The 98866-nt window shown below is 64.3% G+C and carries 104 protein-coding genes, 1 tRNA gene and 1 riboswitch; of the genes, 54 read left to right on the top strand and 51 right to left on the bottom strand.

The genetic code is table 11. The annotated features are described in order from the left end of the window. Positions 1-627 precede the first annotated feature (627 nt). The 4 genes from AC0L21_RS29330 (at position 628) to AC0L21_RS29345 (ending at position 3336) form a co-directional block, all read left to right on the top strand. Positions 628-1182: a TetR/AcrR family transcriptional regulator gene (locus tag AC0L21_RS29330; RefSeq protein WP_473265127.1), complete on the top strand. Its 555-nt coding sequence runs from the start codon at positions 628-630 to the stop codon at positions 1180-1182. A gap of 53 nt (positions 1183-1235) precedes the next feature. After that, entirely contained in the window at positions 1236-2429 is a 1194-nt protein-coding gene (locus AC0L21_RS29335; protein ID WP_473265128.1) for an MFS transporter, read from the top strand. A 139-nt stretch (positions 2430-2568) separates the two neighbouring features. Next, on the top strand, positions 2569-2988 hold the full coding sequence (locus AC0L21_RS29340; RefSeq protein ID WP_473265129.1) for a DUF4118 domain-containing protein: 420 nt from the start codon (positions 2569-2571) through the stop codon (positions 2986-2988). Positions 2989-3126: 138 nt separating this feature from the next. Next, positions 3127-3336, top strand: coding sequence for a hypothetical protein (locus AC0L21_RS29345; protein ID WP_473265130.1), 210 nt, complete (start codon positions 3127-3129; stop codon positions 3334-3336). Positions 3337-3593: 257 nt separating this feature from the next. On the opposite strand, the gene AC0L21_RS29350 is transcribed toward AC0L21_RS29345, so the two are convergent. Further along, positions 3594-4565 (bottom strand): LysR family transcriptional regulator, encoded by a 972-nt coding sequence (locus AC0L21_RS29350; protein WP_473265131.1) that lies wholly within the window; start codon positions 4563-4565, stop codon positions 3594-3596. Between the two features lie 121 nt (positions 4566-4686). On the opposite strand from AC0L21_RS29350, the gene AC0L21_RS29355 reads away from it, so the two are divergent. The 9 genes from AC0L21_RS29355 to AC0L21_RS29395 all read left to right on the top strand — a co-directional run bounded on the left by AC0L21_RS29355 (position 4687) and on the right by AC0L21_RS29395 (position 13921). Next, on the top strand, positions 4687-5724 hold the full coding sequence (locus AC0L21_RS29355) for a class 1 fructose-bisphosphatase (RefSeq protein ID WP_473265132.1): 1038 nt from the start codon (positions 4687-4689) through the stop codon (positions 5722-5724). Between the two features lie 12 nt (positions 5725-5736). Next, on the top strand, positions 5737-6612 hold the full coding sequence (locus AC0L21_RS29360) for a phosphoribulokinase (protein ID WP_063993396.1): 876 nt from the start codon (positions 5737-5739) through the stop codon (positions 6610-6612). 16 nt (positions 6613-6628) lie between these two features. Next, entirely contained in the window at positions 6629-8650 is a 2022-nt protein-coding gene (gene tkt / locus AC0L21_RS29365) for a transketolase (RefSeq protein WP_473265133.1), read from the top strand. Between the two features lie 14 nt (positions 8651-8664). After that, positions 8665-9750: a class II fructose-bisphosphate aldolase gene (fba, locus tag AC0L21_RS29370; RefSeq protein WP_473265134.1), complete on the top strand. Its 1086-nt coding sequence runs from the start codon at positions 8665-8667 to the stop codon at positions 9748-9750. A 31-nt stretch (positions 9751-9781) separates the two neighbouring features. Beyond that, a complete protein-coding gene (locus tag AC0L21_RS29375) occupies positions 9782-11242 on the top strand; it encodes a form I ribulose bisphosphate carboxylase large subunit (RefSeq protein ID WP_247356948.1) in 1461 nt (486 codons plus the stop codon). Between the two features lie 11 nt (positions 11243-11253). Further along, on the top strand, positions 11254-11661 hold the full coding sequence (locus tag AC0L21_RS29380; protein WP_473265135.1) for a ribulose bisphosphate carboxylase small subunit: 408 nt from the start codon (positions 11254-11256) through the stop codon (positions 11659-11661). A gap of 98 nt (positions 11662-11759) precedes the next feature. Then, positions 11760-12695 carry a CbbX protein gene (cbbX, locus tag AC0L21_RS29385; protein WP_473265136.1) on the top strand — a complete coding sequence of 312 codons (936 nt, stop codon included), beginning with the start codon at positions 11760-11762 and terminating at the stop codon, positions 12693-12695. Beyond that, positions 12692-13429: a ribulose-phosphate 3-epimerase gene (gene rpe / locus AC0L21_RS29390; RefSeq protein WP_473265137.1), complete on the top strand. Its 738-nt coding sequence runs from the start codon at positions 12692-12694 to the stop codon at positions 13427-13429. Before cbbX ends, rpe begins: the two co-directional genes overlap by 4 nt. A 279-nt stretch (positions 13430-13708) precedes the next feature. Then, the gene (locus AC0L21_RS29395) at positions 13709-13921 is read left to right on the top strand and encodes a hypothetical protein (protein ID WP_473265138.1); all 213 of its coding nucleotides are present in this window, start codon (positions 13709-13711) and stop codon (positions 13919-13921) included. A gap of 115 nt (positions 13922-14036) precedes the next feature. On the opposite strand, the gene AC0L21_RS29400 is transcribed toward AC0L21_RS29395, so the two are convergent. Next, on the bottom strand, positions 14037-14873 hold the full coding sequence (locus AC0L21_RS29400) for a universal stress protein (protein WP_473265139.1): 837 nt from the start codon (positions 14871-14873) through the stop codon (positions 14037-14039). Positions 14874-15082: 209 nt separating this feature from the next. On the opposite strand from AC0L21_RS29400, the gene AC0L21_RS29405 reads away from it, so the two are divergent. Together AC0L21_RS29405 and AC0L21_RS29410 are read left to right on the top strand one after the other, a co-directional pair. Beyond that, positions 15083-16618 carry a Do family serine endopeptidase gene (locus tag AC0L21_RS29405; RefSeq protein WP_473265140.1) on the top strand — a complete coding sequence of 512 codons (1536 nt, stop codon included), beginning with the start codon at positions 15083-15085 and terminating at the stop codon, positions 16616-16618. 269 nt (positions 16619-16887) lie between these two features. Then, on the top strand, positions 16888-17250 hold the full coding sequence (locus tag AC0L21_RS29410) for a hypothetical protein (protein ID WP_007607279.1): 363 nt from the start codon (positions 16888-16890) through the stop codon (positions 17248-17250). A 6-nt stretch (positions 17251-17256) separates the two neighbouring features. On the opposite strand, the gene AC0L21_RS29415 is transcribed toward AC0L21_RS29410, so the two are convergent. Both AC0L21_RS29415 and AC0L21_RS29420 read right to left on the bottom strand, forming a co-directional pair. Further along, positions 17257-17574 (bottom strand): DUF6496 domain-containing protein, encoded by a 318-nt coding sequence (locus AC0L21_RS29415; protein WP_473265141.1) that lies wholly within the window; start codon positions 17572-17574, stop codon positions 17257-17259. A gap of 86 nt (positions 17575-17660) precedes the next feature. Further along, complete coding sequence (locus tag AC0L21_RS29420) at positions 17661-17909, bottom strand: DUF3072 domain-containing protein (protein WP_473265142.1); 249 nt, start codon at positions 17907-17909, stop codon at positions 17661-17663. A 115-nt stretch (positions 17910-18024) separates the two neighbouring features. Here AC0L21_RS29420 and AC0L21_RS29425 point away from each other — a divergent pair, with 115 nt between their 5' ends. Together AC0L21_RS29425 and AC0L21_RS29430 are read left to right on the top strand one after the other, a co-directional pair. Next, complete coding sequence (locus AC0L21_RS29425; protein ID WP_473265204.1) at positions 18025-18246, top strand: hypothetical protein; 222 nt, start codon at positions 18025-18027, stop codon at positions 18244-18246. 18 nt (positions 18247-18264) lie between these two features. Then, the gene (locus tag AC0L21_RS29430) at positions 18265-18471 is read left to right on the top strand and encodes a hypothetical protein (RefSeq protein ID WP_473265143.1); all 207 of its coding nucleotides are present in this window, start codon (positions 18265-18267) and stop codon (positions 18469-18471) included. Positions 18472-18485: 14 nt separating this feature from the next. Here AC0L21_RS29430 and AC0L21_RS29435 read toward each other — a convergent pair whose 3' ends face one another. After that, positions 18486-18641 carry a hypothetical protein gene (locus AC0L21_RS29435; RefSeq protein ID WP_473265144.1) on the bottom strand — a complete coding sequence of 52 codons (156 nt, stop codon included), beginning with the start codon at positions 18639-18641 and terminating at the stop codon, positions 18486-18488. Positions 18642-18855: 214 nt separating this feature from the next. Here AC0L21_RS29435 and AC0L21_RS29440 point away from each other — a divergent pair, with 214 nt between their 5' ends. Then, positions 18856-19416, top strand: a complete 561-nt coding sequence (locus AC0L21_RS29440; protein WP_473265205.1) for a type 1 glutamine amidotransferase domain-containing protein — start codon at positions 18856-18858, stop codon at positions 19414-19416. A gap of 69 nt (positions 19417-19485) precedes the next feature. Here the strand turns inward: AC0L21_RS29440 and AC0L21_RS29445 are convergent, their stop codons facing one another. After that, entirely contained in the window at positions 19486-19734 is a 249-nt protein-coding gene (locus AC0L21_RS29445; RefSeq protein ID WP_018456198.1) for a hypothetical protein, read from the bottom strand. Between the two features lie 95 nt (positions 19735-19829). Continuing rightward, positions 19830-20087, bottom strand: a complete 258-nt coding sequence (locus AC0L21_RS29450; RefSeq protein WP_473265145.1) for a hypothetical protein — start codon at positions 20085-20087, stop codon at positions 19830-19832. A 138-nt stretch (positions 20088-20225) separates the two neighbouring features. On the opposite strand from AC0L21_RS29450, the gene AC0L21_RS29455 reads away from it, so the two are divergent. Beyond that, positions 20226-20447: a hypothetical protein gene (locus AC0L21_RS29455; protein ID WP_018456200.1), complete on the top strand. Its 222-nt coding sequence runs from the start codon at positions 20226-20228 to the stop codon at positions 20445-20447. On the opposite strand, the gene AC0L21_RS29460 is transcribed toward AC0L21_RS29455, so the two are convergent. Both AC0L21_RS29460 and AC0L21_RS29465 read right to left on the bottom strand, forming a co-directional pair. After that, positions 20444-21934 carry an HWE histidine kinase domain-containing protein gene (locus AC0L21_RS29460; protein WP_473265146.1) on the bottom strand — a complete coding sequence of 497 codons (1491 nt, stop codon included), beginning with the start codon at positions 21932-21934 and terminating at the stop codon, positions 20444-20446. The two genes, AC0L21_RS29455 and AC0L21_RS29460, sit on opposite strands and share 4 nt — an antisense overlap. A 13-nt stretch (positions 21935-21947) precedes the next feature. Next, positions 21948-28235 (bottom strand): HAMP domain-containing protein, encoded by a 6288-nt coding sequence (locus tag AC0L21_RS29465; RefSeq protein WP_473265147.1) that lies wholly within the window; start codon positions 28233-28235, stop codon positions 21948-21950. 280 nt (positions 28236-28515) lie between these two features. On the opposite strand from AC0L21_RS29465, the gene AC0L21_RS29470 reads away from it, so the two are divergent. Further along, a complete protein-coding gene (locus AC0L21_RS29470) occupies positions 28516-28797 on the top strand; it encodes a hypothetical protein (RefSeq protein ID WP_473265148.1) in 282 nt (93 codons plus the stop codon). Positions 28798-28812: 15 nt separating this feature from the next. Here the strand turns inward: AC0L21_RS29470 and AC0L21_RS29475 are convergent, their stop codons facing one another. After that, positions 28813-29325: a DUF4142 domain-containing protein gene (locus AC0L21_RS29475; RefSeq protein WP_473265149.1), complete on the bottom strand. Its 513-nt coding sequence runs from the start codon at positions 29323-29325 to the stop codon at positions 28813-28815. Positions 29326-29421: 96 nt separating this feature from the next. Here AC0L21_RS29475 and AC0L21_RS29480 point away from each other — a divergent pair, with 96 nt between their 5' ends. Both AC0L21_RS29480 and AC0L21_RS29485 read left to right on the top strand, forming a co-directional pair. Continuing rightward, the gene (locus AC0L21_RS29480; RefSeq protein ID WP_473265206.1) at positions 29422-29616 is read left to right on the top strand and encodes a hypothetical protein; all 195 of its coding nucleotides are present in this window, start codon (positions 29422-29424) and stop codon (positions 29614-29616) included. A 314-nt stretch (positions 29617-29930) separates the two neighbouring features. Further along, entirely contained in the window at positions 29931-30137 is a 207-nt protein-coding gene (locus AC0L21_RS29485; protein WP_027516516.1) for a hypothetical protein, read from the top strand. A gap of 135 nt (positions 30138-30272) precedes the next feature. On the opposite strand, the gene AC0L21_RS29490 is transcribed toward AC0L21_RS29485, so the two are convergent. Further along, positions 30273-30521, bottom strand: a complete 249-nt coding sequence (locus AC0L21_RS29490) for a hypothetical protein (protein WP_473265150.1) — start codon at positions 30519-30521, stop codon at positions 30273-30275. Positions 30522-30697: 176 nt separating this feature from the next. Here AC0L21_RS29490 and AC0L21_RS29495 point away from each other — a divergent pair, with 176 nt between their 5' ends. Continuing rightward, positions 30698-30865: a hypothetical protein gene (locus tag AC0L21_RS29495; RefSeq protein WP_007607312.1), complete on the top strand. Its 168-nt coding sequence runs from the start codon at positions 30698-30700 to the stop codon at positions 30863-30865. On the opposite strand, the gene AC0L21_RS29500 is transcribed toward AC0L21_RS29495, so the two are convergent. The 7 genes from AC0L21_RS29500 to AC0L21_RS29530 all read right to left on the bottom strand — a co-directional run bounded on the left by AC0L21_RS29500 (position 30862) and on the right by AC0L21_RS29530 (position 36143). Continuing rightward, positions 30862-31350: a hypothetical protein gene (locus AC0L21_RS29500; protein WP_007607313.1), complete on the bottom strand. Its 489-nt coding sequence runs from the start codon at positions 31348-31350 to the stop codon at positions 30862-30864. The genes AC0L21_RS29495 and AC0L21_RS29500 overlap by 4 nt on opposite strands. Beyond that, positions 31350-31697: a DUF3147 family protein gene (locus AC0L21_RS29505; protein ID WP_473265151.1), complete on the bottom strand. Its 348-nt coding sequence runs from the start codon at positions 31695-31697 to the stop codon at positions 31350-31352. The genes AC0L21_RS29500 and AC0L21_RS29505 overlap by 1 nt, the downstream gene beginning before the upstream one ends. Beyond that, positions 31694-32278, bottom strand: coding sequence for a phosphatase PAP2 family protein (locus tag AC0L21_RS29510; protein ID WP_473265152.1), 585 nt, complete (start codon positions 32276-32278; stop codon positions 31694-31696). The genes AC0L21_RS29505 and AC0L21_RS29510 overlap by 4 nt, the downstream gene beginning before the upstream one ends. Positions 32279-32376: 98 nt before the next feature. Continuing rightward, the gene (locus AC0L21_RS29515) at positions 32377-33267 is read right to left on the bottom strand and encodes an SDR family oxidoreductase (protein WP_473265153.1); all 891 of its coding nucleotides are present in this window, start codon (positions 33265-33267) and stop codon (positions 32377-32379) included. A 208-nt stretch (positions 33268-33475) separates the two neighbouring features. After that, positions 33476-34030, bottom strand: coding sequence for a DUF4142 domain-containing protein (locus tag AC0L21_RS29520; RefSeq protein WP_473265154.1), 555 nt, complete (start codon positions 34028-34030; stop codon positions 33476-33478). Positions 34031-34119: 89 nt separating this feature from the next. Next, positions 34120-34347, bottom strand: coding sequence for a hypothetical protein (locus AC0L21_RS29525; protein WP_007594757.1), 228 nt, complete (start codon positions 34345-34347; stop codon positions 34120-34122). An 8-nt stretch (positions 34348-34355) separates the two neighbouring features. Continuing rightward, a complete protein-coding gene (locus AC0L21_RS29530; RefSeq protein WP_473265155.1) occupies positions 34356-36143 on the bottom strand; it encodes a thiamine pyrophosphate-requiring protein in 1788 nt (595 codons plus the stop codon). A gap of 154 nt (positions 36144-36297) precedes the next feature. On the opposite strand from AC0L21_RS29530, the gene AC0L21_RS29535 reads away from it, so the two are divergent. The 7 genes from AC0L21_RS29535 to AC0L21_RS29565 all read left to right on the top strand — a co-directional run bounded on the left by AC0L21_RS29535 (position 36298) and on the right by AC0L21_RS29565 (position 43912). Continuing rightward, on the top strand, positions 36298-36672 hold the full coding sequence (locus AC0L21_RS29535; protein WP_007607335.1) for a PRC-barrel domain-containing protein: 375 nt from the start codon (positions 36298-36300) through the stop codon (positions 36670-36672). Between the two features lie 196 nt (positions 36673-36868). Further along, positions 36869-38023: an HlyD family secretion protein gene (locus AC0L21_RS29540; RefSeq protein WP_473265156.1), complete on the top strand. Its 1155-nt coding sequence runs from the start codon at positions 36869-36871 to the stop codon at positions 38021-38023. Further along, entirely contained in the window at positions 38020-39639 is a 1620-nt protein-coding gene (locus tag AC0L21_RS29545; protein WP_473265157.1) for a DHA2 family efflux MFS transporter permease subunit, read from the top strand. Before AC0L21_RS29540 ends, AC0L21_RS29545 begins: the two co-directional genes overlap by 4 nt. A gap of 93 nt (positions 39640-39732) precedes the next feature. Further along, positions 39733-40734 (top strand): NAD(P)H-dependent flavin oxidoreductase, encoded by a 1002-nt coding sequence (locus tag AC0L21_RS29550; RefSeq protein ID WP_473265158.1) that lies wholly within the window; start codon positions 39733-39735, stop codon positions 40732-40734. 107 nt (positions 40735-40841) lie between these two features. Beyond that, positions 40842-41261, top strand: a complete 420-nt coding sequence (locus AC0L21_RS29555) for a hypothetical protein (protein ID WP_473265159.1) — start codon at positions 40842-40844, stop codon at positions 41259-41261. A gap of 119 nt (positions 41262-41380) precedes the next feature. After that, complete coding sequence (locus AC0L21_RS29560; RefSeq protein WP_473265160.1) at positions 41381-42946, top strand: alkaline phosphatase D family protein; 1566 nt, start codon at positions 41381-41383, stop codon at positions 42944-42946. 147 nt (positions 42947-43093) lie between these two features. Then, complete coding sequence (locus tag AC0L21_RS29565; RefSeq protein ID WP_473265161.1) at positions 43094-43912, top strand: aldo/keto reductase; 819 nt, start codon at positions 43094-43096, stop codon at positions 43910-43912. A 69-nt stretch (positions 43913-43981) separates the two neighbouring features. On the opposite strand, the gene AC0L21_RS29570 is transcribed toward AC0L21_RS29565, so the two are convergent. Both AC0L21_RS29570 and AC0L21_RS29575 read right to left on the bottom strand, forming a co-directional pair. Further along, positions 43982-44209: a hypothetical protein gene (locus tag AC0L21_RS29570; RefSeq protein ID WP_007607347.1), complete on the bottom strand. Its 228-nt coding sequence runs from the start codon at positions 44207-44209 to the stop codon at positions 43982-43984. Positions 44210-44305: 96 nt separating this feature from the next. After that, positions 44306-44758: a hypothetical protein gene (locus AC0L21_RS29575; RefSeq protein ID WP_473265162.1), complete on the bottom strand. Its 453-nt coding sequence runs from the start codon at positions 44756-44758 to the stop codon at positions 44306-44308. Positions 44759-44916: 158 nt separating this feature from the next. On the opposite strand from AC0L21_RS29575, the gene AC0L21_RS29580 reads away from it, so the two are divergent. Both AC0L21_RS29580 and hpaD read left to right on the top strand, forming a co-directional pair. Continuing rightward, positions 44917-45189 (top strand): helix-turn-helix domain-containing protein, encoded by a 273-nt coding sequence (locus tag AC0L21_RS29580; protein WP_473265163.1) that lies wholly within the window; start codon positions 44917-44919, stop codon positions 45187-45189. Between the two features lie 17 nt (positions 45190-45206). Next, positions 45207-46061, top strand: coding sequence for a 3,4-dihydroxyphenylacetate 2,3-dioxygenase (hpaD, locus tag AC0L21_RS29585; protein WP_473265164.1), 855 nt, complete (start codon positions 45207-45209; stop codon positions 46059-46061). A gap of 10 nt (positions 46062-46071) precedes the next feature. On the opposite strand, the gene AC0L21_RS29590 is transcribed toward hpaD, so the two are convergent. Then, entirely contained in the window at positions 46072-47307 is a 1236-nt protein-coding gene (locus tag AC0L21_RS29590; RefSeq protein ID WP_473265165.1) for an aminotransferase-like domain-containing protein, read from the bottom strand. A gap of 65 nt (positions 47308-47372) precedes the next feature. After that, the gene (locus tag AC0L21_RS29595; RefSeq protein ID WP_473265166.1) at positions 47373-47900 is read right to left on the bottom strand and encodes a DUF3124 domain-containing protein; all 528 of its coding nucleotides are present in this window, start codon (positions 47898-47900) and stop codon (positions 47373-47375) included. A gap of 67 nt (positions 47901-47967) precedes the next feature. Between AC0L21_RS29595 and AC0L21_RS29600 the strand changes: the two genes are divergently transcribed. The 4 genes from AC0L21_RS29600 to AC0L21_RS29615 all read left to right on the top strand — a co-directional run bounded on the left by AC0L21_RS29600 (position 47968) and on the right by AC0L21_RS29615 (position 53417). Next, entirely contained in the window at positions 47968-49695 is a 1728-nt protein-coding gene (locus AC0L21_RS29600; RefSeq protein ID WP_473265167.1) for a cation:proton antiporter domain-containing protein, read from the top strand. 174 nt (positions 49696-49869) lie between these two features. Beyond that, a complete protein-coding gene (gene ribB, locus AC0L21_RS29605; protein ID WP_027568700.1) occupies positions 49870-50946 on the top strand; it encodes a 3,4-dihydroxy-2-butanone-4-phosphate synthase in 1077 nt (358 codons plus the stop codon). Between the two features lie 160 nt (positions 50947-51106). Then, entirely contained in the window at positions 51107-52321 is a 1215-nt protein-coding gene (locus AC0L21_RS29610) for an acyl-CoA dehydrogenase (protein ID WP_007594720.1), read from the top strand. Between the two features lie 175 nt (positions 52322-52496). Further along, on the top strand, positions 52497-53417 hold the full coding sequence (locus AC0L21_RS29615; protein WP_007594719.1) for an MBL fold metallo-hydrolase: 921 nt from the start codon (positions 52497-52499) through the stop codon (positions 53415-53417). Between the two features lie 115 nt (positions 53418-53532). Here AC0L21_RS29615 and AC0L21_RS29620 read toward each other — a convergent pair whose 3' ends face one another. Both AC0L21_RS29620 and AC0L21_RS29625 read right to left on the bottom strand, forming a co-directional pair. Then, positions 53533-54387: a DUF1499 domain-containing protein gene (locus AC0L21_RS29620; protein WP_007594716.1), complete on the bottom strand. Its 855-nt coding sequence runs from the start codon at positions 54385-54387 to the stop codon at positions 53533-53535. Positions 54388-54559: 172 nt separating this feature from the next. Then, the gene (locus AC0L21_RS29625) at positions 54560-56188 is read right to left on the bottom strand and encodes a fatty-acid--CoA ligase (protein WP_473265168.1); all 1629 of its coding nucleotides are present in this window, start codon (positions 56186-56188) and stop codon (positions 54560-54562) included. Positions 56189-56253: 65 nt separating this feature from the next. Between AC0L21_RS29625 and AC0L21_RS29630 the strand changes: the two genes are divergently transcribed. Continuing rightward, positions 56254-57378, top strand: a complete 1125-nt coding sequence (locus AC0L21_RS29630) for an extensin family protein (RefSeq protein ID WP_473265169.1) — start codon at positions 56254-56256, stop codon at positions 57376-57378. Between the two features lie 38 nt (positions 57379-57416). On the opposite strand, the gene AC0L21_RS29635 is transcribed toward AC0L21_RS29630, so the two are convergent. Then, positions 57417-58103, bottom strand: a complete 687-nt coding sequence (locus AC0L21_RS29635; RefSeq protein ID WP_007594711.1) for a L,D-transpeptidase — start codon at positions 58101-58103, stop codon at positions 57417-57419. A 335-nt stretch (positions 58104-58438) separates the two neighbouring features. On the opposite strand from AC0L21_RS29635, the gene AC0L21_RS29640 reads away from it, so the two are divergent. From AC0L21_RS29640 to AC0L21_RS29650, 3 genes are all read left to right on the top strand, one after another. Then, positions 58439-59416, top strand: a complete 978-nt coding sequence (locus AC0L21_RS29640; RefSeq protein ID WP_473265170.1) for a magnesium transporter CorA family protein — start codon at positions 58439-58441, stop codon at positions 59414-59416. 186 nt (positions 59417-59602) lie between these two features. Further along, a complete protein-coding gene (locus tag AC0L21_RS29645) occupies positions 59603-59821 on the top strand; it encodes a hypothetical protein (RefSeq protein WP_473265171.1) in 219 nt (72 codons plus the stop codon). A 196-nt stretch (positions 59822-60017) separates the two neighbouring features. Next, on the top strand, positions 60018-60647 hold the full coding sequence (locus tag AC0L21_RS29650) for a Uma2 family endonuclease (protein ID WP_473265172.1): 630 nt from the start codon (positions 60018-60020) through the stop codon (positions 60645-60647). 40 nt (positions 60648-60687) lie between these two features. On the opposite strand, the gene AC0L21_RS29655 is transcribed toward AC0L21_RS29650, so the two are convergent. Together AC0L21_RS29655 and pdxH are read right to left on the bottom strand one after the other, a co-directional pair. Beyond that, positions 60688-61440 (bottom strand): SDR family NAD(P)-dependent oxidoreductase, encoded by a 753-nt coding sequence (locus tag AC0L21_RS29655; protein WP_473265173.1) that lies wholly within the window; start codon positions 61438-61440, stop codon positions 60688-60690. 97 nt (positions 61441-61537) lie between these two features. Beyond that, on the bottom strand, positions 61538-62179 hold the full coding sequence (pdxH, locus tag AC0L21_RS29660) for a pyridoxamine 5'-phosphate oxidase (RefSeq protein ID WP_247391556.1): 642 nt from the start codon (positions 62177-62179) through the stop codon (positions 61538-61540). Positions 62180-62292: 113 nt separating this feature from the next. On the opposite strand from pdxH, the gene AC0L21_RS29665 reads away from it, so the two are divergent. Beyond that, on the top strand, positions 62293-62694 hold the full coding sequence (locus AC0L21_RS29665; RefSeq protein ID WP_473265174.1) for an RT0821/Lpp0805 family surface protein: 402 nt from the start codon (positions 62293-62295) through the stop codon (positions 62692-62694). 107 nt (positions 62695-62801) lie between these two features. Next, positions 62802-63764, top strand: a complete 963-nt coding sequence (locus AC0L21_RS29670) for a DnaJ C-terminal domain-containing protein (protein ID WP_473265175.1) — start codon at positions 62802-62804, stop codon at positions 63762-63764. Positions 63765-64093: 329 nt separating this feature from the next. On the opposite strand, the gene AC0L21_RS29675 is transcribed toward AC0L21_RS29670, so the two are convergent. Both AC0L21_RS29675 and AC0L21_RS29680 read right to left on the bottom strand, forming a co-directional pair. Beyond that, positions 64094-64864: an anti-sigma factor family protein gene (locus AC0L21_RS29675; RefSeq protein ID WP_473265176.1), complete on the bottom strand. Its 771-nt coding sequence runs from the start codon at positions 64862-64864 to the stop codon at positions 64094-64096. Positions 64865-64970: 106 nt separating this feature from the next. After that, positions 64971-65459 (bottom strand): sigma-70 family RNA polymerase sigma factor, encoded by a 489-nt coding sequence (locus AC0L21_RS29680; protein WP_007594679.1) that lies wholly within the window; start codon positions 65457-65459, stop codon positions 64971-64973. Positions 65460-65631: 172 nt separating this feature from the next. Between AC0L21_RS29680 and fabI the strand changes: the two genes are divergently transcribed. The 4 genes from fabI to AC0L21_RS29700 all read left to right on the top strand — a co-directional run bounded on the left by fabI (position 65632) and on the right by AC0L21_RS29700 (position 69604). Further along, positions 65632-66447 (top strand): enoyl-ACP reductase FabI, encoded by an 816-nt coding sequence (gene fabI, locus AC0L21_RS29685; RefSeq protein WP_473265177.1) that lies wholly within the window; start codon positions 65632-65634, stop codon positions 66445-66447. Positions 66448-66460: 13 nt separating this feature from the next. Then, entirely contained in the window at positions 66461-67060 is a 600-nt protein-coding gene (locus AC0L21_RS29690; protein WP_473265178.1) for a histidine phosphatase family protein, read from the top strand. Between the two features lie 184 nt (positions 67061-67244). Further along, complete coding sequence (aroC, locus tag AC0L21_RS29695) at positions 67245-68333, top strand: chorismate synthase (RefSeq protein ID WP_473265179.1); 1089 nt, start codon at positions 67245-67247, stop codon at positions 68331-68333. 80 nt (positions 68334-68413) lie between these two features. Further along, the gene (locus tag AC0L21_RS29700; protein WP_473265180.1) at positions 68414-69604 is read left to right on the top strand and encodes an adenylate/guanylate cyclase domain-containing protein; all 1191 of its coding nucleotides are present in this window, start codon (positions 68414-68416) and stop codon (positions 69602-69604) included. A 3-nt stretch (positions 69605-69607) separates the two neighbouring features. Here the strand turns inward: AC0L21_RS29700 and clpS are convergent, their stop codons facing one another. Genes clpS through AC0L21_RS29725 form a run of 5 tightly spaced genes read right to left on the bottom strand, consistent with a single transcriptional unit; the run spans position 69608 to position 72353 of the window. After that, positions 69608-69913 (bottom strand): ATP-dependent Clp protease adapter ClpS, encoded by a 306-nt coding sequence (gene clpS / locus AC0L21_RS29705; protein WP_007594672.1) that lies wholly within the window; start codon positions 69911-69913, stop codon positions 69608-69610. A 43-nt stretch (positions 69914-69956) separates the two neighbouring features. After that, the gene (locus tag AC0L21_RS29710; protein WP_473265181.1) at positions 69957-70298 is read right to left on the bottom strand and encodes a DUF190 domain-containing protein; all 342 of its coding nucleotides are present in this window, start codon (positions 70296-70298) and stop codon (positions 69957-69959) included. Positions 70299-70300: 2 nt separating this feature from the next. Further along, positions 70301-70729, bottom strand: coding sequence for a fluoride efflux transporter CrcB (gene crcB, locus AC0L21_RS29715; RefSeq protein ID WP_473265182.1), 429 nt, complete (start codon positions 70727-70729; stop codon positions 70301-70303). 6 nt (positions 70730-70735) lie between these two features. Next, positions 70736-71134 carry a fluoride efflux transporter CrcB gene (gene crcB, locus AC0L21_RS29720; RefSeq protein WP_473265207.1) on the bottom strand — a complete coding sequence of 133 codons (399 nt, stop codon included), beginning with the start codon at positions 71132-71134 and terminating at the stop codon, positions 70736-70738. A 7-nt stretch (positions 71135-71141) separates the two neighbouring features. Further along, a complete protein-coding gene (locus tag AC0L21_RS29725; RefSeq protein WP_473265183.1) occupies positions 71142-72353 on the bottom strand; it encodes an MFS transporter in 1212 nt (403 codons plus the stop codon). Positions 72354-72488: 135 nt separating this feature from the next. Beyond that, positions 72489-72566: riboswitch (Fluoride riboswitch) on the bottom strand. Positions 72567-72825: 259 nt separating this feature from the next. On the opposite strand from AC0L21_RS29725, the gene AC0L21_RS29730 reads away from it, so the two are divergent. Then, entirely contained in the window at positions 72826-73695 is an 870-nt protein-coding gene (locus tag AC0L21_RS29730; RefSeq protein ID WP_473265184.1) for a DUF1194 domain-containing protein, read from the top strand. Positions 73696-73862: 167 nt separating this feature from the next. Further along, positions 73863-74495 carry a hypothetical protein gene (locus tag AC0L21_RS29735; RefSeq protein WP_473265208.1) on the top strand — a complete coding sequence of 211 codons (633 nt, stop codon included), beginning with the start codon at positions 73863-73865 and terminating at the stop codon, positions 74493-74495. Positions 74496-74499: 4 nt separating this feature from the next. Here the strand turns inward: AC0L21_RS29735 and AC0L21_RS29740 are convergent, their stop codons facing one another. Both AC0L21_RS29740 and AC0L21_RS29745 read right to left on the bottom strand, forming a co-directional pair. After that, positions 74500-75345, bottom strand: coding sequence for a nucleotidyltransferase domain-containing protein (locus AC0L21_RS29740; protein ID WP_473265185.1), 846 nt, complete (start codon positions 75343-75345; stop codon positions 74500-74502). A gap of 383 nt (positions 75346-75728) precedes the next feature. After that, positions 75729-76787 (bottom strand): class I SAM-dependent methyltransferase, encoded by a 1059-nt coding sequence (locus AC0L21_RS29745; RefSeq protein WP_473265186.1) that lies wholly within the window; start codon positions 76785-76787, stop codon positions 75729-75731. 168 nt (positions 76788-76955) lie between these two features. Here AC0L21_RS29745 and AC0L21_RS29750 point away from each other — a divergent pair, with 168 nt between their 5' ends. Then, complete coding sequence (locus AC0L21_RS29750) at positions 76956-77558, top strand: hypothetical protein (RefSeq protein ID WP_473265187.1); 603 nt, start codon at positions 76956-76958, stop codon at positions 77556-77558. A 5-nt stretch (positions 77559-77563) separates the two neighbouring features. Here AC0L21_RS29750 and AC0L21_RS29755 read toward each other — a convergent pair whose 3' ends face one another. The 8 genes from AC0L21_RS29755 to AC0L21_RS29790 form a co-directional block, all read right to left on the bottom strand. Then, on the bottom strand, positions 77564-78811 hold the full coding sequence (locus tag AC0L21_RS29755) for a class I SAM-dependent RNA methyltransferase (protein ID WP_473265188.1): 1248 nt from the start codon (positions 78809-78811) through the stop codon (positions 77564-77566). Beyond that, positions 78804-79538 carry a TlyA family RNA methyltransferase gene (locus AC0L21_RS29760; protein ID WP_473265189.1) on the bottom strand — a complete coding sequence of 245 codons (735 nt, stop codon included), beginning with the start codon at positions 79536-79538 and terminating at the stop codon, positions 78804-78806. The genes AC0L21_RS29755 and AC0L21_RS29760 overlap by 8 nt, the downstream gene beginning before the upstream one ends. 26 nt (positions 79539-79564) lie before the next feature. After that, on the bottom strand, positions 79565-80119 hold the full coding sequence (locus AC0L21_RS29765; protein ID WP_473265190.1) for a nucleoside 2-deoxyribosyltransferase: 555 nt from the start codon (positions 80117-80119) through the stop codon (positions 79565-79567). Positions 80120-80152: 33 nt separating this feature from the next. Next, positions 80153-82081: a 1-deoxy-D-xylulose-5-phosphate synthase gene (gene dxs / locus AC0L21_RS29770; protein WP_473265191.1), complete on the bottom strand. Its 1929-nt coding sequence runs from the start codon at positions 82079-82081 to the stop codon at positions 80153-80155. 592 nt (positions 82082-82673) lie between these two features. After that, positions 82674-82925: an exodeoxyribonuclease VII small subunit gene (locus AC0L21_RS29775; protein WP_007594646.1), complete on the bottom strand. Its 252-nt coding sequence runs from the start codon at positions 82923-82925 to the stop codon at positions 82674-82676. A gap of 73 nt (positions 82926-82998) precedes the next feature. After that, complete coding sequence (locus AC0L21_RS29780) at positions 82999-83928, bottom strand: histone deacetylase family protein (protein WP_473265192.1); 930 nt, start codon at positions 83926-83928, stop codon at positions 82999-83001. A gap of 134 nt (positions 83929-84062) precedes the next feature. Beyond that, entirely contained in the window at positions 84063-85721 is a 1659-nt protein-coding gene (locus AC0L21_RS29785; protein ID WP_473265193.1) for a bifunctional metallophosphatase/5'-nucleotidase, read from the bottom strand. 78 nt (positions 85722-85799) lie between these two features. Continuing rightward, entirely contained in the window at positions 85800-86561 is a 762-nt protein-coding gene (locus tag AC0L21_RS29790) for an enoyl-CoA hydratase-related protein (protein ID WP_473265194.1), read from the bottom strand. Positions 86562-86808: 247 nt separating this feature from the next. Here AC0L21_RS29790 and AC0L21_RS29795 point away from each other — a divergent pair, with 247 nt between their 5' ends. Next, the gene (locus AC0L21_RS29795) at positions 86809-88050 is read left to right on the top strand and encodes an MFS transporter (RefSeq protein ID WP_473265195.1); all 1242 of its coding nucleotides are present in this window, start codon (positions 86809-86811) and stop codon (positions 88048-88050) included. A 91-nt stretch (positions 88051-88141) separates the two neighbouring features. Here the strand turns inward: AC0L21_RS29795 and AC0L21_RS29800 are convergent, their stop codons facing one another. Continuing rightward, positions 88142-89920 (bottom strand): acyl-CoA dehydrogenase, encoded by a 1779-nt coding sequence (locus tag AC0L21_RS29800; protein WP_473265196.1) that lies wholly within the window; start codon positions 89918-89920, stop codon positions 88142-88144. A 254-nt stretch (positions 89921-90174) separates the two neighbouring features. Between AC0L21_RS29800 and AC0L21_RS29805 the strand changes: the two genes are divergently transcribed. Both AC0L21_RS29805 and AC0L21_RS29810 read left to right on the top strand, forming a co-directional pair. Next, positions 90175-90249, top strand: a tRNA-Gln gene (locus AC0L21_RS29805). A gap of 234 nt (positions 90250-90483) precedes the next feature. Next, positions 90484-91071, top strand: coding sequence for a DUF4062 domain-containing protein (locus AC0L21_RS29810; protein WP_473265197.1), 588 nt, complete (start codon positions 90484-90486; stop codon positions 91069-91071). A gap of 93 nt (positions 91072-91164) precedes the next feature. Here AC0L21_RS29810 and AC0L21_RS29815 read toward each other — a convergent pair whose 3' ends face one another. After that, positions 91165-92052 carry a hypothetical protein gene (locus tag AC0L21_RS29815; protein WP_473265198.1) on the bottom strand — a complete coding sequence of 296 codons (888 nt, stop codon included), beginning with the start codon at positions 92050-92052 and terminating at the stop codon, positions 91165-91167. 184 nt (positions 92053-92236) lie between these two features. Here AC0L21_RS29815 and AC0L21_RS29820 point away from each other — a divergent pair, with 184 nt between their 5' ends. Then, positions 92237-93424, top strand: coding sequence for a CaiB/BaiF CoA transferase family protein (locus tag AC0L21_RS29820; RefSeq protein ID WP_473265199.1), 1188 nt, complete (start codon positions 92237-92239; stop codon positions 93422-93424). Here the strand turns inward: AC0L21_RS29820 and AC0L21_RS29825 are convergent. Next, complete coding sequence (locus tag AC0L21_RS29825; protein ID WP_473265200.1) at positions 93421-94206, bottom strand: DUF72 domain-containing protein; 786 nt, start codon at positions 94204-94206, stop codon at positions 93421-93423. The genes AC0L21_RS29820 and AC0L21_RS29825 overlap by 4 nt on opposite strands. 95 nt (positions 94207-94301) lie before the next feature. On the opposite strand from AC0L21_RS29825, the gene AC0L21_RS29830 reads away from it, so the two are divergent. Next, complete coding sequence (locus AC0L21_RS29830) at positions 94302-94517, top strand: hypothetical protein (RefSeq protein ID WP_007607539.1); 216 nt, start codon at positions 94302-94304, stop codon at positions 94515-94517. 6 nt (positions 94518-94523) lie between these two features. On the opposite strand, the gene AC0L21_RS29835 is transcribed toward AC0L21_RS29830, so the two are convergent. From AC0L21_RS29835 to AC0L21_RS29850, 4 genes are all read right to left on the bottom strand, one after another. Beyond that, positions 94524-95693 carry an amidohydrolase gene (locus tag AC0L21_RS29835; protein WP_473265201.1) on the bottom strand — a complete coding sequence of 390 codons (1170 nt, stop codon included), beginning with the start codon at positions 95691-95693 and terminating at the stop codon, positions 94524-94526. Between the two features lie 273 nt (positions 95694-95966). Then, positions 95967-97055 carry a mandelate racemase/muconate lactonizing enzyme family protein gene (locus AC0L21_RS29840; RefSeq protein ID WP_473265202.1) on the bottom strand — a complete coding sequence of 363 codons (1089 nt, stop codon included), beginning with the start codon at positions 97053-97055 and terminating at the stop codon, positions 95967-95969. Between the two features lie 102 nt (positions 97056-97157). Next, positions 97158-98165 (bottom strand): alpha/beta hydrolase, encoded by a 1008-nt coding sequence (locus AC0L21_RS29845; RefSeq protein WP_473265209.1) that lies wholly within the window; start codon positions 98163-98165, stop codon positions 97158-97160. Between the two features lie 237 nt (positions 98166-98402). After that, the coding region (locus tag AC0L21_RS29850) for a M20/M25/M40 family metallo-hydrolase (RefSeq protein ID WP_473265203.1) at positions 98403-98866 on the bottom strand (464 nt) is incomplete at its 5' end.

Raw genomic sequence — 98866 nt, forward strand, 5'->3', positions numbered from 1 at the left:
TCCTGCGTGTGCTTTTCGCGCAGCGGACCGCGGGTGCGAGGTCAGCACCCGGCCTTCCCTGCGCCCTCTTGGACAAGAGGGGTGGAATGACCAGGCAAAGCTCGGGCGAAACGCGCCGCGAGGACGAGAAGGCGTGCGGCTACACACTCTCTGTCATCGCCCGGCTTGACCGGGCGATCCAGTACTCCGAGACAGTTATGATTGAACCGAGAAGCCGCGGCGTACTGGATTCCCCGCTCTCGCGGGGAATGACAGTGGTGCTGGGAGGACGAAGCCGTCACCTCATACTCCGTCGTTGCGAGCGCAGCGGAGCAATCGAGCCTGCCGCTGCGGAGGGATTCTGGATTGCTTCTGCCTTCGCTAAAGCTTCGGCGACAAGTCGCTGCGCTCGCAATGACGATGTAGAGAGAATGTCCGCCAACCTCTCCTTGGGATAATGAGTCCTGGCCTTCGCCAGGACGACGCCGGAGTTGGTGGCGATCAGTTCGACCCAAACCCGATCACAACCAAGTGTCTTCCAAGCGTCTTTATTCGGAAACAGTCATTCCCTATTATCCCGCAATGCAAAAGACCGCCCGCAAATCCCAGCCCCTTGCCCGTCCGCCCGGCCGTCCTCGCGAGTTCGACATGGATACTGCGCTCGACAGGGCCGTGCGCGTGTTTTCCGAGCGCGGTTATCATGCCACCTCGATCGGCAATCTCACCGCGGCGATGCGGCTGGCGACCGGCAGCGTCTACAAGGCTTTTCGCGACAAGCATGCGGTGTTTCTCGCCGCCTTCGAGCGCTACGCGGCGCAGCGCCAGGAGCAGACGCGCAGCGCGGCGGCGAAAGGCGCCAATGGCCGCGAGCGGCTGCGCAACCTGCTGCTGTCGTATGTGGAGCATTCCCAGGGCAGCGAGGGGCGGCGCGGCTGTCTCGTGGTCGGCAGCGCGGTCGAATTGTCCGCGGTCGATCCGGTGGTGGCCGCCCTCGTCAGCGCGCGGCTGGAAACCAACGAAGGCTTTATCGCCGGCCTCATTCGCGAGGGGCAGGCCGACGGCTCTATACCCCGCCATGTCGCCGCCGACGACACCGCGCGGCTGATGATCTGCATCACGCAGGGTCTGCGCGTCGTGGGCAAGGCGCGCCTCTCGCTCGATGGCAAGCGCCTGGTCGCCGTCGCGATGAAGCTGCTCGCCTGAATTTTTTGTCATATTAGGGAACAAGCGTTTCCTATAGTTCGGAGACCGTGTGAATGACGATGAATGCCACGATCGAGACCGCGCCGGATCCGGACGCGGTGTCGCAGCGCCTGACCTTTGTGCTTGCCGCGGCCTGTGGCATGGTCGCCGCGAACATCTACTACGCCCAGCCGCTGATCGCTCCGATCAGCGCCGCGCTCGGCCTGTCGCATGAAGCGGCGGGGCTGATCGTCACCATGACGCAGATCGGCTACGGCGTGGGGCTTCTCTTCATCGTGCCGCTCGGCGACCTCGTCGAGAACCGTACCCTGATCTGCTCCGTCATCGCGCTCGGCGCGGCAGCCCTGCTCGCCGCGGCGTTGGCGTCCCACGCGCTGCCGTTCCTGATCGCCGCGCTGTTCATCGGGCTCGGCTCGGTCGCGGTGCAGATCATCATCCCCTACGCGGCGCATCTCGCGCCGGCAGCCATTCGCGGCCGCGTCGTCGGCAACGTCTCGACCGGCCTGATGCTCGGCATCATGCTGGCGCGGCCGGTGTCGAGCTTCGTCACGGCGATGCAGTCGTGGCACGCGGTGTTCTTCTGCTCGGCCGCGCTGATGATCTTGCTCGCAGCCGTGCTCTGGATGACGCTGCCGAAGCGCAAACCGGTCGCGCGCATGCATTACGGCGAGTTGCTGCTGTCGATGCCGCATCTGGTGCGGGCCACGCCGCTGCTGCGCCGCCGCGCGCTCTACCAGGCGAGCCTGTTCGGCGCCTTCAGCCTGTTCTGGACCGTGGCGCCGCTGCTGCTCGCGAGCCAATTCGGCTTCACCCAGCGCGGCATCGCGCTGTTCGCGCTTGCCGGCGTCGCCGGCGTGTTCGCGGCCCCGATCGCGGGGCGGCTTGCCGATCGCGGCCATAGCCGCGTGGCAACGCTGGTCGCGCTGCTGCTTGCGGCCGTGGGCTTCCTGATCACGCACGTCGGCGCGGCCGGATCGATGCTGAACCTCGCCTGCCTGGTCGTGGCCGCGATCGCGATCGACATCGGCGTGCAGGGCAACGTCGTGCTCGGCTTCCGCGCGATCTTCGCGCTGGGGCACGAGCACCGCAGCCGCCTCAACGGCCTCTACATGGCGACGTTCTTCACCGCGGGCGCGGCGGGCTCGGCGGTCGGCGCCTGGGCCTTTGCGCAAGGCGGCTGGACGCTCGCATCGGCCATTGGCCTCGCGCTGCCCGTCGCAGGCCTGGTCTATGCGGCCACCGAGTAGCGGCCGCGGTCGTCTAAATTGTGCGATTCGGCCCGTTTACCAAGGCCGTCCGGCCGGCAATTTCCGCCTCGCAGTTTCCCTGCCGCTGTAGTACTTTGGTCGCAAGCGGGCCTGGTTAACGGGCGGCAGGGGGAGGCTGATGAGGCGTGCGGAGCTGGTTGGCGTAGCGCGGATACGACCTTGGTCGTGGCAGGCGTTTCTACTTGGTTTCGTCGTTGTCGCAATGTCGGCTGCGCTCCAGGGCGCCTGTGTCGCGCTCGGCGCAAAACTCTATTTCGCGGCGTTCCTGCCCAGCCTGTTCGTGCTCGGCATTGTCGCGGGCGCACCGGCGGCGGCGTTCGCCGCGGTGCTCACCATTCCGCTGGTGTGGTGGGCGTTCATGCCGCCCTTCTTCGAGTTCAATTCGCTGACCAATGCGCATGCCGATTCCATCAAGCTGTTCTGCCTGCTCGCCGTGCTGGTGATCGGCCTTGCCGATCTCTGCCGTGCGACGATGGCGATCATCAGCCGCGGCGGGTTGAAGCCGCGAAGCGAGAGCGCGGCAACGAATTCGCAATAGATCGGCACCCCGCGGCCGCGCGCGTTGCGCGCGGGCAACAGTCCGGAAACCATTCGCGCGCTTGCCGAGTGGCGCTAACTTTTCGAAAAAGATTTGGCCGCAATTTCTCCCCCGGGAATGACGAGGGAGTTTTCGGACATGAACGGCCAAATCACCGGTCACGCCATCTTGGAGAACGTGCGCCGCTACCGCGGAATCGCATCGCTCTATCGCCAGACCGCTGCATTCCGCCCGGGCCAGAGCTGGTCGCTGCTCGAGCAGGCGAAGGATTGGGAAGCGCGGGCGCTGCTGGAGCTGGAAGCCTATTTCGCCGCGCGGCTGGATTACGCTGCTACGCGCGCGGCCTGATCGTTAACCATCGGCGCGGCCTTGGGCAGGTCCGCCGAAGTGGCGGTCGTCGGGCCGCGTACGGAGACCACTGGGCGATTACGGAGTTCTCTCGACGCCCGTCTGTGCTAGCAACGTCCCGACCGAGACATCCCAATTCGGCCGGGGCAAGCGATGACCACCTTCAACCGCATCTTCACGACCGAGCGCCTGCTCCAGATCATCGTCATTCTCGCGGCCACGGTCGCAATGAAGCTGATGGGCTGAAATTCGACGGGCTATCGCGCCCCGAGTTCGGGCAGGTCGGGAAGATAGTTCGACCCCTCCGATCCCAGGAAATCGAACATCGCCTGCGCCGGCGGCAACAGCACCTTGTCGCTGCGGCGGATCACGTACCATTGTCGCACGATCGGCAGGCCCGCGACGTCGAGCACGATGAGCCGGCCCTCGGTGAGCTCGTGCGCCACGGTGTGGGCCGAGATAAAGGCGATGCCCAGCCCGGCGATGACAGCCTGCTTGATGGTCTCGTTGCTGCTCATCTCCATGCCGATGATCGGCTCGAGATCGGACCTCTGGAACATGCCTTCCATCAGTGTCCGCGTGCCCGAGCCGGGCTCGCGGGTGAGGAAGGTCTCGTGCACGAGGTCGGTCAGGTTGAGGCCGGAATCCTTCTCCAGCCAGTGCCCCTTGCGCGCGACGATGATGTGCGGATTGCGCCCGAGCTGACGGACGTCGACGCTGACATCGGCCGGTGGCCGACCCATCACCGCGAAATCGAGGTCGTAGCCGTGCATGGCCCCGCGGATCTCCTCGCGATTGCCGACCGTGAGCTTGATCTCGATCTTCGGATACCGCTTCGAGAATGCCGCGATGGCGTGCGGCACGAAATATTTTGCGGTCGAGACCGCGCCGAGATGCACTGTGCCGCCGGTCCGCCCCGCGAGCAGGTCGAGCGCGCCCTGGCAGTCCATGATCGCAGCTTCGACGCGCTCGGCGAGGCTAAGCACCTCCTTGCCTGCCTCCGTCAGCAGCATACCGTCGCCGGTCCGCTGCAGCAGCGGCAGGCCTGCGAGATCCTGAAGCTGGCGCAGTTGCTGGGTCACGGCCGGCTGCGTCAGGCCGAGTTGGGTCGAGGCTGCCGTGACGCTGCCCTTGGCCGCGAGCGCCGCGAGCGAGCGAAGCTGCCGGATCGTTAGATGCCGGAGCTGCGCCGCTGAGTGGGCATTATAAGATAATTCTTTGGCGCACATTATGAATAGAAATTTTCCTTATTAAGCCGCCCCTGTCAATCTCCTCGTTGTTGGCACTGACCGCATCGGACCTCCAGCGGGGAGGGAACTGGATACGGCACCAGCAAGGGGATGGACGCAGATGACCGGGCAACTCAGGCTGGACCACCACCTTCAGCGGTATTCCGAGACGGCGCCGCATGCGCTGGCGGTAGCAGCCGCGGTCGACGCCATCGCGGTGGCCGCGATCGAGATCGCCGATCTCATCGCCACCGGAGATCTCGCGGACGCCTCGGGCCTGACCACCGGCCGCAACAGCGACGGTGACGTCCAGCGCGATCTCGACGTGCAGGCGGATGCGATCCTGCGCCGCTGTCTCGGCAAGCTGCCGATCGCAGCACTGGCCTCAGAGGAGATGCGCGAACCGCAGATTGGCGACCGCGCGGCGAAGATCTGCGTCGCGATCGATCCGCTCGACGGTTCCTCCAACATCGACATCAACATGACCGTGGGCACGATCTTCTCGATCCTGCCCGCGCCCGACGATCTCGCGCTCGCCTTCCATCAGCGTGGCTCGGCGCAGCTCGCGGCGGGGTTCGTCACCTACGGCCCGCAGACCTCGCTGGTGCTGACGCTCGGCGAGGGTGTCGACATCTTCACGCTTGACCGCAAGTCCGGTTGCTTCCGTCTCGCCCGCAGCGCCGTGCAGATCTCCGAGACCTGCGAAGAGTTCGCGATCAACGCCTCGAACCGCCGGTATTGGGAACAGCCTGTGCGCGCCTTCGTCGATGAATGCCTCGCCGGTGTGGAAGGGCAGGCCAACCACAATTTCAACATGCGCTGGGTCGGCTCGCTGGTTGCAGAGGCCTATCGCATCCTCACCCGCGGCGGCGTGTTCCTCTATCCCTCCGATGCACGGCCCGGCTATGGCGACGGCCGCCTCCGCCTCGTCTACGAGGCGCACCCGATGGCTTACATCGTCGAGCAGGCCGGCGGCTCTGCTTCGACCGGGCGCGAACGCATCCTCGAACTCTCGGCGCAGAGCCTGCATCAGCGCGTGCCGCTGATCATGGGCTCGAGCAACGAGGTGCAGCGCGTCGAGGAACTGCATTGCGATCCCTTGCTGGTCGCCAGCGTCTCCGCACCGCTGTTCGCGCGGCGCGGCTTCTTCCGGCTGTAAGCGAGGCATCCCATGTCCAGGAAGCATCCGATCATCTCCATTACCGGCTCCTCCGGCGCCGGCACCACTTCGGTCAAGAAGACCTTTGAGCAGATCTTCTTCCGCGAGAAGGTCAACGCCGCGTACATCGAAGGGGACGCCTTCCATCGCTATGATCGCGCGGAAATGCGCACGCAGATGGCGAAGGAGGCCGATCGCGGCAACAGGCATTTCAGCCATTTCAGCCCCGAGACCAATCTGTTCGAGGAGCTGGAGCGGGCGTTTCGCGACTATGGCGAGACCGGCACGGCGACGACGCGGCACTACGTCCACGACGCCGAAGAATCCGCGCTGCATGGCGCCGCACCCGGCACCTTCACCGAATGGAAACGACTGCCGGAGAGCTCCGATCTGCTGTTCTACGAGGGCCTGCATGGCGCGGTCGTCACCGACAAGGTCAACGTCGCGCGCTATGCCGACCTCAAGATCGGCGTCGTGCCCGTCATCAATCTCGAATGGATCCAGAAGTTGCACCGCGACCGCAGTGCGCGAGGCTATTCGACCGAGGCCGTCACCGACACCGTTCTGCGGCGGATGCCCGATTACATTCACTACATCTGCCCGCAATTTTCCGAGACCGACATCAATTTCCAGCGCGTGCCGACGGTGGACACCTCCAATCCGTTCATCGCGCGCTGGATCCCGACGCCGGACGAATCGATGGTCGTGATCCGCTTCAAGAATCCGCGCGGCATCGACTTTCCCTACCTGCTCTCGATGCTGCCGCAAAGCTGGATGTCGCGCGCCAATTCGATCGTGTGCCCCGGCGCGAAGCTCGATCTTGCCATGCAGCTGATCCTGACGCCTCTGATCATGCAGCTGATCGAGCGCAAGCGAAACCTGAAGTGAACAAGGAGAGTATCCGATGAACATCTCCGTCCACGCCGACGCCGACCTCACGCCGGTCTCGCACAGCGATCTCGCCAATGCCGTCCGCTTTCTCGCGGTCGACGCCATCGAAGTCTCGCAATCCGGCCATCCCGGCCTGCCCATGGGCATGGCCGATGTCGCCACCGTGCTGTTCTCGCGCTTTCTGAAATTCGACTCGGCTCACCCCCATTGGCCGGATCGCGATCGCTTCGTGCTGTCGGCGGGCCATGGCTCGATGCTGCTCTATGCATTGCTCCATCTCACCGGCGGCGACGTCAGCCTCGATGACATCAAGGCCTTCCGGCAATGGGGCTCGAAGACACCTGGACATCCGGAATATGGCCATACGCCGGGCGTCGAGACGACGACCGGTCCACTGGGGCAGGGGATTGCGACCGCGGTGGGCATGGCGCTCGCCGAGCGCATGGCGAATGCGCGGCATGGCGATGGCCTCGTCGATCACTTCACCTACGTGATCGTTGGCGACGGCTGCCTGATGGAAGGCATCAGCCAGGAGGCGATTTCGCTCGCCGGCCATCTCGGGCTCGGCCGCCTGATCGTGCTGTTCGACGACAACGGCATCTCCATTGACGGGCCGACCTCGCTCGCGACCTCCGACGACCAGCTCGCGCGCTTCGCTGCCTCCGGCTGGTCGGTGCGTCGTGTCGACGGGCACGATCCCGAAGCGATTGCGCAGGCGATTGCCGAGGAGCGGGAGAGCGCAAAACCGTCGCTGATCGCCTGCCGCACCATCATCGGTTATGGCGCGCCGGATCGTCAGGGCACCGAGAAGGCGCATGGCGCGCCGCTCGGCACCGAGCAGACGGCGGCGGCGCGGCGAGCACTCGGCTGGGACTACCAGCCCTTCGTGGTGCCCGTCACGATCCTGAAGGCATGGCGGATGATCGGGCAGCGCGGACAGGTCGAGCGTCTCGCCTGGCTCGATCGCTATGAATGCGCGACGCCCGAGCAGCGCGATCTGTTTGTCGAGGGCAAGACGGTTGCCCTGCCGAATGCCTATGCCCAGGCCTCGGCGAAATTGCGCGAACGCTTTGCCACCGAGCGTCCGAAGCTCGCGACGCGGCAGGCGTCGCAACAGGTGCTCGACGGAATCGCAGGGACGATTCCCGGATTTGTCGGTGGCTCGGCAGATCTGACGCATTCGAACCTGACGCATGCCAAGGCGCAGACCCCGGTCAAGCGCGATGCGTTCGCCGGCGATTACATCCATTACGGCATCCGCGAGCATGGGATGGCGGCCGCGATGAACGGCCTCGCGCTGCACGGCGGCTTCATTCCCTATGGCGGCACCTTCCTCGCCTTCTCCGACTACAGCCGCCCGGCGATCCGCCTCGCCGCCTTGATGGGGATCCGCGTCATTCATGTGATGACCCATGACTCCATCGGCCTGGGTGAGGACGGCCCCACGCACCAACCGGTCGAGCATCTCGCAGCGCTCCGCGTCATTCCGAACCTGCTTGTGTTCCGGCCGGCCGACGCGGTTGAGACGCTGGAAGCATGGGACTGCGCGCTCCAAGCTGAAAATCGTCCCTCCGTGCTGTGCCTGTCCCGTCAGGCTCTGCCGACCTTCCGCAGCGATGTCCGCGGAAGAAACCGCGTCGCACGCGGCGCCTATCTGATTGTTTCGCCGGACGGCGGCCGCGACGTGACACTGATCGCAACGGGTTCGGAAGTGTCTATTGCGCTGGAAGCCGCTCGCCTGCTCGCCACCGAGCACGTGCGCGCGGCCGTGGTCTCCGCGCCCTGCTTCGCGTTGTTCGAGGAGCAGCCGGAGGATTACCGCGCCGCTGTTCTCGGCACCGTGCCGCGCGTCGGCATCGAGGCGGCCGTGGCGGGCGATTGGTATCGCTGGATCGGCACTGACGGCGAATTCGTCGGCATGCGCGGCTTCGGTGCCTCGGCGCCTGCACCCGTGCTCTACCGCGAATTCGGCATCACGCCGCAAAGCGTTGCAGAAGCCGCCCGGCGAGTGATTGCCCGCGCGGGCAAGCAATAACAGGAGGAATTGTCGTGGCCCGTATCACCCTTCGTCAGCTGCTCGACCACGCCGCCAGTCACGGCTATGCGGTGCCGGCGTTCAACATCAACAACATGGAGCAGGGTATCGCGATCATGCAGGCGGCGGCCGAGGTCGATGCGCCCGTGATCATCCAGGCTTCGCGCGGCGCGCGCAGCTATGCCGGCGACCTCATGCTCTCGCACATGATCGACGCGCTGGAGCGGACCTATCCGGACATCCCGCTCTGCATGCACCAGGACCATGGCAATGACGAGGCGACCTGCGCGACCGCGATCGCCCATGGTTTCACCTCGGTGATGATGGACGGCTCGCTCAAGGCCGATGCCAAGACCGCGGCCGATTATGACTACAATGTTGCGATCACTAGCCGCGTCGTCGATCTCGCTCATTGGGTCGGCGCTTCCGTCGAAGGCGAACTAGGCGTGCTCGGCTCGCTCGAGCATGGCGGTGGCGAACAGGAGGACGGTCACGGTGTCGAAGGCAAGGTCAGCCACGACCAGCTGCTGACGGATCCCGACCAGGCGGTCGACTTCGTCCGCGCCACCAAGGTCGATGCGCTCGCGATCGCGATGGGCACCTCGCACGGCGCCTACAAGTTCAGCCGCAAGCCGGACGGCGACATTCTGGCGATGCGGGTGGTCGAGGAGATCCACCGTCGGCTGCCGAACACGCATCTCGTGATGCACGGCTCTTCCTCGGTGCCGCAGCCGCTCCAGGACATGTTCAACCAGTTCGGCGGCGAGATGCCGCAGACCTGGGGTGTGCCGGTCGAGGAGATCGTCCGCGGCATCAAGAGCGGCGTGCGCAAGGTCAATATCGACACCGACTGCCGGCTGGCAATGACCGCGGTGTTCCGGAAAGTGGCCGCGCAAACGCGATCCGAGTTCGATCCGCGCAAATTCCTCAAGCCCGCGATGGATGCAATGCGCGAGCTCTGCCGCGACCGCTTCGAGCAGTTCGGGACCGCAGGCCACGCAAGCCGGATCAAGGTCGTTCCCTTGAGCGAGATGGCGCGGCGTTACCGCGCCGGCGAGCTCGATCCACGCATTGGCGCTCGCGAGCCAGTTGCGGCCTAATCATTCAGAGAGAGAAGAGCAGGAGAGAGCCATGAATGCACATGCAGGAACCGTCCGCGGCAAGGAAAGATATCGCTCGGGCGTGATGGAATACAAGCGCATGGGCTATTGGGAGCCTGACTACGTGCCAAAGGACACCGACGTCATCGCGCTGTTCCGCGTGACGCCGCAAGAGGGCGTCGACCCCATCGAGGCGTCGGCCGCAGTCGCCGGCGAATCCTCGACCGCGACCTGGACGGTGGTGTGGACCGATCGGTTGACCGCCGCCGAGAAGTATCGCGCGAAATGCTACCGCGTCGATCCCGTGCCGGGCACGCCGGGCTCGTACTTCGCCTACATCGCCTATGATCTCGACCTGTTCGAGCCTGGTTCGATCGCCAACCTCTCGGCCTCGATCATCGGCAACGTGTTCGGCTTCAAGCCGCTGAAAGCGCTGCGGCTGGAGGACATGCGCTTCCCGGTCGCTTATGTGAAGACGTTCCAGGGACCGGCAACCGGCATCGTGGTCGAGCGCGAGCGGCTCGACAAGTTCGGCAGGCCGCTGCTCGGCGCCACCGTGAAGCCGAAGCTCGGGCTTTCGGGCCGCAATTACGGCCGCGTCGTCTACGAGGCGCTGAAGGGCGGGCTCGATTTCACCAAGGATGACGAGAACATCAACTCGCAGCCCTTCATGCACTGGCGCGACCGCTTCCTCTATTGCATGGAGGCGGTGAACCGCGCGCAGGCGGCCTCCGGTGAGGCGAAGGGCACCTACCTGAACATCACCGCGGGAACGATGGAGGACATGTACGAGCGCGCCGAGTTCGCGAAGGAGCTCGGATCGTGCATCGTCATGATCGACCTCGTGATCGGCTACACCGCAATCCAGTCGATGGCGAAATGGGCGCGGCGCAACGACATGATCCTTCATCTGCATCGCGCCGGTCACTCGACCTACACGCGGCAGAAGAGCCACGGCGTCTCGTTCCGCGTCATCGCCAAATGGATGCGGCTCGCGGGCGTCGACCACATCCATGCCGGCACGGTGGTCGGCAAGCTCGAAGGTGATCCGAACACCACGCGCGGCTATTACGACGTTTGCCGCGAGGACTTCAACCCGACCAGGCTCGAACACGGACTGTTCTTCGACCAGTCCTGGGCGAGCCTGAACAAGATGATGCCGGTGGCCTCCGGCGGCATCCACGCCGGCCAGATGCACCAGCTGCTCGACCTGCTCGGCGAGGACGTCGTGCTCCAGTTCGGCGGCGGCACCATCGGCCATCCCATGGGCATCGCGGCCGGCGCGATCGCGAACCGTGTGGCGCTGGAAGCCATGATCCTCGCCCGCAACGAAGGCCGCGACTACGTCCACGAAGGTCCGGAGATCCTGGCAAGGGCGGCCGAGACCTGCACGCCGCTGAAAGCCGCGCTCGAGGTCTGGAAGGACGTCTCTTTCAACTATGAATCCACCGACACGCCGGACTTCGTGCCGACCGCGCTCGAAACCGTTTGAGGAGATTTGACATGAAGCTGACCCAAGGCTGCTTCTCGTTCCTGCCGGATCTGACCGACGATCAAATCACCAAGCAGGTGCAATATTGCCTGACCAACGGTTGGGCCGTGAACATCGAGTTCACCGACGATCCGCATCCCCGCAACACCTATTGGGAGATGTGGGGCCTGCCGATGTTCGATCTCCAGGACGCCGCCGGCGTGATGATGGAGCTCGCCGAATGCCGCAGAGTGTATGGCGACCGTTACATCCGGCTCAGCGGCTTCGATTCCAGCCATGGTTGGGAATCGGTGCGGATCTCGTTCATCGTCAACCGCCCGCCGCAGGAGGCCGAGTTCGAGCTGGTGCGGCAGGAGGTGGGCGGCCGTGCGATCCGCTACACCACCATGCGCCGGCAGCCCGCGCACGCGCCAACCTAAGTCATTCTCCTCCGCGCGGAGCACTCCCTGCTCCGTTTCCTTGGCGGACCACTGCTTCGCCGCTCCCCCGCGGCGAAGCCCTTTTCTTCGAGGTGCCGATGCTGGATGTTCCCCACGCAATGACCACTGAGCCCGGCGAGACCAGTTTCGATCTCCGCAAGGAGGCCGAAGCGGCCGGTATCACCGGCACGCTGCAGCAGCTCGAGCAGGAGCTGATCGGATTGAAGCCGGTGAAGAACCGCGTGCGCCAGATCGCGTCGCTCCTGCTGGTCGAACGCATCCGGCAGCGTGCCGGATTGGCTTCGTCGCCGCCGACGCTGCACATGTCGTTCACCGGAAATCCCGGCACCGGCAAGACGACCGTCGCGCTTCGCATGGCAAAGATCCTGCACGGACTCGGCTTCGTGCGGCGCGGGCAGGTGATCTCGGTGACGCGCGACGATCTCGTCGGCCAGTATATCGGCCACACCGCGCCGAAGACCAAGGAGATCCTGAAGAAGGCGATGGGCGGCGTGCTGTTCATCGACGAGGCCTATTATCTGCACCGTCCCGACAACGAGCGCGACTACGGCCAGGAGGCGATCGAGATTCTGCTGCAGGTGATGGAAAACCAGCGCGAGGACCTCGTCGTGATCCTTGCCGGCTATGGCGAGCGGATGACGAGCTTCTTCGCCTCCAACCCCGGCTTCCGCTCGCGCATCGCCCACCACATCGACTTTCCGGACTATGCGGAAGCCGAGCTGCTCGTCATCGCCGAGCTGATGCTGAAGGAACGGGGTTATCGCCTGTCGGCGGCGGCGCGTGAGGCTTTCGAGAAATACATCGCGCTGCGCCGGACCCAACCGTTCTTCTCGAATGCGCGCTCCATCCGCAACGCCGTCGACCGCATCCGCCTGCGGCAGGCCGATCGCCTCGTATCCGATCTCGATCGCATGCTCGAGATCGCCGACCTCGAAACGATCGATCCCATGGATGTCCTGGCGAGCCGCGTCTTCCGCGGCGGGGCGGACGCGCAGAGGAGTACGAAGCCATGACGAGAGAAATCCTCATCGCGCCGTCGATCCTGGCTGCGGATTTCGCGCGCCTCGGCGAGGAGATTGTAGCGATCGACGCTGCGGGCGCCGACTGGATTCACTGCGACGTCATGGACGGGCATTTCGTCCCGAACATCAGCTATGGCGCGGACATCATCAAGGCGATCCGGCCACTGACGAAGAAAATGTTCGACGTGCATCTCATGATCGCGCCGGCGGATCCCTATCTCGAAGCCTTCGCGAAGGCCGGAGCGGATGTCATCACGGTGCATGCCGAAGCCGGTCCGCACCTCGATCGCTCGCTCCAGGCCATCCGCGCGCTCGGTAAAAAGGCCGGTGTCAGCCTGTGTCCCGCCACTCCCGAAAGCGCGATCGAATATGTGCTCGATCGTCTCGACCTCGTCCTGGTGATGACGGTCAATCCGGGTTTTGGCGGCCAGTCCTTCCTGGAGTCCCAGCTCGAAAAGATCGGGCGTATTCGAAGCATGATCGGCGACCGGCCGATCCGGCTCGAGGTTGACGGCGGCATCACGCGCGAGAATGCCGCTGCCGCGGCCGCTGCGGGCGCCGATACGCTTGTAGCGGGCTCCGCCGTGTTTCGCGGCAAGAGCAGCGCGGATTATGCCGGCAACATCGCGGCTATCCGCGCCGCTGCGGAAGCCGGCAGGGTTCCGAAGCTGCAACATAGTTTGCCGCAGACGATCCAGACCGGTGAGCCCGCACTCATCCGGTAGACTACCGGATACAGGCGGAGCGAGCCCGCACCGCAATGGTTGTGCCAGGGCGTGCCACTTTGCAGCGGAGACATACGGAGGATGACCCAGAACCCCTAGCCATGGCCTGCGGTAAGGTTCCGAAGCGTTGAGTTCGCGATGATTGGAACTTTCGCCTGAACACGCGTTTGCCTAAAAAGCGAATCGAGCGCGCGGCGGGCGCAGCAAATCTTTTGCACAACCGCCATCGCCCTGACGCAAATAAGGGCAATAAGCTCTGTGAATGCGAGGGAGGGTCTCATGGATAACGTACGTCGCTACCGCGCGCTAGCGTCCCTCTGTCGTCAGCAGGCCGCCTACCGGCCGCTCCAGAGCTGGGAACTGCTCGGGCAGGCCGAACATTTCGAATATCTCGCTGAAGTCGAACTCAAGGCGCATTTCGACGCGTGCAATGCGCCACACGACGAGGACGGCATCGAGGCCACGGGGTGGGAGAGGCCCGCCGCGGCGTGACGGTCCAACTTGTTCGAATGTGACCTGAACTTGCCGGTTCCGGCACCGCTCAAGGACTTGGTTGTCAGCCCAAACGACAAGGCTTGTGACCGGCCCGACCTGGATCGTCACTCGATTAATGCGACATCAGCGTCGGGACCGTCATGGCTTCCAGCATGGCGCGGGTGACGCCGCCGAGGAACCGCTCCTGCAATCGCGAATGGCCGTAGCCGCCCATGACCAGAAGATCCAGGTTCTCATCGGCTGCCAGCGACAGTATGGTCGGCTGAATGTTAGAGCGCGCGGCCGACAGGTTGACGGTTCGGGTCGACAGTCCGCGCCGCCCGAGGTGCCTCGCCAGATTGCGCGTCGAGACCTCGTCGGGAACCATGTCTGTTTCGTTGATCGCAATGATCACGATTTCCTCGCCGCGGGCCAGGAATGGTGCGGCGTCGCGCATGGCGCGCGCTGCGAGGCGGCTGCCATCCCAGCAGATGCCGATCCGTTTCGCCTTGAACGCTCCACGGAAGGTGTAGGGCAGGAAAAGCACCGGGCCGCCCGCTTGGAACAGGATCTCGCGGGGCACATCGTTGTCGAGTGAGCCTTGCGCCGGATCCGGCTGGAGCACGATGCTGAGATCGTGCAGCCGCGCCATCTCGCCGAGCAAGCCGACCGCATCCCCCGGCATCGTCCCGAGCGGGTGGCATGTGTAGGAAATGCCGGCGTTCATCGCTTCGCTCTTGAACACCGCGAGCGCGGCCTCGGCCCGCTCCACTGCGCTTTCGCGCTCCATCTCGAACACCGCCGCCACGGCAGCGCCGCCCTCCATCACGTAGGCCGCACTGGTTGCCACATAACCAACCGCGACTGCATCGAGATGGGCGTTGAGGCTCGCTGCGAGCGAGATCGAGCCGTCGATCACCGGGCGCATCGGGCGCTCGGTGGGGATATGGACGAGAATGTCTTTGTACATGACGTGCCTCCGATGGACATCATCCGGTGGCCGCAGTCTTTCACGGTTCGCAGGGCCCGCGTTGAGCTGCATCAAACGTGCAGCCTCGAGTTTTTGACCTTCGCCGGCCCCAGCCACTTTGCCAAGATTTAATCACTTGGACGGGACGCTGTAAGGTGGCGACCACCATGTTGGGTACGGGGCGACTTACCCAACATGGACATATCGACATGAACGATCACGTCAATTCCGACACCACCGCGTCCCGCAAGATCTTGAGGCCGCGCCGGCTCGCGCTGCTCGGCACCGTGGCCGCGCTTGGCCTGGCCGTGCTGGCGACTGCCCCCGGCTCTTCGCCGTTCAGCGCGACCTCCTTCATTGCGCCCGCCCAGGCCGCGGAGAGCGCCGCGACACCGCCGGGCTTCGGCGACCTCGTCAGCAAGGTCAAACCTGCCGTCATCTCGGTCCGGGTCAGGATCGACCAGGACAACGATAAGAGCGCGATGCTGCAACAGAACCGCATGGATTCGGACGAGGCGACGCCGTTCGACCAGTTCTCACGGCAATTCGGCTTCCGCGGCCCTGGCATGGAAGGCATGCCGCGCCAGCGCCGCCAGATGATCACGGGTGAGGGCTCCGGCTTCTTCATCTCCGCCGACGGCTATGCCGTGACCAACAACCACGTCGTCGATCACGCCGAGTCGGTGCAAGTGACGATGGACGACGGCACGACCTACAGCGCGAAAGTGGTCGGCACCGATCCGAAGACCGATCTCGCGCTGATCAAGGTCGAAGGCAAGAAGGACTTTCCGTTCGTCAAATTCTCCGAGCAGAAGCCGCGTATCGGCGACTGGGTCGTCGCGGTCGGCAATCCCTTCGGCCTCGGCGGCACCGTGACCGCCGGCATCGTCTCGGCCAGCGGCCGCGACATCGGCAACGGTCCCTATGACGACTTCATCCAGATCGACGCGCCGATCAACAAGGGTAATTCCGGCGGCCCGGCCTTCGACATGAACGGCAACGTGATCGGTGTAAACACTGCGATTTTCTCGCCCTCCGGCGGCTCGGTCGGCATCGGCTTCGACATTCCGGCCTCGACCGCAAAGCTCGTCGTCGCTCAGTTGAAGGACAAGGGCGCGGTCACACGCGGCTGGCTCGGCGTGCAGGTGCAGCCGGTGACGTCGGATATCGCCGACAGCCTCGGCCTCAAGGAGGCGCGCGGCGCGATCGTCGACAATCCGCAGGACGGCAGCCCCGCGGCGAAGGCGGGCATCGAGGCGGGCGACGTCATCACCGCGGTCAATGGCACCGCGATCAAGGATTCCCGCGATCTCGCCCGCACCATCGCCACCCTGGCGCCGGGCACGTCCGTGAAGCTCGATGTCGTCCACAAGGGCGACAGCAAGACGGTGACACTGGCGCTCGGCGAGTTGCCGAACGAGCGGCAAGCTAGAGCCGACGAGAGCAAGTCGCAGCCAGATGCCGGCATGCCGCCGCGTCTCGGGCTCAGCCTGGCTCCGGCCGGCGACGTGCAGGGCGCCGGCCAGAAGGGCGTCGTAGTCACTGAAGTCGATCCGCAAGGTCCGGCCGCACAGCGCGGCATCCAGACCGGCGACGTCATCCTCAATGTGGGCGGCAAGGCCGTCGCCAACATCGGCGATGTCCGCTCGGAGCTGGCGCAAGCGAAATCGTCCGGCAAGCGCAGTGTGCTGCTGCAGGTCAGAAGCGCGCAGGCGACCCGGTTCGTGGCGGTGCCGCTCGCATAAGTCGAAGGTCGATCGGCGTAAATCCAAAAGGCGGCCCCCGGGCCGCCTTTCTTGTTCGCCTTCAGGATTCCGAATGCCGGCCGATAACATTCTCGTTAACGGCAGGGAGGATGACCCGGTTCGTCCGAAAAAGCCGTGTTCGCTCATCACAATTGCGGATCTCGTCTGGACTCGGCGGCAATGAAGCCGCCGACGATTGCAAGCGTGGAACTTCGAATTTGCTGCCGCTGAGCTGGGCCGGCCGGCAATTCGTATTGATCGGTGCCGACATGGATCGATTGAAGCTCTCGCTAAGGACTGCGCTGCTCGTGGCGCCATTCGTACTGTGGGGTGGAAACGCTCTCGGGCGTGACGACGGCCGTTACGCGGACTCTCCCCTCAAGCCATGGTTCGACGGCCTTCGCAGCCATCTCGGCCCGTGCTGCTCGGATGCGGATGGGTTTGCCGTCGCCGATCCCGACTGGGACTCGCACAATGGACATTATCGCGTACGGCTCGACGGCGAGTGGGTCGAGGTACCGGACGAAGCCGTGATCACCGAGCCGAACCGGGCCGGCCGCACTATGGTGTGGCCGGTGAAGACCGCGTTCGGCGTTTCGATCCGCTGCTTCATGCCGGGCAGCATGATCTGACGGAGGTCAGCGCGACCGTTTGGAGGATTTGCGCTTCGACGTTTTCTTCGAGCTCTTCTTCGAAGTCTTCTTGGACGTTTTCCGAGCTGTCTTCTTTGACGTTTTCTTGGACGTCTTCCGCTTCGCGGCTTTCTTTGGGACCTTCTTGCCCTTCTTGCGCGCTTTCGACAGGCCGATCGCGATTGCCTGCTTGCGGCTCTTCACGCGTCCGCCTCGACCGCCCGGTCCGCTTTTGGCGGTACCCTTCTTGTAGCGCTTCATCTCGCTTTCGACATCGCTGCCGGCGCTGCGCGAGTAGCGGCGCTTCTTTGCCTTGCGTGCCATGCATGTTCTCCCTTGGCCGGGGAAAACCATCCGAGACAGGCATAGTTCCGAAAGCGCGCGCGAACGTCGGGGATACGCGACCCAGCCTAGAACGAATCCGCCAGCTCGATCTCGGCTTCCAGCACCTGAATGCGCCGCGCTGCCTCGCTGGAGGACAGATCCCGGGCATATTGCGCGGGTTGATACGCCTCTTCGCTCAGCCGTTTCAGCCGCAGGCCCTGCGCCCGCGTCATCTGCTCGGTGAGGAAAGCCTTGGCGGTGAGGGAAGTCTTGTCGGTCAGGAAAGTCTTGTCGGTCAGGAAAGTCTTGGCGTCGTATTTACCTTGAACCTGCATGTCGCTTCTCCCTTCTGAAATCGTGACTTGACTATATGTTCTTATTTTGTTCTAACAAGCCATGGACAACAGAATTAATGAAATTCGACGTAAAATCAGCGCCTTGAGGCTGGAAATGGCCGATATCGAGGTGTCCGTCCGCGAACTCGTCGAGCGCGATCGTGACTGCACAGAGAAGGCCCTGGCGCAGATGGATCTGCGCCGGAAAATCAATCTGCTGATCGGCGAATGGAAGGCTGCAGGTGGCGGCGATGTCCTGCCGAATGTCCGCGACAGGATGCGCCTTCGTTCCGCGAAGACATCAGGTAGTCCTCTGCGCGTGGTTGCGCGCCGCTGAAAGCTTTGGGAGCGCACGGTGGAGGAAGACCCGGATGCGTACCGGATTCTGAAGCTGCGCGCCGAGATTCTCGAACTGGGCTCCGCCATCCGGCAGCTGCAACGCGAGGGGCTCGACGACGCCGCGGCCCAGCTCTTGATCGCGCGCAAGCGTGCACGACTCGATCATCTGGTGAAATCAGATCTCGGAGCGCGCCTTAAAGTCACTGAGGGCCGACGCAGCTAAGCGAGTTCGTCACGTCAAGACAGGTAGATCAGGGCGCCTTCGGCGTGCCGTCCCAGCAATAGAACGCCCGAGATCAAGAGCCCGAGGCCGGCCGGCAGATAATAGAACGAGCCACCCAAGGCGATCAGCCACGCGCCCCCGATCGCGATGATGATGCTGCAGATGAGCATGATTGCGCCGAGCAGCGGCGCCGCCCAGCGCGAGAGCAATGACCGAACGTTTGCCATTCGCCACCTCGATGGAATGCGGTTCAAACGATCTTCTCGGCGAACGTTCCTGTGGCTGACACAACCTGCCGCACATCCGCGTGAAGCACGCAATCGCGCGGAACGGAAGTCGGCTCGGCTGATTGACCGGGCTCCTCTCACGTCAACGGAGTGTTCCATGGAGCTTCAGGGTAAGACGATCGCGATTTTGGCCACGCACGGCTTTGAACAATCGGAACTGGAAGTGCCGCGCGACCGCTTGAAACAGGCGGGCGCGACGGTCCACGTCGTCTCGCTTGCACCCGGCGAGATCAAGGGCTGGGACAAAAAGGATTGGGGTCGGGCCGTGAAGGTGGACAGGACCCTCGACCAGGTTTCCGGCAGCGACTACGACGCGGTCGTTCTGCCGGGCGGGCAGATCAATCCGGACCTCCTGCGGGTCGAGCCGAAGGCGCTGAGCTTCGTCAAGGACATCTTCAACGCGAAGAAGATCGTTGCGGCTGTCTGCCATGCGCCTTGGCTCCTGATTGAAACAGGCATCGCCAAGGGCCGCAAGCTGACCTCATACAAATCGATCAAGACCGATGTCATCAATGCCGGCGCGGCATGGGAAGACTCGGAAGTGGTTGTTGACCAGGGCGTCATCACCTCGCGCAACCCCGGAGATCTCGAAGCCTTCAGCGCCAAAATCATCGAAGAGATCAAGGAAGGTCGGCACCTTCAACGCAGCGCGGCGTGAAGTCAGCGGCTCCCGGAGGGAAAAGCCCCGCGCGGCCGCGGGGCTTTTGTCTGACATCTCGGCGGGGATTTACTTGGTGTTGCTCATGCCGGCCTTGTTGTTCGTCATGGTGCCGCCCTGGTCGGAGCCGGGGCCTGAGCCGCCCTGACCGGAGGGGTCAGCACCCTTGGAGGACTTGGTGTTGGCGCCCGTGGTGGTCTGCGACGACGACATCGAGGATCCGTGTTTCGCCTTGTGCGACTTGGCCTGCACGGCGAACGGTGCGGCGGCCAGGCCGGTTGCCAACATCACGGCAAGAGCGAGCTTGGTAGTCTTCATGTTCGGGAACTCCCTGAGTTGAATTGACGCAGGCAGCCAACTGCCATTCGTCGCAGGAGTTCCGAACAAAGAAGTTCCGGTAAATCCCGCATAGTTCAAGTTTGCTTGTCCTCTGCGAGGATGAATACGACGCCGGTCAGTGTCGCGCCGATCGCGAACGTCGTCACCAATGTGAGGGCGAACACGACCACGGCCTGCCTTCCGCCATGACTCAGCAAATTGGCGACGCCGGGATTGGACAGCACGAGCAAGAGGCTGAAAGCGAGCCCGAGGGCTGCGCCCATCATGGCGTGCGTCATCAGCTTGATGAGCCCGCTGGGAGAGATCAGGTCCGACGACTTCTTCGCGCGCATGGAACTCTATCCCAATCTGGCATGCAACGCCTGCGTCGCTCGCCGGTTCCACCCGCATGAAGGAATTGTCATCGTCCGCTTCATCCGACGTTCATGCCGGGCCTGCAAGAATGACCGCGCAACACGGGAACATTCGATATGGGTAAGGTGGTCTTTCTCTATCGCTCTCTGGCTTATCGTAACGCCGCTGCGGACATCCTCCGCAAGGCGCGGAAGCTGCCCCGCGGCGCGGAGCGAAGCGCGGCGTGCCGCTATGCCAAGGCGCTGCGCGATCTCGCCCAAACGGAAGCATGGCTCGAAGGACGGGTCGCGCGCGAACCGCAAACGACGCAGCGCAGGAAGAGTGCGGCCTCCGGCTAACCGGACGCGCGCTGCAATTCGGCAGAGCTGGCGGCTTCGAAGTTGCCGGGCGCGGTGGTCGCGGCAGTCTTGCGGACCAACGGTACCTCGAGCCGGCACAACAGACCCTCGGCCCGCCAATCGAATCGCGCCTGCCCGCCAAGCTGGGACTCGACGCTCGCAAGCAGGCTCCGCGTACCAAAGCCGCGGGATTTCGGCGTCATGACAAGCGGGCCGCCGGATTCCTCCCAGGTCAGCGTGAGCAGCTCGTCCGCGACCTGCCAGCCGATCGCGAGCCGTCCCGTCCGCGTCGAGAGCGCGCCATACTTCGCCGAGTTGGTGAAAAGCTCATGCAGCGCCAGCGCCAGCGTCTGGGCGGTTGCCGGCAGCAACTGAACTTCGGACCCCGCCAATTTGATCTGGCCCCCGAGGGAATAGGGCGCAAGCTCCTCGTCGATCAGCTTCGAGAGTTCGGCGCCCTGCCAGCTCGATAGCGACAGGATCGTATGCACGCGCGCCAGTGCATTGATGCGTCCTTCGACGGCGCTGACATAGGCTTTGACCTCGTCGGCGCGGGTGAGGCGCACGATCGATTGCGCCAGCGCCAGCGCATTCTTGGCGCGATGATCGACTTCCCGCGCCAGGAGAGTCTGCCGTTCCTCGGCGCGCTTGCGTTCGGTGATGTCCACCGTCACGCCGCTGACGCGCATGACCCGACCGCTATCGTCAACCGTGGCGGCGGCCGTGCCGACACACCAGCGCACATCGCCGTCGGGCCGCACGATGCGGAACTCCGTTTCATAGGAGCGTGTGCCCTTGTTGAATTCGGCAATCGCCTTGCGCAATTGATCGACGTCATCCGGATGCAACAGCGCCTGAACGTTGGCCGGATTCACCTCGAAGCTCTCCGGGCCAACACCAAAGATGCGGTATTGTCCCTCGTCCCACATCCAGTCGCCGGTGATCCAGTCCCAATCCCAGGAGCCCATCTTGCCGGCGGCGATTGCCATGCTGCGCCGCTCTTCGCTCTCGCGCAGCTTTGCAGTGGAATTCTCCAGCTCGGCGGTTCGTGCGCGCACGCGGTCCTCGAGATCCTGGTTCAGTCGTTCGAGTTCGCGCGTCTTGCGATAGAGCTCTGCAAACACCTTGACCTTGGCGCGCAGCACCTCCGGCACGACCGGCACGGGGACGTAGTCGACGGCGCCCATCTCGTAGCCGCGCAGGCGGTCGATGTCGCTGACTTGAATGGCCGAGATGAAGATCATCGCGGTCTTCTGGAAGCGCGGGTGCTCGCGGATCATCGCGGCGAGCTCGAAGCCGTCGAGCTCGGGCATGCAGACGTCGACCAGGATCACCGCGATCTCGGTCTTGAGCAGCACCTCCAGGGCCTCGCGACCGGACGAGGCGATCACGAGATTCTGGCCGAGATCCTTCAGGATCACCTCATAGGCGAGCAGCTTGGCCGGCTGGTCGTCGACGAGGAGGATGTTGACCTTTTCGTGGTCCATACGGGCATCCAACTCAGCGGTGCAGCCACATGCGGATTGCAAGCAGCAATTGATCGGTGTTGACGGGTTTGGCGAGATAGTCGGACGCGCCGGCCTCGAGGCATTTCTCGCGGTCGCCCTTCATGGCCTTGGCCGTCAACGCGATGATCGGGAGACGGGCGAAGGTCGGATTTTCACGAATGACGCCGATCGTCTGATACCCATCCATCTGCGGCATCATGATGTCCATCAGCACGATGGCGATCTCCGGGTTGGATTCGACCAAGGTCACCGCCTCGTTGCCGGTCGTGGCCGTCAGCACCTTCATGCCGCGCCGCTCCAGCACGCTTGACAGTGCGAAGATGTTGCGGGCGTCGTCGTCGACGAGCAGTGCGGTCTTGCCGATCAGGTCCTCGTCGGAACTGTTCAGCTTCTCGAGCATGCGCTGCTTCTCGACCGGCAGTTCCGTGATCACGCGGTGCAGGAACAGCGCGGTCTCGTCAAGCAGGCGCTCCGGCGATTCCACGCCCTTGACCACGATGCTCCGCGCCATGGTGTGGAGTTCCGCATCTTCCTCGGCCGACAGCTCGCGGCCGGTGAAGACGACGACCGGAACGTTCGAGAGCGCCTCGTCGCTGCGGATCTGGTCCAGCACCTCGAAGCCGGTCATATCGGGCAGGCGCAGGTCGAGCACGACGCAATCACAGGGGTTCTCACGCAGCATCGAGAGCGCGTCGGCACCGGTTCCGGTCGTCACGATCTCGATGTCGTCGTGGTGCAGGAGCTCACGGATCGAGAGCTGCTCGGCCTCGTTGTCCTCGACGATCAGCAGCCGCTTGCGCCGCGGCCGCGCATATTCCTTGATCTGCGTCAGCGCGGCCGAGACACCCTCGGTCGTCGTCGGCTTGTTGACGAAGGAGAAGGCGCCGCGCGCCAGCGCATGCTGGCGGTCCTCGTCGAGCGTGATGATCTGCACGGGGATGTGGCGGGTCAGCGGATTGTGCTTGAGCTGGCTCAGCACGGTCCAGCCAAGCATATCCGGCAGGAACACGTCGAGCGAGACGGCTCTCGGCTGGTACTGCTTTGCAAGCTCCAGCGCCTCTGCGCCGCGGGCGGCGACCAGCACCTTGAATCCCTTGTCGCGCGCGAGGTCGACCAGCACGCGCGCATAGTGCGGGTCGTCCTCGACGATCAGAAGGATGCTGTCGCCGGGTTCGAGGTTGAGCCGGTCGTCGGGAAGCTGCTCGATCACGCGCTGCGGTTCGGCTGTCGCGGGCTGCAGCGCCGGCGGCTGGCTCTGTTGGGGCGTGGCGCGGGGCGCGAGCGTCGGGCCGGAATATTTCAGCGGCAGGTAAAGCGTGAAGCACGAGCCCTTGCCCGGCAAGCTGCGCAGGTGGATCTCGCCGCCGAGCAGGCTTGCGAGCTCGCGGCTGATCGCAAGGCCGAGGCCGGTGCCGCCATATTTGCGGCTGGTGCCGGCATCGGCTTGCTGGAAGGCCTCGAAGATCAGTTTCTGCTTCTCCAGGGGAATGCCGATGCCGGTGTCGGACACTTCGAATGCGATCACCGCTGGCGCCGAGTTCAGCACGGGATGATCCGTGCCCCAGCCGCCGACCGCGGCGGCGACCTTCAGGCGCACCTCGCCTTCGGCGGTGAACTTGAAGGCGTTGGAGAGCAGGTTCTTCAAAACCTGCTGCAGGCGCTTGGAATCGGTGACGAGGCTACGCGCGAGATTCGGATCGACGTCGATCTTGAACGACAAATTGCGGTTCTCCGCCTCGTGACGGAACGGCCGCCCGACCGTCTCGAGCAGGTTCGCGGTCAGGATTTCCTCGGCGTCGACCGTCACCGTGCCGGACTCGATCTTGGAGAGATCGAGAATGTCGCTGATGAGATTGAGCAGGTCGGTGCCGGCGCCATGGATGGTGCGGGCGAATTCGACCTGCTTGCCGGTAAGATTGCCGTCCGGATTGTCGGTGAGCTGCTGGCCGAGGATCAGGATGGAGTTCAGCGGCGTGCGCAGCTCGTGGCTCATATTGGCCAGGAATTCGGACTTGTACTTCGAGGTCAGCGCGAGCTCGGTCGCCTTTTCCTCCAGTGCGCGACGGGCCTGCTCGATCTCCTGGTTCTTGCGCTCGACTTCGACGTTGCGCTCGGCGAGCTGCTGCGCCTTCTGTTCGAGCTGGTCGTTGGTCTGCTGCAATTCGCGCTGCTGGGTCTGGAGCTCGCCGGCGAGCTGCTGCGACTGCTTGAGCAGGCCCTCGGTCTGCATCGTCGCCTCGATCGAGTTGAGCACGATGCCGATCGAGTCCGTGAGCTGCTCCAGGAAGGTCATCTGCGAGGTCGTGAACGAAGTAAGCGAGGCGAGCTCGATGACCGCCTTGACCTGGCCTTCGAACAGCACCGGCAGCACCACGAGGTTCTTCGGCGCGACGCGAAGCAGCGCCGAATTGATCGGCACCACGTCGGGCGGAATGTCCGCAATCACGCGCGGGCGCCGGTCGAGCGCGCATTGGCCGATCAGGCCGTCGCCGAATGGCAGCACGCGCGGATACGGATAGACGCCGTCGCCGGCATAGGAGGCAAGCAGCAGGAGCCGCGGATTGTCTTCGTTCTCGACCTGATAGATCACTCCGGTATGCGCGTTCACCAGCGGCGACAATTCGGTCAGCAGCAGGCGACCGACGGTGGTGAGGTCGCGCTGGCCCTGAAGCATGTTGGTGAATTTCGCCAGATTGGTCTTCAGCCAGTCCTGTTCGGTGTTCACATCCGTCGTGAGACGGAGGTTCGTGATCATCGTGTTGATGTTGTCTTTCAGCTCCGCGACCTCGCCACGGGCGTCGACCTGGATCGACCGCGTCAGGTCGCCCTTGGTCACGGCGGTCGCCACTTCCGCGATCGCGCGCACCTGCGAGGTGAGGTTGGCCGCCAGCAAATTGACGTTGCCGGTGAGATCCTTCCAGGTGCCCGCGGCGCCGGGCACGTCGGCCTGACCGCCGAGCCGGCCCTCGACGCCGACCTCGCGCGCCACCGACGTCACCTGGTCGGCGAAGGTCGCGAGCGTCTCGGTCATGTTGTTGATGGTGTCGGCGAGCGCCGCGACCTCGCCCTTTGATTTCACGGTGAGGTTCTGCTTCAGATCGCCGTTGGCGACCGCGGTCACCACCTTGACGATGCCGCGGACCTGCTCGGTCAGGTTCGCCGCCATGAAGTTGACGGTGTCGGTGAGATCCTTCCAGGTGCCGGCGACGCCGGGCACCTGGGCCTGGCCGCCGAGTTCGCCTTCGGTGCCGACCTCGCGGGCAACGCGCGTGACTTCGCCGGCGAACGCATTGAGCTGGTCCACCATGGTGTTGATGGTGTTCTTGAGCTCGAGGATTTCGCCCTTCACGTCGACGGTGATCTTACGCGACAAGTCGCCGCGCGCGACGGCGGTGGTGACTTCGGCGATGTTGCGGACCTGGGTGGTGAGGTTCGCGGCCAGCAAATTGACGTTGTCGGTGAGGTCCTTCCAGGTGCCGCCGACGCCGGGCACGACGGCCTGGCCGCCGAGCCGGCCCTCGGTGCCGACCTCGCGTGCGACGCGCGTCACTTCCGCGGCGAAGGAGCGGAGCTGCTCGACCATGGTGTTCAAGGTGTCCTTGAGCAGCAGAATTTCGCCGCGCACGTCCACCGTGATCTTCTTCGACAGGTCGCCGCCGGCGATCGCTGTCGCGACCTCGGCGATGTTGCGGACCTGCGCCGTCAGGTTCGAGGCCATGAAGTTGACGTTATCGGTGAGATCCTTCCAGGTGCCGGCAACGCCGGGCACCTCGGCCTGGCCGCCGAGCTTGCCTTCGGTGCCGACCTCGCGCGCGACGCGCGTGACCTCACCGGCGAAGCCGTTGAGCTGGTCCACCATGGTGTTGATGGTATTCTTCAGCTCCAAAATCTCGCCACGGACGTCGACAGTGATCTTGCGCGAGAGGTCGCCGCGCGCCACGGCCGTGGTCACTTCGGCGATGTTGCGGACCTGGGCGGTGAGGTTGCCCGCCATCGAGTTGACGCTGTCGGTGAGGTCCTTCCAGGTGCCGGCGACGCCGGGCACGTTGGCCTGGCCGCCGAGCCGACCTTCGGTGCCGACCTCGCGCGCGACGCGCGTCACCTCGCCCGCGAAGCGGTTGAGCTGGTCGACCATCGTGTTCAGCGTGTCCTTGAGCTGAAGGATCTCGCCGCGCACGTCTACGGTGATCTTGCGCGACAAGTCGCCGCCGGCGATCGCGGTCGCGACTTCGGCGATGTTGCGGACCTGCGCGGTGAGGTTGCCCGCCATCGAGTTGACGCTGTCGGTGAGGTCCTTCCAGGTGCCGGCGACGCCGGGCACTTCGGCCTGGCCGCCGAGCTTGCCTTCAGTGCCGACTTCGCGCGCAACGCGCGTGACTTCGCCGGCGAAGGCGTTGAGCTGGTCCACCATGGTGTTGAGCGTTTCCTTCAGCTGAAGGATTTCGCCTGACACGTTGACCGTGATCTTCTTCGACAAATCCCCCTTGGCCACCGCGGTCGCGACTTCGGCGATGTTGCGGACCTGGCCGGTCAGGTTCGAGGCCATCGAGTTGACGCTGTCGGTGAGATCCTTCCAGGTGCCGGCGACGCCGCGCACCTGGGCCTGGCCGCCGAGCTTGCCTTCGGTGCCGACCTCGCGCGCGACGCGCGTGACTTCGCCGGCAAAGGCGTTGAGCTGGTCCACCATGGTGTTGATGGTGTCTTTCAGCTCCAGGATTTCGCCGCGGACATCGACGGTGATCTTTTTCGACAAATCGCCGCCGGCGACCGCGGTCGTCACCTCGGCGATGTTACGGACCTGCGCGGTGAGGTTCGAGGCCATCGAGTTGACGCTCTCGGTCAAGTCCTTCCAGGTGCCGGCGACGCCGAGCACATTGGCCTGGCCGCCGAGCCGGCCCTCGGTGCCGACCTCGCGCGCGACGCGCGTGACTTCGCCGGCGAAGGCGTTGAGCTGGTCGACCATCGTGTTGAGCGTTTCCTTCAATTGAAGGATTTCGCCGGAGACGTTCACCGTGATCTTCTTGGAGAGGTCGCCGCTCGCGATGGCGGTGGCAACGTCGGCGATGTTGCGGACCTGCGCGGTGAGGTTCGACGCCATGAAGTTGACGTTGTCGGTGAGGTCCTTCCAGGTACCGGCGACGCCCGGCACCTGGGCCTGGCCGCCGAGCTTGCCTTCGGTGCCGACCTCGCGCGCGACGCGCGTCACTTCCGAGGCGAACGAGTTGAGCTGGTCCACCATGGTGTTGATGGTGTCCTTCAGCTCCAGGATCTCGCCACGCACGTCCACCGTGATCTTGCGCGACAGGTCGCCGCGCGCCACGGCGGTGGTGACGTTGGCGATGTTGCGCACCTGTGCGGTGAGGTTGCCGCACATCGCGTTGACGCTGTCGGTGAGATCCTTCCAGGTGCCGGCAACGCCGGGCACGATGGCCTGGCCGCCAAGTTTGCCGTCGGTGCCGACTTCGCGCGCGACGCGCGTCACTTCCGAGGCAAAGGAGCGGAGCTGGTCCACCATCGTGTTGATGGCTTCCTTGAGCTGAAGGATCTCGCCGCGGACGTCGACCGTGATCTTCTTCGAGAGGTCGCCGTTCGCAACCGCGATCGTCACCTCGGCGATGTTGCGAACCTGGTTGGTCAGGTTGTTCGCCATCGAGTTGACGCTCTCGGTCAGATCCTTCCAGACGCCGGTCACCTCAGGCACCTGGGCCTGGCCGCCGAGCTTGCCCTCGGTGCCGACCTCGCGCGCCACGCGCGTCACCTCGGAGGTGAACACGCCGAGCTGCTTGATCATGGTGTTGACGATGGTCGCCGACTGCAGGAATTCGCCGCGCAGGGGACGCCCATCGACGTCGAGCTTGACGGTCTGGAGCAGGTCGCCCTGCGCCACGGCCGCGACCGCGCGCGTCACCTCGCGCGTCGGCCACAGCAAATCGTCGATCAGCGTGTTGACGGAGCCTTCCATGTCGGCCCAGGAGCCGGAGGCCAGGCCGAACTTCACGCGCTGGCGCGTCTTGCCCTCGCGGCCCACGACCTGGCCGACCAGCTCGAGCTGCTGCGCCATGCGCTGATTGGCGGCGATGATGTCGTTGAAAGTATCGGCGAGCTTGCCGTCGATGCCGAGATAGTCGCCGCTCATGCGCACGGAGAAATCGCCGTTGCGCATGGCCTGCAGGGCGAGCAGCAATTCTGCCCGGGAATCGGGCTCCGACATGCCGTTGGTTTTTGGCTTTGGAACGCGACGACCGGAACGTGATGCAGATCCGGGATCGAGGTCGCTCATGATTTGTCCCCCGCAGGCGTCGGCCGATTCCCAGGCGAGACGCGGTTTATCAAAATAGAGCGTCAGCCAAATTCGAAATCAAGCGCCAACGTCACGGCGCCCGGAAGTGGAACCTGCTTTGCTCAGCCCGATTAACATAAGTGCGATCCCCCGGAATGGTTCCATCCGGTTCCAGTCTTTGCGGGCCGGCAGATCGGTTTGTCTTCAGCGACTTGGTCGTCTGCCTCCCGGAACGGAGCGCCGGGCGTGCCGTTAGCCCGCAGATGCAGGGAGAGCGCACATGAAAGCAGGATTTGCCGTCATCGGGACCGTGATGTTGTTGGCCGGATCGGCATTGGCGCAGAGCGGGGCCCCCAGCGGCCGCGGGGCCGTCACCGGCGATCCCGCTGCCAGCTCTGCCACCCCACGCGCGGACACACCAACCACGGGTACGTCCACCCGGTCTAATCCCAGCGGTAGCGGCACATCGAGTTCGGGCGGCAAGGATGACAATGGGGATGCCGGCCGCGACAAGATGCTGGAGGGCAACCGCAGCGCGCAGCCGGAGAGCCGGCAAAAGTAAGGGTGCTTGGCAGCCCTACTTGTCCGCCATGGTGCGCTCGGCGTCCTTGACCTGCGAGCGCAACATCGGGAGCTGCTCGCGCGCGAACGCTGCAAGCGCGGCATTGTCGGGGGCCTTGAGATAGCGTTCGAGCAAGTCGATGACAGATTCGTACTCGGGAATCTGCGCGGCATAAAAGCTTCTGACGAAAGTCGGTCCGTCCGAAGTTTCGGGCTCGACCAGGCTTGCGCTCGCCGGGGTCGTCTTGGCGACGCGCGGTTCGGTGCCGATCGCCTCCTGAATTGGCTTCAGGGCCTTGTCGCGCCGGGCCGCTTCTTCGGCGCGCAGGGCGGCGAGGTTCTTGACCTCGGCATTGCCCTTCAAATCGGTACTCTCCAGCAGACCTTGCTGGAAGCGGCTGAAAGTGTAGAGATCGCTGATGGTCTCGGTTGCGGTCGGCGTGCGGCCGGCCGGCCTACGCTCCCCGGCGCTGTCGGCAAGCGCTGCCGTGCTGATGAACGCCAAAACCATCGCGAGGAGAATCCGCATGGATATCCAATGGCGGACGGCAGTCGAAAGTTCCGCAGATGTTACGATCCGGTAAGGGCGGTTGCGACGCGATTGTTCCGTCCCCAATTCATGTCGATGAAACAGTCCGAGATCTTCAGGGATAACGCCGACAACTGCCTCCAGCTCGCCGAGCGCGCCGAAGGACAGCCGTCACACAATCGTTTTCTGCGCATGGCGAATGCGTGGACGGCACTCGCCGACGAGCAGGATTGGCTCGACGGCGAGGTGCCGCCAGTTCCAGCCCGCGTCCTTCAAAAGCAGGATGCGTAACGCTCTCGTTTCGTGGATCTGCGTGTGAGACTGCTCACGGACGGCAAGCAGGATCATTCGCAACAGTCGATCGCGTTGATTTCCTATTCCAGGAGGTTTTTGCAATGGCTCCACGTCTGGCTCTTCTTTCGCTCATCCTCGCCTTTGGCGTGTCGGTCGCGTTCGCCACCGTGACGACGGTGCGGCAGGTGCACCATGAAAATGCATCGGCCCCGGTGCACTCAGCGCACAGTTAGCAGTCTGATCTCGCGGATCGGAACCTTCGACGCTCCGGCGCGTAAGCGCTTCGAGACAGCAAAGAGGCGAGAGCTACCATGGCCCATTCCGACCAAGGCATCATCAGAGATCAACGCGGTGAACAGCAGCCGCGGGACAAGCAGCGTGCGCAGACCGTGCACAAGTCGGAGCCAACGGGCTCGCCCTCTCGTGAGGCCACGCGCGATCCCAAGCTGAATGACAACAGCAAGACGCCCGGCTCCGGCATGGCGCCGGATGATTCCGGCGACGCGCCGAGCGGCTAATTCATCAGGAACGAATTTGCACGCAAAGAGTCGAGGGATTGCTTCCGGTTGTCATGCCCCCGGTGATCCGGAAGCAATCTCCAAGGACGGCCCTGGCACCCGTGCCGGGGCCGTTTTCTTGAGCATCAGGCTGGACTAATCCTCGGCCTCGCTCTGCGGATGTGGTTGCGTATGGCCGTCCGGGCCGCGCCCGAAAACCCCGAACCTACTCGATTTGACATTAGGCCCTGCATCGACAGCGGCGGTGGCCAGTCCGAGCTTGAGGAGCTCGCGGACGGCCGCGGCTCGCGTCGGCATGCGATGTTTGAACCGGAAGTCGTCCACCGCGGCCAGTTCTTCCGGTGACAGCATGACCTGGAGCCGCTCGGCGCGAAGGTCGTTCATGACCAATCATCCAAAATTAGCAAGTTGAGTAGTTTACTCAACGAACTCATTCGGCCGCGGTTCCACAAGATGCGGCTACGGTGCCAAGTGAGTAAAAAAGAACAGCAATTTCAATATGTTATGTGGTGCAAATGTTCTTGGGCAGGTGTATGCTCCCGGCAAATGGGAGAGACATCATGACGAACGAAGTCAGATTGCCCCGCATACATCTCGAAGTGAGCGACGCACCCAAGCCGGTGCGCCCAAGCCACCAGAAGGTCATCGAGCAGGTCGAGCGCTGGGCCAACAGCCCGGGCCTTCAACCGCCGAGACTGCAGCCGGCAACGCATGCCAAAGCGGGCTAGCGCTTCGCAAGGGGAGAGCCCTTGGCCGATAGTGAATGCGCTGATCGGTGCGGTTTGCGGGAGACGATGCGCAGCTTGCGCCTGAGCCACCAGGCCAAGACCGAAACGAAGGCCCAGACTATCAACGCGGCAGCGAAAGCGCCCGGAACGCTTGCAGCCACGGTGAAATGAAAGACGGCGGCGAATGCCAGGAGACCGATGCTTCCCCAGGCGGCACCAGCTGCGTCGAGCCCGGCGGCCTCTTGCCCGCGGCGCGTGCCGCTGAGGCCGGCCTTCTCCTTGGTGCGGCGTTCATGGCTTTCGACCAGCGTGGCGCTCGCGCAGAAGATGGCGGGAAGCGCAAGAAAAAGTCCGCCGACGGACACACCGAAGCGCGCTCCCAGAACCCCCGTGAGCACGGTCGCCAGGCCACCGAGCAGGAAACGAATGCCGTATTCGTACCAGCGTGTCTGCTTGAGCGCGGAGAGCGACAGCTTGACCGGCATCAGGCCGCACCTCCGAAGCCGGCGAGCAGTCCGAAGGCGACCGCAAGCCAGACGATGACAGCGAGGACGGTCGCGGGCAGCGCGGACAGACGATATCTGATCAGCAGATGGCAGACCACGACGCTGTAGCAGCCGAGCGCGACCGCGCCATAGATCATCGTCCAGCTTTCGGCCGCGGCATATTGCGGGCCGTGCTGGACGACGGCGATGCCGAGCGTCGCCAGTGCGACCGACGGTGCTGCGCCGAGCAACCCCGCAAAGCTTTTGGGTTTGAGCATGTCGCCCAAGATCGCAAAAGCGGAGACGATGATGCCACCGGCGATGAAGCGCAGGACATATTCGGTCACGGCCGTTTCCGCCAATTGATCTGCTTGCGAAACGATTGTGTCAGTGTCCATGGCCGCAAGAGTCTCTCGACGACCGCGCCAAGCGCAAAGCCTGCGACCACGTCGCTTGCCCAGTGCGCGAGCACCGCGATCCGTGTCAGCGACAGCGCGATCGCGGCTGTGCGCAGCAATCGGCGCGGCGTCTTGGGCAGCAAGCCCGCCGCCGAGGCAAGGGCGCCCATATGGACCGCGTGACCGGAGGGGAAGGCGTCGCGCGCCCGTCCTGAGACGGGTACTCCATGCCCGTGCCCGCGTATGGTCAGCCGGTCTGGCCTGGTCTGATCGAACACGGATTTCAGGAGATGCGGCAGGACGGCCGTTGCCAGCGACACGGCCAAGATGTGATTTGCCACTGGCCGCTGTTGCGGCTGCCGAATGTGAGTGTAGAGCCACCCTATTGCGGCCAGCGCGAGCAGCACGTGCTCGTCGGCGGCCCAGGTCAATGTCTGCGCCGTGTGCTCGACGCCTGAATTGGTGTGATCAGCAATCGTATCCGCGATCGCGGTATCGATCCGGCTGGGTTTGACCTCTACCAATGCCATCTGTCTGCAAGCGTAATGTCCTTTGTGACAGTTTTGTAAAGCCCGGAGACAAAGAAGGTTCCTGGGCTCTGCCGCGTGACATCAGCCTGCAGCGCCGGCTATGGCTGTCCCGATCCACCAGCGGACCCATACACCTGACCGGTCGCATAGCTCGCGTCGGCCGCGGCAAGCTGCACGTAGATGGAGGCCAGTTCAGCGGGCTGGCCGGGACGGCCGAGCGGCGTCATGCCGCCGAATTTTTCGAGCTTCTCCATGGTGGCGCCGCCGGAGACCTGGAGCGGCGTCCAGATCGGTCCCGGTGCGACGCCGTTGACGCGGATACCCTTCGGGCCCAACTGCTTCGCCAGCGATTTGACGTAGTTCATCGTCGCTGCCTTGGTCTGCGCGTAGTCGTAGAGATCGGGCGAGGGATCGTAAGCCTGCTCCGACGTCGTGCCGATGATGCACGACCCGGGCTTCAAATGCGGAAGCGCCGCCCTGATGATCCAGAACGGCGCATAGATGTTGGTCTTCATGGTCGCATCGAAGTCTTCCGAGGAGACGTCGAGTATGGACGCACGTGTCTGCTGCCGCGCCGCGTTGCAGACGACGATGTCGAGTCCGCCGAGACCTTGGACGGCCTGCTCCACCAGCTGCTTGCAGAAAGCCTCATCCTTGAGGTCGCCGGGAATCGCGAGCCCGGTGCGCCCTTCCTTCTTGATCAGCGCGATGACGTCCTGCGCATCCGGCTCTTCGGCCGGGAGATAGTTGATGGCGACGTCGGCGCCTTCGCGTGCATAGGCTATCGCAGCGGCGCGGCCCATACCGGAATCGCCGCCGGTGATCAGCGCCTTGCGGCCCGCGAGTCGGCCAGAGCCCTTGTAGCTGCTCTCGCCGTGATCCGGTGGCGGCTCCATCTTGCCGGCAAGGCCAGGCCAGGGCTGCGACTGTTTTTTGAACGGCGGCTTTGGAAAACGACTGACGGGATCGACGAGTTTCTGCTCGGCCATGGATGTGTCTCCTTTCGCTGTCGAAGAGGCCAGCGAAGCAGCAGCGAGCGTTGCGCTCGCCGCTTGGACGACGTGCCGGCGGGATAATGAAGTCTTGTCTTGATGTGTCATGAGGCTCTCTCCGCGATCTCGCGATCTCAATGCGCGGAGACAGGCATCGTTGCAAAACGAGAGGACGCCGACTGCAGGCCGGCGTCCTCGGCAACCATTACTTGGACGATTGGCCGACGCTCGGCGCCTTGCCGAGCTCCTTGGCCATGTCGAGATGGTGCTTGAGCGCCGGCAGCGTCTTGCCGGCCCAATCCTTCAGGTCGGAATTGTCGCCGCCCTTGGCGTAACGCTCGAACAGCGAGACCGCGTCCTCATGGGCACTGACCTGGTACGAATTGTAATCCGAACTGAAGTCCTTCCCATTCGCACTCTTGAGCTTGTCGAGCTTGCTCTGGTGCGAACTGTCGAGCGCTGTCGGCAGGGTCGCCTTCACCTTGCCGCCGCTGACGAGGCCCTTGAGTTCGCTGCTGGTCTTGGTGTGGTCGGTCACCATCTGTTGCGCAAAAGTCTTCTCCTGCGCGTTGCCTTTCTGCTGGGCGAGCTTGCTCGACTCGATTTCGAACATGTCGCTGATGGCGGCTTCCTTGACGAAGTCGGCGGTGGCAGGCGCGACGCCGAGCGCCGAGTTGACGCCGGTTTTCTCGCCGAGCGACTGGGCGAGCGCGGGACCTGCGAGAAGCACGCAGGCAGCTGCGATAATCATTCGTTTCATGGTTCGATCCCTTCGAATGGGCGCGCGGCCTCTCGCCGCGCGCGACGTTGCGGCCACCAACACGCTGCAGAGGCCGGAGTTCCTAATGGCTAATCCGTCGGTCTCCGCCCGCTCCGTGGGTTGATCGGATCGGTCGGCTTGCGGCGAAGCCGTTCGGGCAGAAACGGCTCGGTCGGCGTCGCGGTGGCCTCGGCGCGCACGTCTGCATGGCGTTGTGCCCGCTCGTGCGGCGTCCGGTTGTCGTTGATCTGCCGCTTCACGTCGAGGCCATCGACGGGATCGTTGACGCCGTGCTGGATATCGCGGAAATCGCTCATGCTTCACCTCATTCACTTCCAGGCAGGATCTTTTCCAACACCTGCCGCGCCGCCCCCTTGATCACTCCGCTCTCGTTGGGATCGCCCTTCATCAGCGCAAGCGCGAAGTTCTTGGCCTGCTGCAAGGTGATATGCGGCGGCAGCGGCGGCACTTCGGGATCGGTCTTGACCTCCAGCACCACCGGCATCTGGCTCGTCAGCGCCTGCTCCCAGGCCGAGCCCAGCAGCTGCGGGCTGTCGACATAGATGCCGGAGAGGCCGATCAGTTCGGCAAAGCGCGAATAGGATACGTTTGGGATGCGCTGCGATGCCTCGAATTTCGGATCGCCGTTGATGATACGCTGCTCCCAAGTCACCTGGTTGAGATCTTCGTTGTTGAAGACGCAGACGATGAAGCGCGGATCCTTCCAGTCGCGCCAATACTTCGCGGCGGTGATCAGCTCGGCCATGTTGTTCATCTGCATCGCGCCGTCGCCGACGAGGGCAATCACCGGGCGATCGGAATGGGCGTATTTCGCGGCGAGCGCATAGGGCACTGCGGCACCCATTGAGGCGAGGCCGCCTGACAGCGAGGCCGTCATGCCGCGGCGCATCTTCAGGTCGCGCGCGAACCAGTTGGCGCAGGAGCCGGAATCGCTGGTGACGATGGCGCGGTCGGGCAGGCGCGGAGACAGCTCCCAGGCGACGAGCTGCGGATTGACCGGTGCCGCAGGCTGATGTGCCCGATCATCCAGCGTCTTCCACCATTTTGCGACGTCCTCCTGGATCCCCTGGCGCCACGTGCCGTCGCTCTTCGGTTTCAGTCGCGGCAGCAAGGCGCGCAGCGTCTCGGCGGCATCGCCGACGAGGCCGACCTCCATGGGAAAACGGATCGACATCATGCTGGCGTCGATGTCGATCTGCACGCCGCGCGCCGCGCCTTCCTTCGGCAGGAACTCGGAATACGGAAACCCGGAGCCGACCATCAGCAGCGTGTCGCATTCCATCATCATGTTATAGCTGGGTTCGGTGCCGAGCAGGCCGATCGAGCCGGTGACCCACGGCAGATCGTCGGGGAGAGCTGCCTTGCCGAGCAGCGCCTTGGCGCAGCCGGCGGACAAGCGGTCGGCGACCGCGATCACCTCCTCGGTGGCGTGGAGCGCGCCGGCGCCGATGAGCATCGCGACCTTCTTGCCGGAATTGAGCACCTCGGCGGCGCGGTCAAGGTCAGCGTCACGAGGCTTGATGCTTGGCGCGCTATAGCCGATGCCGGAGTGCAGGGTGCCGTGAGCGCGCGGCGGATCCTCGTAGGTCTCCTCCTGGATATCGTTGGGCAGGATGATCACCGTGGGCGTCCGCCGGGCCAGCGCGATCCGGATCGACCGATCGATCAGATGCCGGATTTGCGCTGGCGAGGAGGCCTGCATGACATACGCGCCAGCCACATCCTTGAACATCGAGACGAGGTCGAGTTCCTGCTGATAATGTCCGCCCAGCGCATTGCGTGCCTGCTGGCCGACGATCGCGAGCACGGGCTGGTGATCGAGCAGGGCATCGTAGAGCCCGGTGATCAGGTGCGAGGCGCCGGGACCCGAAGTTGCGATACACACCCCGAGCTGGCCGGAGAACTTTGCATAGGCGGTGGCCATGAAGGCGGCCATCTCCTCATGCCGCGTCTGGACGAAACCGATCTTGCCCTCAGCGCGCTGAAGGGCGCCGAATACGCCGTTGATGCCGTCGCCGGGATAGCCAAAGAGGTGGCGCACGCCCCATTGATGCAGACGTTGAACGATGAAGTCGGAGACGGTCTGGGACATCGAGGGCGCCCTTCGTGTTCCGGTATTTGGTTTCCGGGATTTGAAGTTGAGAGAACCGCCCGTTTCCGGCGATGTTCCTCAAGTCTGAAGGAACATGCCGGAACGATCGCGCACCTCTTCGGGTTGTCTCACACTGGCTGAGTGGAGAATTGAGATGTTGAATCAGGGTGAACTGGACCGAGACGAAATGGGTCGGTTGATCGGTAGCGACAAGGTCGAGGGAACATCGGTCTACGGCGCCGATCGCAACAAAATCGGCTCGATCGAACGCGTGATGATCGACAAGATCAGCGGCAAGGTATCCTACGCCGTGCTCGGCTTCGGCGGATTTCTGGGCCTCGGCAACGACCATTATCCGCTGCCGTGGCAGTCGCTGAAATACGACACGGAGCTCGGCGGCTATATCACCGGCATCACCACCAAGGAGCTGGAAGGCGCGCCGAAATACGGCGAACGGAGCGAGTGGAACTGGGGTGACGACGCCGCGGTTCGCGGCATCGATTCCTATTACGGCGTCCCCGCCGCTTAGACATTTCCGCTGAAAGGAAGCTCGACGCGAGCGCGGCACCCGGTGCGCCGCGCTCGCTTTTTAGGCAGGGCGTTCACGAACGCGATGGTGCTCGCAACGAGCGGAACCATGATCAGGAGTTGCAGTTGGGCTCGCGTCGCGTGAGCCGGCTTTGGCGGCTCTGCCGCCAGTTTGATCCCTGAGAAAGGTGTTCACCGTGGATGCTCAAACCCGGGAGCGTGATCCATCCGCGGAGCAGCCGCAGAGGGCGAAGGAAGCTCCGAAGACCTCTCCTGATCAGGTCCGCGAAGCCAAGGACTCGAAGCCGGCGAAGGCGCCGTCGCTGCGGGACCGGATTCGCGAGCATTGGTTGGTGGCAACCGTTGGCACCATTGTCTTGCTCGCGGCCCTGATCGGCGGATTGCTCTACTGGCTTCAGGTACGCCACTATGAATCCACCGACGATGCCTTTGTCGCGGCGCGCAGCTTTTCCGTGGCCTCCAAGGTCGGCGGCTACGTGACCGAGATCCCGGTCACGGACAACCAGCATGTCAAAGCCGGGGACCTTCTCGCCAAGATCGACGAGCGCGACTATCGCATCGCCATCGATCAGGCCAATGCTCAGGTCGCGGTCGCCAGGGCGAACATCGCCAACGTCGAGGCGCAGATCGTTTCGCAGCAGGAGCAGATCAAGCAGGCGGAGGCGCAGCTCGATCAGGCCCAGGCCCAGCTCAAGTTCTCGCAGGAAGAATTCGCGCGCGCCCAGGATCTCGCCGAGAAAGGCGCCGGCACCGTGCAGCGCCAGCAGCAGACTCGCTCCGATCTTCAGGCGCAGCAGGCCAATACCGAGCGCGCGAAGACCGCGGTGACGGCCGCGCAAGTCGGCATCAAGACGCTGCAGGCCCAGCTCGAAGGCGCCCGGGCGCAGCTCGAGCAGTCGCAGGCGCAGCTCGATCAGGCCAAGCTGAACCTGCAATATACCAGCGTGGTTGCCGCGCAGTCCGGCCGCGTCGTCAAGCTCAGCGGCGCCAAGGGCACTTTCGTCAACCCGGGCCAGAGCCTGATGATGTTCGTGCCTGACGAGGTCTGGATCGTTGCCAACTACAAGGAGACGCAGCTCAACGACATGCGGCCTGGCCAGCCCGTCGAGATCCGCATCGACGCCTATCCTGGGCGAAAGCTCACCGGCCATGTCGAATCCGTGCAGCCGGGCTCCGGCACTGCGTTCAGCCTGCTGCCGGCGGAGAACGCCACCGGAAATTACGTCAAGGTGGTGCAGCGCGTGCCGGTGAAGATCGTGGTCGACAGCTGGCCGGCGGATTTGCCCGTTGGCCCGGGCATGTCGGTCGTGCCCTGGACCAAGGTGCGATGACGGATACGGCGCAAGGCGGCGCGTCAGCGGGCGGCTGGTCGCCGGAGCGCTCGGCGGCTGGCGGTCATAATCCCTACCTCATCGCATTCGTCGTCTCGATCGCGACCTTCATGGAGGTGCTCGACACCACCATTGCCAATGTCGCCTTGCGCCACATCGCCGGTGGGCTTGCCGTCGGCATCGACGAGAGCACCTACGTCATCACCAGCTATCTCGTCGCCAACGCCATCGTGCTGTCGATCTCGGGGTGGCTGTCGACCGTGATCGGCCGCAAGCGCTTCTACATGATCTGCGTTGCGATCTTCACGTTCTCATCGCTTTTGTGCGGCTTCGCCTGGAATTTGCAGGCGCTGGTGCTGTTTCGCATCCTTCAGGGCCTTGGCGGCGGCGGCATGGCGACCAGCGAGCAGGCGATCCTTGCCGACTCCTTCCCGCCGCACAAACGCGGCCAGGCCTTCGCGATCTACGGCGTCGCCGTCGTGGTCGCACCCGTGATCGGACCGACGCTCGGCGGCTGGATCACCGACACCTACACCTGGCACTGGGTGTTCCTCATCAACGTTCCCATGGGATTGCTGTCGCTGTTCCTGGTCGGCACGCTGGTCAAGGAGCCGTCGGGTGCGGAGGAGGAGAGGGAGAAGCTGCTGAGCAAGGGCCTGCGGGTCGACTATGTCGGCTTCCTGCTGGTTGCGATCGGGCTTGGCTCGCTCGAATACGTGCTCGACGAGGGCCAGCGCAGCGACTGGTTCGGCTCGAACGTGATCGTGTTCTTCGCGGTCCTTTCGGCCGTGTCACTGCTTGCGCTGATCCCGTGGGAGCTGACGCGCGAGGATCCCATCGTCGATCTCCGCCTGCTGGGCCGCCGCCAGTTCGCCGCCTGCTTCCTGGTCATGCTTGCGACCGGCGCGGTGCTGATCTCGACGACGCAGCTCTTGCCGCAGTTGCTCCAGAGCGATTTGAACTACACCGCCATGCTGGCGGGTCTTGCGCTTTCACCTGGCGGAATCGCGACCCTGGTGCTGATGCCGGTGGTGGGCCGTCTCGTCAGCAGCGTGCAGCCGAAATACCTCATCATGCTTGGCGCTGCCATCGTCGCGTTCTCGATGTGGCATCTCACGGGCCTCACCGGCGATATCACCTACGGCTATGCCGCGATGTCGCGCATCTTCCTCGCGCTCGGTCTGCCTTTCCTGTTCCTGCCGGTCACGACCGCGTCCTATGACGGCGTGCCGCCGGACAAGACCAACCAGGCCTCGGCGCTGATCAACGTCGCCCGCAATATCGGCGGCTCCATGGGCGTTGCGCTGGCGCAGACAATCCTGGCGCAGCGCCAGCAATTCCACCAGAGCCGCCTGATCGAGCACGCCGCGCCATCGGATCTCGGCTACCAGCAGACCGTCGAGACGATGACCCGCTTCTTCCAGGCTCAGGGCTCGAACGCAAGCGATGCGGCCGCGCAGGCGGTCGCCTGGGTCGGCCGCACCTTGCAGCAGCAGGTGGATTTGCTTGCCTATATCGACGTGTTCTGGACGCTCGCGATCATCGCGGTGCTGATGATCCCGACCGCCGCGGTGCTGCGCCCGATCAAGCTGGGCGCTCCCGCGCGGGGGCATTGAGCCAACGGCCGTTCGGAGAGAAAGGGTGACCGCGGCGCAAAAGTCCGGCTAGACTGGTCCGAACGTCAAGCAAAAGCCCGGGAGGCAATTTAAGTGAAGACCGCGATCACCGAACTGTTCGGCATCGAGCACCCCATCATTCAGGGCGGCATGCATTTCGTCGGCTTTGCCGAGTTGGCGGCTGCCGTCTCCAATGCCGGCGGGCTCGGCATCATCACCGGTCTCACGCAGAAGACGCCGGAGCTGCTGGCAAAAGAGATTGCGCGCTGCCGCGATATGACCGACAAGCCGTTCGGCGTGAACCTCACCTTCCTGCCGACCTTCGCCGCGCCGCCTTATCCGGAATACATCGCGGCCATCGTCGAAGGCGGCGTCAAGTCCGTGGAGACCGCGGGCCGCAGCCCGGAAGCCTACATGCCCGCGCTGAAGGCTGCCGGGATCAAGGTCATCCACAAATGCACTTCGGTGCGCCACTCGCTGAAGGCCGAGCGCATCGGATGCGACGCCGTCAGCGTCGACGGTTTCGAATGCGGCGGCCATCCCGGCGAGGACGACATTCCGAACATGATCCTGCTGCCGCGCGCGGCGGAGGAATTGAAGATTCCGTTCGTCGCGTCCGGCGGCATGGCCGATGGCCGCAGCCTCGTCGCTGCGCTGTCGCTGGGGGCGGCCGGCATGAACATGGGCACGCGCTTCATCGCGACCAAGGAGGCCCCGGTGCATCAGAACGTCAAGAACGCGCTGGTCGCCGCGACCGAGCTCGACACCCGCCTCATCATGCGGAGCCTGCGCAACACCGAGCGCGTGCTGAAGAACGCCAATGTCGACCGCCTGCTCGAGATCGAACGCGAGAAGGGCGACAGGCTGAAGATCGACGATATCCACGACCAGGTCGCGGGCGTCTATCCCAGGATCATGCTGGACGGGCAGATGGATGCGGGCGCGTGGAGCTGCGGCATGGTCGCAGGCCTCATCCACGACATCCCCAGCTGCAAGGAACTCGTCGATCGCATCATGGCGGAGGCGGAAACCATCATTCGCAACCGTCTGATGGGGTTTCTTGAAGGGACGGGTGCACCGCGAAAGGTCGCCTGACACCGCCAAACTTCTTAACCACGGCGCCAGTTGGCCGCTGGAATTGCGCGCGACGCCTCCTAAATAGAGGTAAATTACCTCTTAACAATCAATTTCAGGAGGCGTCCGTGTTTCTGAAGAGCGCTCCTTTTGCAATTGCCGTTGCCCTCGTGCTCGCATGGGGCGGCGTCGCGCGCGCTGACGACTACAAGCCCGACGAATATTTCGGCCTCGATCTTTCGAAGGCGGTGTTGTCGCCGAAGCGGCTCGGGCCCGAAACCCAATTCGCGCCGGTCGCGCTGGAGGCGCGCGGCGGCAACGAGGCGCAGGCGCGCGCCGAGCCGGTCGATGTGCCGAAGAAGGTCGCCGCCGAACGCGTGCGCGTGTCGGAGCCGAAGGTCGCGCGCGCGAAGCCCGCGCAGCCGCGCGGCGCGGCGCGCACCAAGCTCGCGCATCGCCGCGGCAATCCGCTCGACGCGCAGGCGATGGACACCCGCATCCAGACCTGGCCGTGCCGCAGCGGCGGCATCTGCAACTGGAAGCATTAGGTTCAGCTCCGAGCCGTCATCCGCACGTCGTAAAACCGTAGGCCCGCGGTCAAAAAACCGTAAGCCGGGGGTCAAACGACGCAGGCACCTTCCGTCGCTAGTCGACGAAGGTTTCCTGAATGGTAGCGCTCCGCGCCTCGCGCGCCTGGACCCGGCGGCAATTCCTGGCCCGTTCCACCTCCAGCCTCGCCGTTGCTGCGCTCGCAACGCCACATCTCAGCCGCGCCGCGGATCGTCCGCAGATCGCAGGCGGCATCCAGTCCGGCGACGTCTCGGATGGCTCCGCCGTGATCTGGGCGCGCGCCGACCGGCCGGCGCGGATGCAGGTGGACTATTCGACCGTGGAAAGCTTCAAGACCGTCATCGCGTCGGCTTCGCGCGATGCGTCGCCCGATGCCGACTTCACCTCGAAACGGCTGCTGGACGATCTGCCGCCCGGGCAGGACATCTTCTATCGTGTGCGCTTCGACGACATCGCGACCGGCATCGCCGGCGAGAGCCGCATCGGCCGCTTCCGCACTGCGCCGGCTGCCGGCCGGTCGCTCTCGTTTCTGTGGTCCGGCGATACCGCGGGGCAGGGCTGGGGCATCGACACATCCCGCGGCGGCTACCGCAGCTATCGCACCATGCTCGACAATCGCCCGGACTTCTTCATCCACTCCGGCGATCACATCTACGCCGACTGCACGATCCCCTCCGAACAGAAGCTGCCGAACGGCGAGATCTGGCGCAACATCGTGACCGAGGAGAAATCCGAGGTCGCGCACACGCTGGCGCAGTTCCGCGGCAATTACAAATACAACCATCTCGACGAGCACTTCCGCGCCTTCCACGCCGAGGTGCCGATGTTCGCGCAATGGGACGACCACGAGGTCACCAACGACTGGTCGCCGACCGGCAGCTATGACGCCGCCGGCCATGAGGATGACGGCACTCCGCGCCTGGTCGCGCGCGCCCGCCGCGCCTTCTTCGACTTCATGCCGATCCGCGACATCGGAGCGCGTAAGGGGCGGATCTATCGCAAGATCGCCTATGGTCCTTTGCTCGACGTGTTCATGATCGACATGCGCAGCTATCGCGACGGTAGCTGGAACAAGGGCGACGATCACCGCGGTTGGATTCTGGGCGCCGAACAGCTCGCCTGGCTGAAGCGTGAGCTCGCGGCCTCGCGCGCGACCTGGAAGGTGATCGCGGCCGACCTGCCGATCGGGCTGGTCAGTCTCGATGCGGTCGCACTGGGGAATGGGCCGCCCGACCGGCGTGAGAACGAGATCGCCGATCTTCTCGCGTCCATCAAGCGCGTCGGAATTCGCAACATCGTCTGGCTCACCGCCGACATGCACTACACCGCCGCGCATTATTACGATCCGAACAGGGCGCAATTCCAGGAGTTCGAACCTTTCTGGGAGTTCGTCTCGGGGCCCTTGCATGCCGGCACCTGGGGCCCGGGCGAGCTCGACAACACCTTTGGTCCGGTCGCGATGTACCAGAACGGATGCAGCGAAGCGCAGGGCGAGAATTTAGCCCCCTGTTTCGGATTGCAGTTCTTCGGCAAGGTCGACATCGACGGGCGGACCGGCGTCATGACCGTGACGCTGAAGGACGTCGACAACCGGGACCTCTGGTCGGTCGACATCGTGCCGCAGCCGCAGGCGCGTCCAGCCGTGGTGGCGCAGCATTCCTGAGGGACGCTAACCCGATCTTGATTGGCCGCATTGCGCCTGCCGCGCTATGATGTCCGTTCCCGCCACCTCTTTTCCATCCCCGAAGGGTCTGCTCACGCAGCATCGCTGCTGGCCTCCGGCGGGCTGAACGATCTCAGGAGCCTTTTCATGGATCATCTCAAGACACAGGGCATCAGCATGCCCAAGCTCGGCCTCGGGACCTTCCGCATGCAGGGCGATGCCTGCCGCGCGGCGGTCGAGAGCGCGCTGTCGATCGGCTATCGCCATATCGATACCGCCGAGATGTACGGCAACGAAGAGCCGATCGGCGCGGCGCTCGCCGCGGCCCGGCTGCCGCGGGGCGAGCTGCACGTCACGACGAAAGTCTGGCACGAGAACCTCAGCCCCGACGCCATCCGCCGCGCCTTCGACACCAGCCTGACCAAGCTCGGGCTCGACCATGTCGACCTCTATCTCGTGCACTGGCCGTCGAAAGCCGCGAACTGGGGCGCGGTGTTCGAGACGTTGATGCAGCTGAAGGAGGAAGGGCGCACGCGGGCGATCGGCGTCGCCAACTTCACCACGGCGCTGCTCAAGATCGCGGTCGAGGACATCAAGGCGCCGATCGCCTGCAATCAGATCGAATATCACGCCATGCTCGATCAATCGAAGGTGCTGGCTTATCTCAACGCCAAATCGATCCCGCTGGTCGCCTATTGCCCGTTGGCACAGGGGCGCGTTGCCTCCGATCCGGTACTGGCCGAGATCGGCGCCAGGCACAATGCAACCGCCGCCCAGGTCGCGCTGAAATGGCTGCTCGACCAAAACGGTGTCGCCGCGATACCGAAGGCCTCGCGCCGAGAGAGTCAGCAGGCCAATCTCGACGCGCTGAAGATCACGCTCGACGACGCCGACCGCAACAAAATCGCCGCGCTGCCGAAGGACAGGCGCTGCGTCAATCCCGGCTTTGCGCCGGCGTGGGACTGACCTCGCCGAACGTTTCGTACACGCAAAGAGATGGCCCCGTGAGGGGCCATCTCCATATTGCGTTGCGCATTAGTCCCAATGATGGCGGTGACCACGCTTGATCACGACGACCCGGTCGCGATGGTGCCAGCCGCGATGCCAGCCGTGATCGCGATGCATGCCGTATTCGGCGCGGGCGCCATACATGCCGTGATGATGACCTCCGCGCTTGATCACCACCGTCTCCGCGCTGGCGAGTGTCGGCAGTGCAACCGCGAGCGCGCCGACAGCGGCAAGCACATAACCAAACTTCTTCATGATGTCCTCCTCCAATGGAATGCAAATCTAAACGGCGCATTCGCGTGAACGTTCCGGAGGAATCGCAGGAGAATTCTGAACGCCTGTTCAGGTGGGTTAATCGCAGCGCTGTTGTGCGGGTGTTGGCGCGCCTGTCGCGACGTATTTGCCGTCCCTGATCGTGTACTCGCCGCGCTCACTGCGATTGTAGATTGCGCGCAAGCTGCCTTGCTTCGAGAGTAGCAGACCGAACTCGCGGGTCTGTTGCAGCACGGGGAAGTACACCATCACATTGAGCATGCCGTCGGCGTTGACCATCGCCGATACCACTTCGTTTTCGTCCTTGGCCTCGCCGAAATTGCGCCGGTACATCACCCTTCCGTCCTTCCGGATCTCGTAAGTCAAGAGCGCGCCCTTGTTGCGGTCGGGCCTTGCCGCGCAGTCGACCGCCCATGAGCCGAGCAGGCCCCATTGCTCGACGGTCGCCGCAAGCGACTCGGCACCGGCCGCAGGCGCGAACGCAACCCACAGCACTGCTGCCGCAATCCAGCGGCTCAAACAACGCCTCATGTCCTGAAAAGCCCCACCTCCGAATAATTCCGAAGTGTAGCATCCCGTGCGCGATCGTCCATGCTGACCGCCATTCGCGCGCGAATTTGATCCGCGTCAATGAGGCAGCCGGTTTCCCCGGTAGGATGGCGTTCCCGAAGGCGAAATTGGATAGACCGATGCTGAATCAAGTCATGGATTTCGCAGGCGAGGTGCTGCCGGGGAGCTGTGCCGTGCCGCCTTATTCCGAGAGCGCGTTTCTGGCCGAACTGGGCGACCGCTTGAAGTCCTCACGCATGCGCTGCGTCCTGTCGCGACGGGAGCTGGCCCGCCGCTCCGGGATTTCCGAGCGCTACATCGCCCAGATCGAGGCCGGCAAGGGCAACGTCTCGATCGTGCTGCTGCTGCGGCTGGCCTCCGCGATCCACGGCAGCCAGCCGCAAGTGGCCTGACGCTTGAGGTGAGCGCGATGGGGCAACTCGTCCTGGCAGCCAAGGTCACGCATGTCCCATCGCTGATGCTCTCGGAAAAGCCCGGCAGTCACTTGCGCTCGGCGCGCGAGGCGGCCGTGGACTCGTTGCGCGAGCTCGGTCGGCGGGCGAAAGCGCGCGGCGTCACCACTTTCGTGGTGTTCGACACCCACTGGCTCTCCAATTTCGGCTATCACATCAACGCCAACGCGCGGCATCGCGCCTCGTTCACCAGCCACGAGGCGCCGCATATGATTCAGGATCTGAGCTATGATCTGCCGGGCGACACGAGACTCGCCGAAGCAATCGCCGCCGAAGCCGGCGTTGCAGGGCTCGATGTCAACGCGCATCAGGTGCCGAGCCTCGGGCTTGAATATGGCACGATCGTGCCGATGCACTACATGAATTCGGACGGCTTCGCGCGGGTGGTTTCGATCGCCTCGCCGCTGTTCACGTCGTTCGAGGAAAGCCGGACCCTCGGCGAGGCGACGCGCCGTGCCATCGAAAACTCCGGCGAACGGGTTGCGATCCTGGCCAGCGGCTCGCTCTCACATCGGCTCTGGCCCAACAAGAAGTTAGGGCCGGAGGCGTGGACGAGCGTTGCCAGCGAGTTCAACCGCCAGGTCGACCTGCGCGTGCTCGAACTCTGGCAGAGCCGTCGCTACCGCGAATTCCTGGACATGCTTCCGGATTACGCGACCAAGTGCAACGGCGAGGGCGGTATGGCCGACACCATCATGCTGTTCGCCGCCCTTGGCTGGTACGAGTACGATGGCAGGGCCGAGCAGCTCTGCGAATACTTTCCGTCATCCGGCAGCGGCCAGGTCAACGTGGAGTTTCACGTCCCCACGTAAGGCGTCGCCCTCACACCCGCGCCTTCTCCACATTGGCGCTGCGGGCCGGCACGCCGAACTCCTTGCGGCAGATCTCGGCCAGTACGGCGACGCCCTCGCGGATCTGCTGATGCGAAGGGCTCGCAAAGCACAGCCGCAGCCGCGATCTGGAATGGTTCTTGTCAGTCGACCATTCCGGCCCCGGATTGATCGATACGCCGGCGGCAAGCGCGGCCTGATACAGCTTTAGCGTATCCACCTGATCGGGCAGCTTCACCCACAGGAAGATGCCGCCCTTGGGCTCCTCGAACTCGGCGGCCGTCCCGAACTGCTCGTTGACGGCCTCCATCAGGGTGTCGAGCTTGGTGCGCAGCGCCTTCGTCAGCGCCGGCACGTGGGTCGAGAAATGCGGCTTGCAATAGGCGGCGAGCACCATCTGCTCCAGCGCGCCGGAGCCCGCGTCCGTCTTCAGTGCCAGCATCCGCGACATCACATCCCAGGGCGCAACGATGAAGCCGACGCGCAGCGCGGGCGCGATCGACTTCGAGAACGAGCCGATATGGATCACGCCGCCGTTCGGGCTCATCGCATGGATCGCCGGCGGCCGCTGTCCTGACCAGACCAGATCGGCATAGCAATCGTCCTCGAAGATCGGCACGCCGTATTGTGCCGACAGCCGCACCAGCTCCGTGCGGCGGCTCTCCGGCATGATGCTGCCGGTCGGGTTCTGCACGGTCGGAATGGTGTAGATGTATTTCGGCCGGATGCCGCGGCCCTTGAGGTCGGCCAGCGTCGTGGCCAGCACGTCCATGCGCATGCCGTCCTTGTCGAGGGGAATGCCAACAACGTTGACCCCGAGCCGGGCCAAACGTGTCAGCGAGCCCTGATAGCTATCCTGCTCGAAGATCACGGTATCGCCGCGCGTCAGCAGCGTGGCGTTGACGAGGTCGAGTGCCTGCAGCGAGCCGGAGACGATCAGGAGATCGTCGACCGTGCAGTTGATGCCGGCATCGCGCTTGAGCTTCGTCACCAGGAATTCGCGCAAGGGCAGATAGCCCTGGGGACCATGTGCCAGCCCGTAAGTGGCGAGCGAGCGGCCTTCGCGTTGCAGAGCCAAATTGGCCGCCTCGATCAGCTGATCGAGCGGCAGTTGCTCGGAGTCGTTGTTGCCGCCGACAAAACTGTATTTGGCAAGGCCCGTCCAGCGCGCAGAGGGGGCCGGCAGCCCTGCGGGAAACAGGGGCGCAAAATCGAAGCTGGACGTCATGGGAGCGTTCCTCGTTCTATTCTTGTCAAGCTGCCGGCTTTGCGCCAGTCAGTCGTGCTTCTTGCTTATTTCCTGCCGACCGTCCGGGTCGGACGGCCCTGGCTGATGAAAGCGTAATGCGCATTGGCGACGCCGCCAACCATCAAGGCCTCGACAGCAGGCTCGGCGATCTCGCTTGTTGCGGCCCAATCGACGAGGAAATTGGCTCCCGTTCCGCCGCGTACGTCGTCGGTCGGAATGAAGATCGAGACGGTGGCGAGGGGCTTCAACGCGACGGGCGCCTTCAGATAGCTCTCGACCTGCTTGCCCGCGGTGTCGAAATAGGCGATGCGTTTGACCACCAGTGCTTGCGTCTCGGAGGCGTTGTGCACGCTCAGGGTCACCGAGAAGTCGACGCGCAGCTTGCCCTGGCTCATCGCGACGCTGGAATAGGCGGGCACGTAGAATCCGCCGGAAACGGCGAGTTCTTCTTTTGGCAGTGCGGTGAGGGAATCAGCAAAGCTTTGTTCGATATTGACCTTGGATTGAGCGGCTGCCGGTACGGAGGAGGCGAGGGGGCATAGCAGCATTGCAATGGCGAGCCCCATCCGCATGTGACGAATTGCTCGCTTGCCGCGCCGCACTCGATCACTAGGGTGCGGCAAAACGGACCAATCTGGCATGCACGAGCTCATTCGCGACATCACTCTCTGTATCCTGTTTGCCTGGATGCTGGGCCTGCTTGCCCACTTCTCCAGGCAGCCGCTGATCCTGGCCTATCTTATCGCCGGCTTCTGCATTGGTCCATTTGGCGCCGGCTGGGTCAAGTCGCAGGAATCGATCAGCGTCATCTCCGAGCTCGGCCTGATCTTCATGCTGTTCATGATCGGCCTGGAGATCGACCTGAAGAAGATCGTGCGGGCGGGAAAGGTCATCCTGTTCGCGGCAGGCGGCCAGCTCCTCGGCGGCTGCCTGCTCGGGGTGCTGTTCTTCGCCGGCATCGGCCTGTCGCTCGGGGGCGGGCAGTTCGACGCGGTTTATCTCTGCGTCGCTTGCGCGCTGTCGAGCACCGTCATCATCGTCAAGGTGCTCTACGAGAAGCGCGAGCTCGACACGCTGCCGGGCCGCATCACCCTCGGCGTGCTGGTGCTGCAGGACATCTTCGCCATCCTGTTTCTGGCGGTGCAGCCGAGCCTTGCCAATCTGGAAATCAGCGTCATCCTGCTCTCGATCGGGCGCGTCGCGGTGCTGGTCGCCGCCGCCCTGCTGGTGAGCCGCTACGTGCTACCGCGCCTCTTTCACCAGATCGCCCGCCGCCCCGAGCTGATCCTGCTCGGCGCGCTTGCCTGGTGCTTCCTGGTCGCCGAGACCGCCGAGCGGCTGTCGCTGTCGCGCGAGATGGGCGCCCTGATCGCGGGCGTCTCGCTCTCGACCTTTCCCTACGCGCTCGACGTCACGGCCAAGGTCACCACGCTTCGCGATTTCTTCATCACGCTGTTCTTCGTCGCGCTTGGCATGACCATTCCCGTGCCTGGCCTCTCCGTGATCGGGCTTGCCCTGATGATCGCGGCGTTCACGGTGGTGAGCCGCCTCGTCACCACCTTCGCCCCGCTCTATCTGATGAAGCAGGGGCTGCGCGCCAGCCTGTTGCCGGCCCTGAATCTCGCGCAGATCTCCGAGTTCTCGCTGGTGGTGATCCAGACCGGCGTCGCCGACCACCACATCGCAGCCGAGACGGCGAATGCGGCCTCGTTCGCTTTCGTGGTGCTGGCGGTGCTCTCGACTTTCGTGATGACCCGCAGCGACGAGATCACCCGCTGGGCGATCGGCCCCCTCAAGCGGATCGGCTTGCGCGATCTCGACCACGGCAATGGCCAGGGCGAGGAAGGGCACGAAGGCCACGGCGAGGCGCGCCGCATCGTCATCCTCGGCTTTTTCCGTGCGGCGAGCGCGCTGCTGGCTGAGATTGAACGGCAGGCACCGGTGCTGCTCGAGCAGATCACCGTGGTCGACTTCAACCCGAATGTGTACCAGACGCTGCTTTCGCGCGGCCTGCACGTGATCTATGGCGATATCAGCAGCGCCGACACGCTGCTCCATGCCGGCGTCGGCAAGTCCGAGATGATCATCCTCAGCGTACCGGATGCGCTTCTGAAGGGGGCCAGCAACGAGAAGCTGGTCCGCCACGTCCGCACCCTCAACCCGACCGCCATGATCGTTGCCACGGCCGATCTGTTGTCGGATGTGGACGAACTCTACGCGGCTGGCGCCAGCTATGTCACCGTGACCAGGCTCAGCGACGCCCATGAGCTGTTCACGGTGATCGAGGCCGCCCAAGCCGGCCTGTTGGCCGACAAGCGTGCCGAGCTCGATCAGCGGCTCGGCGAGCGGCGCGAGGTGCTGCCCTGACCGTGCCCGGCCGGCTTCTCACCGGCCTTTTCCGTGCCCATATCCCTGATCTGCCTGGTGCAAGCCGCCCATCGGGCAGGGCTGCGGTCCGGCATATGCGGTTGCGCCGGGGACACTAGCGCCCCGGCCCAAGTCCGGCTAAGCCTCCGGGCCATAACCGATAGAGATTGGGAAATGCCGGATAACGTCCAGGAAGTCTTGCAGGCCTTTGCCCGGGGTGAGCTCGTGGTCGTCACCGACGACGATGACCGCGAGGGCGAGGGCGATCTGATTGTCGCCGCCTCGTTCTGCACCGCCGAGAAGATGGCGTTCATCATCCGCCACACCTCCGGCATCGTTTGCGCGCCGATCACCACCGAAGATGCGCGCCGCCTGCGGCTCGATCCGATGGTGGCCCACAACGATTCCGCGCACACCACCGCATTCACGGTCTCGATCGACTACAAGCCCGACGGCGGTACCGGCATCTCGGCCGAGGAGCGCGCCTCGTGCTGCCGCGCGCTGTCCAATCCCAACGCCGGCGCCAACGACTTCGCCCGTCCCGGCCACATCTTCCCGCTGATCGCCAAGGACGGCGGCGTGCTGCTGCGCTCCGGCCATACCGAGGCCGCGGTCGATCTGTGCAAGCTCTCCGGCCTGCCACCGGTCGGCGTCATCAGCGAGTTGATGAACGACGACGGCAGCGTGATGAAGGGCGAGCAGGTCGCCCGCTTCGCCGCCCAGCACAAGCTCAAGCACGTCACCATCGCCGACATGATCGCCTACCGCCAGGTGCGCGAGAAGCTGATCGAGCGGGTCTCGACCTTCGTCACCGAGAGCCCGATCGGGCCGCTGCAGGGCTATGCCTACCGCTCGCCGTTCGATTCCATCGCCCACGTCGCCTTCGTCTATAACGGCGTCGGCGACGGCAAGAACGTGCTGACACGCTTCCACAAGCCGAACATCGTCAAGGACATCTTCACCGGCCACAAGCGCATGGCGGCGGTGCTCGAGCACTTCAAGACATCCGGCCGTGGAGTCCTGGTCTATCTGCGCGACGGTGCGGCCGGTGTCCCCGTGGCGCCGCTGCCCGATGAGAGCGCGACCGAGGCCGACCGCAACCGGCAGTGGCGCGAAGTCGGCGTCGGTGCACAGATCCTGCGCGATCTCGGCGTCACCTCGATCCGGCATCTCACCTCCTCGGTGCACGACTACAAGGGCCTTTCCGGCTTCGGCATCGAGATCGTCGCCAACGAGCTACTCGAAAGCTAGCGCTGTCATCCCGGGGTGCGCGAAGCGCATCCCCCGAGGCGCGCCTCGCAGGTCCCCGGGATTCACGCAGACCCGTACATCTGCAACGCAATTGCACTTGTTGCCGCGGCGCTTTACGTTGTCGGGCAAATTTTGACGGAACCAGACGAAAGGACGTTTCATGACCGCGCGCCCTCAGGCCAAGGACAAGCCGGCTTCGGCTTCTTTCCAGTGGGACGATCCGTTCCTGCTCGACGAGCAGCTCACCGAAGACGAGCGCATGGTGCGCGACACCGCGCGCGCCTACGCCCAGGACAAGCTGCTGCCGCGCGTCGCCAAGGCCTATCTCGAAGAGAAGACGGATCGGGAGATCTTCAACGAGATGGGCGAGCTCGGCCTGATCGGGATCACGTTGCCGGAGGAATATGGCTGCGCCAATGCAGGCTATGTCGCCTATGGTCTCGTCGCGCGCGAGATCGAGCGGGTCGATTCCGGCTACCGCTCGATGAACTCGGTGCAGTCCTCGCTGGTGATGTATCCGATCTACGCCTATGGCGACGAGAACCAGCGCAAGAAGTACCTGCCGAAGCTCGCCAGTGGCGAGTGGGTCGGCTGCTTCGGGCTGACCGAGCCTGACGCCGGCTCCGATCCGGCCGGCATGAAAACCCGCGCCGAGAAGGTGTCGGACGGCTATCGCCTGACCGGCAGCAAGATGTGGATATCGAACGCGCCGATCGCCGACGTGTTCGTGGTCTGGGCCAAGTCGGCCGCGCACGACAACCAGATCCGCGGCTTCGTGCTGGAGAAGGGCATGAAGGGCCTGTCGGCACCGAAGATCGGCGGCAAGCTGTCGCTTCGCGCCTCCATCACCGGCGAGGTCGTGATGGACGGCGTCGTGGTTCCGGAAGACGCGCTGCTGCCCAACGTCTCCGGCCTGAAGGGTCCGTTCGGCTGCCTCAACCGCGCCCGCTACGGCATTTCCTGGGGTGTGCTCGGCGCCGCCGAGGACTGCATGCACCGGGCCCGCCAGTACACGCTCGACCGCAAGCAGTTCGGCAAGCCGCTCGCTGCGACCCAGCTCGTGCAGAAGAAGCTCGCGGACATGCAGACCGAGATCGCGCTGGGTCTTCAGGGCTCGCTGCGCGTCGGCCGCCTGATGGATGAGGGCAAGTTCGCGCCCGAGATGATCTCGATCATGAAGCGCAACAATTGCGGCAAGGCCCTCGACATCGCCCGCGTCGCGCGCGACATGCACGGCGGCAACGGCATCTCGATCGAGTATCACGTGATGCGCCACGTCCATAACCTCGAGACCGTCAACACCTACGAGGGTACCCACGACGTCCACGCCCTGATCCTGGGCCGCGCGATCACGGGCATTCAGGCGTTTTTCTGAGCAAACCGCCTGAATGGGCGATGCGGCTGAACTCTCGAATTGCGTCATGGCCGGGCAGAAGCGCGAAGCGCGTCTTCGCGCTAGACGTCCCGGCCATCCACGTCTTAGACCACGCGAAGAACGTGGATGCCCGGCACAAGGCCGGGCATCCACGTCAGCAAGGTATGAGCAAGCCATGTCCGACAACGACGACGTCCCGTTCAACCGCGACTTTCCGCTGAAGCCCGGCATCGTCGAGGAGGTCCGCCCCGGCGTGCGGCGGGTGCTCTGTAACAATCCGAGCCCGTTCACCTTCACCGGCACGGTGAGCTACATCGTGGGCCGAGGCAACGTCGCGATCATCGATCCCGGTCCGGACGACGAGGCGCATGCGGCGGCGCTGCTCGATGCCGTCAGCGGCGAGACGGTGAGCCATATCTTCGTCACCCACACCCACCGTGACCATTCGCCGAACACCGCGCGGATCAAGCGGGCGACCGGCGCGCCAGTTTACGCCGAAGGCCCGCATCGCGCCTCGCGCCCGCGTTTCGAAAGCGAGAAGCACAACCCGGAATCCGGCGCTGACCGCGACTTCGCGCCCGATATCAGGATCGCCCATGGCGATGTGGTCGAAGGCGACGGTTGGCGGCTCGAGGCCGTGGCGACACCCGGCCATACCGCCAATCACCTCGCGTTTGCCTGGCCCGAGCGAAAATTCAACTTCGTCGGCGATCACGTGATGGGATGGTCGACCTCGATCGTGGCGCCGCCCGACGGCTCGATGATCGACTACATGGAATCGCTGGATCGTCTCGCCGCGCGCGAGGAGGATGTGTATTTCTCCGGCCACGGCCCCGAAATTCCGGACGGTCCGCGCTTCGTGCGCTTCCTGATCCGTCACCGCAAGGCGCGTGAAGCCTCCATCCTGCACCGCCTTGCCAAGGGCGAGACCGACATCCCGACCATGGTCCGGGCGATCTATATCGGCATCGATCCGAGGCTCACCACTGCGGCGGGCTACTCCGTGCTGGCCCATCTGGAAGACCTGGTCGCCCGCGGCGTAGTGGCGACGGACGGCGATCCCGTGATTGGCGGGACCTATCGGATGGCGAACTAGTCTCTCGTCATTCCGGGGCGCGCGTTAGCGCGAACCCGGAATCCATTTATCCGCGGATGCTGCGGCCCGATGGATTCCGGGCTCGCCGGTTCGCGCGCCCCGGAATGAAAGAACCCTATTTCTTCACCGTCTTCGCCGGCGCCTTCGGCGGCGCCACCGGCGTCTTCTTCACCGGCTTGAGTGCGTCGGCATCGGCGGCGGTGTTGAGATCGTCGATGAATTTTTTCACCCGCGCGGCGTTGCTGCCGAGATCGCTCTCGAAATAGCGCGAGGCGGAGCGGATATCGACGCGGGAATCCTCGCCGTCGGGCACGACCCGGATCGCGATGTCCTCGCGGAAACCCATGATCGGCGAGCGCGCCACCGCCTCGATGCGGCCGATGCGGCGCGGCGGCTGCGGCGCGCGCTCGTCAATCACAAGCCATTTCCGCTTGTTGACCAGCTGAAGCGCGATCGCATAGGCGCGGTCGACCGAAATCTCGAGCTCGATCGGTTCGATATCGGGATAGAATTGACGCTGCTGCTCGGCCGAGTAGAGGCCGGCATACACCGCGGTATTGGCGCCATCGCCGGTGCGCAGGCGGGCCAGTGCGTCGAAGCGCGGCGGGTCGATCGGGTCGGTGGTGATGTCGTGGATTGCCGGCAGCTTGCGGTATTGCAGGCCGAGATAAGCAGGATAGGCGAGGATCGCGCCGTCGATCAGGAAGGCAAGCAGGATGCGCGCCATGCCGCGCGAGCCGTTCTGCCAGATCGCGGCAAAGCCGGCGAGCCCGAACAGGATCGAGAGCGCGGCGATCCCGAGCCCGCCGAAGAAGGTCGCGAGCGCCGGCTTCATCTCCAGGAAGCCGAACCGGACGATGATGATCGAGACCACCACCGCCACCACAGCGAACACGGCCAGATTGCGCGCCCAGCTCGCGAGGCTGGACACGGGCTCCGACTGATAGGGAGCGGAAAACCTGCGGGCCATCGGGTGAGCTCTGCCGGGGTCTTGAGGGCGATGCCGGCCGATCAGGCACGACGATGGGCCGTTGAGACCACGGCCCCGAGGCAAATTCAAGGGTTCCCGGGATGTTACGGCCTGTCATTCCGGGTTCGAGGCCGTTGGCATCGCCCGGAATGACGGTGTTTGGTTTGGCCGCCTACGCCGCCGCGTTCGGGAAGCGGTATTCCTTGAACTGGTCGCGCAGCGCAGTCTTCAGGATCTTGCCCGTTGCCGTATGCGGGATGCCCTCGACGAAGGCAACGTCGTCGGGCATCCACCATTTGGCGATCTTGCCGTCCATGAACTTCAGGATGTCCTCGCGGCTGGCCTGCTGGCCCTGCTTCAGCTGCACGATCAGCAGCGGACGCTCGTCCCATTTGGGATGGAACACCCCGATCACGGCGGCTTCCGCCACAGCGGGATGGCCGACCGCGAGGTTCTCCAGGTCAATCGAGGAGATCCATTCGCCCCCGGACTTGATCACGTCCTTGGAGCGGTCGGTGATCCGCATGTAGCCGGCTTCGTCGATGGTCGCGACGTCGCCGGTGTCGAAGAAGCCGTCCTCGTCGAGAATGTCAGTGTCGACCCGGTAATAGGCCTTGGCGACCGCCGGGCCGGCGACCTTGAGGCGGCCGAAGGTCGTGCCGTCCCACGGCAGTTCCTTGCCCGCGTCGTCGGTGATCTTCATCTCGACGGCGAACGGCGCGTAGCCCTGCATCTGGAGCACGTCTAGCCGCGCCTCGCCGGTCGCATTCTGGAACGGCGGCTTCAGCGCCGCGACGCTGCCGATCGGGCTCATCTCGGTCATGCCCCAGGCGTGGCGGACGTTCGAGCCCATGTCGAGGAAGGCCTTGATCATCGAGCGCGGCATCGCCGAGCCGCCGCAGATCACCATCTTCAGATCCGGCAGCTTCAGATTGTTGGCGGTCATGTGCTGGAGCAGCATCAGCCACACCGTGGGCACGCCGGCGGTGTGCGTCACCCTCTCGGTCGAGAGCAGCTCATAGACCGAGGCGCCGTCGAGCTTGGCGCCGGGCATCACGAGCTTGGTGCCCTGCGAGGGCGCGGAGAAGGCGATCCCCCAGCTGTTGGCGTGGAAGAGCGGCACAACGGGGAGCATGGTCTCGGAGGCGCTGGTGCCGAGCGCGTCGACATTGTTGGCCATCAGCGCGTGCAGCACGTTGGAGCGATGCGAATACAGCACGCCTTTGGGGTCGCCGGTGGTGCCTGACGTGTAGCACATCGCGGCCGCCGTGTTCTCGTCAAAGTCCTTCCATTTAAACTTGCCGTCGGCCTCCGCAATCCAGTCCTCGTAGGCGACCACGTTCTTCAGCGTCGTCTGCGGCATGTGCGCCTTGTCGGTGAGCACGACGTAGCGTTCCACGCTTGTCAGCTTGTCGGCGATCTTCTCCAGGACCGGAATGAACGTGATGTCGGTCATCACGATGCGGTCCTGCGCATGGTTGATGATCCAGGCGATCTGCTCGGGGAAAAGGCGGGGATTGACGGTATGGCAGATGGCGCCGATCCCCATGATGCCGTACCAGACCTCAAGATGGCGCCAGGTGTTCCAGGCGATCGTTGCGACACGGTCGCCGAGCTTGATGCCGTCGCGCTCCAGCATCTGCGAGACCTTGAGGGCGCGCTTGTGGATATCGGCATAGGTGGTGCGATGGATCGGTCCCTCGACCGAGCGCGTCACGACCTCCTGCTTGCCATGAATCTTGGCGGCGTGTTCGATGATCCTGTGGCAGAGCAGGGGCCAGTCTTGCATCAAACCAAGCATTCCGTCGTTCCTCCGAGAAGCCGCTGGGCGGATTGTCGCTCTCAGCGTTGGGCCAAAGAATTGTCATGAGTTTTAGCCTGCCCGCCTTTCGCCGCAAATGGTCTTGTCGCGGCTATATGTCCGTCGGCGCGGCCATGGTTACCGTCGCGCTCGGGCTCGCGGACCGGGCAGAGGCGCGCAGATATGGGTCCCCGCTGGATATCTTTGGTATTGCTGCACCACGGCCGCGCGCGACGGTTCATTCTGCCAACTTCTCCGGCAAGATCCCGCTCCCAAGGCCTCGCCCTGAGGAGGCCCCCAAGGGATCGGCCAAGGCATCGGAGGAGGCTCCTGCGGAGACCGACGGCAAGCCTTCCACGGAAAGGCCTTCCGCAGACAAACCTGGCGCCACCAAGCCCGCCGAGGCGGCGCCGCCGCCCGAGAAACAGGCCTCGGCGTGCCGCCTCGCGCTGACCGAGGAGATCGCTATCGCGCCCTCGATCCCGGATATCCGCGGCCCTGGCGCTTGCGGCGGCGAGGATCTGGTGCGGCTCGAAGCTATCGTGCTGCCGGACAAGCGCAAGGTGGCGGTCAAGCCGGCGGCGATCCTCCGCTGCACCATGGCGTCCGCGATCGCCGATTGGGTGCGCAAGGACGTCGTGCCGCTGGCCGCGAGCCTCGGCTCGACCATCAGCGATCTCGACAATTTCGACAGCTTCGAGTGCCGCGGCCGCAACCGCGTTGTCGGCGCCTTGCTGTCCGAGCACGGCAAGGCCAACGCGATCGATGTGCGCGCCATCAAGCTCGCTAACGGGCAGTCGATCGGCCTGACCGATCGCACCATGTCGCGCGAGTTGCGCGAGCGCGTGCTGCATTCGGTCTGCTCGCGCTTTTCGACCGTGCTCGGTCCCGGCTCGGATTGGTACCACGAGGACCATATCCATCTCGATCTCGCGCAGCGGCGCAACGACTACCGGATCTGCCAGTGGAACCTCTGGGATCCCCTGCCGCAAATTGCCCCGCTGCTGCCGGCCGAACGGCCCGAGGAGGCGCCGCCACGTGAGGTCGCGGCCAAACCCGAAGCCAAGCCCGAGACGAAGCAAGGCGTTGATGACGAGGCGGCGGAGACATCTCCCGCGCCTGCGGACAAATCGGAGGCCGAGGGCAACAAAACCCGGCCGCACAAGCCGGCAACAAAAAAGCGCCGGTAAAACCGGCGCTTTTGAATCTCATAGAGATCAGGACGGGATCAGTAGCTGCCCGCCTGGCCAGTTCCGCCGCCGCCGAGCGCGAGGCGCGAATTGTAGGGCGAATCGCCGTGCTTCGGTTCGAGCACCACGACGATGGTGCCGACCTTGACGCGGCCATAGAGGTCGATCGCGTCCTCGTTGGTCAGGCGGATGCAGCCCGAGGAGATCGAGGCGCCGATATATTCCGGCTGATTTGTGCCGTGAATGCGGAACAATGTGTCCTTGCCGCCCGAATACAGATACATCGCCCGCGAACCCATCGGATTGTCCGGACCGGGGGCGACGAAGGTGGGCACGCCCAGGCGCGAAATTTCGCCGGGGGTCGGGTGCCAGGCCGGCCATTCGGTCATGCTGCCAACCTTGGCAATGCCGGACCAGGCCATGGCTTCTTCACCGACGGTGATGCCGTAGCGGATCGCCTTGCCGCCATCCAGGACGTAGTAGAGGTAATGGTTGTCGGAATCGACCACGATCGAGCCCGGCGATTCCTTGCGGTGGTACTCGACGATGGCGCGGCGGAACGGCTCTGCGACCGGGGTGTTCTCGTACCGAACCTTGGCAAGGAGTTCCTTGTCCTTCGGCTTGAAGGCCTTGGTGTCGGTCGCTTCAAAATGCGTGGCCTGCATGCAGCCCGACAGCATCAGGCCAGCGGCCAAAATACCCAGCGTAACTTTCAGCAACGACATGATTTGGTTCCAATCGACAATAACAAGCTTTCGTGGGGCTTGAGCAGGCCCAATTCCACGATTCCGTTGGCCCTATTATCGTTGAAATCTGCCACAATTCCAGCCTTACGAAGCTTCTCCCGCGCTGCAAGACCTTACCTGTGGCTTTTCTGCCGCAAGTTTTGCGGGCAGAGTCGGTTTCTGGGCAAAACGGTCGCATGTGTCGATTCTGTGCCACAGTTGGGCCACGGCGTCGCCACAAATGCAAACGCTCCGTTAATGTGCTTGTCATCATCAACTTGTCAGAATCGCGCTAAGGGCTGTCAGTCTGTCGCAGGCCCCTGCTGGAGTTGTGCATGTTTTCTGTGTTCGTTCCCTCCGAGTCATCCCTCAAGAAGGCCATCGTCGAGGATCTCGCGGCAGTCCCGGAGCATGCGGTCTGGATCGACCTGGTCAACCCGACCGCGGCCGAGGACAAAGCCGTCGAGAAGCTGTCGGGGATCGCAATCCCGACCCGGGAGGACATGCAGGAAATCGAGATCTCCAGCCGCCTCTATATGGAGAACGGCGCGCGCTACATGACCGCGACGCTGATGTGCCACTCCGATACCGATATGCCCCGGACCACGGCGGTGACCTTTATTCTCGGTGACCACCGCCTGGTAACGGTGCGCTATGACCAGCCCAAGCCCTTTGCGCTGGTCGAGGCCAAGCTGGCCCGGTCCTGCGCGCCGGCCATTACCGGCGAGATGGTGCTGATGGAACTGCTCGATGCCGTGATCGACCGCTGCGCCGACATCCTGGAGCGCTGCGGCGCCGAGATCGACCAGGTCTCGCATGACATCTTCGAGCCGGAGAGCGAGCGCCACGGTCACGCCAAGCAATATTCGCAAATCCTGATCTCGATCGGCCGCAAGGGCGACCTGACCTCCAAGGTTCGCGAGAGCCTGGTCTCGATCGGCCGCGTCGTCGCCTTCCTCTCGGCGGTGGTGGAGGGCGTGAAATGGTCGAAGGACATGCGCGAGCAGCTCAAGACCATGCAGCGCGACGTCGTCTCGCTGACCGATCACGCCTCCTACCTCTCCAGCAAGATCACCTTCGTGCTCGACGCAATGCTCGGGGTCGTCAATCTCGAGCAGAACAACATCATCAAGCTGTTTTCGGTCATGGCGGTTGTCCTGATGCCGCCGACGCTGATCGCCTCGATCTACGGCATGAATTTCAAGTCGATGCCGGAACTCGAATGGGCGCACGGTTATCCGTTCGCGCTGGTGCTGATGCTGATCGCGGCGATCGTTCCGTACTGGATCTTCAAGTGGAAGAAGTGGCTGTAATAGCTACCGAGACCTTACGCGGGAAGCAGAGACACGGTGTCTGGTGTCGCAGAATAGAGCGGGATTGCGGCCGCACGGGGATGTGTGCTCGCCGCCCCAATTCCTCCGGTAAAATTTGAGCGGTGGGCTGAACGTTTGCGCGAAACTTGTCTGCGATAAGGAGCAGGTAAGCCGCGAGGAACAGCCATGGTTGAAAAACACATAACGACGCCCCCCAACGTCATCGATCTGGCGAGCTATCGCCACATCGTGACGAGCGGCAAGGCGTCGTCGATGTCGGCACGCATGTGCCGGCACTGTGGTGCTCCGCTGCTCGACGGCGAGAACGACGACGATTGCTCGACTGCAATCAGCACGGCCGCTCCGCAGCCACGCGAGAGGTCACGTCGGATTCGACTCGATTGAGGAACGGAAGCCAAGGGCGATCCAGGTCTTGCGGCGGCGTTGTCTGGATCGCCTTGCTCCCGTTACCGTAGCTCTTCCCTACCATTGGATCGTAGCATCTGACGGGAAGGTGGCGGCCCCTGCCAGCCCTCCTTATCTCTATTGGCGTTCGCGGCGGAGCCGATTAGGCTCACGCCCGGTGACGTCGGAGACGCCCATGGGTGTTGGAATCAAAGAACCCACCAGGGCCGGGCGCATGTCCGGCGAGCGCTTCCGTGTGTTCCAGGAAGGTCGGCCGGACCATGAGCGCTGGGAGCTTGTCGGAGGTGTCCCGATGATGATGACGCCGCCAACGATTGCGCATAACCGCATCGCGGGGAATCTTGAGCGTCTGCTCAACGACGCGCTCGCGGGTCACGATCAGAGTCGCATCGCAATGCGGCGTCCCGGCATCGAACTTGGGTCGGGCGAATTCCGCCCCGAGCCGGATGTTGCCGTCATCGATGCGGAGTACGAGCCGGACCAGAGGTTCGTCGAGCGAGCCTATCTGCTGGCAGAGATCGTCTCCGCCAGTGACGACACGCGGGTGCCCGCCACCGAAAAAAGGTGGATCGACGTCAAACGAACCATCTACCTCGCGCACGCGGCCTGCGAAGCGGTGCTCATCATCGAGCAGGACCGGATGGAGGTCCGTCTCGACGCGAGAACGCCGAGTGGCGGGAGCTCGCAAACACTCGGCGGGTCCGAGGAATTGAAGCTGCCCGCATTCGGAGTGCAATGCGCCGTTGCTGATCTCTATCAGGGGACACCGTTACAGCCGCGGCGTGGCCGAAAGCGCCCCGCTTGAAGGGCTCTCAGACTCTCCGTCTTTGTACGATGACGAGAGCTTACACGTGCTGGCCGCCGTTGATGTGGATCTCGGCGCCGTTGACGTAAGACGAGGTGTCCGTGCACAGCACATATATGATCTTGGCGACCTCGTCGGGCGTGCCGAGCCGGTGCATCGGGATCTGCTGGTCGACGATCTTCTCGGTGCCCGGCGACAGGATCGAGGTGTCGATCTCGCCCGGCGCAATCGCGTTGACGCGCACGCCGACGCGGCCAAAATCGGACGCCATCTCGCGCGTCAGGGATGCGAGTGCGGCCTTCGAGGTGGCGTAGGCCGCGCCTGCGAAGGGATGCACGCGCGAGCCCGCGATCGAGGTGACGTTCACGACAGAGCCCTTGGCCGTCTTCAGTTCCTCGATCAGCCCGCGCGCCATCATGATCGGCGCGAAGAAATTGACGTTGAACACGTGCGTCCAGGTGTCGAGGTCGGTGTCGATCGAGCCGAGCCTGGAGCCGCCGGCGCCCTTCGGCGAGATTGCGGCGTTGTTGACCAGCGCGTGCAGCATCCCGCCTTCGAGACGGTCGCGGATGTCGGAGATCGCGCGCGTGGTATCGGCGGGGGTGGCGAGGTCGACCTGGATATGGTCCTCAGGGCCCGCGTCCCAAGGACAATCCTCCGGGAACGGATGCCGCGAGCAGGTGATGACGCGCCAGCCGGCCGAGGAGAAACGGATCACGGTGGCATGGCCGATGCCGCGGCTCGCTCCGGTCAGGAGCAGCGTACGGCGCGGCGCATTGGACGACTGCGGCATGGACATCTTTCAGGTTGGAGCATGATCCGGACCCGGAGGGCCGCGTTAGCGCAAAGCGTGCGGCGGCTTTCCGAAAGGATCATGCTCGAACAAAATACTAGGGATACATCCGCGTCTTGGACCATTTCTGGCCGGCCGCGTCACGGCGAAATTCGATGCGGTCGTGCAGACGGAATGGGCGGTCATGCCAGAACTCGATACGCGACGGCGTGATACGCCAGCCGCTCCAGCCCGGCGGCCGCGGCACCTCGCCGATCATGTGCTTGGCGGCGACCTTGGCGATCGCCTGCTCGAAGGCGAAGCGGCTCTCCAGCTCCTGCGACTGCTTGCTCGCCCAGGCGCCGATCTGCGCCTGCTTCGGGCGGGTCGCGAAATAGGCGTCGGCCTCAGCCTCGGTCACCGGCGTCACGTTGCCGCGGATGCGGACCTGACGGCGCAGCGACTTCCAGTGAAAAAGTAACGCCGCCTTAGGATTTGCGGCGAGTTCGCGGCCCTTCTGGCTGGCGATGTGGCTGTAGAAGACGAAACCATCAGTATCGAAGCCCTTCATCAGCACCATGCGCACGTCCGGCAGGCCATCGGGATCGACAGTTGCGAGCGCCATGGCGTTCGGATCGTTCGGCTCGCTCTTGATGGCTTCGTTCAGCCAGGCCTCGAACAGCGCAAACGGCTCGTCGGCGGCGGTGAAATCACCGGATGTTAAGGGTGTCTGGTGTTTCATCGAGGTCGTGTCGGTCATGTCTGGGGTCCGAGTTGCGTCCTGCGGTCCAAAACGCGTCGTTGTCTGCTACCGCCCTATATAGGGTATGGGGACGCGTTGGCCTATCGGCGATCCGGCCGTCCGGCTTCGTCATGACGATCATTCTGATCGGGCTCGGCACCGGCGGTTGCAGCTTTTCCCGCAATGACAAGAGTGCCTACGCCAAGGCGGACGACAGCGACCTCACCGGCTCGATCGCAATGCCGGCCAAGGCGCCGACCGAGACAGATCTCGCCTTCGCCCGCAACGCGGCCTCCGACGTCCTCAGCAAGAACGACAAGGATTCCAGCCAGCATTGGGAGAATCCGGAAACCGGGGCGCGCGGTTCGGTCACGCCGATCGCACAATCCTATGCCGCCGAGGACGGCCGCAAGTGCCGCGACTTCCTGGCAAGCTACGTCAACGGCAGCACCGAAAGCTGGCTCCAGGGCGCGGGCTGCCAAAGCAGCCGTGGCAGTTGGGAGATTCATACGCTAAAGCCGTGGCGGAGCTAGGAATCGCTTCACCAGACTAGTTGCAAAAATACCACTCGCCCCCCACATGAAGCTCAGTGGGCGGGGAGCCCTTTGAACAATTCGATTTCTTGAAGGAGACGTGACGGATGCGCGACCCCTATGAGGTCTTGGGGGTGCCGCGGAGCGCCAACGCTGCCGCGATCAAGAGCGCCTATCGCAAGCTTGCCAAGAAGCACCATCCCGACAGCAACAAGAACGACCCGAAGGCGGCCGAGCGCTTCGCTGAGCTCAATTCGGCCAACGAGATCCTCGGCGACGAGGACAAGCGCAAGCAATTCGACCGCGGCGAGATCGACGCCGACGGCAAGCCGCGCTTCCAGGGCTTTCCGGGCGGCGGTGGGCCGCGCGGGCGTGCGGGTCCCGGCGGATTCGAGAGCTATACGTTCCGCGGCGGCGGCGCGGGCCCTGGTCCGGGTGGCGGCGCGTTCGAGGACATTCTCAACAGCATGTTCGGCGGTGGGCCGCGTCCGCGCCCCGGGGCCGGCGGCGGTGCACAGTTCGAATTCGACACCGGCGGGATCGGGCTCGATCTCGACGTCAATGTCGCCATGACCGTCTCGCTGGAGGAGGCGGTGAAGGGCGGCGAGAAGCGCGTTCGGCTGCCGAACGGCAAGGAACTCAACGTCAAGATTCCGGCCGGCGTGACCGAGGGCCAGCAGATCCGGTTGCGGGGACAGGGCGAGAGCGCTCAGGGCCATCCGCCGGGCGATCTCCTGATCACGATCAGCATCGCGCCGCATCCGTTCTTCAAGATCGAGGGCGCTGATCTCAGGATCGACCTGCCGGTCACGCTTTACGAGGCGGTGCTTGGCGGCAAGGTCCGCGTGCCCACCCTCGGCAATGCCGTGGAGCTTTCGGTCCCGCAAAACACCTCCAGCGGCCGGACCTTCCGCCTCAAGGGCAAAGGATTGCCAAAAACTGGCGGAACCGGGGATCTCTTCGTCACTGTCAGGATTATGTTACCGGACGGGAACGATGCCGAGCTTGAAGCATTGATGGAGAAGTGGCGGGACCAGCGCCCCTACAATCCACGTAGCGGGCTTGGCTAACGCATGATCTGGAAAAGTGTGAAGGGGTTCTCCTAAAGACTGAGAGCGTCGTCCATCGGGATGATGCTCATCATATGCCCGAGGCGTGGTAGCCCTTCTTGGCACGTGCTTGACGTGTCGGCTGTCCGGCGGGGCAGCCGATAAAAAGGTGCGGCCTCGAGAGGGGGACCAGCGCGGTACCAAAAACCCCAATCGAGGCCGCCCGCGTCGATCGGCGGATCGAACGCTGCTCATTTTCGCGTGATCATCCGGTGCGATAATGAGACGCGCCGATGTCTTCATTCCAAATTTTCAATGTCGGAATCGAGGCACCGCCATTGCGTGGTTGTCTAGGTGCCGCTTTTCTCTGCCTGGTCGTAGACGGCCTGCGCCACTTTGGTCAGCCGGTCGCGGTCACCGCCACCGCTGACGACGTAGCCGACGCCGCGCTCCGACCAGAACAGCGCCCCGTCCTTGTCCGTTCGGGCGTAGCGCATCTGCGTCGCGCCATTCTCGGTCTTGGCGGTGTAGATCGTGTACCGCTCGCCCGAGGCGCCCTCATACATCAGGAACGACGCCGGCCCGTTTGGCCCCGGCAAAAGCCGGCCACCGACGAGCTTCAGTCCACTCGCCTCCAGGTTCGGTGCAAACACGGTCCAGCCGCAGCGTCTGGTCAGCCAGGCCTGGAGGTGGTCGCGCTCGTTGCCGCCGACCTCGACGGGATGGCGAACCTCGACGACGTAGAGGCGGTGGGCGTCGAGCGCGTCGGTCGTAAAGCTCTGGAAGGTCGAGGGCGCGTTGGCGGCACCGTGCGCCAGCCAGCCGGCGGTGCCGCCGGCGAGGAAGGCCACCAGCACGGCCGCGGCGGCGCCATACAGCCAGTGCCGCGGGCGGCGCTCCAGCCGTTCGAGCTCCAGCCGCGCCGGCACCGGCTCCTGGGCGACGGAATCGTAGCGGGCGTGCAGCATCTCGGCCATGGCACGCCAGGACTGCACGCGCTCGGCATCCTCAGGCTGCGCGGCAAGCCAGCCCTCGACATCGGCGCGGCGCTCGGCCGGCAGCTCGCCGTCGACATAGGCGTGCAGTTCGTCCTCGGTCACTGGGATCTTGCGGTCGTTCATATCGATCGTCTCTGGCTCTGCGGCCCAAAATGTTTTTCGTGGTTCAACTGCGTCGCTTCCCATGCCATGCAGGAGAAGCGACCGGGGCGATGCATCAATCCTGCCATCATTTCACCCGCCTGAGCGCCGGGCGCTCACCCTCCAGCGAGGCTTTGACGTGGGCGCGGGCGCGTGCCAGGCGCGACATCACGGTGCCGATCGGCACGCCCTGGATGTCGGCGACCTCGCGGTAGCTCATGCCCTCCAGCATCACCAGCAGCAGCACCGAGCGTTGCTCCTCGACGAGCGTCGCCAGCGCCCTCTCGATATCGCGCCCTTCGGCTTCGGTCCCGCTGGCATCCGGATTGTTCTCCGTCAGCTGCATGAATTGCGGCCGCCGTGCCAGCGAGCGCCGCCGGTTCTTGTTCAGGTTGGTCAGGATCGTATAGAGCCAGCTCCTGACGTCGCCCCCGAGGAAGAGACGCTCCGAACGCAGCGCCCGCACCAGCGTATCCTGCACCAGATCGTCGGCCGCATCCGCCTCGCGCGTAAGCGCGCGGGCGTAGCGGCGCAACGCCGGGATCATGGCTTCAACGCTCTGGCGAAACGCACTCATTGCGGTCTTGACGTCCTGATGTTCGGCGCGAGCGCCACAACGATCATAACACCCGAGCGGAACGGCTATTCCGGCGCTTGAAACAGCGTTAACGCCGCGTATTAGGACTGTACCGCAAGGGAGGGCTGGTGTACCTCCAAACCTCACCGGGAGCTCGACGGGACGTTAGCAAATGGCGCAGAATTCAGGTCTGATGCAGGGCAAGCGGGGCGTGGTCCTCGGCGTTGCCAACAACCGCTCGATCGCCTGGGGCATTGCCAAGGCATGCCACGCGGCCGGCGCCGAGCTCGCCTTCACCTATCAGGGCGATGCGCTGAAGAAGCGCGTCGAGCCGCTCGCCGCCGAGATCGGCGGGCTCGTGCTCGGCCATTGCGACGTCACCGATGCCGCGACCATCGATGCGGCCTTCGCGGTGCTGAAGGAGAAGTGGGGCAAGATCGACTTCCTGGTGCATGCGATCGCCTATGGCGAGCAGCTCGACGGCCGCTACGTCGACACCACGCAGGAGAATTTTTCGAAGTCCCTGCTGATCTCCTGCTACTCGTTCACGGCCGTGGCGCAGCGCGCCGAGAAGCTGATGGCCGACGGCGGCTCGCTCATCACGCTCAGCTATTACGGCGCCGAGAAGTGGATGCCGCATTACAACGTCATGGGCGTTGCGAAAGCGGCGCTCGAAGCGAGCGTGCGTTACCTCGCCGCCGATCTCGGCGAGAAGAACATCCGCGTCAACGCGATCTCCGCGGGGCCGATCAAGACCCTCGCGGCGTCCGGCATCGGCGATTTCAGATATATCCTGAAGTGGAACGAAGCCAACGCACCGCTGCGGCGCAACGTCTCCACGGAAGACGTCGGCGGCAGCGCGCTGTATTTCCTCTCCGACCTCTCGCGCGGCGTCACCGGCGAGGTGCACCACGTCGATTCCGGCTATCACGTGCTCGGCATGAAGCGCCCGGACGCGCCGGACATTTCGTTCGGCGGGAAGGACTAACTTTCACCCAGCAATGCCCGTGCCCACGATCTATTACCTTCGCCACGGCGAGACCGAGTGGAATGCGCTCGGGAGGCTTCAGGGCATCAAGGACATTCCGCTGAACGCACGCGGTCGCGGTCAGGCTGTGCAGGCCGGCGGCATTCTCGCCGATCTCTTCAAGCGCGAGGGCCGCGACAAGGCCGCGTTACCCTACGTGTCGAGTCCGCTTGGCCGCGCGCGAGAGACCATGGAACTGGCGCGGAGCAAGCTCGAACTGCCGACTGCGGACTATACGCTCGACGATCGCCTGCGTGAGATCGGCTACGGCTCCTGGGAGGGACTGACGCTGGCCGAGAGCGAGGCCTCCGATCCCGAGATCTACGCCCGGCGCCTCGCTGACAAATGGACGGTGGGCCCCGCGGGCGGGGAGACTTACGCCGATGTCCAGGTCCGCGTGCGCGCCTGGTACGACCAGCTCCGGACCGACACCGTCGCGGTCGCCCATGGTGGGACCTGCCGGGCCCTGATGGTTTCACTCGGCCTGGAGACGCCGGCGAGCGCCGCCGAACTCTACATCGAGCAGGGCGCCGTCTACGTGTTCCGGGACGGGCGACTGGAGAAGTTCAGTTAAGGCGGCTCGCTTCCGCGTCCTCCGCCGTCATGCCCGGGCTTGTCCCGGGCATCCACGCCCTTTTTGCGCTTGTGGGCCAAGAACGTGGATGGCCGGGACAAGCCCGGCCATGACGACTGTGTCGGGCATTTGACCCCAATTTCAGGGCGAGTTAAGTCAGCACTGACTTACGAGTTAGATACGAATGTCCTTCAACACCTTCGGCCATATGTTCCGCGTCACGACCTTCGGCGAGAGCCATGGGGTGGCGATCGGCTGCGTGGTCGACGGCTGCCCGCCCATGATCCCGCTCGTCGAGGCCGACATCCAGGGCGACCTTGATCGCCGCCGGCCCGGCCAGTCGCGCTTCACGACCCAGCGTCGGGAAGCGGACCAGGTCAAGATCCTGTCCGGCGTGATGGCGCATCCCGAGACCGGCGTGCAGGTGACGACGGGCACGCCGATCGGGCTCCTGATCGAGAACACCGACCATCGCTCGAAGGACTATTCCGAGATCAAGGACAAGTTTCGCCCTGGTCATGCCGACTTCACCTATGAAGCGAAGTACGGCCTGCGCGACTATCGCGGCGGCGGCCGCTCGTCGGCGCGCGAGACCGCGACGCGCGTCGCCGCCGGCGCGATCGCGCGAAAGGTGCTGCCCGACGTGAAGGTGCGCGGCGCGCTGGTGCAGATCGGGCCGCACAAGATCGACCGGGCGAAGTGGGACTGGGACGAGATCGCGAAGAATCCGTTCTTCTGTCCCGACAAGGACAAGGCCGCGTTCTTCGAGACCTATCTCGACGGCATCCGCAAGAACGGCTCCTCGATCGGCGCGGTGATCGAGGTCGTCGCCGAAGGCGTGCCGGCTGGCCTTGGCGCGCCGATCTACGCCAAGCTCGACGCCGAACTCGCCTCCGCAATGATGAGCATCAATGCGGTGAAGGGCGTCGAGATTGGCGCCGGCTTTGCCGCGGCCGAACTGACCGGCGAAGAGAACGCCGACGAGATGCGCACCGGCAATGACGGCACGCGTTTTCTGTCCAACCACGCCGGCGGCGTGCTGGGCGGTATCTCCACCGGACAGCCGGTGGTGGTGCGCTTTGCGGTGAAGCCGACCTCGTCGATCCTGCAGCCGCGTCTCACCGTCGATCGCAACGGCGCCGACACCGAGATCATGACCAAGGGCCGCCACGATCCCTGCGTCGGTATCCGCGCCGTTCCCGTCGGCGAAGCCATGATGGCCTGCGTGCTGGCGGATCATTTCCTGCGCGACCGCGGCCAGGTCGGGCGCTAGCGTTGCGCGAGGCGCTTGTATCGCGCCACTAGCCCACCGCGCAGCTTGACGATCCCACAACTTCGTCCGCAAATGCCGACATGGAAAGCTCCGAGCTCCAACGTATCACCAGCTGGCTGATCGACGGCGCCTGGTCGTCGAAGACCCCGGCCGAGATGACGGCGGAAGCCTGCGAACGGATGGTCGCAGCCGGTCTGCCGCTATGGCGGTTCGGCATCTTCATCCGCACGCTGCATCCCGAAATTTTCGGCCGCAACTTCATCTGGCGGGAGGGCGAGGAGGTCGAGATCGGCACGGTCGATTTCGAGATCCTGGAGACGCCGGAATTCGCCAGAAGTCCGCTGCGGGTCGTGTTCGAGCAGGGACTTGAGGTGCGGGGACGCATGGACGATCCCGGCAGCAAGCATTTCCCTTTTTTCGACGACATGCGTGCCGAAGGCGTAACCGACTACGTCGCGACGCCAATGCAGTTTCTCGACGGCTCGGTCCACGCGACGAGCTGGACCACGCGCCATCCAGGCGGCTTCAGCGATGACCAAATCGCGGCGATTCACGCGATCATCAAACCGCTCGCGCGCATCACCGAGATCATCAGCCTGCGCCGCACCGCCGAGATGCTGCTCGACACCTATGTCGGCAATCGTGCCGGCGCGCGCATCCTTGGCGGTCAGATCCGCCGCGGCCACAACGACACCATGCAGGCTGCGATCTGGCTCTCCGATCTGCGCGGCTTCACCGCACTGTCGGACCGGCTGCCGGCCGAGACCGTGGTCGAGATCCTCAACCATTATTTCGACTGCCAGGTCGCCGCGATCCGCGGCCATGGCGGCGAGGTGCTGAAATTCATGGGCGACGGCCTGCTCGCGGTATTCCCGATCGACGAATATGTCGGCGATGCCGCGCATGTCTGCACGCGGGTGCTGGAGGCGGCGCGCGAATCCCGCGCCAGCGTCGAGGCGCTCGCGTATCCTGTCGGCGACGTCGTCGAGCGCTTCCGCTTCGGCGTCGCGCTTCACGTCGGCAACATCCTCTACGGCAATATCGGCGGCGGCAACCGCCTCGATTTCACCTGCATCGGCCCCGCCGTGAACCTTGCCGCCAGGCTCGAGAAGATCACGGGTCGCCTGGGACGGACCGTCGTCGCCTCGGAGGGCTTCGCCAATGTCTGTCGCCACGACTGGCACGAACTCGGCGAATTTCCGATCGCGGGCTTCTCAAAGGCGCAGCGCGTGTACGGGCTGACTGAGGAGACACCGGCGCTAGTCGACTGAGCGCTATTCCTCCGGCTCCGTGGTGAACAGCAGGGGATACCCCTTGGTGCGGCCGGCATCCGTTGCGCGGGTAGCCTTGGTCTCGGCGACATCCTTGGTGAAAACTGCGACCACGCAGGCGCCGAGCTTGTGGGCGGTGATCATCACCTTGTAGGCCTGATCCTCGGTCATGCGGAACTCGGCCTTGAGGATCATCGTGACGAATTCGCGGGGCGTAAAGTCGTCGTTGATCAGGATGACCTTATGCAGCTTCGGCCGCTCGACCTTGGTCTTCGTCCTGGTTTTCGGTTTGGCAACGGTATCGTTCATTCCGCCTCCCGGATATGGCGGGCTCGGGTTCCTGCCGGCGCGCTCAGCCCGCGGCCTTCTCACCATATTGCAGGACCTGCAGCTTCTCCAAGGTGATCAGGCCGCTCGACATCATGCCATCCAGGATGGGCAGGAATGCATTGATGTTGTCCTCGCTGTCGACGATCTCGATCAGCAGCGGCAGGTCTTCCGAGAGCCGCAGAATCTTCGACGTGTGCAGCCGGCTCGACTTGCCGAAGCCCATGGGGCCGCGCAGCACGGTGGCGCCGGCCAGATGCCGCTCGCGCGCCGTCATCACGATCGCTTCATAGAGCGGCTTGCCGTCGAAATGGTCGTTCTCGCCAATGAAGATCCGGAGCGAAACTGCCTGATTGGGGATTTGCATGATTAGCTCCTTCGCAAGCGGTTGGTGCCGCTGGCCATCATATGGCCTGCCCATACCGACACCAGCCAGCAAATGACGGACGCCGCGATATAGGCGAGCGCCGTATATTTCATGCCGCCGTGGAGCAGGCGGAAGGTCTCCAGGCTGAAGGTCGAAAAGGTCGTGTAGCCGCCGCAGAACCCGGTCATGACGAACTGCCGGTGCTCGGGCCGTGCCAGCAGGCGGCCGTCGGGCCCGGTCAGCGTCGCGTAGAAGCCGATGATCAGTGAGCCCGTGGCGTTGATAAACAGCGTCGCGACCGGGAAGCCGGGGCCGGTGTCGAGCGCAAGCCCGACCAGATAGCGCGTCAGCCCGCCGACCACGCTGCCGGCGGCAATCCAGGCATAGAGCGTCGCGGTGCGCCAGTGATCGGCAGAGGAGGGGGACTTCATCTGCCTCTAGCCTCCCAGAGTGTCCGCGAGGAGGAAGCCGCAACTGACGGCCGCGAGGCAGAGCACGACCGAGACCGCGACATTTCCGAGCGCGTGCATCGCCTCGCCGTTGCGCGCCAGCGTCAGCGTTTGCAGGCTGAACGAGGACACCGTGGTGTAGCAGCCAAGAAAGCCGGTGACCGCGAACAGCCATGGATCGGGCGCGGCGAAGACCGAGCCCGGATGGGTCGCCAATGCGCCAAAAATGCCGATCAGAAAGGCGCCGGTGACGTTGATGGTCACGGTGCCCCACGGAAACGTCTCGCCCAGCCGCCGGGCGATCACGCCGGAGATAAAATAGCGCGCGCAGCCGCCCAGCACGCTGCCGATCATGATCGCAAGCACTCCGCTCAGCACGGCGAACAGCCCCCCGTCATCGTTTCTCCTCCATTGCCAGCCCGTTGCCGACGGCGAACAGCCCTATGAGCGCGACGAGGGCGAAGCCGAGCCCGGCCAGGAACGTGCCGGCCGGACCATAGGCATCCCACAAGGCGCCGGCGATCACGCTTGCGGCCAGCATGGCAAGGCCGGTGAACAGGTTGAAATAGCCGAACGCGGTGCCACGCAAGCCCGGTGGCGCTACGTCGGCGACGAGGGCCGAGAGCAGGCCTTGCGTCAATCCCATATGCAGTCCCCACAGCACGACGCCGAGGGCGAGGCCCCCAAGGTTTGGCAGCAGCGCGAGCGCGAGATCGGCGCCGGCGAGGAAGACGAGGCCAAGCGCGAGCAGGCCGGTGCGGTTGATCCGGTCCGAGAGCGCGCCGGCCGGATAGGCCGACAACGCATAGACGATGTTCATCAGCACCAGCACGGCCGGCACCCACATCGCATTGAGCCCGATGTTCTGTGCGCGCAGGATCAGGAAGGCCTCGCTGAAGCGCGCCAGCGTGAACACGACGCCGACCGCGACCACGCGCCAGTACACGGACCCGAGCTGGCGCATCGCGGCGGTATTCAGCGGATTCCTTGACGGCTCTCGGCTTGGGTCCGGCTCCGGCTCGCTCACCGCGAACGCGATCAGTCCGAACGACAGGAAGCCCGGCAGCACGGCCACCCAGAACACCATCGTAAAATTGTCCGCCGTCCACCACATCAGGCCGATCGCCATGAGCGGCCCGACGAACGCACCGATCGTATCGAGCGACTGACGCAGGCCGAAGCTCGCGCCGCGCAAACCGATAGGTGCGATATCGGCGATCAGTGCATCGCGCGGCGCGCCGCGAATGCCCTTGCCGACGCGGTCGATGAAGCGCGCGGCAACCAGCCATCCGACGCTGGGGGCAAGCGGGAATAGCGGTTTTGTCAGCGCGGCGAGCCCGTAGCCGAGCGCGGCGAGAAATTTGCGCCGGCCGAGCCAGTCGGACAACGCGCCGGAGAAGATCTTCGTGATCGAGGCGGTCGCCTCCGCAATGCCCTCGATGAAGCCGACGGTGAGCGTGGTGGCGCCGAGCACGGTGACAAGATAGACCGGCAGCAGTGCGTGGATCATCTCGGAAGAGACGTCCATCAGCATCGAGACGAAACCGAGCACCCAGATTCCCCTGGGCAGCCCCGCACGCGCAGCATTCGGTGTTGTCGTCGTCACGTCCAGGACTTCTCCTCGGCCTCTGCTTGACCTCTGCTCGACCTCTCCTTGGCCTTCGCACCAGGCAACAAAAAACCCGCCAGCGGCGGGTTTGTCCATGCTCCCGCCGAAGACAGAGGCCTGAAAATTGCCCCTCCTCAAGCAGGAGTCACCAGCCCACTACGGTCACAGGCAGCCGGGCGGTTGTCGGGGGACTCCATCCCCATCTGTGTCGTCAGCCTAGCATGGAAATGGCGCCGGACAAGTGGGCGGGGTGCTCTGTCCCGTGGCCCGTTCTTCCGGGAGCGCACGATCGCGCAGTCCGCGGCGCGAGCGCGGCAACATGGCGGCAGCTTTGCGTGATGCTTCGCAATCCCCGACCCGCAAGTCCTAACGCGCAAATCCCTAACTGGAATGTGAAGCGCAAGCGATCTTCGGACTTTGCGGCAAGGCGATTGCATGTCACCATCGCGTCATACGACGGGAGGCTGCGATGCGCTTGCTGTTCTCGATCGGGGCTGTGCTGGTGACCGGCATGTTTGCCGGAGGGGACGTCGCGGGCATCGCGGCACCAGGACCCAAATTCGAGTCGCCTAAAATTCAGCCGCAGCGGCAAGCAGCCGACAGGGACGCACAGACGGTCGATGTCGAGCTGATCCTCGCTGTCGACGTCTCCTACTCCATGGACATGGACGAGCTCGCAATCCAGCGTGAAGGCTATGCGCAGGCGATCCAGTCGAAGGAATTCCTGCAGGCGCTGAAGCTGGGTCCGAACGGCCGCATCGCGGTGACTTATTTCGAGTGGGCCGCCTCAACCGACCAGAAGATCATCATTCCCTGGCGCCTGATCGACGGACCGGAGACCGCCGATGCCGTCGCCGCCGAAATCCTGAAGACGCCAATCCGGCGCGCCTCGCGCACCTCGATCTCCGGCGCGATCAGTTTCGCGATGCCGCTGTTCGACGAGGATCCCTATCGGGGCTTGCGTCGTGTGATCGACATTTCCGGTGACGGTCCCAATAACAATGGAACTCCGGTCGCGATTGCGCGCGACGCAGCGATCGAGAAGGGCATCGTGATCAACGGCCTGCCGATCATGGTCAAGGAGCCGTCCTATTCGACCATGGATATCGACAATCTCGATTTCTACTATGAGGATTGCGTCATCGGCGGCCCCGGTTCCTTCGTCATCACGATCAAGGACCGCGACAAGTTCAAGGAAGCCATCCGCACCAAGCTCTTGATGGAGGTTGCGGGCCGTATGCCGGAGCGCCCGGTGATGCGGGTTGCGGAGAAGGACAAGGAGCCGCGTGTGAACTGCATGATCGGCGAGAAGATCTGGTCGGACCGCTGGGGTCGCTAGATGCGCCACCTCCGATCACGACATTTGTTGGCTTCGTCCCGCGGTTGAATTTAACCGTTCGTTAATCGGTGGGTGGCCCTAATCCAATTGTTTCCGTCAATGACCTGATATTGCTGGCCGGCGCGCAGACGAAGGCGGGTTTGTCAGACTGGTCCGCCGAGCAACCAATGGCCATCGTCACGCAGAGCACCAGCCAGATTTCTCCTGCCAGCGAGCGGGTCTATCACCAGAGCAACCTGCTCGGTGAATGGAAGGGCAATTGGGCGGGAAACAATCAGGCCGTCGGCTTCAAGGTCGTGAACATCCGCGGCGCCCGCGCGCAGGTGGAATACACCCATAACGGGCACACCGAACGTGGTTTTGGCAAGGTCGACGGTGCAACCATCAGCTTCGGTTCGGTCACGATCGGGACCAAGAACGGCAAGAATGCGGCGCTCGTGTTCTCCGCCGGCGGCGGTCAGGCCAGTGCATCACTTGAAAAACAGGCGCCGCCCGCCTCCGAAAGCCGTCTCATCGGAAGCTGGGGTGGCTATTCGGCCGACAACAACAAGAGCGCGAGCTTCCGGGTCGTCTCCATCACCGGCAACGAGGCGCTGGTCACGACCACCATCGACGGCGTCACCCGGCAGGGCACCGGCATCGTCTACAAGAACGTGGTCATGTTCGGACAAACGCAGATATCGACGGACGACGGAAAGAACGGCAAGGTCATCTTCCAGGTTGGAAACAAATCTTTCCAGGTAGGGGTGACGAAATTACCGCCGTCCGACACGTCGTCCTCGGTGGACAAGACGGCGTAGCCGATCACGGCTGCTGCGCGCTGGACCGCGTCAGCGCCTTCAATTGCCGGTCGATCTGACGCAAGACGTCGCAGGCGGGCGTCAAAGCGCCATTGCCGATCAGTCGCCAGATCTCCTTCGCCTGCTCATCCAGATGCGGAATTGTCAGTGGTAACCGCGCTGCTTCCGATAGCGCGCCCTTCTCGTTGATGAGATAGCGCTCGTTCAGCGCGAACACGATCTGCGCAACGCAGGCCAGCGATCGGTAGACGCATCCGGCGATATGGGTCTGCTCGTTGCGTGCGGCCGCAAGCTCCGCATTCTCGATGCCGAAGAGGATTTCCCACTGGAAGCGCCGGATCAGGGCATCCCGCAGCGGTTCCGGGTAGGGCAGCGCGATCGATTTCAACCGATTGATCAGGTCTTGCGGATCGCGCAGTGGTTGGCAATAGGCGATCTCGCCCATCCAAATCGCCGAGCAGAAGCCGTGTGGATGGCCGGGCTGGTAGTCCATGGTGATGATGCCGGCCCGGCAGGATTCCATGACGGCTTCGACAGCGTCGGCGTTGCGATAGAGCAGGTCGACCTTTTGTCCGCCGACGGACAGCCAGGCACCTCCGATGATCCACGGCCCCCATTCCCCGATCTTCGTCACCGCCGTGACGGCAGGATCGTCGGCGATTTCCTTTGCGGCGGCCAGCAAGCGTTCGGTATCCAGCGGAAGCGCTGCTTTGAAATACAGGCCGATGTCATAGTCGGACGCGGCGTGCCCGCGGCCGCGCGCGCGTGAGCCGCCGAGTACGACGGCCGCAACGCCCGGCACCTCGGCGAAAGCGGATGTCAGGTGTGTGAGCAGCGGATCGTGCGACATGGACAGCGGTTGCGGAGTTGCTATTTGGCGGCGAGCGATGGCAGCGGCGGCTCGCTGTCGTTAGGCGCGTCCGCCTGCATGGTGATCAGGGGCATCGAGACCAAATCGTAATAGCCGATCAGCCCGATGATATCCATGATGCCGCGCTCGCCGAATTTCTGCTGGCCGGCCGGTAGATTCGTCCGACACCTTCTTATCGCGATAGAGCGCCATCGCAAATTCATAGAGAGCGGCTTGTCATCCTCCCGTCGCGACGAACTCGCGCCGCCTTGTCCGATCGCCAGCTTACGTTGCGGCGCGAGCGACGCAAGGATGGCGGCGCCAGGCGGGGCTGTAGCATCGGCATGACCATATGCCGCAGCCACGCGCCGGAATGAGGAAGATCAGATCCGCGCCTCCAGAATCAGATTGAAGGGCGTTTCAGCAGCGCGGCGGAAGCGCGTCAGTCCGCCCTCTCGCGCGACGTTGCGCAGCCTTGCCTCGCCCGCTTGGGCGCCCAGTCCGAGGCCCACCTCCTGGTCGAGCGAGGCTGGCGTGCAGATCATGGTCGACGCCGCATAATAGACCCGCCCGACCGGGTTGAGATTGTCCTCGAGGCGGTCGCCTGCGAACGGCTCGACCAGCATGCAGGTGCCGTCCTTTGCCATGGTCTCGCGCACGTGGCCGATGGCGCCGACGGGATCGCCCATGTCGTGCAGGCAATCGAAGAAGCAGACGAGATCATAGCCCTCGGCCGGATAGGTCTTGGCGGAATGAACAGCGAAGCTGACCCGGTCGCCCAATCCGGCCTCGGTGGCCGCCTTTCGCGCGGCCTCGATCGAACCCTCGTGATAGTCGAAGCCGTAGAAGCGGGAGTTCGGGAAGGCTTCCGCCATCAGCCGTGTCGAGACGCCGTGCCCGCAGCCGACATCGGCGACCTTGGCGCCGCGCTTCAGCTTGTCCACGACGCCGTCGAGCGCGGGCAGCCATTCCTGCACCAGATGGTGCATGTACCCGGTGCGGAAGAAGCGGGCGGTGCCGCAGAACAGGCATTCGCTGCGCCGGTTCCAGCCGACGCCCTTGCCGGATTTGAATGCGTCCGAGACCTTCGGCTCGTCGAGAAACGCCGAGGCAATGACATTGCCGAACGCGCCGAGGAACACCGGACTGTCCTCATCGGCAAGCGCCATCGCCTGCTCCGGCAGCATCGAGAATTTTGCCGAAGCGGAATCGTATTCGATGTAGCCGGACGCCGCCTGGCTTGCGAGCCATTCGCGGACGTAGCGCTCCGCCGTCCCGGTGGCGTTTGCGAGCTCGGACGAGTTCATCGGTCCCTTGGCGGCAAGGGTACGGTAGAGACCGAGCTTGTCCCCGAGCAGGACCAGCGACGCATTCATCGCCGCCCCGAATTCGGTGACCATCTTGCCCATAAAGGCATTCAACCTGTCGGAATTGACCTCCATGACAGCCTCCGTGCTGACGCGCCCCCTTAGGTGGGTCAATCCGGCATGCGGGAAGTTCAAACTGGCAGGAAAACGTGATCCCGGAACTCAAGGGAAGACTGGTGTCGCTATGCTGGCATTCATGATGTCTGGTGGGTATAATTCGCAAGCTTTTCGACGGTTATTTGGATGTCCAGGCTTACACGCTCTTGCGGTCTCGCGGTTTTTCTTGCCCTGCTCTGCCTCGGCGAAGCGCCGGCTCATGCGCAAGGCGCACCCCTGCAATATTGGATCCCCGGCGGACCTTTCGGCTTCGGCGGCGTTGCCGGCCAGAGCGCCGACAGCTACGGCAATTTCCCGAGCTTCAATGGCGGCGACGCAAGCGGCCGCAGCAATTTTGCGAACGGCTTCTTTGTCGGCAGCCAGCATGGCAATCTCAACTGGAGCGGCCTCAGCCCGGCCGGACTGAGCGGCAATTTCAGCGCGCTCTCCTACGACAGCACGCAGTTCGGCTACAACACCAAGACGGCGGGCGGCATGCCTGTCACGTTCTTTGCCGGTTTCGACACCCTGAAATACGGCAACGGCATCGGCAGCTCGCTTGCGCCGCTCACCTCCAGCGCCTCGCCCGGCTACGGCGCATTTGCGGGTGTCGAGTTCAAGCCGACCTCCAACCTCAGCCTGTCGTTCGGGGCCGGGTTCACCCAGCAGGATTCGGGCCGCATGGATAGCGATCTCAGATCGAACATGCTGCCTGGCGAGTCGCCGGCGTTGAGTGGCCTTCGGCGCTAACTAGTCTAGCGCGTGAACTTCGCAACGAGCTCGACATGCGGCGTGTGGCGGAACTGATCCACCGGCACGACTACGTCGATGTTGTAGCCGCCATCGATCAGCAGCCGCGCGTCGCGGGCAAATGTCCCGACGTTGCAGGAGACCGCGACCACCACAGGCACCTTGCTGGCGGCGAGCTTCAGCGCCTGTGCCTGCGCGCCCTGGCGCGGGGGATCGAACACCACTGCATCGAAATCGCGCAGCTCCTGCGGCACCAGAGGGCGGCGGAACAGGTCGCGCGGCTCGCACCTGATCGGCTTGAGGCCGGGCGTGCGCGCGGCTTTCGCAAGGGTTGCGACCGCACCGGCATCGTTGTCGTAGGCCGTGACGCGCGCCTTCTCTGCAAGCCGCAGAGCGAATGGCCCGACGCCGCAGAAGAGATCGAGCACCTCCTTGGCCTTGCCGATGCGCTCCGCAACGAGCGCGGCCAGCGTCTCTTCGCCAGCAACGGTTGCCTGCAGGAACGAGCCCGGCGGCAGAGTCACTTCAGCACGGCCCATCTTCACGGTCGGCGCCAGGCGTTGCAGCACCAGTTCGCCATGCCGTGTCAGCCGCGCCAGACGGTGCTGCTCGGCGACGCGCGACAGCGCCGTCACGAGCGGGGTTGGCAGCGGACCGGAGCCGCGCACGTCGACATCGAGACCGTTGGCGGTTGCGGTGACCTGGATGTCCAGCGGTTTCGTTACTGACATTTTGGACGTCAGCAGTTCGGCGAGCGCCCAACCGGCATCGAGTGCACCCTCGAGCCCGGGATCGAGGATCGGGCAGCGATCGATCGGGATGACGTCGTGCGAGCTGGCAGCCGAGAAGCCGACCTTGAGGATGTCATGGGTGCCGAACCGGCCGTGCAGCGTGATGCGCCTGCGCCCCGCACCGTGGGCATCGACCAGCGACGCCACCTCGCAGTCGATGCCGGCCTGGGCCAGGGTCTCGACCACGATGCCGCGCTTCCAGGCGTGATACGGTTCAGTCGCCCAGTGCTGGATCGCGCAGCCGCCGCAGACGCCGAAATGCGGACAGAACGGCGCGACGCGCTCGGGGCTGGCGACATCCACCGCCAGCAGCTTGCGGCGGTCGGGATGGTTGCCGACGACATGATCGACCTCGACGGTCTCGCCGCCGAGCGTGTAGGGCACATAGACGGTATCGCCGGCGTGGAGCGAGACGCCGTCGCCGCGATGGCCGACGTGATCGATCGTCACGCGCTCAACCACGGCGCGCGCCCAGGAAGAATTCGATGTTGCCGTCGCCGCCGGTGATCGCCGACGGGAACACCTCGATATCGGTGCAGCCTAGCGAGGCCGCAAAGGCTGCGATGTCCTCGCAGATCTCGCGGTGCACGGCGGCGTCGCGGACGATGCCCTTCTTGTTGTGCTTCCGCTCCGCCTCGAATTGCGGCTTGATCAGCGCCAGCAGGCTCATCGGCGCGGCGGCCAGCGACAGCGCCACGGGCAGCACCGTCTTGAGCGAGATGAAGCTGACGTCGATCACGACGACATCGGGCCGCGCCGGCAAACGCTTGCCGTCATAGGCGCGGATGTCGGTCTCTTCCATCGACACGATCTTGGAGTGCCTGCGCAGCGAGGGATGCAATTGGCTGGTGCCGACATCGACGGCAAAGACCAGACTCGCGCCGTTCGCCAGCAGCACCTCGGTGAATCCGCCGGTGGACGCGCCGACGTCGAGGCAGACATGGTCCTCGATCTCGATCGGGTAGCGCTCCAGCGCGCCGGCGAGCTTGACGCCGCCGCGAGAGACGTAGGGGTGCGCGGGCTCGGCCTGGATCACGGCGTCCTCGGCGATGGTCTCGGACGGCTTTGCGACCTGCTTGTCGTCGGCGGTGACGAGCCCGGCCTCGATCGCCGCGCGCGCCCGCGCCCGGCTCTCGAACAGGCCGCGCTCGACCAGCAGAACATCCGCGCGCTTGCGGGCAGGGGACATCATCTCTCCAAAGACGCCTGAGGCGCTTATGTAGCGATCAATCGCGCGGCCGCCATCCGGACGCAAGCCTCGAACGCGGCCAGATCGTGCCAGACGTCGATCGGCATCTGCGCCGGCGTCACCAGCGGGCAGCCATGCAGCTCCAGCGCGTGGATCATCATGAGATTGTCGACGAGGCCAAAATCCTCGACCGTCAGCCCCTGCGCGTCGACCAGCCGTCCGTCCTCGGACGTCACGTCCATGAAGCGACCGACACGATCGGCATAGGCGGCGCCGTCATTGGAATAGGCGAGGCAGAACTTGCGACGGCCGGCCATATAGCCGAGCTCGTAGACGGTGCCGGGATCGGCGCCGGCGCCGCGGAACGGCGTGAGGTTGGCGATGATCGCATCGGCGGCGTCCATCATCGCCTCGTTGCCGCAAAAGATCTGCCGCGAGGCGTCGGGAGCGGCGAGGTCGATCTCGTTGTCGAGGGGATAGAGGCCGGTGAGGCCGTTTGCGGCACAGATCGCAGCCTTCTGCCGGCCGATCTCGACCGCATCTGGCAGGAACACGTCGGGGCCTGCCAGATAGATTTTCATCAGAGCTGCTTCGCGGAAGGTCGAAGCTCGCTTTTAGGCGAGCTTGACCGTCTCGGCCTTGACATCCTTGCCGAGCGCCTCGAACACCTTGGCGACGATGCCCTTGGCATCGAGACCGGCACGACCGTACATCGCCGCCGGGGTATCGTGGTCCTGGAACACGTCGGGCAGCACCATGGTGCGGAACCGCACCAGGCCGCTGTCGAGTGCGCCCTGATCGGTCAGGTATTGCGCGACATGCGAGCCGAAACCGCCGACCGAGCCTTCCTCGATCGTGATCAGGATCTCGTGGTCGCGCGCGAGCTTGAGCACCAGCTCGGTGTCCAGCGGCTTCATGAAGCGCGCATCCGCGATCGTGGTCGAAAGGCCGTGGGCTGCGAGCTCGTCGGCGGCCTTCTCGCATTCGGCGAGGCGCGTGCCGAAGGAGAGCAGGGCGATCTTGCTGCCCTGGCGGACGATGCGGCCCTTGCCGATCTCGAGCGGAATGCCGATTTCGGGCATCTCGATGCCGCGGCCTTCACCGCGCGGATAGCGCAGCGAGCTCGGACGATCGTTGATCGCGACCTGGGTCGCGACCATGTGCACCAGCTCGGCTTCGTCGGCCGCGGCCATGATGACCATGTTCGGCAGACAGCCGAGATAGGCGTTGTCGAACGAACCGGCATGGGTGGCGCCGTCGGCGCCGACGAGGCCGGCGCGGTCGATGGCGAAGCGCACCGGCAGGCTCTGGATCGCGACGTCATGCACGATCTGGTCGTAGCCGCGCTGCAGGAAGGTCGAGTAGATCGCGCAGAACGGCTTGTAGCCTTCGGTGGCGAGACCGGCGGCGAACGTCACTGCGTGCTGCTCGGCGATGCCGACGTCGAAGGTGCGGTCCGGGAACGCCTTGTTGAAGATGTCGACGCCGGTGCCGGAGGGCATCGCCGCGGTGATGGCGACGATCTTGTCGTCCTTCTCCGCTTCCTTGACGAGGCTCTGGCCGAACACGTTCTGATAGGCCGGCGCGTTCGGCTTGGACTTGGCCTGGGTGCCGGTCGCGACGTCGAACTTGACCACCGCGTGGTACTTGTCGGCGGAGGCTTCCGCAGGGCCGTAGCCCTTGCCCTTCTGCGTCACGACGTGAACCAGGATCGGGCCGGTCTCCATGTCGCGCACGTTCTTCAGCACGGGCAGGAGATGGTCGAGGTTGTGGCCGTCGATCGGACCCACGTAATAGAAGCCGAGCTCCTCGAACAGCGTGCCGCCGTCCATCATGAAGCCGCGGGAATATTCCTCGACGCGGTTGGCGCGGTTGGCGAGGATCTTGGGCAGGCGCTGGTTGATCTGCTTGGCCACATCGCGCAGCGTGCGATAGGTCTTGCCCGAGTAGAGCCGCGACAGATAGGCGCTCATCGCGCCGACCGGCGGCGCGATCGACATGTCGTTGTCGTTGAGGACGACGATCAGGCGCGAGTTCATCGCGCCCGCATTGTTCATGGCCTCGTAGGCCATGCCCGCCGACATCGCGCCGTCACCGATCACGGCGATAACGTTGTTCTTGCCGCCGGAGAGGTCGCGCGCGACCGCCATGCCGAGGCCGGCGGAGATCGAGGTCGAGGAATGCGCGGCGCCGAACGGATCGTAATCGCTTTCGCTGCGCTTGGTGAAGCCGGAGAGGCCGCCGCCGGTGCGCAGCGTGCGGATGCGATCGCGCCGGCCGGTGAGGATCTTGTGCGGATAGGCCTGGTGGCCGACGTCCCAGATCAGCCGGTCGCGCGGGGTGTCGAAGACGTAATGAATCGCAGTGGTGAGTTCGACCACGCCGAGGCCCGCGCCGAAGTGACCGCCGGTCACCGAGACGGCATCGATGGTCTCCTGACGCAACTCATCGGCGACCTGGCGAACCTGCTCGATCTTGAGCTTGCGCAGGTCGTCCGGCGTCCGGATGGTGTCGAGAAGCGGCGTTTTACTGTATGCGTTCACGGCGATTTCCAATTTGTCAGCGCCGGAAGGTCATTCCGGTGCGCGATGGGTTTGCACAATATCGGCGCAGCGCGAGTCCTTAAACCGTCGGAGCCACCTGCATGGGGCAAAGCCCCGTCTTCAAGCTTAGGTGAGCTTAAGTGCTCTCCGGTTCAGTCTCTGTGATCCCTGTCACTTAGATCGGCTTCGTCCATCCAGCCAATTCATCAGCAGTTTGAAGCGCTTGTCGTTGGTAATCAGTGCCCACGCAAGGCTTACAAAAAGCCACACTCCGCGCAGCTTTACACCAAAGCTTGGGCCAAAGCCAACCCGCTCCGCCGATTACGGCCATGCACCTGCAACCCGCGGGCCAGAGTGGTTAATCCTGGCGTCAACGGAAGGGTTCCAAGCTTGCCGGTTCCTCGGCAAGGTTTTTGGCGCGGGCAAGCTATTTTTGGACGGATTCAGGAGGGCGAGGGCCCGTGAGGGAGGTTCCGTGACCTTCAGAGCGCCGGTTCCCTGGGATCAGGCAGCAGCGACGCCCGACGGCGGCGTGCGATCATGAGAATTGCCGGTTCCCGCTGCGTGAGAGAGGCGGCTTTGAAGGCGCCCCTTACTGGACGTCGAGCGGCGCGGTGCCGGTGGCCTGGCCGCTGGCATCGGTGGTGATCTTGTCGACGCGCGCCTCGGCCTGGCGCAGCAACTCCTCGCAGCGACGCTTCAGGGCCTCGCCGCGCTCGTAGATCGTCACGGATTCCTCAAGCGGCACCTTGCCGTCCTCGAGCCGCTTCACGATGGTTTCGAGCTCCTCGATGGCACGTTCGAAGGTCAGCCTGGAGATGTCGATTTGGGTATTTTCGGCCATATAAGTTTCCGATTGCCCGATTCGCTTCACGTCGGAGAAAGCAAAGTTTTGCGGGCGCAATGTGGCGGGTGCGTCAGGCGCCCATCAGGGCGCCGACATGCGCCGTAACAGATTCTTTCAATCCTTGCAGGTCGTAGCCGCCCTCAAGCACAGAAACAACGCGTCCCCCGGCGGTCTTGTCGGCGAGGTCCATCAGCTTGCGCGTGACCCAGGCATAATCCTCCGCGCGCAAATTCAGTGACGCCAGCGGATCGCGATAATGCGCGTCGAAGCCTGCAGAGATGACGAGCAGCTCCGGGCTGAATTTTTCGAGCTGCGGCAGGATCAGATTCTCGAACGCGATGCGGAATTCCGGCCCGCCGTCCTCGGAGGCGAGCGGCGCGTTGACGATGGTGTCGTGGTCGCCGCACTCGCTCTTGGCACCGGTGCCCGGAAACAGCGGCATCTGGTGCGTCGAGCAGTACATCACGGTCGGGTCCGACCAGAAGATGTCCTGCGTGCCGTTGCCGTGATGCACGTCGAAATCGACGATGGCTGCGCGCTTGATGCCGTATTTGCGCTGCGCGTGGCGCGCGGCGATGGCGACGTTGTCGAAGAAGCAGAAGCCCATCGGCTTGCCGATCTCGGCGTGGTGGCCGGGCGGGCGCACCGCGACGAAAGCGTTGCGATGCTCGCCCGCCATCACCGCTTCGGTCGCCGCGACCGCGCCGCCGACGCCGCGCATCACCGCTTCCCACGTGCCAGGCGACATCGAGGTGTCGCCATCGACATAGACCTGTCCGCTGGTCGGCGCGATGTGGCGCAGCTCCGTCACGTAGTGCTCGTTGTGGCAGAGCGTGACGAGGTCGAGATCGCCCTCCGGCGCCTGGTCGCGCACCAGGAACTGGAAGCGCTCATGCGACAGCGCCTCCTCCACCGCGCGCAGGCGGTCCGGCCTTTCAGGGTGTCCAGGCGGCGTGACGTGGTCGAGGCAGGCCTTGTGGGAGAGGAGAAGCGTACTCATCAGTCGGCCTCATGGGATGCGGGCTCTCGACGTCGCTTGGCGCATCCGGCGCCAAAACGCAAATGCAAAACCCAATCTATGCGTTCCCCCGGGAATGGCAAAGGGTGGTCCCGGACCGGCCCGTTTGACCCGGATCAATTCACGCGCAGGATGCGGCTCAGCGGCAGCGGCCCGATCGGTCCGTGCGCCCTGAAGAACGCGAACAGCGCGTCGGCGTCGTAGCCGCCATATTGCGGCCCCGTGCCTTGTTTGGCGACGGTAAAGCCGTCGCCACCGACTGCGAGGTAATCGTTGAGGGTGACGCGGTAGCCGCTTCCGGCTTCGATCGGCCTGCCATTGAGCGTCATTTTCTCGTTGATCACGCGCTCGCCGTATGGCTTCGCCGCATCCCAGGCATAACTGAACCCGTTCGAGACCTGGAGAATCCGCGGCCGCTTCGGGTCGAGCCATTGCTGCTCCAGCATGTCCTTGAGCTGGCTGCCCGTGACCGTCATGGTGACGAGCCGGTTGCGGAACGGCTGGCTGGCGAAAACGTCGCCGAAGGTGATCGCGCCGTTCTCCTTTGGAACGATGTCAGTGCGGATGCCGCCGGGATTGGTGAGCGCGATGACGGCGCCGCCGTCCTTGGCGTCCCTGGTCGCGGCGAGCTGCGCGTCCGCAATGACGTCGCCGAGCGCGCTTTCGCCGGCTTCGTTCGGCACGCGTGACAGCGTCTGTGTCACCGATCCAGCCGGGCGATTGGCGATCGGCGCCGAAAGCTTGTCGTAGGCATCGATCAATGCGGTCTGCTCGGGATCCCTGGGCAGCGAGGCATTGGCGACGATGACGTTCTCGGCTCTGGCGCTGACGATGTCGCGGGTTGCCGGATCGAGCTTGAGGTCGATCGCGGTGACCAGCGTACCGTATTTGTCGCCGCTGGTGACGAGGCGCCCGTCAATATCGCAGACATAAGCACGATGAGTGTGGCCGCTGACGACGACGTCGACGGCGCGATCGAATTTCTTCACGATGTCGACGATTGGCCCGGTGATGGCAGGGCATTCATTGTAGTCGCCGGCCGGCTCGCCGCCCTGGTGGATCAGCACCACGATCGCCTCGACCCCACGCGTCTTCAGCTGCGGCACCAGCGCGTTCACCGTCTCGGCTTCGTCGCGGAATTCGAGGCCCGTGATGCCCGATGGCGAGACGATGCCCGCGGTGTCCTTCAAGGTCAGCCCGATGAAGGCGATGGGGATGCCTTCGAACTCCCTGATCTCGTAAGGCGGCAGCACGCTCTTGCCCGTCGCCGTCTCGATGGTGGACGCCGCGAGATAGCGGAATTTGGCGCCCGTGAAGGGATGCGGCCCCTGGCAGCCGTCGACGGGATGACAGCCCCCGTTCTGCATCCGCAACAGCTCGGTCTTGCCCTCGTCGAATTCGTGATTCCCGACCGAACTGATCGCGAGCCCCATCATCGAGAGCGACTCGATCGAAGGCTCGTCGTGGAACATCGCCGACAGGAACGGGCTTGCGCCGATCAGGTCGCCGGCGGCGACGAAGATCGTGTTCTTGTGTCCTTCGCGCAGCTGCTTCACCAGCGTCGCCATGTATTCGGCACCGCCGGCCGCCACCATCACCTTCCTGGACTTGTCCTCGGGATCGCTGATCCGGATGCCGCCCGGCGGCGGGCGCAGATTGCCGTGGAAATCGTTGATCGCGAGGATGCGCAGCTCGACGGGTGCGGCGGTTTGGGCGGACGCGGGCGGCACGGCGAGCGCGAGCGCGAAGATAGTCAGGCGGAGAACATGTCGCATGGAACCAGACTAGTCGTTCCGCACGAAGATTTCACGAAAGTTATCGCGGCATTCCGGGGCGAGGCGCCGGGCGGCACCCTACTTTTTCTTCTTCCTGTTCGCAAACGCGTTGAAGGCGGCGGTGGCTTCTTCCGACTTCAGCCGCTCACCGAACAAATGGGCCTCCTGATCGATGCGGCGGGTGAGCTCCTCGGATGCCACGCGCAGCAGTTTGCGTGAGGTCGCGACCGCTTCGGCGGGGAGCCTGCAGATATCGCGCGCCACCTTGCGCGCCTCGACCTCGGTATGACCCGGCGAGACCACGGTGTTGACGAAGCCGGCGGCATGCGCTTCCGCGGCCGTAAAAGTCCGCCCCATCACCAGCATGGCGAAGGCGCGCTGATAGCCCATCGTGTTCGGCATCAAGAGGCTGGACGCGCCGACCGGCACGAGCCCGAGATGGATGTAGGGCGCGGAGAACGTCGCCGCGTTCGAGGCCAGCACATAGTCGCAATGGAACAGCATCACGGTGCCCATGCCGATCGACGCGCCGTCCACGGCCGCGATCACCGGCTTGGCGTTGAGGGCGAGCGAATAGAGAAACTTGGCACCGTCGGACAGCGTCTCGGGGCGCGACGTGTCGGCGTGCATGAAATCGTCGATGTCGTCACCGGCGGTGAACACGCCGGAGCCCCCGGTGATGATCATGCAGCGGATATCGGGATTGTTCTGCGCGGTGTCGATCGCGCGGCTCATCTCCCGATACATGTCCTGCGTGATCGCGTTCTTCTTGCTCGGGCGACGCAGGGTGATAACGCGCGTTCCGCGCTCTTCGGTGACGACGATATTGCCATTCGGCATGAGGGGCCCCTGCGGTCACCGCGATACTGACATTGGCTAGACTCGCGAAACGTCAGCCTACATCATCTTGCAGGCGTGCCAATGCGCTCGCGCGACCTTTTGGAGAGCGAATCCGCGTGAGAGGGGCGCATCACGCTCCCCGCCGTGCTGCGCGTTGCAACAATCAGCTACCTTTTTCATTTGAAAAACCCCTTGGTTGTGGTGCACGATCGCCTCGCGCCGTTCCATTTGGCGGATTGCCCGATTGATGAGTACCGCCACTCGTGTTGACGAATCCTCGCTGCACTATCGCGGCTGGCGCGTCGTGCTGGCCTGCTTCCTGATGGCTTTCTTCATGTTCGGCTTCGGCCTCTACGGCCAGGGCGTCTATCTCGCCGAACTGCAGCGCGCCCATGGCTGGCCGGGCACGCTGGTCTCCGCGGCCAGCACCTTCTCCTTTCTCCTGACTGCGGTCCTCGTCATCTTCACCGACGATCTGCTCGCCCGCATCGGGCTGCGGTCGCTGATCCTGTGCGGCCTGTCGGCGCTCGGCGCTTCGACGGTGCTGCTGGCGCTGCTGCAGACGCCTTGGCAGCTCTATCTCGCTTACGCGCTGATGTCGGTCGGCTGGACCGGCATGGGCACGGTGGTGATCGCGACCGTGCTGAACTCCTGGTTCGAACGGCGCCGCGGGCTCGCGCTCAGTCTCGCCTACAACGGCGCGACCTGCGGCGGCATCGTCCTCGTGCCGCTGCTGCTGTCGCTGAGCGCCAGCATCGGCTTCCGTTCCGCGATGCTGGCGGCCACGCTCGCGATGGTGGTGCTGGTGCTGCCGGTGGTGGTCATCTTCACCGGCTGGCGAACCGAAATGCCGCCGACATCGGGTGGGGATTCATCCGCTGGCGGCACCGCCGTGCCTGCGGTTCACTCGCGCAAGACGCTGCTCGCCAATCCGGCGTTCTGGACCATGGTGCTGCCGATCGCGGTCGCGCTGCTGGCGCAGATGGGATTCATCATCCACCAGGTGACGTTCCTCGAACCGCTGATCGGCCGCGCCAGTGCGGGCCTTGCCGTCACCATCATGGCGGCGATGGCTGTGGTCGGGCGGCTGTCGCTCGGCCTGTTCGTCGACCGGCTCGATCCGCGGCTCGCCTGCGCGGCATCGATGACGAGCCAGGCGGCGGCTCTGTTCGTGCTTCTGCAAAGCACGAACCCGACCGTGCTGCTCGTGTGCTGCGCCGTCTACGGTTTCTCGATCGGCAACATGATCACGTTCCCGCCCTTGATCATCCAGCGCGAGATCGGCGCGAGCGCCTTCGCCGCCGCGATGGGACTGGGCACGTCGATCAGCGGCATTGTCAGCGCCTTCGGCCCCGGCATCGTCGGCCTCGTGCGCAGCGTCACCGGCAATTACACGAGCGCGTTTGCGATGTGCGTGGTGCTAGATCTGGTGGCGGCGGGCGTGGTGCTGTGGCGGCCGGGGAGACGTACGAAGCTCGCAGCTTCGTAGCCCGGATGGAGCGCAGCGCAATCCGGGATTCGTGCCACGAACGATGACGGCCCTGGATTGCGCTGCGCTCCATCCAGGCTACGCGTCCCAGCTACCCCAACAGCACCGCATCCGCCGCCGCGACCGACTCAGCGCTCTCCGTCACGGTTCGCTCGAGCGCGCCGGCCTGCACGGCGATGTTCTCGGCGAAGAAGCGCGCCAGCGAGACGTAGCGCGCGGCGTCCGTGATGCCATCGGATTTCGCGGCGAGCGCTTCGGACGCCAGCATGCAGCCGCCGAGCGTGGCGCCGAACTGTTGCAGATACGGCGTCGCGCCGGCCAGCGCCTCGTTCGGCGCGGACGCAACCCGCTCCAGCAGCCATTTGCTGGTGCGCGTCAGCGCCTCCAGTGCCTCGCGCAATTTAACGCCCGTGGTGCCGAAGGCGGGATCGTTGGAGGCTTCGACTTGCTTCACGATGGCCGAGAGTTCGTCGAGCAGCGCCCACACCGCTGCGCCGCCGTTGGTCGCGAGTTTTCGCGTGACGAGGTCGATGGCCTGGATGCCGTTGGTGCCCTCGTAGATCGCGGTGATGCGCGCATCGCGATAGTGCTGCGCCGCGCCTGTTTCCTCGATGAAGCCCATGCCGCCATGCACCTGCACGCCGAGATAGGCGACCTCGTTGCCGACATCGGTGGAATAGCCCTTGGCCATCGGCGTCAGCAGTGCCGCGCGCGCGGCAGCGTCGGCGCGGACCTTCGGATCCCTGGCGCGCGTCGAGACGTCGATCGCCACCGCGGTCGCATAGCAGATGGTGCGGGCCGCCGCGGTCTGCGCCCGCATCCGCATCAGCATGCGCTTGACGTCGGGATGCACGAAGATCGCATCGGAGCCGTCACCCTTCTTGCCGAGGGCACGGCCCTGCTTGCGCTCTTGTGCGTACGACAATGCCTGCTGATAGGCGCGGTCGGCGACACCGACGCCTTCGAGGCCGACGCCGAGGCGGGCCTGGTTCATCATCGTGAACATGCAGCGCATGCCCTGGTTCTCTTCGCCGACCAGGAAGCCGATCGCGCCGCCATGATCGCCCATGGTCATGGTGCAGGTGGGCGAGGCATGCATGCCGAGCTTGTGCTCGACGCCGGAGGCAAAAATGTCGTTGCGCGCACCGAGCGAGCCGTCTTCGTTGACCATGAATTTGGGAACGAGAAACAGCGATATCCCCTTGGTCCCGGCGGGCGCGTCCGGCAGACGCGCCAGCACGAAATGCACGATGTTGTCGGTCATGTCGTGCTCGCCATAGGTGATGAAGATCTTCGTCCCCTTGATGCGATAGGTGCCGTCGGCCTGCTTCTCGGCGCGGGTGCGCAGCGCGCCGACATCGGAGCCGGCCTGCGGCTCGGTCAGCTGCATCGTGCCGGTCCATTCGCCAGAGACGAGCTTCTCGAGATAGATCTTCTTCAACTCGTCGCTGCCATGCGCGTCCAGCGCCTCCATCGCCGACGCCGTCAGCAACGGGCAGAGGCCGAAGGCGACGTTGGCGGCGCTCCAGATCTCGGTGCAGGCGGCGTTGATCGCGAGCGGCAGGCCCTGGCCGCCAAAATCCTCGGGGCCGGAGACCGCGTTCCAGCCGCCCTCGGTCCAGCGCCTGTAGGCATCCGGCCAGCCCGGCGCGGTCGTGACCTTTCCGTCGCTGAGCTTGATGCCGTGCTCGTCGCCCACCTTGTTGAGCGGCGCCAGCACGTCGGTCGCGAACTTGCCGGCTTCCTCCAGCACGGCGCTCACGATATCGCCGTCGAAATCGCCGTAATGGCCGGCCTCCATGGCAGCCTTCAGGCCGGCGCCGTGGGTGAGCGACAGCAGCATGTCAGAGATCGGCGCGCGGTAGGTCATGGCTCACTCCCGTGGACAGTTCTTGGCCGCCGTATTCCCATGAAACGGGGGAGGTCTCAACTGTCAGGAGGGGTGGCGGAACGCCCGTCGGCAACGGGCTGGCGTAGCGCTCATATAAGGCATGACGCGGCGCCACCGGCCCCTGTGGTATTTTGCCCCTCCGGGCGGTTGAAATGCCGCGCCTCTCCCTATAGACCGGCACCACTCGAGGGAATCCGCGGACGCTCCTGTCGCCGCCGTTCCCCAGGGCCTGATGGGGCGTAGCCAAGCGGTAAGGCAGCGGATTTTGATTCCGCCATTCGGAGGTTCGATCCCTCCCGCCCCAGCCAGGTTGTGTAATTATATCAATGCGATATGAAAAGATCCGAAGTGCGATCGCAGGCCGTCCGAAAGGCTCAGTTGCACTCAGGTTCTTCGTGCACATTCTTCTGAGTACAACTGTCCACCTTTTGTATTTTGCGTACCGAAGTCGAGCGATGATAGGCCGACAATCGACTTCAACGTTGCATAGCGCGGGCTGTCGACACTGACCTCTTCATTCTGCGTGGCTCGAGGATCATCAGTTGCAAGCTAAGAAGTATCAGGTTTTCGTTTCTTCGACTTACACCGACTTAGTTGAGGAGCGTCGCGAGGCTATCGAAGCTATTCTCGATCTCGATCATATTCCTGCGGGTATGGAGGGTTTCCCTGCGATCGACATGGAGCAATTTAAGTACATTCAACGGGTAATAGATCAGTGCGACTATTACGTGTTGTTGGTTGGTGCCCGATATGGCGCCGCTAGATTCTCAGTACGACGTGAAGTTTACTTACTTGGGCCAGCGTGGGGAAACGGTAAATTCGTCAATCAAAATGACGTGGCGAGAGATATTTGTCGGCATCGCCCCAAAGTTGTCGATACCGCAAGTGCCAAAGACCTGGCGATTTATCTGGAGCGCTATCTCAAGCAATCGGGGCGGTCTAATCGCAGCGGGATCGATCTCAACTCGGTCACCGCAGACCAGATCAGAGTACAGCTTGGAGCGTACGGTCTGATTAAGGAAATTCGTGGAACGAATACGAATGGTGGTTTGGGCGAATGGCTCCAGCTCACGGAGCTGGGTGACCGAATAATGAAAGAAGCGATGGTAGTCAAAGCGAAGGAAGCATGAGTCACTCGCTCGTTTCAGCGGAAACGCCTCAAGTGGCATACTGTCAGCGGCCCGCGGCCAGAAATTTCGTAGCTCGGTCGCACAACCCAGCCCCTATCCCTCGTATTGGTCCGGCTCCATCGCCCAGAACGACTGATCGTGGCCAGCCGCATAGTTCCGGTTGTTGATCGCCGGATTGCGATTGACCATCGGCCGCATGAACATCGGATGGGTGGCGCTGCGCACCTCGTGCTCGACCGTGAACAGCGGCTTTCCGCTGTCGAGATCGACGATGTCGCAGAAGCGGTACTGGTACTGATTGTCCTCGCGCGAGATCAGGTCGCGGGCCAGCAGCTTGCGATATGGGCCGGAGAAATCGGTGATGTACATCTGCACATGGTGGCCGTCATAGTCGCCTTGCGGCCGATCGGTTTCGCGAAACAACAAATGCTGGTCGCGGCCCGTCTTCACGGCGGCAACCGTGCCGTCGCCGTTCCAAACCTCGGATGGCATGCCCATGATCTCAGGGTAGAAGGCGCAGATGCCGCGTGCCGTTCCCACCGGCACGTCGAACTCGACATAGGGAATGCCGAGCGCGACGCGGCCGAAGCGCGCGGCGTCGGGCTCGTAGCAGCGCAGGCGGTTGCCCCACGGACAAATCGCCTCGACATGGTCGTTGTGCTCGGCGAAGGCGAAGGCGGTGCCCTCGAGCTTCTTTGCGACCGACGCCAGCCGGGCGAGCAGCGCCTCGCGGCCCGCGATGACCAGTCCGGTATGGCCGCGCAACACCTGCGGCCTGCCGCTCGGCAAATGAAACTGGCTGCGGCCGGCATTGATCCACATGTTTGTGTCGGACACCATCAGATAGGGATCGCGGGTGAGCCCGACGCCTGTGACGTAGAACAGCGTGGCGAGGCGCTGGTCCGGGACCTGGATGTTGACGTGCTCGAAATGGATCGCGTTGCCGAGATCTTCTGCGGATCGATTGAATTGTTGCGGCATGGATGAGGCTCTGATGGGGGAGGGACCGATCCATACTAGAGCACAATTTCCGCCAGTCGAAATGATTCGCCGATCACATCTTGAGGGCAGGGCATGGCTTGAGGGAAGGGCGTGGCGTCCGTCGCCACCTTGCCGCAAATGCCAATCCCTGTAAGCTGACGAAAAGCACAAAGGAAAGAGATCGATGGGAGGGGTTCTGGACGGCGTCCGCGTTCTCGATTTCGGGCGCTATATCGCGGGCCCCTATTGCGCGACCTTGCTGGCCGAATTCGGCGCCGAGGTCATTCGCGTCGAGAAGCGCGACGGCAGCGAGGATCGCTTCGTGGCGCCGGTCGGCGAGGGCGGCGAAGGTGCGCTGTTTCTTCAGGTCAATCGCAACAAGAAGTGCCTCACGCTCGATCCGATGAAGCCGGAAGGGCAGGAGGTGATGCGCCGCCTGATTGCGACCACAGACGTGGTCGTCGCCAATCTACCGCCGCAGACATTGCGCGCGATGAAGCTCGACTACGACTCGCTCAAGGCGATCAAGCCGGACATCATCCTGACGACGGCCACCGCGTTCGGCGGGCCGGGGCCGTGGTCCGACCGCGTCGGCTTCGACGGCGTCGGCCAGGTCATGTCGGGCTCGGTGTACATGACGGGCGTAGGCGATCCGCCCTACCGGGCCGCGGTCAACTGGGTTGATTTCGGGACCGCGCTGCATTGCGCGTTCGGCACGCTCGCCGCGCTGATCGAGCGCGGCAAATCCGGGCGCGGGCAGATCGTCGAGGGCGCATTGCTCGCAACCGCCTTGTCCTTCACCAATGCCACGCTGATCGAGCAGGCCGTCATCAACGTCAATCGGGTGCCGACAGGCAATCTCGGCCAGACCGCGGCGCCCGCCGACATCTACCGCACCAGGGACGGCTGGGTGCTGTGCCAAGTCACGGGGCATCCGCTGTTCAAGCGCTGGGCGAAACTGATGGGCGAGGAAGAGTTGTGGCTGGGCGATCCGCGCTTTGCCGACGACATCAGCCGCGGCAACAACGGCCCTGTCATCAGCGAGCGGATGGCGCGCTGGTGCGCCGAGCGCACCACGCAGGAAGCGGTCGACACCCTGGGCAAGGCCATGATTCCGACCGGCCCCGTGCTGAGCCCGCAACAAGCGCTGGATCATCCGCACATCCGCGCCGCCGGCTTCATGCAGGACGTCGACTATCCCGGTCTGCCGAAGCCCGCACCAGTGTCGCGGGCCGCCGTCCGCCTCTCGGAAACGCCCGGCGAGATCGCGACGCGTCCGCCGACGCTCGGCGAGCATACCGACCTTATCCTGAGCGAGCTCGGCTACGACAAGGCCGCCATCGCGGCGCTCCGGCAAGGCGGCATCGTCTAGCGGTGAACAAAGGTGTCCGCACGGCGGCTTGCCGTCGTGATCGCCGCGCTTTGCCGCACGTTGAGCAATTGCTGCAACGCCCGGGCATCGGCCGGCGCCGCGCTCTTCTGGTCGTTGTCGAAATAGACATAGACGTCGCAGCCCTGCCGCTTCCAGGACTTGATGCGCCGCGCCCATTGCGCCAGCGCGGGTTTCGTATAGTGCCCGTGATAACGCCCGCTGGGCCCGTGTCCGCGCACATAGACGAAGTCCGCCGTGCGCTTCCATGGCGCGGGCGCATCGTGATGATCGGACAGGCACAGCGACATATTCTCGTCGGCCAGCATCCGCAAGATGCGCGGCTGATACCAGCTCGGATGACGGAATTCGAAACTGTAACGCCGCTTCCGCGACAACAGCTTGAAGAAACCGGCGAGGCGGTCCGCGTCGGCCTCGAATTGCGGCGGCAGCTGGAACAGGATCGGGCCGGCCTTGCCGCCGAGCCGTGAGATGCGATCCTCGAGCAGTTCGAGGCTGTTCACCGAGCGATCCGACAGGCGCTTCCAATGCGTGATGAATTTTGAGGCCTTCCAGGCAAAGACGAAATCGCGGCCGGTCTGCTCCCGCCACCCCTCGACGGCCTCCGGCGTCGGGGTGCGGTAGAACACCCCGTTCAGCTCGGTGGTGTCGAACTGTCCGGCGTAGTAGCTCAGCTGCTGCTTCAGCGTCACGCCCTCGGGAAAGAACGGGCCTCGCCAGGAGGCGTAATGCCAGCCGGAAGTTCCGATCAGAACGCGCGCCATGTTTGACGTGTCCATCCGTTGCGATTTGCCGGATTGGGAACGTCCGTGCGGCCGATACGTTGCTCGTGAGCTTGATCAACGCAGGACCGGAACCGATGTACGCGCTGTTCGAAGGCAACAAGCAGATCGGCGACCCCTTTCCCTCCGAGAAGGAGGTGTGGGAAGCCGCCTTGATCGAGGGGCTGGTGACCGACGTGCCGGTCGCGGACGAGGAGGGCGGCCGGCTTCTGCCCGCCGGCTATCACGTCGCGCAGGTCGAGGAGACGTTCGAGCCGAAGCCGGGCTGGAAGCTGCCGCGCGAGATTTCTTGAGCGCGCCTAGTTCGAAGCCAGCGCCGCCTTGTTTGAAGCCAGCGCCGCCTTGGCGACTTCCGCCATCCAGCTCGATGCCACCGGCAGGATCGCGTCGTTGAAATCATAGCGCGGGCCGTGCAACTCGGCGCCATCACGCAATTCGCCGTTGCCGATCCAGACGAAGGCGCCGGGGCGCCGCGAGAGATAATGGGCGAAATCCTCACCGGCCATGCTGGGCGCGAGGTCGCGCCGCAACTCGGCCCGCACCTTGTCCGCGGCGAGGCGCGCGAGATCTGCCTCGGCCGGCGTGTTGATCACGACGCCGACGCCAATGACGATCTCGGGCGTCACCTTGACGCCGAAGCTCGTGGCAATCCCGGCGCAGATCTGTTCGATCCGCGCCACGACGGTGTCCTTTACCGCATCGCGATGGTAGCGCAGCGTGCCGCCGATCGAGACGCGTCCCGCGATCTGGTTGCGTGCCGTGCCGCCTTCGAGCGTGCAGAGCGAGAGCACGGCGGTGTCGAGCGGATCAACGCTGCGCGAGACGATCGATTGCAGCGCCACGATCAAATGGCCGGCCGCCATCACCGGATCGCGCGTCAGATGCGGCATGCCGGCGTGACCGGCATGGCCATCGATAGTGATGCTGACGCGCCCGCCGGAGGCCATGACGACGCCGTCATGGACCGCGATGGTGCCGGCGGCAAGGCCCGGCCAGTTGTGAAATCCGAACACCCGCTGCATCGGAAAGCGGTCGAACAGCCCGGCCGCGACCATCGCGCGCGAGCCGCCATAACCTTCCTCGGCCGGCTGGAAGATGAAATCGACCGTGCCGCTCCAGCTGGTGTCGGCGGCGAGCAGCGCGGCGGCGCCGAGCAGCGAAGCGGTATGCCCGTCATGGCCGCAGGCATGCATCACGCCGGGATTTTGCGAAGCGTAGGCTAGCCCCGTATCTTCGGTGATCGGCAGCGCATCCATGTCGGCGCGCAGGCCGACGCGGCCCTGTGCAGCCCCTCGCGTGAGGGTCGCGACGATGCCGTGACCGCCGAAGCCTGACACGAAGGGAATGCCGAGCTCGGTGAGCCTGTCCTGCACGAAAGCGGCGGTGGCTTTCTCCTGGAGGGACAGTTCGGGATGCGCGTGCAAATGCCGGCGCCACGCGGTCAGTTTCTGGTGCAGCTCGGGGCTCAAGGCGGGATTCTCTCGGATTGTGTGTCGGCGTCGACACCATAGCCGAATAACCGCAGCTTGCATCAAGCGTCAGCGAATGCCTCGCGTGCAGCAACGCGTTGGTGATTGCTGGTGCAAACCGACCGCGGTGCGCGCTCCACTTCACCTCTCCCGCTTGCGGGAGAGGCCGGGAGAGGGCTCGATCGTCATTGGGAATCTCACTGTGGAGACACCCTCTCCCCAACCCTCTCCCGCAAGCGTGAGAGGGGGCGCAGCCGCGGCCGCGGATCCGCGCTACGCCGACAGCTTCGCCAGCCCATTCCAGTCGAAGCTGATGCCGTGGCCGATCCGGTCCGGCGCGAGCGCCAGCCCGTCCTGCAGCACCAGCGGATGCTCGATATATTTGTCGAGCCCAAAACCGTGCGCCTCCAGATACGACCGGTTCGGGCAGGCTGCGAGCAGGTGCACGGTGATGTCGTGCGCGCCGTGGCTGGTGACGGGAAGGTTGAACGCTTCCGCCAGCCGCGCGATCTTCATGAAGGCGGAGACGCCGCCGCAATTGGTGACGTCAGGCTCGGGATAGGACACCGCGCCCGCGATGATGTAGTTCTTGAACTCCCACAGCGAACGCAGATTCTCGCCCGCCGCGATCGGTACGCCGCCTGCCTGCATGATGCGGGCGTGGCCCGCGACATCGTCGGGAATGATCGGCTCCTCGAGCCAGGTGAGGTCGTAGGGTTGGAACGCCCGGGCGGCGCGGATCGCTTCCTCGACCGTCCATTTCATGTTGGCATCCACCATCAGCGGAAAGCCGTCGCCGAGATGTTGTCGCATCGCAGAGACCTTCGCGACGTCGGTTTTGAGATCGGGCCGGCCGACCTTCATCTTGATGGCGCGAAAGCCTTTGGCGAGATTGCCGTCGGTCTGCTTCAGCAGCGCCTCGACGGAGAGATCGAGGTCGATGCCGCCGGCATAGCAGGGCACGCGCGCGTCGAATCCGCCGAGCAACTGATACAGCGGCAATGTCGCGCGCCGCGCCTTCAAGTCCCATAGGGCGATATCGAGCGCCGAGAGCGCCAGCACCGCCGGTCCGCCGCGCCCGCCATAATGCAGGCCCCACCAGACATGATGCCAGATCGCTTCGGTATCATCGGCCTCGCGGCCCTCGACCAGCGGCGGGATCTCGCGCTTGAGGATGTCGGCGACGGCGCCGCCATTGCGCCCGACCGTGTAGGTGTAGCCGACGCCCTCGGCGCCATCGGCATCGCGCACCCGGCAGGTGATCAGCTCGAACGCCGCGATGTCGCCATGGGTCGAGTCGGAGAGCATGACGGGGAGGGGGATCCGGTAGAATCCGGTCTCGATGTTTGCAATGCGCGGCATGATTTTCTTCCTGCGTTTTCTTTGCAGGCTAGCCCGAGGTTCGCGCCGCGGCAATGCGGTCGTTGCGACATCGCGGCGCATCTTGGGCAAGATCGCGTTGCGCTATTGCGCCGGCGCGCCAGCGGCCGGTCGCCGCGAAACGTCCTCGGCAAGCTGCTGACCTTGAGCGAGCCTGCGCTCGATCATGCCCATCACGGTGGTCACGTCTTCGAAGGCCCGCGAATGCGCTTGTCCCTGTAAGCGGGTGATGTCGAACACCAGAATATTGGCCCGCGCCAGTTCGTCCTTGTAAGGCTCTTCCTCCGCGTTGACATCGCCGAGACGGGTGAGGCCGCCCGCGATCGACTTCGACAGCTTCAGCGCACCGTCATCCTGCGACAGGAACAGCGCGAAGCGCGGCCGCGACGATCCCATTTCCTGCATCTGTTCGCGAAACGCTGCGAAGTCGACATCGGGGGCCACCATAGCCACGTTCCTGATCTTGCCGCCGATCTTCCCAGTCCGGCGTGCCCTGGCCTGGAGGGCATTCAGCGTGATCAGGCAGCCCATGGAATGGCAGAGCACGGTGACCTCGCGGATTGCGGGGTTGAGCGCCACCTGCTCGATCAGCCCGTCGAGCGATCCGACGGATTCACGGGCGACCTCGCCGTCGCGCTCATAGGCGCGCAATCCGACCAGGCCTTGCGAGGGCCAAGAGAACAGGATCGGGATCACCGGAGCTCTCGAGTCCTGGACGATTTGCGCGAAGCGATAAACCGCATCATCGAAGCGGTTGTTGAAGCCGTGGACGAAAATCATCGCCTTGCTGCGGCGGGTCTTCTTGGCGACACTGTTGATGGCAGTATTGAAGGCGGCCCTGTCGAGGTAGTCGGCCGACACCGTGACGAACTCGCGGCGCGGATCGCCGGGCGGCGCCACCGGCCACTGGATCGCTCCGACCACGCGGGCCTCGTCAGGCGGAATTGAGACAGAGACCATCGCGTAGGACATCGCGGCGGCACGTTCGCGGCTGAACATGTCGCCAGTGTCGACGGCGGCGCGCTCGCGCGTCGTCGCAACAAGGATCGGGACCCGCGACGTGCTCTCCGCGGCCTCGACCGGAACGAGCACGCCCTGCAAGGGGCGTCCTGCGCAGGATGCGCACGCAAGAGACAGGATCAAGACGCCCGTCACGCGCCGGCAAGTGCGGGAGATGGCCTGGGAGCTCATGCTGCTGCGAGGAATGGCAATGGGTCCGTGCCCCGATCTTTCGCGACCTCCGCCCACTGCTGGACCTTCGGCCTCTGGTTCACTTGATTTAGATCAAGCGCACCGTGCCGGGCGCCGCCTCGATTTTGGCTGCGCGCCTCACCGCATCGTTGCAAGCTGCACGGCCAGCGCGCACGCGCGATCGTATTCGTCGAGATTGATCCACTCGTCGATCGTGTGCGCCTCGTTCTGGCCGGCGCCGAAGGTGACGGTCGGAACGCCGTGGCGGACCATCCAGTTGGCGTCGAGGCCGCCATTTGCGGTGCGCACGTTCGGGGTACCGCCGACGGCGGACACGGCCTCCACCGCGCGTTTGACGACGGGAAGGTTGTCCTTCATGCGGAACGGGAAATAATCGGTCTCGGCCTTGAACTTGACATTGCCGGACTTGCCTTGCGCGTTGGTGACCTTCTTGGCCGCCTTCTCGAACGCGGCCTTGTAGGCCTTGGTGATCTCCTTGAAGAACTTTCCGTCGTGGCTGCGGCTTTCGCCGCGCACATGCACGTAGTCGGTGACGACGTTGGTGGCATCGCCCGCCGGACGGCCCTCGCCGCCGGTGACGG

It is taken from the genome of Bradyrhizobium sp. WSM4873 (genome assembly GCF_055811355.1).

Bases quoted from the DNA above. Each gene is read 5' to 3' on its own strand.
- AC0L21_RS29535 (WP_007607335.1), top strand. From the start codon at position 36,298: ATGTTGAATCAGGGTGAACTGGACCGAGACGAAATGGGTCGGTTGATC.
- AC0L21_RS29330 (WP_473265127.1), top strand. From the start codon at position 628: ATGGATACTGCGCTCGACAGGGCCGTGCGCGTGTTTTCCGAGCGCGGT.
- AC0L21_RS29575 (WP_473265162.1), bottom strand. From the start codon at position 44,758: ATGAGGCGTTGTTTGAGCCGCTGGATTGCGGCAGCAGTGCTGTGGGTT.
- AC0L21_RS29750 (WP_473265187.1), top strand. From the start codon at position 76,956: ATGTCCAGGCTTACACGCTCTTGCGGTCTCGCGGTTTTTCTTGCCCTG.
- AC0L21_RS29825 (WP_473265200.1), bottom strand. From the start codon at position 94,206: ATGGCGCGCGTTCTGATCGGAACTTCCGGCTGGCATTACGCCTCCTGG.
- AC0L21_RS29780 (WP_473265192.1), bottom strand. From the start codon at position 83,928: ATGAGTACGCTTCTCCTCTCCCACAAGGCCTGCCTCGACCACGTCACG.
- AC0L21_RS29530 (WP_473265155.1), bottom strand. From the start codon at position 36,143: ATGTCCCAGACCGTCTCCGACTTCATCGTTCAACGTCTGCATCAATGG.
- AC0L21_RS29700 (WP_473265180.1), top strand. From the start codon at position 68,414: ATGGAAAGCTCCGAGCTCCAACGTATCACCAGCTGGCTGATCGACGGC.
- AC0L21_RS29640 (WP_473265170.1), top strand. From the start codon at position 58,439: ATGTTTTCTGTGTTCGTTCCCTCCGAGTCATCCCTCAAGAAGGCCATC.
- AC0L21_RS29470 (WP_473265148.1), top strand. From the start codon at position 28,516: ATGAAAGCAGGATTTGCCGTCATCGGGACCGTGATGTTGTTGGCCGGA.
- AC0L21_RS29565 (WP_473265161.1), top strand. From the start codon at position 43,094: ATGGATCATCTCAAGACACAGGGCATCAGCATGCCCAAGCTCGGCCTC.
- AC0L21_RS29485 (WP_027516516.1), top strand. From the start codon at position 29,931: ATGGCCCATTCCGACCAAGGCATCATCAGAGATCAACGCGGTGAACAG.
- AC0L21_RS29635 (WP_007594711.1), bottom strand. From the start codon at position 58,103: ATGTCGTTGCTGAAAGTTACGCTGGGTATTTTGGCCGCTGGCCTGATG.
- AC0L21_RS29395 (WP_473265138.1), top strand. From the start codon at position 13,709: ATGGATAACGTACGTCGCTACCGCGCGCTAGCGTCCCTCTGTCGTCAG.
- AC0L21_RS29420 (WP_473265142.1), bottom strand. From the start codon at position 17,909: ATGCAGGTTCAAGGTAAATACGACGCCAAGACTTTCCTGACCGACAAG.
- AC0L21_RS29440 (WP_473265205.1), top strand. From the start codon at position 18,856: ATGGAGCTTCAGGGTAAGACGATCGCGATTTTGGCCACGCACGGCTTT.
- AC0L21_RS29375 (WP_247356948.1), top strand. From the start codon at position 9,782: ATGAATGCACATGCAGGAACCGTCCGCGGCAAGGAAAGATATCGCTCG.
- AC0L21_RS29595 (WP_473265166.1), bottom strand. From the start codon at position 47,900: ATGCGGATGGGGCTCGCCATTGCAATGCTGCTATGCCCCCTCGCCTCC.
- AC0L21_RS29655 (WP_473265173.1), bottom strand. From the start codon at position 61,440: ATGCCGCAGTCGTCCAATGCGCCGCGCCGTACGCTGCTCCTGACCGGA.
- AC0L21_RS29410 (WP_007607279.1), top strand. From the start codon at position 16,888: ATGGATCGATTGAAGCTCTCGCTAAGGACTGCGCTGCTCGTGGCGCCA.
- AC0L21_RS29545 (WP_473265157.1), top strand. From the start codon at position 38,020: ATGACGGATACGGCGCAAGGCGGCGCGTCAGCGGGCGGCTGGTCGCCG.
- AC0L21_RS29785 (WP_473265193.1), bottom strand. From the start codon at position 85,721: ATGCGACATGTTCTCCGCCTGACTATCTTCGCGCTCGCGCTCGCCGTG.
- AC0L21_RS29450 (WP_473265145.1), bottom strand. From the start codon at position 20,087: ATGCGCGCGAAGAAGTCGTCGGACCTGATCTCTCCCAGCGGGCTCATC.
- AC0L21_RS29475 (WP_473265149.1), bottom strand. From the start codon at position 29,325: ATGCGGATTCTCCTCGCGATGGTTTTGGCGTTCATCAGCACGGCAGCG.
- AC0L21_RS29510 (WP_473265152.1), bottom strand. From the start codon at position 32,278: ATGGCATTGGTAGAGGTCAAACCCAGCCGGATCGATACCGCGATCGCG.
- AC0L21_RS29620 (WP_007594716.1), bottom strand. From the start codon at position 54,387: ATGGCCCGCAGGTTTTCCGCTCCCTATCAGTCGGAGCCCGTGTCCAGC.
- AC0L21_RS29480 (WP_473265206.1), top strand. From the start codon at position 29,422: ATGAAACAGTCCGAGATCTTCAGGGATAACGCCGACAACTGCCTCCAG.
- hpaD (WP_473265164.1), top strand. From the start codon at position 45,207: ATGGGGCAACTCGTCCTGGCAGCCAAGGTCACGCATGTCCCATCGCTG.
- AC0L21_RS29765 (WP_473265190.1), bottom strand. From the start codon at position 80,119: ATGAAAATCTATCTGGCAGGCCCCGACGTGTTCCTGCCAGATGCGGTC.
- AC0L21_RS29400 (WP_473265139.1), bottom strand. From the start codon at position 14,873: ATGTACAAAGACATTCTCGTCCATATCCCCACCGAGCGCCCGATGCGC.
- AC0L21_RS29335 (WP_473265128.1), top strand. From the start codon at position 1,236: ATGACGATGAATGCCACGATCGAGACCGCGCCGGATCCGGACGCGGTG.
- AC0L21_RS29560 (WP_473265160.1), top strand. From the start codon at position 41,381: ATGGTAGCGCTCCGCGCCTCGCGCGCCTGGACCCGGCGGCAATTCCTG.
- AC0L21_RS29435 (WP_473265144.1), bottom strand. From the start codon at position 18,641: ATGCTCATCTGCAGCATCATCATCGCGATCGGGGGCGCGTGGCTGATC.
- AC0L21_RS29600 (WP_473265167.1), top strand. From the start codon at position 47,968: ATGCACGAGCTCATTCGCGACATCACTCTCTGTATCCTGTTTGCCTGG.
- AC0L21_RS29515 (WP_473265153.1), bottom strand. From the start codon at position 33,267: ATGGCCGAGCAGAAACTCGTCGATCCCGTCAGTCGTTTTCCAAAGCCG.
- AC0L21_RS29650 (WP_473265172.1), top strand. From the start codon at position 60,018: ATGGGTGTTGGAATCAAAGAACCCACCAGGGCCGGGCGCATGTCCGGC.
- AC0L21_RS29455 (WP_018456200.1), top strand. From the start codon at position 20,226: ATGGGTAAGGTGGTCTTTCTCTATCGCTCTCTGGCTTATCGTAACGCC.
- AC0L21_RS29340 (WP_473265129.1), top strand. From the start codon at position 2,569: ATGAGGCGTGCGGAGCTGGTTGGCGTAGCGCGGATACGACCTTGGTCG.
- AC0L21_RS29800 (WP_473265196.1), bottom strand. From the start codon at position 89,920: ATGACCTACCGCGCGCCGATCTCTGACATGCTGCTGTCGCTCACCCAC.
- aroC (WP_473265179.1), top strand. From the start codon at position 67,245: ATGTCCTTCAACACCTTCGGCCATATGTTCCGCGTCACGACCTTCGGC.
- AC0L21_RS29380 (WP_473265135.1), top strand. From the start codon at position 11,254: ATGAAGCTGACCCAAGGCTGCTTCTCGTTCCTGCCGGATCTGACCGAC.
- AC0L21_RS29630 (WP_473265169.1), top strand. From the start codon at position 56,254: ATGAGTTTTAGCCTGCCCGCCTTTCGCCGCAAATGGTCTTGTCGCGGC.
- AC0L21_RS29360 (WP_063993396.1), top strand. From the start codon at position 5,737: ATGTCCAGGAAGCATCCGATCATCTCCATTACCGGCTCCTCCGGCGCC.
- AC0L21_RS29405 (WP_473265140.1), top strand. From the start codon at position 15,083: ATGAACGATCACGTCAATTCCGACACCACCGCGTCCCGCAAGATCTTG.
- fabI (WP_473265177.1), top strand. From the start codon at position 65,632: ATGGCGCAGAATTCAGGTCTGATGCAGGGCAAGCGGGGCGTGGTCCTC.
- clpS (WP_007594672.1), bottom strand. From the start codon at position 69,913: ATGAACGATACCGTTGCCAAACCGAAAACCAGGACGAAGACCAAGGTC.
- AC0L21_RS29520 (WP_473265154.1), bottom strand. From the start codon at position 34,030: ATGAAACGAATGATTATCGCAGCTGCCTGCGTGCTTCTCGCAGGTCCC.
- AC0L21_RS29775 (WP_007594646.1), bottom strand. From the start codon at position 82,925: ATGGCCGAAAATACCCAAATCGACATCTCCAGGCTGACCTTCGAACGT.
- AC0L21_RS29495 (WP_007607312.1), top strand. From the start codon at position 30,698: ATGACGAACGAAGTCAGATTGCCCCGCATACATCTCGAAGTGAGCGAC.
- AC0L21_RS29820 (WP_473265199.1), top strand. From the start codon at position 92,237: ATGGGAGGGGTTCTGGACGGCGTCCGCGTTCTCGATTTCGGGCGCTAT.
- AC0L21_RS29610 (WP_007594720.1), top strand. From the start codon at position 51,107: ATGACCGCGCGCCCTCAGGCCAAGGACAAGCCGGCTTCGGCTTCTTTC.
- AC0L21_RS29745 (WP_473265186.1), bottom strand. From the start codon at position 76,787: ATGGAGGTCAATTCCGACAGGTTGAATGCCTTTATGGGCAAGATGGTC.
- AC0L21_RS29350 (WP_473265131.1), bottom strand. From the start codon at position 4,565: ATGTGCGCCAAAGAATTATCTTATAATGCCCACTCAGCGGCGCAGCTC.
- AC0L21_RS29645 (WP_473265171.1), top strand. From the start codon at position 59,603: ATGGTTGAAAAACACATAACGACGCCCCCCAACGTCATCGATCTGGCG.
- AC0L21_RS29680 (WP_007594679.1), bottom strand. From the start codon at position 65,459: ATGAGTGCGTTTCGCCAGAGCGTTGAAGCCATGATCCCGGCGTTGCGC.
- AC0L21_RS29795 (WP_473265195.1), top strand. From the start codon at position 86,809: ATGAGTACCGCCACTCGTGTTGACGAATCCTCGCTGCACTATCGCGGC.
- tkt (WP_473265133.1), top strand. From the start codon at position 6,629: ATGAACATCTCCGTCCACGCCGACGCCGACCTCACGCCGGTCTCGCAC.
- AC0L21_RS29525 (WP_007594757.1), bottom strand. From the start codon at position 34,347: ATGAGCGATTTCCGCGATATCCAGCACGGCGTCAACGATCCCGTCGAT.
- AC0L21_RS29465 (WP_473265147.1), bottom strand. From the start codon at position 28,235: ATGAGCGACCTCGATCCCGGATCTGCATCACGTTCCGGTCGTCGCGTT.
- AC0L21_RS29415 (WP_473265141.1), bottom strand. From the start codon at position 17,574: ATGGCACGCAAGGCAAAGAAGCGCCGCTACTCGCGCAGCGCCGGCAGC.
- AC0L21_RS29590 (WP_473265165.1), bottom strand. From the start codon at position 47,307: ATGACGTCCAGCTTCGATTTTGCGCCCCTGTTTCCCGCAGGGCTGCCG.
- AC0L21_RS29740 (WP_473265185.1), bottom strand. From the start codon at position 75,345: ATGTCGCACGATCCGCTGCTCACACACCTGACATCCGCTTTCGCCGAG.
- AC0L21_RS29580 (WP_473265163.1), top strand. From the start codon at position 44,917: ATGCTGAATCAAGTCATGGATTTCGCAGGCGAGGTGCTGCCGGGGAGC.
- rpe (WP_473265137.1), top strand. From the start codon at position 12,692: ATGACGAGAGAAATCCTCATCGCGCCGTCGATCCTGGCTGCGGATTTC.
- AC0L21_RS29445 (WP_018456198.1), bottom strand. From the start codon at position 19,734: ATGAAGACTACCAAGCTCGCTCTTGCCGTGATGTTGGCAACCGGCCTG.
- AC0L21_RS29840 (WP_473265202.1), bottom strand. From the start codon at position 97,055: ATGCCGCGCATTGCAAACATCGAGACCGGATTCTACCGGATCCCCCTC.
- AC0L21_RS29500 (WP_007607313.1), bottom strand. From the start codon at position 31,350: ATGCCGGTCAAGCTGTCGCTCTCCGCGCTCAAGCAGACACGCTGGTAC.
- pdxH (WP_247391556.1), bottom strand. From the start codon at position 62,179: ATGACCGACACGACCTCGATGAAACACCAGACACCCTTAACATCCGGT.
- ribB (WP_027568700.1), top strand. From the start codon at position 49,870: ATGCCGGATAACGTCCAGGAAGTCTTGCAGGCCTTTGCCCGGGGTGAG.
- AC0L21_RS29815 (WP_473265198.1), bottom strand. From the start codon at position 92,052: ATGCCGCAACAATTCAATCGATCCGCAGAAGATCTCGGCAACGCGATC.
- AC0L21_RS29670 (WP_473265175.1), top strand. From the start codon at position 62,802: ATGCGCGACCCCTATGAGGTCTTGGGGGTGCCGCGGAGCGCCAACGCT.
- AC0L21_RS29570 (WP_007607347.1), bottom strand. From the start codon at position 44,209: ATGAAGAAGTTTGGTTATGTGCTTGCCGCTGTCGGCGCGCTCGCGGTT.
- AC0L21_RS29425 (WP_473265204.1), top strand. From the start codon at position 18,025: ATGGCCGATATCGAGGTGTCCGTCCGCGAACTCGTCGAGCGCGATCGT.
- AC0L21_RS29675 (WP_473265176.1), bottom strand. From the start codon at position 64,864: ATGAACGACCGCAAGATCCCAGTGACCGAGGACGAACTGCACGCCTAT.
- AC0L21_RS29710 (WP_473265181.1), bottom strand. From the start codon at position 70,298: ATGCAAATCCCCAATCAGGCAGTTTCGCTCCGGATCTTCATTGGCGAG.
- AC0L21_RS29735 (WP_473265208.1), top strand. From the start codon at position 73,863: ATGGCCATCGTCACGCAGAGCACCAGCCAGATTTCTCCTGCCAGCGAG.
- AC0L21_RS29355 (WP_473265132.1), top strand. From the start codon at position 4,687: ATGACCGGGCAACTCAGGCTGGACCACCACCTTCAGCGGTATTCCGAG.
- AC0L21_RS29790 (WP_473265194.1), bottom strand. From the start codon at position 86,561: ATGCCGAATGGCAATATCGTCGTCACCGAAGAGCGCGGAACGCGCGTT.
- AC0L21_RS29665 (WP_473265174.1), top strand. From the start codon at position 62,293: ATGACGATCATTCTGATCGGGCTCGGCACCGGCGGTTGCAGCTTTTCC.
- AC0L21_RS29690 (WP_473265178.1), top strand. From the start codon at position 66,461: ATGCCCGTGCCCACGATCTATTACCTTCGCCACGGCGAGACCGAGTGG.
- AC0L21_RS29625 (WP_473265168.1), bottom strand. From the start codon at position 56,188: ATGCTTGGTTTGATGCAAGACTGGCCCCTGCTCTGCCACAGGATCATC.
- AC0L21_RS29345 (WP_473265130.1), top strand. From the start codon at position 3,127: ATGAACGGCCAAATCACCGGTCACGCCATCTTGGAGAACGTGCGCCGC.
- AC0L21_RS29830 (WP_007607539.1), top strand. From the start codon at position 94,302: ATGTACGCGCTGTTCGAAGGCAACAAGCAGATCGGCGACCCCTTTCCC.
- crcB (WP_473265182.1), bottom strand. From the start codon at position 70,729: ATGAAGTCCCCCTCCTCTGCCGATCACTGGCGCACCGCGACGCTCTAT.
- AC0L21_RS29490 (WP_473265150.1), bottom strand. From the start codon at position 30,521: ATGAACGACCTTCGCGCCGAGCGGCTCCAGGTCATGCTGTCACCGGAA.
- AC0L21_RS29615 (WP_007594719.1), top strand. From the start codon at position 52,497: ATGTCCGACAACGACGACGTCCCGTTCAACCGCGACTTTCCGCTGAAG.
- AC0L21_RS29760 (WP_473265189.1), bottom strand. From the start codon at position 79,538: ATGTCCCCTGCCCGCAAGCGCGCGGATGTTCTGCTGGTCGAGCGCGGC.
- cbbX (WP_473265136.1), top strand. From the start codon at position 11,760: ATGCTGGATGTTCCCCACGCAATGACCACTGAGCCCGGCGAGACCAGT.
- AC0L21_RS29460 (WP_473265146.1), bottom strand. From the start codon at position 21,934: ATGGACCACGAAAAGGTCAACATCCTCCTCGTCGACGACCAGCCGGCC.
- AC0L21_RS29730 (WP_473265184.1), top strand. From the start codon at position 72,826: ATGCGCTTGCTGTTCTCGATCGGGGCTGTGCTGGTGACCGGCATGTTT.